The following is a 115,343-nucleotide window of genomic DNA, read 5'->3' as shown; positions in this document are numbered from 1 at the left end:
AACCGTAACTATTGACGCTCCACCTTCACCCATTGATGCAACACCAACAATTGAACAGCCTACATGTATAATAGATGGGTCGGTGAATATTACGGCCACAGGCGGATGGGGAAGCTATACTTACGAAATTATTTCCGGCCCCACCGGTTATACTCCTCCAGCACCACAATCCAACGGCTTGTTCGGCAATTTGACCATTGGGGGCGACTATACCTTCAAAGTTACGGATGCGAACGGTTGTGAATTCACGGATATCTTCACCATTAATGAGGCTGTTGAACCCGTTCTAGAAATTGTCCCCAACGATATTTGTTATGATGATGCCACAGGTTTGACTCTGACTGCCAATGTCACTGATGGTGGCGACGGAAATTATCAGTACAGCTTAAACGGAGGTCCCTTTGGAACAAACCATGTGTTTACCGGGCTTGCACCAGGAAATTACACGATTGAGGTTAGGGACGGTAACGATTGTACCGATATCGCTTCCATAACCGTAGATCCGGAACTTAGCGTTGTGGCTTCAGCTCCAAACATTACTGCTTGTGGAACGGATACAGATATAACCATTACCGCAGCCGGTGGAGATGGAAATTATGTGTATGCCGTGGTTGGCGATGGAGCAACTCCATCTGCAGGTGATTTTTCACCAACAAACCCAATTACGGTAACAAGTGCAGGAGATTACGATGTATATGTTAGAGATAATGGCGGAGCTTCAGGATATTGCCAGGCCACTTATGATATCACTATTACACAAGACGATTCATTGGCTCTTACACCCCATATTACTAATGTTAGTTGTAATGGGGGTTCTGATGGAAGCATTGTTTTAAATGTAATTGGTGGTGAAGCTCCCTATATGTACAGTATAGACAATGGGACAACCTATCAAACATCAAACACCTTTGTAAACCTACCGGCCGGAACATACGATATAAGTGTAACAGACGCCAACAACTGTCCTGTTACAACTCAGGCAACTATTACAGAACCCGACCCAATTGTTGCTGAAGCTGAAATCACACAAGAATACACCTGTACGCAGCTGGGCGAAATCACCGTGGGCAGTATTACACCTACCTCTGGAGGCTCAGGAAACTTTGAATACAGTTTGAATGGCGGAACTTGGACCACTTCCACCATTTTTGCAGGATTGGAAGATGGTTCCTATAGTATTCGTGTGCGTGATGCCAATGTAATAGATTGTTTCATCACTTTACCAGAAATAATAATTCCACCTCTTCCTGTTGAACCAACACTGAGCACAACCGTTACCTATAATTGTGATGGTACTGCTGAGGTAACCGTGCTACCTTTGGATGCATCGTATACCTATAGTTTAAATGGCGGAACACCACAAATAGGGAACAATGTTTTCAGTGGAGTTGCTTCAGGAACACATACCATTGAGGTAGATTACGGAAGTGAATGTACAGTAACAACTTCTGTAAATGTAGAACCGGGATATGCTTTTGATGGAGCCATTACCGCCCACACGGACATTACTTGTAACGGCGATGCCGATGGTACCATCACTTTTGAAGCCGAAAACTTTGATTCAGGTATTGGTTTTGAATATGAAGTTGACAATAGTGGTGTGTTTACCACTTCTACCACAAGTCCAATAACCATTACTGGATTAGCAGCAGGAACACATACCATCAACATAAGAGATTTAAGAGATCCTACATGTTCCGTTGTCCTGACCCAAGATCTTACACAACCCGATGCCGTTGATGTTTCTGCTTCCGTTACTACAGAGTTAACCTGTACCAATGGAGGGGCAACCATTACCGCCACTGCTACGGGAGGTACACCGGCTTATCAATATCAATTGGAAGATACAAGTGGTACGCCCATTGTTACCTACCAATCTTCCAATGAGTTCCCTGGACTTGCCGCAGGCGATTATGTGGTAAGGGTACAGGATGCCAATATGTGTGAGGATGTAACCGGAACCATAACCGTAGTACCCCCTGCCGATATTGTGTTTAATGTAACACCAACCTTATGTTATAGTGGCAACAACGATGGGAGCATCCAAGTAGATGTAACCAGCGGGAACGGAAACTATCAGTTTAGTATAAATGGTGGCGCTTGGATGACACCTTCTATCCCAACTGATACAACCTATACTTTTGAAAACTTAACAGCAGGAACTTACACCATTGATGTAAGGGATAATTATGGTTGTTCTGCTACGGATACTGCCATTATCAATCCTGCTTTGACTGCTTCGGCCTTCCTCGATAGCGATTTGACTTGTTTGGACGATGCAAGTATTACCATAACTGCAAATGGAGGTGCATCTCCTTACTCCTATGAATGGTCCAACGATGGCGGAACTACTTATAATTCATCTGGATTTACTGGCAACGTGTTCAATACAAACACAGATGGAACCTATACCTTCCTTGTAACCGATTCTGCTGGTTGTACAACAACGACCAACAGTATTATAGTAACGCCTGCCACACAACCCGTGATAAGCAGTGTTACACCAACCGACATATTGTGTAATGGGGAAAGCACCGGTGCTTTGGATGTTGTTATTGACACTTCCGTGGGGGTTCCGCCTTATACCATAAATGTATACGAAACAATTACTGGTACAGACTATTTAACACAAACCACAGGATTACCTGCCGGTTCTTACGAAGTAACTGTAACCGATGACAAAGGTTGTGTATCAGATCCATTCCCAGTAGTTATTTCCGAGCCGACAGCAATCGTTCCAAACACAACACATACAAATTTAACCTGTGCGGCAAGTGGTACAGAATTAGGAACCATTACGGTAGATGCCTCGGGAGGAACACCAACTTATATATACGAGGTATTTAATAATGATCATAGTGTAAACTTAACCTATGATACATCTGCAGGAACCAATGACCACACATTCACTGGATTGGATTTTGGTGATTATACTGTTGTAGTCACTGATTCCAATGGATGTCAAAATATATCAACGGTGACCATAACCACAGGGCCCGATGTGTTGATAACTACACAAGCAACTCCAGGTTGTGCTCCTGGCAGTGGTGAAATGTTAGTGGAGGCAGACGCTCAGAATGGGACATTGGGAACAGGAGTTTTTTATTTTGCCATTTACCCCGCTCCTACATTTAATGCGTCCGACCCTGCTTGGTTTCCAGAGGATCCAACTCCAGCCCCTGACAATTCACACTTGTTCACAGGCTTGACACCGGGTGTTACTTATACCTTTATAGTCTATGATGAGGATACCGCATGTGAATATATTCAGGAGGCCACTGTTCCTGTATCCGCAACTTCTACCTTGGCGTCATCCATTGACACAGTCACCGATATTACCTGTACGGGAGCTACAGATGGTAGTGTCGATTTTACGATTTGGGGATACGGAGGAACCAATGTTAATTTTGAGATCTTTACCTATATAACCAATAACACAACTGGAATAACCGGAACAATATCTGGTGCAGTTGGCGGCCCTGAAACAGGCACAGCAACTGGGCTAAGCCCTGGAGAATATTATATTCTTTATGAAGATGAAAATGGTTGTGTTTCGGCATCTGATTCCTTTGTAATACAACAATCACCAACATTGCTTGAGGTAATCGCTGATTCCCCAACCAATGACAATTGCAACCCAAATGCTGGGGTAATAACAGCAAATGCTCAATTTGGTACCGCTCCCTACGAATTCCAATATATTTTGGCTTCTTCGGGGTTTGTACCAACAGCTGCCGACAGTGGCTGGACCAGCAATACAAGCGTAAATGTTGAGGCGGGCGATTACATTGTATATGTGAAAGATGCCAACAACTGTATTCAAAGTGACCCTGTAACCGTACTTCTCGACCCTAGTCCAGAAATATCCATTGCCGTTGTAAATGAATGTGTGGATGAAGGCTTGTTCGAGGTAATGGTCACTTTGGATAATCCATCTGTAGCCATGACGCCTTTCCAAATCAGTGTAAACGGAGCAGCGTTCCAAAACTTTACATTTGATGGAAGCAACCAGTATCTGATTTCCGGATTGAGTTCAGGATTGGGTCAAACTGTTGAGGTAAGAGACTTAAACGGTTGTATTGATTCCGAAACATTCGATATACACCCACCACTTGAATTCAACGTAATTCAAACCGTGGCTTTGGATTGCGAGTCTGGCACCAATGCTTATGCAGAATTGGAAATCGAAGTAATTTCTGGATCAGGAAATTATGAATTTATCATAGATGGACCGGGAACGGCATACGATATGCCCCAAAGCACCTTGACCCTTGACGCTTCCAACAAGTTTGTTTGGGACGGTGCAGGAGCTGCTGGAAGATATGACGTTATCGTCTTTGATATGGGCACAGCACCGCCAAACTGTCCAAAAACAGTTACCATAGATGTGCCCGAAGCTCCCTATCCATCATTTACTTACACTTATACAGATGTTACTTGTTATGAGGCCGCCGATGGCACCATTTCCGTACAAGCTGTGGACAATGGGATAGGTCCCTATACCTTTGAGATCATTGCGGCATCCGATGGTTCCATCAGTACACCAATTGCTCCTTCAATCTCAACGGCTACCACGGCTACTTTTACCAACCTTGAAGGTTCCGCAACAGGTATTACCTATGACATTCAGGTTACCGCGTCAAATAATTGTACCGATACTCAAACCGTAACCATTACCGAACCAGACCCCATTGCTTTGACTGCCAATGTGGTCGAGTTTGCCTGTGCTGTAGGTAACAACACAGACAACGCCAGTATTACTGTAAATACAATAACGGGAGGTAGTGGCAACTATGTGACTTATGAGTTTATTAATGATGCAGGTTCCGTAGTGGTTCAATCCGGTAGTAATCCTACTTACATTGAAACCGATACAAATGGAGGAAACTATACCATTAATGTATATGATGACAATGGTTGTCTGGGGACAACAACAGCGGTTATTGCTCCTTATGATCAAATAACCGATGCCGTAGCTGCCATTACAAACCCATTAAGCTGTACACCAGGCATGGATGGGGAAATTACCATATCGGTTACTTCAACTTTAGGCGATCCATCCCGTTTTGAATACAGTGACGACAATGGCAGTACTTGGAAAGATTCCAATGTGTTCGCTGGTTTGGATGCGGGTACCCACAATTTCTTGGTACGCCATAAGGATACAGGTTGTATGGTTTCAACTTCAGAAACCATTACCGATCCCAACACATTCGATATAGATCTAAATGTGGTAAGCAATGTCATCTGTTATGGCACAGCTACCGGCGAAGTATCCTTTGAACTTGTGGATGCCACATACACGGGCGGATTTAACTGGACCATTTTTGATACAAATGGTACACCTGTCAATACAGCTGATGATATTCCTGTAACCAACGGTATTTCAGCGACCACTGGCCCTGAAACATATAGTGGCCTGCCCACAGGCAGTTACCGCTTGGTCATTTCACAAGATGCATTCCCGGAATGTACCAATGAGGAAGCCTTCAACATTGCAGGACCTAATGCGGCAATCACCGGTTATAGAACTGTTACGGACATTACGTGTAATCCTGGAAACGATGGTATTATTGAAATTACAGCTTCTGGTGGATGGGGTGGATACTCCTACTACGTAGACACAACACCAAACCCCGATCCAAACGATTCGTCCAACTATGTTTCCACGCCTAGGTTCGAAAACCTTACAGCAAGTACTTATGAGGTTTGGATCATAGATCAGGAAGGATGTGCTACACAGTTACCCGATGTTGTATTGAGCGTTCCAGACCCTATTACGGCCACACTGCAAGTCAACCAGTCCAATTGTGTGGATTTACAAGGAGAAATCCAAGTAGTAGGTACTACTGGTGGACAAGGAAGCAACTATAGCTATCAATTGATCAAGGATGGAAGCAACTTTGGGTCTCCACAATCAAGTACCATTTTCTCTGGATTGGGCGCAGGCTCTTATACGGTTGAAATTACCGATCAATGGGGCTGTTCCGTAATACTTCCAGATACCGTGGAACTGACCAATGCCATGACAGCCAATGCTACCGTGGTTAAACCTATTGATTGTACAATGAATCCAGGTGGACAAATCACCATTAATGTATCAGGTGGCTCCTCTAACTTGGAATACACTGCCACTCATTCTGTTTTAGGGTTTATAGCAACCAATAATGATGGAATTTTTACCAATCTGACTGATCCGGGTGAATATATTTTCACAGTCACCGATTTGGATACTTCCGAACCTTGTACCTATGAAGTACGCCAAACATTGGATGATAAGGTTGATCCCGTTCTAGAGGATGCAACTATTGTAGATGTAAGTTGTGCTGGAGGCAGTGATGGCAGTATCTTGGTCAATCTAGATCCATCCACTGCACTGAATCCACCATACCAATACGAATTGATTGGCTTGAGTCCTGGTGCACCGAACAGACCACTTCAAGATGAACCATTGTTCGAAAATCTACCAGAAGGAGATTACCAAGTGCGTGTGGTTTCCGAAAGGGAGTGTGAGGATACAATTGATGCCCGTGTGGACGAACCCACACAGCTTAGCGCTGGAGTTACCGATGTTTCTCAATTAACCTGTAATGCTACAAATGGAACGCAACAGGCCGAAATAGAAGTAACCATCGACCCAACTAGTGGTACACCAAACTACTTCTACAGTGTAAATGGTGGTGCCTTTATGCCAACCGGCGGAAATGTCTTCACTTATTACACTTCCGTGGCCGATGATTATGATATAGTTATAAGGGACAGCAATGGATGTACCTATGCATTGCCTACTCAAACAATAGATCCATTACCTCAAATGGATTTGGACATAACCAATGTGGTTGATATAACTTGTGCAAATAGTGGAGAAGAAATCACGGTAATTGCGAGCGGACAATCATCTCCCTATAATCTGACTTTTGAGGTTTTGGAAACCGGGGATATACAAACAGTTTCAACTGATAGATATACATTTACGCTTCCTAACCATGGAAACTATACCATTCAGGTAACGGATAATGGTACTGGATGCTACGAGTTTATCACCCATACCGTCGAACCTTACGACCTTATCAATGTAACGGCCACCGCCACATCACCGGCAGTTTGTTTTGATGATGCCGGAGAATTGACAATTGATGTAACGGGCTATACAGGAGCTTACAATTATGAAGTGTTCAGAAATGATGGTACCCCAATTGTATCAGGTAATGCAAACACGTCAACAGGATCATTGGCAATAACCCATCCTGATTTGGTAGGTGGTAACTATTATGTTGAAGTAGAAGCTACCCAAGCGCCATTCTGTGATGCTAGATCTGGTTCCGTTACCATTATATCACCAAGCAGTGAATTGGCGGTTGTCCCAGAGCAGGTGGCCAGCGTTACCTGTAACGATGATATGGGCGAAGTACTTATTGCTCCGACAGGTGGTTATGCTCCTTACGATATAGTATTGACCAATATTACCACAACACAATCCTACACTATGAACGATGTACATAGTTATGTGTTCACTGGTCTTTCCGCTGGTTCTTATGAAGTAAGGGTAACCGATAGTGAAGGTTGTGAAATTATCGATAATACTTCATTAACCTTAGATCCTGTAGATCCAATTACTGCAGACATTGATGCTGCTCCAATTGACCTATTGTGCTTTGGGGATGAAAGTGCATCCGTATGGGCGTACAATGTTGCTGGAGGTGAAGGTTCTTACAACTACCTGTTGAACTATTATGATGAAACCGGAACAAACATTGTGTTTACTTCTGGTGAACAAGGAAGCCCAAGATTCAATAATCTGGGTGCCGGAACCTACAGCATCACCATTACCGATGGTTGGAACTGTAGTTTTACAACAGATCCAGTAACCATAACTGAACCATCCGAAGTAATGGCTTCTTTGGTACAATTGAGCGGAATGACCTGCAACGATGATGCTCAACTGGAATTAACGGCATCAGGAGGTACTGCACCTTATTTTTATAGTACCGATGGTGTTACGTTTAACCCCATGAGCGGTGGGGACACCCATACATTCAATGTTGGTGCAGGTACTTATCAATATTATGTGCGTGATGCCAATGGTTGTGATGCCATGATATCAAACCAAATAACTGTTGAGGAAGTTCCGGAATTGATGCTGGAAATCGACGAGTCTGCGGCCATTATCAACTGTATGGGGGAGGCATCCGCTACCATTATTGCACAAGCAACAGGTGGTTTGGGCAATTACAGATATGAGTTGTTCACCGATGCAGCCTTGACCAACTTGCTAGATGGCCCGCAAACCAATGGAACATTCAACGAATTGACCGCTGGTGAATACTACATAAGGGTAACCAGTGAGGATTGTGTTGAGGTATCTTCTGTAATTACTATAGTTGATCCAGCACCACTACAGGTAGATAGAGAAGAATTTACCAATATTACATGTTCGGGAATGAACGACGGTACAATTACTGTTGAAGTGTCGGGGGGAACAGGTGAAATCCAATACGCCATTTCACCTAATCTAGATCAGTTTGATACGACGAACACATTTACTGATCTAGAACCCGGCATCTATGATGTAATCGCTCAGGATGCGAATGGATGTTTCATTACCTTCCAGTTTGAGATTACACAACCGGAACCTGTCGTGGCCGAAGCCATAAACGTTATGGATGAGGTATGTTTTGAAAGTGGGGATGGTTCGTTCGAAATTCAAATATCCGGAGGTACTGCCCCCTACCAAACAAGCCTGAATTCCAGTGCCGATGCAAACTTTGTTCAAGATCAGGTCTTGTTCCAAGATCTGCCCGCAGGAACCCATGTAGTATTTGTAAGGGATGCCCAAGGTTGCGAAACCAACGTAATTGTGGAAATTGATCCAGGAGTAAACTTGGCGGCTACCGTAACGCCCGTTTACGAGTGTACCGAAAATATTCCTGATAATTACTTGGACATCGTACTGGAAGATGAATCCATTGCAGGAGACCTAATGTATGCCCTGGATTCGACAGATCCAGCAGATATGCAACTATCCGCTGATTTTACCAACATGGCACCGGGCGACCATTACATCACCATTGCACATGCCAATGGATGTATGACCACTTATGACTTTACCATTGAAACATTCGAACCACTTGTCCTAAGCTTGGAGAACAACACCATTAACCAAATTACAGCAATTGCAGAAGGTGGTGTGGAGGATTATACCTTCTACTTCAACGGCATTGATAACGGAACCGATAATACGTTCTATATCAACAGGACCGGTACCTATACCGTTACCGTGGTAGATCAAAACGGTTGTGAGGCCACGGCTGAGATTTTTATGGAATTCATAGATATCGAGTTCCCCAACTTCTTTACCCCGGATGGCGATGGCCGTAATGATATTTGGATACCTGACAACATTGAAGGTTTCCCAGATGTACTAATTAAGATTTATGATCGTTATGGTAGAGTAGTGGAAGAGATGACCCGAAACGTTAAAGGTTGGGACGGTAATTACGATGGAAAACCATTGCCGACCGGAGATTACTGGTATGTTGTTAAACTTGAAGGAGAACAAGACTTCAGAGAGTTTGTGGGCCACTTTACATTATATAGGGAATAACAAACCTATTACTTAGACCCCATGCTAAAAAAAGTATACTCAACTTTATTATTTGTTTCCTTGGCACTTTGTGCCAAGGGACAAGAGTTGACCGTACCACAATTATCCCAGTATATCGCGGACAATCCCTTTTTAATGTCCCCGACATATGCAGGTATAGGAGATCATATAAAAGTGCGTTTAAACGGCTTAACACAATGGGTGGGCATCGAAGACGCCCCGGATACCCAGACCTTGGCCGCTGACGCCAGAATTGGGAACAGGTCCGGGATAGGTATGCTTCTTTATAACGATAGTAACGGTTATACAAGGCAAAGAGGAGCCAAGGTTGCCTTTGCCCACCATTTAACATTGGACAGATATGACGATATATTCCTTTCCTTCGGTATCTCTTACAACTTTAACCAATTTCGGATAGATGTAGAACAGTTTGAAGAAAACAACGGTCAATTGCCAGCGGATGATAAAGCCACTACCAACCATAACTTTGATCTGGGCGTGCTTTATAGGTACGACAAGTTCTTTTTTAGTTTGAACGCAGGTAATGTACTTAACAAGGACCTATCCAATTTTAATACCGATATCATCCGTATTGAACCCAACAAACTAAGAAACTATTATGCTTATACGGGCTACAGTTTTTCCAAGAGCAAAAACAGCAAATTGGAAATAGAACCTTCCGTATTCTTTCAATGGTTCGAGAGCGATGGCCGTTCCGTTACCGATCTTAACACCAAGTTCCGTTTTCGCGACTTTGAAGATTACTATTACGTAGGCCTTACCTATCGTTTTTTGAACGACCAATTGGGAGAACCTCTATACATAGCCCCTATTGCAGGTTTTAAAAAGAGTAACTTCTATTTTGGGTATTCCTATCAGGTAATTACCAACGAAATTTTGGGATACAGCACAGGAACTCATGTGCTTACCGTGGGAATGGATCTCTTTCAGGGTATAAGTAACTGTCGATGTATGTATTGATTTTATACGTTTTGTCCTATTTTTGCCCTTTCGTAATATAAGGCTTTGGGAAAAATCAGGTTAAAAAACGTTAGAATACATTCCAATCATGGATGTTTAAGGGAAGAAATGCTCATTGGCAGCGATTACAGGGTTGACCTTGAAATCACGGCCGACCTTTCCCAACCCGCGGCTTCCGATCAACTTACCGAAACGGTGGACTATGTCCATCTCAACAACATCATAAAGGAAGAAATGACGGTACGTTCCAATTTATTGGAACATGTGGCCAAAAGGATTATTGATCGTATATTCGGAGAAATTAAAGAAGTGACCGAGGTGGAAGTCGAAGTTTCCAAAATAAACCCGCCCATTGGTGGCGATGTGGAGAGTGTTTCGGTAAAACTCAGGATTACTCGTTGAACAGTTGATGCCAAAGGACCTATACTGTTAATCTTTTTTTAAATTTGTCCATAACAACATGGCATTGTGGTCGAATTGGTTAGACAAAGTCCCGCAAGGATTTTTATGGTGGTTCGAGTCCACCCGATGCCTCAATAATTTTGCTTGATATTTAGATTATCATAAAAACTGAATATTCGCAAAATATTTTTAGCTTTGCGATCCAATTGGCATCGTGGCCGAGTGGCTAGGCAGAGCTCTGCAAAAGCTTGTACAGCGGTTCGAATCCGCTCGATGCCTCAAAACCCAGCACCAAGTGCTGGGTTTTTTTCTTTACAGGTCTTCAAGTTCCTCTATTTTTTCTTGGATATCAAACCTATCCTTGGGCAAAAAACCTTTGGTAATCAGCACAGCGCCACAGATAATCAAAATTATGCCCAACCCTTTTTTTATGAGCACAATACGTTCTTGGGTCAAATAGCGCCTAAGTTGTTTCGCTAAAAGTATTTTGATCAGATCCGTTATAAAGTAAACAAGCAACACGGTACTGAAAAAAACCATCATCCTATCGGGGTTGTTCTCCAAACTGGGTCCCACTACAATAATAAGCCCCAACCAAAAAGCGAGTACGCCTATGTTGATAAAGTTTAAAAGAAAGCCTTTTACCAATAATCCCAGATATGTTCCCTTGGAGGCCTTTACATTGGATTTTTTCTTTGCCTTCTTCACAAATAAAAATATCCCGTAAACCAACAAGATCATTCCCCCGAATACAAAAAGACCTGGTTCGTTGCTCAGGTTCTCCAACAACTGAAAACTACTGAAATAGGCAATCAACAAAAAAACTATGTCGGCGAAAATCACTCCAATATCCAAACTTACTCCAGCCCTAAAGCCTTTGGTAGCACTTGTTTCCAACAAAACAAAGAAAACAGGTCCGATCATAAAGCTCAATAAAAATCCCAAAGGGATGGCAGCTTGGATATCGTCAATCATTTTTTAGTTTGCTCTTTTTATTTTTCCACCGAAAAGGGTGTGTTCGTCCATTGTTTTTGGGTCTCCATATACCAAGACCTCGCCTCCGGCCTTCACATTGGCCTTAACGTAGTCCGTTGCATGTATTTCGGCATTTCCCCCTGCGTTTACACTTATGGTTGTAAATTTTGTTTTAAAGGTTCTTCCATTATATGCCCCTCCCGTATTTATAATCACATCCTGGGTATTGGAAAATCCACCTGCAAAGATCTTTCCTCCGGAAACCGCCTTTATCAACAACTGGTCCACTTCGCAATTTATCTCCAGTTCACCACCTTCCTGTGCCTTAAGTTCCAAAATATCTTGTACATAGATATCATCGGATGATATTCGGGCATCCTCATTAACATCTATAACCACTAACTTTTCGGAGTGATATAAATCTACATACGTTCTGTAGCCACTGAATATTTTGACGATTTCCATCCGGATTTTCAATACCCCATTATTATTGACAATGGCAACATTTGTGGTATTTTCCCCGGTGATCACCGCTTTGTTTTCGTTGGATTTGATAAGATTGATGGCAATACCATCAAATCCCTTTACTTCGGAAAACTTTTGTAGGTCTTGGGTTACGGTTGCATCCTGGGCCTCAAGTAATTGAAGCGATAGGAACATAAGAACAATCGTAATTACTTTCATGTTATAAAAATTTGGTTCTCAATAGGATAACAAATTTTATTCCAAAATAGTATTATTCCTTTTTACCGATCAACGAAAAGTCCAAATGGCGTTTGATCAAATCAGTGCTCTTAACCATTACACAAACTTCATCGCCCAATTGGTACATCCGTTTTGTTCTTTCCCCTACAATGGCATACTGGCGTTCATCAAACACATAGTAATCATCCTTAATATCGCGGATACGGATCATACCCTCGCATTTGTTCTCGATAATCTCTACATAAATGCCCCATTCGGTAACCCCGGAAATCACGCCCAAGAACTCTTGGTCCTTGTGGTCTTCCATAAATTTTATCTGCATGTATTTAATGGAATCCCGTTCTGCATTGGCCGCCAATAGTTCCATATCCGAAGAATGTTTGCACTTTTCTTCGTACAAGGTGGCCTTTGGTGTTTTTTCCTTATCCAAATAATGCTGCAGCAATCGGTGCACCATCACATCGGGATAACGACGTATGGGAGAGGTAAAATGTGTGTAATATTCAAATCCCAACCCATAGTGACCGATGTTCTCCGTGGTATAAATCGCCTTGCTCATACTTCGTATGGCCAGGGTATCCACTAAATTCTGTTCTTTTTTGCCCTTTACATCTTCCAATAACTTGTTTAGGGACTGATTGATGGACTTTGGATCCTTAAGATTGATACTATGTCCAAATCTGGAAATAACGCCGTTCAAGGCCATCAATTTATCCTCATCGGGCTTGTCGTGCACTCGGTACACAAATGTTTTCTTTTGTTTTCCGATAAACTCTGCCACTTTTCTATTGGCCAAGAGCATAAACTCCTCGATCAGCTTATTGGCGTCCTTGGCCTCTTTAAAATAAACGCCAACGGGTTCGTTGTTTTCGGACAGGTGGAACTTCACCTCAATTTTATCAAATGAGATGGCACCGGCATCCATACGGGCCTGCCGCATAATCTTGGCCAATCTATCAAAAGTGAGTACGGCTTCGACCACATCATCCGAAACGGAATACGCTTTATCCCTGATGGATATTTCCTTGGGAATCTTGTTTTGCTGGGTCTCGATAATATGCTGTGCCTCTTCGTAGGCAAATCGCTCGTTGGAATTAATGGCTGTCCTACCGAACCACTGCTTTACCAATCGGGCGTTATGATCCATTTCAAAAACGGCGGAAAAGGTATATTTTTCTTCATTTGGGCGCAGTGAACACGCTTTATTGGATAGTACTTCGGGCAACATGGGAACCACACGGTCCACCAAATACACCGAAGTGGCCCTATTATAGGCTTCTTCTTCCAGAATGCTATCGGGTTGCACATAATGAGATACATCCGCTATATGAATACCTATTTCATAGTTGCCATTTTCCAATTTTTGAAAGGAAAGCGCATCATCAAAATCCTTGGCATCTTTTGGGTCTATGGTAAAAGTGAGTACATCGCGCATATCCCTGCGCTTCGCAATTTCCGATTCCTTTATACTGGTATCCAAGGTTTTGGCAAACTGTTCCACTTCATAGGGGAACTCATGCGGCAATCCGTATTCGGCCAATATGGCGTGTATTTCGGTATGGTGTTCACCTGGTCTCCCCAGTACCTCGATCACTTCACCATAGGGGGAATCGGCATCGCCCGGCCAATCACCAAGGCTTACCAATACCTTATCACCATCATTCGCTTTCTTAAGCTTTTCCAAGGGCACAAAAATATCGGTGTACATTCTGGAATCCGTGGGCCGAACAAATGCAAACCGAGCTTGCTTGTCCACTATGCCAACATAAGATGTTTTTTTTCTTTCAAGTACTTTGGAAACCTCGCCCTCCATTTTCTTGCTCTTACGCCTTGGTTTGAGAAATACTTCGACCGTATCACCATGGAAGGCCCTGTTCAAATTATTGTTCTGAACAAAGATGTCATCCTCCAGCTCATCCACCACAATATAGGCATTGCCACTTGTGGTAAGATCTACCCTTCCTGTAAAATACGTATGGAGCGATGGTTTTTTTTGATACTTGCCCCTTTCGGGCTCAACAATTCGTTCGCTGGCCTTTAACTGCCCCAAACGCTTGATCAAAAGGTTTCTATCTTGGGTATCGGAAATACCTAATTTTGAAGCTATTTGCTTGTAATTGAAGGTTTTTGATGGCTCTTTTTCAAGTACGGTAAAAATGCCCTTCGTAATTTCATTCTTTCGCTGACTCCCAGCTCTCTTCTTTTTCTTTGACATCAACGTCCTTATTTTTTTGAAAAATACGAATTATAATCCTTGAGCAACAAGGAAAGGAAGAGTAATCCAAAACAATGTCAACTTTATCAACAATTATCAATATTATATTTTTTCTTCTTTTTTAAATTTAATTAAAATGATGATTATGATTGATCGTTGAAATGTGGAATAAAATATTAGGGAAAAAGTTGCTTTGAACTATTAAAATATGTTGTTCACAATTTGTCAGAATACAAGAAAATTAAGAATCAACCATTTATATTTTTTATCCACGGTTTTTAACAACCCTTATCAACATCGATTTATTGAAAAGTTAATGTGTCCTTAATGTTAATTACCCACAAAAAAAGGTTTATAACGGTTGATTAATTTTTAATGGAATATTACCTCAACATTAAATAATTATTCCTACTGATCTATTTTATTGAAAAACAAAATTTCGTTACCAATAGTTTTATGCAAATAGTTAACAAAACGGGCTTATTGTTAATTGATTGTATGTGAACCCAATGAAAATATCTCCTCAATTTTATGAACAGCACAACATTAAAAGATATTGTACCTTTGTTACGTACCCATTTTAATACAAATACCATGAAAATTGCCATAGGAAACGACCACGCTGGAACCGATTATAAACTTGCTATTATAGGTCTTTTGAAATCCAAAGGAATTGAAATTATAAATTACGGCACTGACGGCACCGATAGTGTGGATTATCCAGATTTCACACATCCCGTAGCCACCGACGTGGCCGAAGGAAAAGTAGATTTTGGCATAGTGCTTTGTGGTAGTGGCAATGGTGCCACTATGACCATTAACAAACACAAAAATATTCGTGGCGCACTTTGCTGGAACAAGGAAATAACCCAATTGGCCAGAGAACATAACGACGCCAATATTTTGAGCTTGCCAGCGCGATTTATATCGCTTCCCCAAGCTTTGGATATGGTAGAAACCTTTTTAAGCACAAAGTTTCAGGGCGGAAGGCACGAACGTAGGATCGAAAAAATTCCTTGTAGATAAACCCTATGGGTCACCACCATCATCACAATCATGGACATTCGCATGCGCATCCCGACCTTAAAGGGGTAAACTTGCTCATATCCATCGTTCTTAACATAGGCATTACATTGGCCCAAATCATTGGGGGATTGCTCTCGGGTAGTTTGGCACTCTTGTCCGATGCACTTCACAACTTTAGCGATGTACTCTCTTTAATGATTAGTTATGGTGCCAGGAGATTGGGACAACGGAAAGCATCCAGCCACAAAACCTTTGGGTATAAACGAGCCGAGATTTTGGCGGCCTTCATTAATGCGGCAACCCTAGTGGTCGTGGCCATTATTTTAATGAAAGAAGCCATAGAACGATTGTTAGAGCCCCAAGTAATTGAATCCAATCTGGTAATTTGGCTGGCTTTGATTGCCATTTTGGGTAACGGTTTTAGCGTGTTGTTATTGAAAAAGGATTCCGAGCACAACATGAACATGAAATCCGCCTATTTGCATTTACTTACGGATATGATGGCGTCCGTAGCGGTATTGATTGGTGGTATTTTGATGAAATATTTTCAGATTTTTTGGGTAGATGCCCTATTGACCATGATTATCGGCGTTTACTTAATTTATATGGGATATGACCTTTTGAAGGAATCGACCAAAGTATTGATGCTTTTTACCCCTAAATCGGTGGTCATACAAGATATTGTAGAATCCATTTGTACCATAGAACCGGTAAAAAACGTACACCATGTGCACATTTGGCAGCTCAATGAAGACGAAGTCCACATGGAGGCCCACATCGACTTTAAAAACGATATTCGTCTTTCCGAGTTCGATGTGATTTTAGAAAAAATAGAGGAGCACGTCTATCACAAACACGGTATCAACCATGTAAATATTCAACCCGAATTTGATAAGTGCGATTCCAAAAATGTAATAGTTCAGGATTAATGGAAGTATTGGTAAAAACCTTTGAAGAGCTCTCCACCAAAGAACTCTATCAAATTCTACGCCTTCGCAGCGAGGTTTTTGTGGTGGAACAGGACTGTGTGTACCAAGATGTGGACAACAAAGATCAAAAAGCCCTACATGTAATAGGTATCAAAAATGATGGAGTAGTGGCTTACACACGGATTTTTAAACCTGGGGATTATTTTGATAATGTAAGCATAGGCCGGGTAGTTGTGAGCAAAAATCAACGCAAATTTGGATTGGGCAAGCAGATCATGCAAGCCTCCTTGGCCACTATTGATCAAAGATTTCCGCACAAAGCCATCGAAATTTCCGCACAATCCTATCTGTTAAAGTTCTACACGGAACTAGGTTTTAATGCCTTTGGCGAAGAATATTTGGAAGACGGTATTCCGCATAGGAGAATGTTGAGGGAATGACAAATGTTTGCAGTCATCTTATTCAAACCAACCTCTTCGCCACACCGATCTGTTCCAAATAATCCAACGTAAGAAAAAGGTTTACAGGCTTTTCCGCTTTGTTTTTTGTGGAAAACAACAGATATCCTTCAGTTTTGGTATCTAGTTGATTCACATTTATTTTGCCTTGCTTTTTGCGATTCACAAAAGTGATGTTGCAAGAGGTATATACACCATCCTCATCCGAATACATGCTGGTGACCAAAGCATAAAATTGTGTGTTTTTGGTAATAAGCATCCAGTAAAGGGGCCAATTGTTTTCCTTGGATAGATCAGCTTTGAACTTGCTTTTCAAATTCAGAAATTTTCCGGAAAAGCGAAGCACCGAGTTGTTCCACAATGCCCACCACAAGAGCGTTGCCCATAAAAAAGGCACGTTTGGCATCCGAAATGCCATCTAATTGGGTGTGATTATCCGGAAACATGTTCAACCGTTCCAATTCAACAGGTAAAAGTCTTCGTAGTCCCTTGGAGGTTTGGACCACGTGCTTAAACCGGGATGGGGATTTACCGCCCTCGCCGGTTATTATGGTTCTGGAAGGTTGATCCAGCGCATCGGGAAAAACCATGCTTCCCTCGCTGTAATTGTACTGAAAACCAGCTTTGGTCTTGCGTATTTCTTTTTTGCCGCCCTTTAAATATTCCCATTTGGGCAAATCGGCAGCATCAATATAATATTCTGGAGGAATGGAGCCCTTTTCCAAAATTTCGGAGAGTACCGTTCTTTTTCCATCGTAAGAAGGAGCCGTTTTTAGGGTAGATACTTTTCCATTAACACAAATCCCGGAGTTTAAAAATGGGGAAAGGCCTTTTTCTGGGTTGAAGTTATGGGACAAGGCCACTACATCTTCCTCCAAATCAAAGGAAACCAAATTTTGTGCTGTTTGGTCGACCGGAAAAGCAGCAGAAATAGTTCCTTCTTTCAAAATCCAGTCTTTTGGGCGGGACTTTAGGAGTTTTTTAAAAATAGGGGTTCCCTTAAAATACGCCATAAAAAAAACGCGCCTTCGGCGCTGTGGCATTCCATATTCGGCCGCATTTATTACGCGCCATTCCACAGCATAGCCCAAATCCGATAAACTGCGGAGCATCACGGCAAAATCCCGGCCTCTTTGGGAAGAAGGGGATTTTAACAGGCGATCCACATTTTCCAAAAAAAGATATTTTGGTTTGTTCGTTTTCTCGGAAAGAATTCGATGGATGGACCACCACAGCACACCCTTTTTACCAATAAGGCCCTTGGAGTTTTTCAAAGATGTGGCCACGGAATAATCTTGACAGGGAAACCCGCCAACAAGCATGTCGTGGTCGGGAATTTCGGAGGTTTCCACATTTTCAATATTGGTGTTGGAGTGATTTTCTGTTCCAAACCGTGCCTCATAAACCAAAGAAGCATGCTGTATTTTGGTAGAGGGCTCCCATTGATTGCTCCACACAACGGAATAGTGTCCTGTATTTTCCAATCCCAACCGAAAACCGCCAACTCCGGCAAAAAGTTCACACACTTTGAGTTTTTGCATGCCCAAAAATAGGATTTATTCTATCTTTTTTAGGGTATCGTCATATAAACCTATAAAGATGCTGTTTCCTTCTGCATCTATCTTTAGGCCGCCGTATTTGGCGTTTTCACACTTTTCCGCTTCCCCTTCTTGAAAAAAACAGGATGCTGCACCAATATGTATGCCCCACCATTTTTTTGGATATGGGAACAAGCCCGTTTTTGCCAATGGCAACAAGACCAAAAAACAAAACAATAAGCGCCTCGATAAGGCCCAGACCCAGGAACAGCGCGATAAAAAACGCTTACAAGCGGTCTTATCGGCATGAATATGGTGGAGCAAGGCCTTTGAAATCCCGCTTTTTGACCAATTACTTAGCTGGCTTATGGTCTGTATTTCTTCCCGATCAATTTTTGCCATAGGCATTATTTGCTAAAAAGAGCTGTAAAGCTATCCAAAGGAAAATTAGTGAATACCGGACGATTAATGTCAAGTCATTTGATAATTGCCGTATTTGGTTCGATGAATGCGGTATATGGATTGAAAGAAGAACCGAAGAAACAACACCCTACTTTAAAATTGCAGCGTATTTGGAATTATTGGACAACAATTCTTTTGCGGTCAATATGGCATCGTCATGATCCAAATAGTATTTGTAAAGCCCATCCCGGTAAAAGTATCGGGTTATGATCTCATCTTCCAACTTCTTTTGGATTTCCTTTTTAAAGGTGTCCAAAGCGGTTATTTTACCTTTATTTACGGCCAAAAGAAGGTCTTTGTACTTTTCTTGGACATCGCCCCCCAATAAGATGTTGTCACCATTAATGGATTCTTCCAAAAGCTTTTCCGTTTTGGTCTGATAGGAGAAGTTCTTTTCTTGGGCATAGGTTTTAAATGCATTATAATCACCATCGGAAAAATTAAACCCATCCACCGAATCAAAATTGTGGTCGTAGAAATAATCCGTGGCAAAATCAAAAATGATATTGTTTTCCTCCAACGCATCAATAAGGGAGTTGGTTTTTAAGGATTCAATGGTAATGTCTGGCATTACTCCTCCACCATCCCATACTTTTCGCCCGTTTCTGGTGGTGAATTCTTTAAAATTGGTGTTTCGAACTGCATTGCCCTGTGCATCACGGTTCCAATAGTCCAACGACTGGATACATCTGCCGGAAGGGGTGTAATATCTTGATATGGTTACTTTTAATTGTGTCCCGTAAGTAAGTTTTAAGGGGCGTTGCACCAAACCTTTTCCAAAACTTCGGGCCCCAACAATTACGGCACGGTCCAAATCCTGAAGTCCGCCCGAAACAATTTCACTGGCCGAAGCACTTTTTCCATCTATCAGGACAACAAGGGGAATCTCTTCATCTTCTGGCTTGTTTTTGGTTCTGTATTCCTGATTGAACTTTTTTACCTTGGATTTCGTGGTCACGATCAACTCTCCCTTGGGCACAAAAAGGTTGGTTACATTGATGGCTTCGGATAATAGTCCTCCGGGGTTTCCCCTAAGGTCCAACACCAATTTTTCTGCACCCCGGCCTTTTAGGTCCTGCATGGCCAATTGGGTTTGTTTGGAAGCTTTCCTGTTAAAGCGTGACAATACGATATAGCCCGTTTTGTCATCGATCATATCGTAAAAGGGAACGGCATCTACCTCTACACCTTCGCGGGTAATGGTTGCGGTCTTGGTTTCCCCTTGTCTTAAAAAGGTGACGTCAACCGAAGAGTTGTTGGCCCCTTTTAGGAGCTCTCCGGCATTATCATCAAAATCGGCAACCAAGGTCTCCCCAATTTTAATAATTTCATCCCCGGCCTTTAGGCCGGCCTTATCGGCGGCATACCCTTGATAGGGCTCAACCACCACCAATTTGTTTTCGTAAGAGCGAACAAGGGCACCAATGCCCGAATACTCTCCCGAATTGTTGATTTTGTAGGATTCAACATCCTGCTCGTTCAAAAACTGGGTATAGGGATCCAGTTCATTCAACATGTTTTTTATAGCGGAATCCATCAGCTCTGCAGGGTTGGTCTCATCCACATAGTTCATGTTGAGTTCCTTAAAGAGCGTAGTAAAGATTTCTATTTGTTTGGCAATCTCAAAAAAGTCACTTTTAAAACTGCTGGCACCAACCAAAACGGCAAGTGCCAAAACGGGAATCAAAACCTGTTTTTTAATCAATCTTTTCATGGAATTCTTTTTTTATAAAGGCCTCTAACAGCTTTTTCATGGCTGCATCAACTTCATTAAAACTTGGGGTCTTCTTGCCAAGGTATAAAAATATGAACGCATAATTTCCCTCAATGTTGTTAAAAATGAGGGGCTTGTTGCGCCGGTAAGCCTCTCTTAAAAGCCGCTTGATGCGGTTGCGGTCCACTGCGGATTTGAATTGCCTTTTGGGGGCGACCACAGCAACTTTTACAGGCACCTCATCTTTAACATGGGTGTTGAGGTAAACCAACTTTAAAGGGAATTCACGCAGATTTTTACCTTCCGTAAAAAGCGCTTCGAACATTTTTTTGTTGGTGAGCTTTTCTTTTTTGGAAAAGGAAGTGTCCCCTTGAGGGGGCCTTAGGGGAGTTTTTTCTTTTTTTGAATAAGGTTTTTCACTTTGCATATCAGATACGACTTCTTGTAAGGTCATCAAAACACCAAACATATTGTTTTTAACCTCACTATCCTGTAAGCGAGCCAAATGTACGCCTACTTTTTCTAGTTGTTGCCCTCTTTGTGCACCCTTATCATACTTAAATTCATGGGAAACCCCATCAATTTCAATCGCGAGTAGCAATTTGTGGCAATAAAAATCCACAATATACTCAAGCAATGGAACTTGCCGATGGAATTGTACACCCAAAGCTCGCTGCTTTGTTTTTTGCCATAGCAGAACTTCAGAAAGTGTGCTGTGTTTACGTAGTTGTTTTGCAAACGCTTTCAACTTTGGGTTATCTGGAATAATCTTGTTTTTCAAAGCGATTGAGGACCTAAATATATCAAGAATATTTGGAGGAGAAGCCCCCCTAAGGCCCTCTCAAGGGGACAATCATAAAAAGAAAATAGATTTTTGATGTGAACCAAAAAGGGCGGCACAATCGGCCACCCTTAATTATGGTTAATATGAAAGAGGAGCTTATTCCTCTGCCTGATATACGTTGTTTTCCCCATCCACATCGGCCATCAATTGCGAAGGGTCTATCATAATGGCCTGAACATCATCCAAAGGCATATCCAACGTAAACTCGTAAGTTGGGTAAGCCCAGGGCCAATCCTCCAAAACAGTGCGATTTAGGTTGGGGTAAGGGTTATCTTTTTCCCCATACGTCATACGCAATGGCACATAGTAAGTTTCTTGTGTTCCATCGGCGCCCACGACCAAAATATCCAAAGGCATGGGCATTTCACCGATGCGCTCCATGGTTACCTTGGTCTTGTCCCCATCGGCCTCAACACTTTTAATTCCGTAATCAATGGTATTGGTTGTCTGTGTCCAATCGGTCAAGTACCAATCAAGTTCCATTCCCGATACTTTTTCTGCTGTTCTTTTAATGTCGTTGGGCACAGGGTGCTTAAACTTAAAGTCTTCGAAATATTTTTGAATGGTCTCCATTAGTTTATCTTGACCAATTATGTACCCCAGTTGAGAAAGGAATATGGATCCTTTGCTGTAAGCTGAAACGCCATAAGCAAAATTCGTAGTGTATCTATCGGCATGGGTGGACTGTGGCATTTCCAAACCGGAGTTGACCAAGGCATAATAGCCCCTATACGACCCCTCGAAAGGATTTTGCTTGTTCTGCTCCATAATTTGGTTCATGCACAGGCTACTGATAAAGGAAGTGAAGCCCTCGTCCATCCACTCGTGTTTGGACTCGTTGGTCGCCAGTACATGTTGGAACCAAGAATGTGCCAATTCGTGCACCATTACCCCGACCAAACTGCCAAATTCGCGTTCGCCGGTAATCAAAGTGCTCATGGCATACTCCATTCCACCATCACCGCCTTGAACCACGGAATATTGTTCATAAGGGTATTTGCCGATATTTTTACTAAAAAACGTCATGGCTTCCGCCGTTTTAGGCTGAAGTTTTTCCCAGTTTTCATTGAATTCTGGGTTGTCCTTGTACAAGAAATGAAGGGTTGGGCCGCCTTCCATTTTATAAACATCGTGGATATATTCCGGGTCGGCCGCCCACATAAAATCGTGTACTTTGGGTGCTTTAAAGTGCCATGTCAATGTTTTGCCTTTGGTTTTTACTTTGGTACCGGGCGTTTCATAACCATGTCCAATTTCTTGTGGGTTTTGAAGATATCCAGAGCCTCCGACCGTGTAATCTTTGTCCAAAGTGATTTTTACATCAAAATCGCCCCACACGCCATGGAATTCACGGGCTATATAAGGGTTTGGGTGCCACCCTTCAAAATCGTATTCCGAAAGTTTGGGGTACCATTGGCTCATGGAAAGCGCAACACCTTCTTTACTGTTTCTTCCCGAACGCCTTATTTGAAGGGGAACTTGACCTTCAAAGGACATTTCCAAGGTCGTTTTTCCTCCTGGGGGAATAGGTTTCGCCAAATCCACCACAAGAATGGTTCCTTCTTCGGTAAAAGTAACGGGTTGACCGTCCTGTGCTAGGGATTTGGCATGCAAATACCCCATTTCATCTTCAGAAAGCGATGCGATCCTGCTTTTCCCGTCTTCCATCATCCTTTTATCCGGGTCTTTGATGTTTTGGAGCCTGATATCCATTTCACTGCCGGGCTGAAAGGCATTGTAGTACAAATGATAAAAAACACGGCTCAATTCATCCGGAGAGTTATTGGTGTAAACCAATTTTTGGGTACCGGTGTACTGGTATGTTTTCACATCCATTTGTACGTCCATGGTATAATCCACATGCTGTTGCCAACTGCTCGAATTTTGTGCACTTAAAAAAAGAGTGGCCCCGAAAAAGGCTGTAAAAAAGAGGGATTGTAAACGCTTCATATATTATTTTGAATTACTTTCCAAGGTCATTTTACCTTTTGAGATGTTGTTTGCCAAAATTAAGGCATTATAGGCATTGACCATTTTGCCGGATTTAGAAATTTTATCGAAAGTGGTGGTTTTGGTCTCGTCACCCGCTACAATAACCGGTCTTTTTGTTCTAAGACCAGACTGCATGATGATGTTTTTTACCTGCGATGCGGACAAATCTGGGTGAAAAGAACGGATCAGCGCTGCAACACCGGCAACTGCCGGGGCAGCCATTGAAGTTCCGCCTTGAAACTCATATTCACTATTGGGCATGGTAGAGTAAATCTCGGCACCAGGAGCGAATACATCAACACGCTGGTTTCCATAATTGGAAAAAGAGGCCACCATCTCGGACCCATAGCTGCTGGAAAGTGCCCCAACAGTAATCATATTGTCCACAAACTCCTGACTTTCATCCATATCATCGTTTGGATAATTTCTATTTTCAGGGCTTTCCAAGTCTTCACCGTCGTTACCTGCGGCGTGAACAATAAGAACATCTTTGGAAGCTGCATATTTTATGGCATCGTAAACCCATTCCGCTTTAGGGGAAAAGGACTTTCCAAAGCTACAGTTGATGATGGATGCCCCATTGTCCACAGCATAGCGAATGCCGAGCGCAATGTCCTTATCGTATTCATCGCCATTGGGAACGGCCCTAATACTCATAATCTCCACATTCTGGGCCACTCCGTCGACACCAATTCCGTTGTTACGCTTGGCAGCGATAATTCCAGCTACGTGGGTTCCGTGGCTTTCGGTATCCACTATGTTTTTTGGGTTGCCATTACCGTAGGGAACGTCCGTAATATCATAAGGGTCATCGCCCACAGGGGTTCTACCATTGAAATCTTTGTTGAGGTTGTAATTGGCTTGTTCGGAAAAGTACTTAATGCCTTCTTGGAGTTCGTCCAATACTTCAGGAATACTATCGCCATAGGTGAACATTTGGGTCAACACCGCAACACTCTGTTCCATTTGCGTGGTTTTGGGCTCAATGGAAAGCAAGTCTTCCTTCGTGTAGGTTTCTTTCCCAAGTTCGTTCCTTACAAGTTCGTCCGCACCTTTTACCACCTGAAATATTTGTTCGTACTGTTGTTTGTTCTGAACCGCTTCGGGATATTCCTTGTCCAATAAAAGCCTGGCCTCCGCTCTTTCGGATGCATCACCAATGTTCAATCGAAGCATGCGGACGTATTCCAGTTGTTCATTATAGGACTCTCCTAAAAAGTTATAGCCGTGTATATCGTCCACATAACCATTGCCATCATCATCCTTGTTGTTGTTGGGGATTTCATCGGTGTTTGTCCAAAGAACACTCTTTAGATCTTCGTGCTCCAAATCCATGCCCGAATCCAAAACGGCCACTACAACGGTTTTCCCCTTTTTGTTCTTTATGATTTCGTTATAGGCTTTGTCCACGCTCATGCCGGGAATGGTGTCCGCAATAAGGTCGAGGTGGCCCCAATTTTTTTTCTCCGCTTCGGTAAGCTCAGAAATTTTTAAGGGAACGGCATCAATGTTCTCCACAGGGGTAGAGACCAATGCGGTAGATCCGCAACCCATTAAAAATAGGGCGGCAGATAGGGATAAGAATGATAGTTTGTTATATGTGCGATTCATAGAATGTATTTGTAAAAAGTGAAAGGTTATTGCATTTTGAATAGTTCGTCATAGGAAAACAGCTGATCCAAACGAGCTCCTTTTTCGGTTTGTTTAAGAGTACATATTTGGTTGTGGGCATCGTGCTCAAAGAGCAAGAGCCAATTGTTTTCCACGGCAGCATTTAAAAAATCAGATTTTTCTTTTAAGGTCAGTAAAGGTCGGGTATCGTACCCCATTACATAAGGCAGGGGAATATGGCCCACGGTCGGAATTAGGTCGGCCACAAAAACCAAGGATTTGCCCTTGTAGTTTAGGTGAGGGAGCATTTGCTTATCGGTATGACCATCCACGAAGTGGATACCGAAACCGAGTTCGGACTTTTCCACAAAGGAACCTTCTTTTCTGTCCACAAAATGAAGCTGTCCGCTTTCCTGCATGGGCAATAGGTTCTCTTTTAAAAATGAAGCTTTTTCCCGGGCATTGGGTTTGGTGGCCCATTCCCAGTGGTCTTTGTTGGTCCAAAAACGGGCATTTTTAAAGGCCGGCTCATACCCGGTGCGGTCTTTGTTCCACTGGATACTGCCTCCACAATGATCAAAGTGCAGATGGGTCAAAAACACATCGGTAACATCATCACGATGAAATCCGAGGTTTTTTAAGGATTTGTCCAAGGAGTGATCGCCCCAGAGGTAGTAATAGCTAAAAAACCTTTCGGATTGTTTGTTGCCCAGACCATTATCAATCAAAATAAGCCTGTCCCCATCTTCGATCAAAAGGCAACGGGCTGCAAGATCGATCATGTTATTGCCATCTGCAGGATTGGTTCTGTTCCAAATAGACTTGGGAACCACGCCGAACATGGCGCCTCCATCCAACTTAAAATTACCGGTCTCTATGGGATAAATTGTCATTTAGAAAATAAAATGGCCTGCAAAATAACAAAAGCACAGTCCAAATGCGGAAAAAATAAGGACATATTGGCCGTATTTTAACAAAAATGGGATGAGTACTGTTAAATATGGCAAGGTTTCCACCCTTAAGGCTTCTCCAATCTGGTTGGTGACCCCGGAGAAGAACGATTATCTAAAAGAAAAACATTAAATTTCCACAAAACTTGGAACATGGTCGAACTCGCCGGAATTATAATTCTAGGTATTATTGCCCAATGGGTGGCTTGGCGGTTTAAATTACCCGCAATTTTGCCTTTGATTTTGATAGGATTGTTGGTGGGCCCCATCGCAACCTTATACACAGAAGATGGGTCAAAATTAATAGAGCCCATCTGGAACGGCGAAAAAGGGCTGTTCCCGGGAGAAGGGCTTTATTATTTTGTGTCCTTGGCCATTAGCGTTATTCTTTTTGAGGGCGGCCTTACCCTTAAACGGGCAGAAATATCCAACGTAGGGCCCGTAATCACCAAATTGATCACCATTGGAACCATAGTCACATTTTTTGGGGCCGGTGTTGCGGCACACTATATTTTTGGGCTTTCGTGGCAAATTTCATTTTTGTTCTCTGGGCTGATCATTGTTACCGGACCTACGGTTATTACACCTATTTTAAGAAACATTCCCCTTAAAAAAGACGTGTCGGCCGTGCTAAAATGGGAGGGAATCCTGATTGATCCCATCGGAGCACTGGTTGCCGTATTGGTTTTTGAATTCATCAGTGTAGGGGAAGGACAGGCGTTTACGCAAACAGCGCTCATCGAGTTTGGTAAAATCATTCTGTTCGGGACCACTTTTGGGTTTACGTTCGCCCACGCCCTGGCTTTTGCCATAAAAAAGAATTTTATTCCACATTATTTGTTGAACGTGGTTTCCTTGTCTACCGTACTCCTTGTTTATGTGGAGTCGGACCTGTTTGCCCACGAATCCGGTCTGTTGGCCGTGGTGGTCATGGGTATGGTCATGGGAAATATGAATCTTCCCAATCTTAAAGAACTGCTTTACTTTAAGGAATCCCTTAGTGTGTTGTTGATTTCGATTCTATTTATCCTATTGGCGGCCAACATCAATATTAGCGACATGGAGCTGATCTACAACTGGAACACGGTCGCTCTTTTTGCAGTGATCGTATTTATAATACGGCCCTTGGGGGTGTTTTTAAGTTCGCAGGGATCCAACTTAAAACTCAACGAGAAACTTTTTATTGGCTGGGTCGGTCCACGAGGGATCGTTGCTGCGGGTATTGCTTCGCTTTTTGGCTCTAAATTGATGTTAAGGGGAGAGCCGGGGGCCGAATACATTACCCCTTTGGTTTTTATGATTGTTTTGGGCACGGTACTATTAAATGCTACCACGGCACGTTTGTTTGCCAAGCTAGTTGGTGTGTTCTTAAAAAAATCCGAAGGCATTTTAATTATTGGCGCATCCAAACTATCCCGACTCATCGGTAATTATTTGAGGAAAAACAATAGGCACGTAGTGCTCATAGACAACAACCAAAACAATGTTGATAAAGCAAAAAAGCTAGGTTTGGAGGCTATTTCGGCCAATATTTTTTCCGATACGCTTGCAGACAATATTGAGTTGAACGACATGGGGTATTTAATGGCGCTTACAGGAAACTCTGATATTAACAAGTTTGCGATCAACAAATTCCAAAAACAATTTGGTGAAAACGGAGCGTTTCGTTTGGTAAATACCGAAGAGGTAAATGATCCAGAGAACAACCCAAAGGAAGGGCTCTTTTCCCATACGGATGATTTTATCCAACTGATGGACACTGTACGAAAACATCCGGTCATCCACGAAATTGAATTGGAGGATAAGGAGCACTACGACAAGTTGATCGATATTACCTACGAAGAACGCGACATTGTTCCATTGTTCACCAAATCGCCCGATGGAAGCATTGAAATCATTCCGGCGAACAGCAAGGACTTTACTCCAGAGGGTGAAGGCTACAAGCTAGTTTATTTAGGCAAAGAGATAGAAGTGGCAAAAAAGGAAGAGAATCCCAAAACGGATTAAGATAGTTTTCTGTAGAAGAGGCGAAATTGGTTTAGTTTACGGTTTTACTCATCATTGACCGAATCGGAACAGAAAAAGGGTGGCCAAACAACGAACAGAATTGTAAATTAGGGACACCATGGACAGCGATTTGATCATTACCATTGTAATCATCTGCATAGGGATTGTCCTTTTTGTAAAGGACTATTTTTCTATAGACACCACTTCCATTATCATTATGGCCCTGTTCATAGTGGCGGGCGTCCTTAGTCCCAAAGAAGGTTTTTCGGGCTTTAACCACCCGGCCACCTTAACACTCGGGTGCATGTTCGTGGTAAGTGCAGGGGTCTTCAATTCAGGAATCTTGGACGGTCTTAGCCATAGGATCATAAAGCTGGCCAAAATACATTACAGTATTGCCCTGATCACATTTTGTCTTATTGCGGGTATGTTTTCCGCTTTTGTGAACGATTCCGCAGTAGTGGCCTTGCTTTTGCCCATTGCCCTTACCGTTTGTAGGGAAACCAAAATAACCCCGGGCATGTTGTTGATCCCAATATCTTTTTCGGCACTTTTTGGCGGTACCTGTACCTTGATCGGGACTTCCACTAATATTTTAGTGAGTAGTTATGCCGAAGAATATGGAGTGGAGGGTTTTGGGATGTTCGAATTTAGTTTGGCGGCACTTTGTTTGGCCGTAATTGGTTTTGCCTACATCTTTTTTGTGGCACCCCTTCTGTTGCCCAAGGCAGAAAAGGAGCAGAACCCACTTACCAAAGAAGCGGAAAAGTACATTACCGAATTACTGGTGGAAATGGATTGCCCCGACAGCAAAAAACCGTTGCACATGTCCAAATTGGTCAATGATCATAATGTGCAGGTATTGACCATATTGAGGGAGGGGTCGCACAAGCAAAGTATTGGCCCTGAAACATTTATATTGGAGGGGGATGTAATGAAAGTTATGATTCCCCCGAAAGCACTCAACGGCATCCGAAGCCTAAAAGGATATAAGATCACGGGGGACAAAAAGTTGGACGAAGCAGAACTTGAGAAACACATTTATGAGGTTATTGTTCCCTTTGGCTCCAAACTGACGGAGGGCTCCCTTCGCTCCCTTAACTTTAGGAGACAATACAATGGCTCGGTCTTGGCCATAAGGCAACGTGGGGAGATTTTGTATGAAAAGCTCGCCGATGTAAAGCTGACCGAAGGAGACATGTTACTGATTTTGGGCACCGAGGCCGATGTGGATGCATTGGTTGCCCAGAACTTGGTGGTGGCCCTTTCCGAGCACAAGCACGGGAAAGTCAATTTAAAAAAAGCCATTCCTGCCCTTGTTATTGCCGTGGGAGTAGTGCTTGCGGCATCACTTAACCTCACCTCTATTTTGATCAGCAGTATGGTTGGCGCTCTGTTATTGGTGGCCACTTCTACCTTAAAACCAAAGGAAGCTTACGAAGCAGTGGAATGGAAGGTTATTTTTATGATGGCAGGCGTGCTTTCCATGGGAACGGCCCTTGAAAAAACCGGAGGGGCCGAAAAAATAGCCCTTTTTATAGAGCAGACTCTGGGAAGCTATGATGCCCAAGTTACCCTGAGCATTTTGTACTTGGTCACTTTTTTGAGCACCAACGTACTCTCCAGCAAGGCCACAGCGGCCCTTATGACCCCGATAGTAATCAGTCTTGCCTCGGCAATGGAGGTGAGTGAACGGCCTTTTTTGGTAGCGGTGATGTTCGCCTGCTCCCTTACTTTTATGACGCCCGTAAGCTATCCCACCAATACCATGGTCTATGCGCCGGGAAACTACAGGTTCAATGATTTTTTAAAGGTAGGGACACCGCTTAATATCGTTATTTGGATTGCCGCCACTTTTGTAATCCCTTACTTTTTTCCTTTTAAATAATTAAGAAGGACACGCTTTTTTTCGCATCCGTCAATTGAAGAGCAAATAAATGATGGAGTACAAGTACTTTGGTATTTATTAACCAAATAAATCATTTTGATGAAAATACTTTTGCTTACGGTAGTTGCTGCTGCCGCATTAATGACCGCCTGTTCCAAAGATGACGGACCAACCAATGAATGTGAATCCTGTACCCTTGAGGGAGGAAAAGTGGAAGTTTGTGATAACGGGGATGGTACTTGGACAGTATCAACTGCCGGGTCTATAAAAACTATGGATGCAAAGTTTTTTGGCGGAGAGGATTTAATGCCTAAACAATTTGCAGAATCATTATGTGCAGCTGGAGATGCATCATTATAATCCGCAAAAGGCAGAGAAAACTATTTTCTTGGCTTTTTTAGTCATTCAACTTGAGCACGGCCATAAAGGCTTGCTGCGGAATTTCCACATTCCCCACTTGGCGCATCCGCTTTTTACCCTTTTTCTGCTTTTCCAACAATTTACGCTTACGTGAAATATCCCCACCATAACATTTGGCGGTAACGTCTTTCCGAAGCGCTTTTATGGTTTCCCTGGAAATAATTTTGGAACCAATAGCGGCCTGGATCGGAATATCGAACTGCTGCCTTGGGATAAGCTCTTTTAGCTTTTCACACATTTTTTTACCGATATGGTAAGCATTGTCAAAGTGTACCAGGGCAGAAAGTGCATCAACAGGCTGGGCATTTAAAAGGATGTCCACACGAACCAGTTTTGAGGTGCGCATTCCTATTGGGGAATAATCAAAAGAGGCGTATCCTTTGGAAACGGTTTTTAAACGATCGTAAAAGTCAAAAACAATTTCCGCCAAAGGCATATCAAAAACCAGCTCCACCCGCTCCGTGGTCAAATACGTCTGGTTTACGATTTGTCCACGCTTTTCAATACAGAGCGACATTACGTTGCCCACAAAATCTGCTTTTGTGATGATCGTCGCCTTAATATAAGGTTCCTCAACCCGGTCTATAGTGGAAGGATCTGGTAAATCCGTTGGGTTATTGACAATTATAGGGTCTGGGTCGCCTTTGGTAGTATATGCGTGGTAACTCACGTTGGGCACCGTGGTGATCACGGTCATGTCAAACTCACGCTCCAAACGTTCTTGGATGATTTCCATATGCAACATTCCCAAAAAACCACATCGAAACCCAAAGCCCAATGCAGCACTGCTTTCTGGTGTAAATACCAAGGAAGCATCGTTGAGTTGCAATTTTTCCATCGAAGAACGTAAATCCTCAAAATCTTCCGTGTCAACAGGGTAAATACCTGCAAAAACCATAGGTTTTACATCCTCGAAACCGCCAATGGGGTTTTTGGTCGGGTTTGCAGAATCTGTGATGGTATCCCCTACTTTTACCTCACGGGCATCTTTTATTCCGGTGATCAAATAGCCCACATCGCCCGTAGAAATCTTGTTTTTAGGGAACTGGGTCAATTTTAAGGTACCAATTTCATCGGCATAGTAAGACTTTCCGGTGGCCACGAATTTTATTTTTTGCCCTTTTTTGATTTCTCCATTTACCACCCTAAAATAGGTTTCAACACCTCTAAATGGATTATATACCGAATCAAAAACAAGAGCTTGGAGAGACTCATCGGGATTCCCTTTAGGGGGAGGTATGCGCTCAATAATCGCAGTAAGGATCTCTTCGATACCAATTCCCGTTTTAGCACTTGCCGGGATTACCTCTTCCGGTTTACAGCCCAATAGGTCCACAATATCGTCGGTAACCTCTTCTGGGTTTGCACTCGGAAGGTCCACTTTGTTGAGCACGGGAATAATTTCCAAATCGTTTTCCAATGCCAGATACAAGTTGGATATGGTCTGCGCCTGAATGCTCTGTGCGGCATCCACTACCAAAAGGGCACCCTCACAAGCAGCAATGGAACGCGATACTTCGTATGAAAAATCAACATGTCCGGGAGTATCGATCAGGTTGAGCACATACTTTTCGCCCTTGTGAACGTAGTCCATTTGAATGGCATGGCTCTTAATGGTAATGCCCCGTTCACGCTCCAAGTCCATATTGTCCAGCAACTGATCCTGCTTTTCGCGCTCGGTAACCGAACCGGTAAAATCCAACAAACGGTCTGCCAAAGTGCTTTTACCGTGGTCTATATGTGCAATAATGCAAAAATTCCTGATCTTCTCCATATCAACTATAACATACCCTTAAAAAGGGACATAATCAACTGCAAATATAATTGTTTTAAATACCCGCAAATGGTTTTTTCTCAATAAGAAAATCACCGCCCATCCCGCTCAAAAATTATTTCATAGATTTGACAATCAACCCAAACCTCTAATGAAGAACCTCTCCGCTACTTTTTTATTGGTGTTTTTTGCAATATGCGGCGCATACAGCCAAACCTTTACAATTTCTGGCAAGGTGGTGGACGAACAGAATCAGGTTATTCCCTACGCCAACATTTTGCTGCTTCAGGCCACCGATTCCACTTTTGTTCAAGGGGCATCTGCCGACGAAAAAGGCCTTTTTGTCCTGTCCGAAGTGAAACCGGACCTCTATTTGTTACAGGCAAGCTATGTGGGCAGGGGCTCCGAACCCAGACCTTTGGATATTGCCAAGGATGTTTCCTTGGGCGCTTTGATTATTCCCTTGGAAAACAACGAACTGGATGAGGTAGTGGTATCGGCTCAACGTCCTAAATTGGAAAGATTACCAGACAGACTGGTCTTTTCCGTGGCAAACACAGTGGTTTCCCAAGGAACCTCATGGGATATTCTAAAAAGCACCCCCGGTGTAATCGTAAACCAAGATGATTTATTGATTCGTGGCCAAAACGCCACAGTTTACCTTAATGATCGAAAGGTCCAATTGTCCGGACAAGAAGTTCGGGATTTGTTGCAGGGACTTTCGGGCACCAATATTAAATCTGTTGAAGTGATTGCAAATCCTCCCGCAAGTTATGATGCCGAAGGAGGCCCTATTTTGAACATCGTCACCAGCAAAAACATTGTTCCGGGATATAAGGGAAGCATCAATGGGACATTTACCCAAGCTGTTTTTCCAAAATTCAGTATGGGTACCAGTCATTATTATAAAACGGACAAACTCAACCTGTTTGCCAACTATACCATCAGTCCAAAGAAGGACGTGAACAAAACGAAAAAAGGCATCAATTTTATGGATGATACCAATGATGTTTTTTCCGTTTGGGATACGGATTATAATCAAACGGATAGGTCACAGTCGCAAAATGCAAGTTTTATTCTGGATTATGATTTTGATGACAAAAACAGTTTGAATGTGACCTCCAACCTGCTTTTTAATTTAGATCAAGAGCAGCAAACATTGCTCAGCAACGAAATGAGGAATGCCCAAGCCCAATTGGACTCCACATTTACCACCGAGAACAACGCCAATATGGACAACACCAACTTGGCGTTTGACCTCACCTATGTTCACAAGCTGAAAAAGGAAGGGGCACAGATACGAGCCAATGGGCATTACACCTATTTTAACGGCAAGACGTTCCAACGCCTTGCATCCGATTATTTTGATGCGGACGGCACTTTTTTACGGGACTTTGGGTTTGATTCCGATACCGATCAAGAAATTGGAATTTTTACAGGGCAGTTGGATTATTCCACACCAATTGGCAATGCATCTTTTGAAACGGGAGCAAAAATATCCTCGATCACTTCTGAAAACAAGGTGAACTTTTTCAACTTTAATGGTTCTAGCAATACGGTTGATTCTTCCTTATCGGATTTGTACACCTATGATGAAAATGTGTATGCAGCTTATATGAGCTTTGTGAAGAATTGGGAGAAATGGTCCATGAAGTTAGGAGTTCGTGGTGAGCTTACGGAGGCCGAGGGAAGGTCATTGACCTTGAACCAGACCAATACGCAGGACTTTTTTGAACCGTTCCCATCGTTTTATTTGCTCTATTCACTATCGGAGAAGCATAGCTTTTCCTTTGATTATGGAAGGAACATCAATCGTCCCAAATACAATGATTTGAACCCATTCCGGTTTTTCTATAATGAAAATGATTATGAGGAAGGAAATCCAGGGTTACGACCAAGCTTTAGCAATAACCTTAACTTTAATTATACCCATAACAGCGAATATTTCTTCGACGTTTACTATCGGGACAACGGCAGCAACATTGCGTACCTGGTCTTTCAGGACAATGACAATCAAACCTTGGTGGAGCTTAAACAGAATGTGTTGGAGAGTAAATCCTACGGCTTGGACTTTACCTTGAGCAAATCCATTTTGCCCCCGTGGTACTTGTACGCTTACACATCTGTTTTTCACGAAGAAGAGACTTTTTTGGCCGAGGAAAGCGGGAATGTACCTTTTACCAACGAAGTGAACGGGGTATATGCCTATGTGGGCAATTATTTGACCTTGTCCAGTGACGGAACCTTTACTGGAGAGGTTGCAGGAACTTATATCTCCAAATTTCTTTTTGGATCGTATGTGTCCGACGAGCAGTTTAATTTAACGATCGGGCTCCGAAAAACCCTTTTTGATAATAAAATAACCCTATCGCTTGCAGCGGAGGATATCTTGGAGCAATATGTGCCCACCTACCGTTCGCAGTACCTTAACCAAGATAACTTTTATCGCAGACGTCCCGAAACACAGTTTATCCGCTTTGGTTTCACCTATAATTTTGGGAATTTCCGATTGGAGGACAATGAGCGAGGAATCGATAAAAATGAGCGTGATCGACTTCAATCGCAAAACTAGCTTTTAGGTTGTCGCCTATTTTGTACTTTTGCAATCCAAAAAACTATAGGATTTGCCAAAAATTGGAAACATAGAACTCCCTGATTTTCCGCTTCTTCTAGCTCCAATGGAAGATGTGAGCGACCCTCCTTTCCGCAAATTGTGCAAGGAGCAGGGCGCTGATGTGGTGTATACCGAGTTTATTTCTTCCGAAGGATTGATTAGGGATGCCGCCAAAAGTGTCATCAAACTGGATATTTATGAAAAGGAACGTCCTGTGGGCATCCAGATTTTTGGTGCCGAACTGGATTCTATGCTTCAGGCGGTGGATATAGTGGAGAAATCCAATCCTGATATCATTGACATCAATTTTGGCTGTCCCGTTAAAAAGGTGGTCTGCAAAAATGCAGGGGCAGGTATTTTGCGGGATATTCCGTTGATGGTAAAGCTTACCGAAGAAATTGTAAAACGCACCAAATTGCCCGTTACCGTTAAAACGCGTTTGGGCTGGGACAACAATTCCATTAAAATAGTCGAGGTGGCAGAGCGATTACAGGATGTTGGGATTGAGGCCATTTCCATACATGGCCGCACCCGTGTACAGATGTACAAAGGCGAAGCTGACTGGAAACCCATTGCTGAGGTAAAGAACAATCAGCGGATGCGTATTCCCGTATTTGGAAACGGCGATGTGGACACGCCAGAAGCTGCCGTAAAAATGCGTGACGAATACGGATTGGACGGAGCCATGATCGGAAGGGCAAGCATTGGTTACCCTTGGTTTTTTAAGGAAGTAAAACACTATTTTAAAACAGGGGAGCATTTGGCGCCTCCCACCATGCAAGAACGCGTGGAGGCCGCCCGTAGGCATTTGCAAATGGCCATTGATTGGAAAGGTGAAAAACTGGGCGTTTTTGAAACCCGGAGACATTACACCAATTACTTTAAGGGCATTCCGCACTTTAAGGAATACCGTATGAAAATGGTCACCAGCGATGATGCTGCGGATGTTTTTGCCGCTTTTGATGAGGTAGAGGAAAAATTCGGGGATTACCAGTTCGCTTAGGCGGAAATCAATTTTTGGGAGATACGGCTACTTGCAATTTTTGAAGAAATAAAGCCCAAAACCACAATCGTTCCAATCACAATCAGCAAATTGATGACATTGAATTCCACGGGGTAGGCCAGTGATGGTGTTATCTTCAACCAACCAAACGCTAATTGGGAGCCAATCAACAAGGAACCGATCAATACACCAATCAACCCACCAAAAGAAGTGACCAATATACCTTGTATAAAGTAAATACGGCGCAATTCTTTGATGGTCGTGCCCAAACTGTACAGCGTTTTGGAGTTCTGCTGCTTGTCCAAAATCATCATAATAATGGCCCCAACCACATTAAACAGGGCAATGATCAACACCAAGGTGAAAATCAAATAGGTCGCCAAATTTTCCGTGTTTAGCATACGGTAGAGCGAGGTGTTTTGCTCACGACGCGTCAAAACCGACACTTTATCGCCCAAAACATTTGCAATAGAGCTTCTAACCTGATCGGGAGAGGCGTTTTCGGTCAACTTAAAATTGATGCCAGAGACTTCGGTACTATCTTTCTGCAACAATTCTTGTACCAAAGGAAGCCGGGCAAACACGTATTTTTTATCCAAACTTTCTTCAACCGCATAAACGCCGCTTACGACCAAAGCGAGTTCATCATAGGGTTTGGCATTAAATCCTTGTTGCGAAAAAGACCCCTCACCAGGTTTGGGCACCAAAACCTCCATGGGTGTTCTATTGTTCATGGGCACACCAAGCAAATTGTATATCCCGATGCCGATGACCCCATTGTATTGATCAGATCCCCAATTGCCAAAAATTAGCGTGCTGTCCACTCCCGTAACAGCCCGGTAGTTTTCATCCACCCCTTTTATATAGGCAATGGTGCTTTTTTCTTTATAGGTAAGGTAGGCCCGCTCTTCCAATTCTTTGGAAAAATTGGCCAGCCCCTCTATGTTGCCAAGCGCTGATTCTTCATCCGGAGAAATGGTAAAATGCTTCCCAATGGTGGGCGAAGCCTTCAAATCGGGGTCAAACGTATTGGAAAAAGAAAGGCTGAACGTTTTTAGACCTGCAAAAGCAGAAAGTACGATAAAAAGCGCAGCAGAACCTATCACAATCACCAAAAAAGTAATGAAATTGATAATATTTACCGCATTTTGGCTGCTTTTGGACCGTAAGTAACGTTTTGCGATATAAAGCGGAAAGTTCAAAATCAGGATTTCTTACGTTTGTCGAGCAGGTCCCTGTTCTCAATAGGGTTTTCCTCTCTTTTCAATGATTTTTCAATCCCTTCGATGTATTCCAAGGAATCATCCAAATAAAAATTAAGCTCCGGCACTCGCCTTAATTGGTGTTTGGTGCGTTGGGCCAATTCATACCGAATGGCAACTTGGTTTTCCTTGATGCCTTCCAACAGTTCTTTCGCTCCTTTGTTCGGAAAAATGCTCACATACACCTTGGCCAAGGACAGGTCAACGGTTACGGAAACTTTGGACACAGAGATCAAAGTTCCCTTAAGGCCTCCATCGGTAGCGGCACGTTGTAAGATATCGGCCAGGTCTTTTTGAATGATTCCAGCTATTTTTTTCTGTCTTTGTGTTTCCTCCATACTGCAAAAATAAGTGAATTAATGACTAACCTCACACTATTAACCATTTACAGTGTGTAATTTTGAAAAAAGGTGAACATTTAACACATATTACATCTCCTATGGATAAAATTGAACACATTGGAATCGCGGTAAAAAATTTGGAGGCGTCCAATGCTTTGTTTGAAAAGCTGTTGGGCGTGCGGCACTATAAAGTCGAGGAAGTGGCCTCGGAAGGGGTAAAGACCTCATTCTTTAAATCGGGGCCCAATAAAATTGAATTGTTGGAGCCGACAAATCCGGATGGTCCCATTGCCAAATTTTTGGAAAGGAAGGGGGAGGGCATCCATCACGTTGCTTTTGCGGTGGAGAATATTGTTTCGGAAATAAAACGATTAAAAGACGAAGGCTTTGTTGTTTTGAACGAAACGCCAAAAAAAGGGGCGGACAACAAACTGGTGGCATTTTTACACCCAAAGGGTACCAATGGCGTGCTGGTGGAGCTTTGCCAAGAAATAAAAGAAGGGAAGGGGCGTTAAAACCTTGCGCTGAAGAAAAATAAACACTAATATTGCATCCGCAAAATGCGGGTCCTATAGCTCAGCTGGTTAGAGCACCTGACTCATAATCAGGGGGTCCCTGGTTCGAGCCCAGGTGGGACCACCTCAACAAAGATAAGCCTTTCAAGCAATTGGGAGGTTTTTCTTTTTTATGTGGGTACAACATTTCAAAAACACCATTAAACCATTTCCTGACCATAGCTTACCTTCCAGAACCGGATCTTCTAAAGCTAACAAGCTTTCTATGGGAAGACTGCTGGCATCAGCTTTACTGTAATGCGGTTAAAATTGTTTTTGTAATGTTTTTTAAGTATTATTGTAATGAAAAGAAACCACTTTACATTACAAAAAATATAAAATAAATAGATGGCGAGTATAGAAGAACAAATACTAGCTCAAATTAAAAATAATGAAGAGGGCACAATATTCCTTACAGAAGATTTTGCCCAAATAGCAAATGCCAATGCACTACGTGTAGCTTTATATCGATTGGTAAAAAGAGGTGTTTTGTACAGGTTGGCAAGTGGCATCTATGTAAAACCTAAAACGAGCCAATTACTAAACCAAATAGTACTACCAAGTTTGAACGATATAGCGCAAGCCATAGCCAAACGCGATAAGGCACGTATTATCCCAACAGGCAGTTTTGCTATGCACGCTTTGGGGCTAAGCGAACAAATACCATTAAATGTAGTGTACTACACCGACGGTAAGGCCCGAAAAATTAAAATAGATAATAGAAATATTACGTTTAAAAAAGTTAGCCCCAAAAAGTTAGCTCTAAAGGGTAAAATAAGCAAATTGGCAGTATTGGCATTAACGGAAATAGGTAAAAACAGCGTAGCCAAAAGCGAGGAAGATAAAATTGTAAAACTTTTAAAAGAAGAAAATATTGAAGATTTAAGACATGATTTGCAGTTAGCACCTCAATGGATAGCAGAAATTATGGCAAAAGCATTATGATCAATGAGTAGTCTATTATTTTATAAAGCAAGTGCTGAAGAAAAACGATTGATTTTTCAAGAAGTAGCGAAACAAAAAAAGATTCAAGACTTTGCTGTAGAAAAAGATTGGTGGGTAACACAAACCCTCGATATTATCTTTTCGGATATGGACATTGCAGAACACCTGTTATTTAAGGGAGGTACATCATTAAGTAAGGCATGGCACTTAATACAACGTTTTTCAGAAGATATAGACTTGGCCCTAAACAGGGAGTATTTAGGCTTTGATGGCGGCTTAATCAGCAAATCTCAGGTAAAAAAGTTGCGAGAGAAATCCTTCGAGTTTGTAACCACCACATTTTATGAAGCCTTAAAAAAAGCATTTAAGGATAGAGGTTATACAGGCATAACCTTCGATTTTGAAAATTTAGGCGATGGCGATCAAGACCCAGTATCTATTTTAATTTATTACCCTGCTGTTACAAAACATTCAGAATATGTATTGCCACGAGTAAAAGTAGAATTAGGAAGTCGCTCCTTAAAAGATCCATTTACCAATTGCGAAATAATATCATTTGTGGGCAAGCAGTTTCCAGAACGTCCATTTGCAGATTCGGCGATTACCATACCCTGTGTAAATCCGGAACGTACCTATTTGGAAAAATTGTTTTTACTACATGAAGAGTTTAAAAAGCCGAAAGATAAAATACGTGTAGAGCGCTTAAGTAGACATTTGTATGACATTACAAAAATTTACAAAAGTGGGTATAAAGACAAAGCCTATAACCAAGAGCTTATAGTTTCAATTATAGAACATAGAGAAAGATTTAATGGTATAAGAGGTATAAACTATAGTGCACTATATCCGCCAAATTTAAATCCTCTGCCACCAGAAACATTTATAAAAAATTGGGGAGACGATTATAAATCGATGCAAACCAATATGATTCCTGAAGACAGTCCAAATTATAAGGATCTATTGGAAACCGTTAAACAGGCCGCCAAAGAATACAATACATTGAAGTTTGAATAAATGGGTATGTAGTTGCCAAGCAACCTATTGGCAATTAAGTATCTAATGGAAAAAGGACATGAGACGTATTAAATTTCAATATCTATTGATTTTGCTTGTTCTGTTCACTATTGGATGTAATTCCGATGACGACTCCCTTCCTACTTTGGGGGAGAACACCTTTGTTGCCCAAAAGGATGAGAACCTTTGGGAGGGCAGTACTGAACTTCAGTTGATGGAGAACGATACGTTGGTCTTTTTCGCCGTTGGGGAAGGGCTGGACAATGGAGTGTTAATGGTAAAGGCAAAGTTTAAAGGTGTGGGAAGCTATACATTAGAAAAGGAAAAGACACTCTATTACGATACAGTCGGCGGGGATGTCATCGTGGCACAATACACATTGCAAGAACCTGAAAATGCCGCTTTTGTAGTGGAGTCTTATAATGAATCTAATGGATCAGTGACCGGCAACTTTGCATTCGAGCTGTTTCCAAAGCCCCGGGGAGAAAAGAGCATTGAATATTTTTTACAGATTACCGAAGGCAGGTTTCGTGGAACTCTAATGGAATTTGACTAAGTGCCTTGTACCCTGGGTAACTGAACCTAAAGAATGATATACCCCGTAGTTATTCCTTCACCTATTTCTGTGACTCGAAAAATCCTTGGAAAATGAAGTATATTCAAATACTTTATAAAAGAACCTCTATTGCCTTATCCACCACAGAGGTGTCCAGTTCTTTTTGAATAGGCCTGAGTAATAGCCATGTTTTGATGCCCCTATGATTCGCTGATTACATCTGTTGCAATACCTTTTTGCTTAAGGCAATTGGCAAAGCTGTGACGAGCCACATAACTGGTAACAGATTTTTCAATTTAGGCCAATTCTGCAATAGTCTTTAAATCCTTGTTATAGTTTTTGAGCACTTTGGTCTTGCGGTTTTCAATCTGGTTTGGGGTAAGCTCGTCATGGAGCAAAATGGGAAAGACATATTTCGTGCCCAATGAATTTTTACGATAAATTATTCAACCTTTAGTCTCTCACCATCGGAATGTCCAGAAAACTCAGGGGCATACATGCTTTGCAAAGTCGCTATTCCTGTACCAAAGTTCCCACTGTTATTGACCCTCAATTGATACTCAAGAATATATGTCCCCTTCGGGAGACGGTCGAAGAAAAAATGGGTCGCGACATCTTTTGTGGATTGATAATACCCTAGTCCATCTTGCCATTTGTATTCAGAGAGTACATCAATGGGCTCTAAACCAGAAGCTCTGAGATCCTTGAGGTGAACAAATTCCAGTTCCTCATTGGAAGTAATTTCCAATCGAACCGTGAGTAGGTCGCCAAGATTTAATTTTAATTCTGGACCTATGGGCCTCAACTTTTCTCCATCTGTGGTTATTTCGGTGAGGAATATGTTTTTTCCAATCATCAAAGGACCATTTTCAGATTCAACAGTCTTGTCCAAATCCTCGAAGTATTGCCAATATATTCCTCCAAAGCCAGAAACTTTGCTCTTGTTTTGAATTTTGACCTCTGCCATTTCCGGTGATATCTCCTCCTCGGACCAAACAATTTTCATATAACCGGTCCCTGCTTCTTTCTCGGTCTGATTCATTTTTTTGGTTTGGATCTTTTGGTCCCCTATCAAGATCGAGGTGTTATCGGCTACCGATAACCAATCATTTCCTTGGATGAGCAATGCGTAGATGGCTTCCGTGGTTGCCTTTGTGGTATCCCACTGATGCGTTCTTTTGTTTTTTAATAGCCATAACTTTAAGCCATCAATGGTTTCATTGGTTGCCCCTATTTCGGTAAATGCCTCTATGAGCAACGCCTGGGTTTCAATGGGGGCTTGAAACCAATACCAACCTGATTTATTTGCCTTCCAATACATGCCGTTCTCTTCACTGTGCACTGCTTGTTCGTCGAGAGCCTCCAGAATTTTTTTTGCAATGTCCTTCTTGCCATACCTGTTCATGATGAGCGCAGTTAATCCTTTCTCATAAAGCGGTTTGGTCAACCATTTTTCCTCGCACAACGCTACGTACTTTGCTTGTATGGTTTTTAGTTCTCCGGTTACTGGATGACTTTCCAAAAAGAAACTTCTGGTATAGAGGTAATGGATATCGGCATTGGTCAAAGCAATTTGGGTGGAATCCATGGCCTCTTTCATCTTTTGCCTATAGTTCTTGACAAACTCCATGTCCAAATACTTCAAAGCGCTCTCTATAAGTTCTTTGGTATGGGAACTATTTTCACTCGTGACGTTCATCTTTTTCAAGTGTCCAAATCCGGCCACTATGTGCCTGGTGATAAAATTGCTTTCACGGCCTCCGGCGAACCATGGGAAACCTCCAGAAGCCAACTGTAGCTGTTTCAATTTGTTCATGGCTTGGGTTTGATGGTCAGTTAGGGCATTCTTTTCAAAAAGTCTACCCAGTCTGGCTTTGTTTTCACTTTCATTTTTAGCATCCCTTGCCCAAGGGGTTTCAGCAATTAAAATGGATTGTAATTCTTTATTTTTCTCCAAGGCACTTTTCTCTTGGCCAGTATCTGCCCAACCCTGAAACACTTCGGCTATTTTGGGATTGCTGTTTACAATGTGTTCCGCAATGGCATTGGCATAAAATCTTGAAAAGGTCTGTTCTGCACATTCGTAGGGGAATTCCATAAGGTAAGGCAGTGATTTTATGGCCGTCCATGCCGGATTTGAAGTGTATTCCAATGTAAATCGATGATGTTGGAGCGATGTGGAATTTTGTGTTTTCAATGGCTCCAGAACAACCTCTTTAGTACTATTGGGCAGGACCCAAATGGGTTTGGATTCGGTTATCAATATCCTGTTGGACAAAACAGGAATTACCATACTTTCCCCATCACTTTTATTTCCTGATTTAGCCAGCACTTTGAGCTGAACTGCGTTTGTGTTTTCAGGGATATGTAGCTTCCAAGAAACGTTTACATCGCTGTTGGGGGAAATATTGAAGTTTTGGGTTTGATCATTTCCGAAGACTTTCTGGTGCAATGGTTTCATGGTTGCCGCATCGAACAGTTGCAGGATGGCAACACCGGATTGTGGATCGGAGGTGAGATTGCTGATTTTGGAGGAAAATACCAAGGTGTCCTTTTCCCTTAAAAAACGGGGATAGTTTGGAACAATGCTCAGGTCTTTCTGGGTTATGGCTGTTTTTTCCAATTGGCCAAGCTCCAAATCCTTGGTATGGGCAAGCATCATAAACCGCCATTTGGTCAGGGCCTGTGGGGAATCAAAATTGATGTTGATGGCACCATTGGAATCCGTTGTGAGATTGGGCAAGAAAAATGCCGTCTCCTTCAGGTTAGTTCTGGCCTCTACCTGCAGGGCATTTTCAATACCTTTTTTGGTCGTTATGATGACCACACCATTGACTCCTATTGAACCATAATTTGCCGTGGCAGAATCGCCCTTTAACACGGTGATGTCCTCAATATTGGAAGGAAGAATGGTCACTTTGTTCAATCCATCCGAACCAAATTCGACGGGAACACCATCAATGACAAAGAGGGGCCTATTTTTAGAGTTCAAGGAGGTCATTCCCCGAATGATGACTTGAGTTCCTGCACCTGTATTTCCAGCAGCCTCAGTAATTTGCACTCCGGCCACTTTACCGGCAAGTTTGTTTTCAATATCAGCACTTATACTGTAGGCATTGATATAAACTGCACCGGTCAAATCTTTTTTGCGCTGAACCCCCAGAGCTGTGATAACGACTTCATCCAAAGCTTGGGAATCCTCTTCCAAAGCTATGTTCACGGAGTTTGATTGCGTTATGGGAACAAGCTCACTTTTAAAACCGATATAGCTGAAAACCAATTCGGAACCCATGGGGGCTTCGATGGAATAAAAGCCATCAAAATCGGTCTGTGTCCCTGTGGAGGCACCATTTACAATGACGTTCACACCAGGTAGCGGTATCCCGTCCGAATCCATCACAATACCACTGATGTTGCCTTCTGCCTTTGGGGGTTGAAATGTCTTGAGCTTGAGTTTTTGGAGATAACGATCATTATCATATTGCGTGCTTCCAAAATCGAGTCCAAACCAGTTGAGCTGATGATAGTTTTTAAGAAAAGTAAGTGAGTTTAGTGGTGGTGTGTAATGGAACTTTCTAAAATTCGTGGTGGTAAAGGAATAGCCATCATCTATTCTCGGTGCATAGGCACTACGGTAATATTGATGTCCTAATCGGTTGTCCCAATCGTGCTGCTTAAATTGGTCCAGAGAAGTATCGTACATACTTGCCAAGACTTCCGCATTGGCACCCTTATTATCTGAATTGGTAATCCTGAAGCTCCATGTTTCTTTTACATCGGGATCAAGTTTGTTTCTAAAGCTTATCGTTTCGACGGTAAGCCCTTTAGTCACTTCAGGAAAGTTTACCGCAAATTGTTTGGAGTAAAGACTATTGAATTTTACAAAATACAAATTGAACTCCAATTTGTCCTTATAGTCTTTTTCAACAGGAACCTTTATAAATGAAGTTCCTTTTTTAATGTCAATTTCATTGCTGTACACCTTCTTTTCATTACAATATCCTTCCAAGAAAAACTTTAGGTTCTCTGCTGCGGTACTAATTTGAAGGTGTACGAAGCCATCTCTTTTATAGGCACTATTGACAAGTTTGTAATCAAAAAGCTGACTTTTGGATGCGAACGCCTCGTTGTTGCCATATACATCAAACCCTTGTTCAATTTTCACCGTGTCCTTTAATTGGTCCACAGCCGTAAGCGTGATAGTATAGGATCCGGCTTGCCATCCCTTCATGTCTCCCAGAACTATATTTTCCTCACCATTGGTTTCGATTTGTTTTCTGAGTACCATTTCTTCTTTGGGCCAATGTTCCTTTAGGTCGAGGCTATCAAATGGTTCATGGGGAAAAAGCTGTCGATACCTTTCTTTTTCCATTATCTGGCCTTCTGGTAAACCCCAAGGTTTTTTTCGGAATACGTGATCAGGTTCTTTAAGGCGAAATATCTCTATCTCCAATTGGGCAGGTATGGGTTGGGAATTCAGGTTTTGAGCAGTTACACTTATACTGTTCGATTCTTCCTTGTTCAATGTAGCGGCCATCTTGAGATTGGCCTGTAGATTATGATAGCCTACCCGGACAGTTGTTTCGGCGGTCCTTGTTTCTCCATTGATATCAGTGACATCCGCCTTGACATCATAGGAATAAATGGGCCTGTGCGTTTTGGAAATGGTGGAATCGGGAATGGATACAAATGGAATTTCAAAGCCTCCTTTCCCCTTTGTTTCAACCTCACCTTGGGCTATGATCTGTGGCTCACCTTGATAATACAGACTACCACGCAATGAGGTCAAATTTCGTTTTATGGTGTATTGGACCTTCGCATTTTTAATGGCCGTACCAAGCAGTGCATTGGCATTGCCCTTGACAACAACGGAATCCCCGACCAGAAGGTTTTCCTTTACCTTTTCAAAATTCACTTCAAATCGTGGTCTTTTGTACTCCTCCACCGAGAAATAGACTTCGGCCATTTCAAAATCATCGATTTTGTACCAGTAGGGGTCCTCATCCTCTTCATCGGTTCCGTAATCTTCATCCATTTCGATTAAGAACTCACCTGTAAGTACATTGCTGGGTATTTCATATTGGCCATGGACAGAACCAAAGTCATTGGTCTTTAATCGTATTTCTTTGATTTCCTCATTATTGGCGTCATAGATGAACAAGGTCACCCAAGTGTTCGGCACAACCTTGGTTTTCCCCTTTTTTTGTTCCGTTAGGATTCCCTTGAAATAAAGGGTTTGTCCCGGGCGATATATACTTCTATCCAAAAAGAGTGACATTTTGGCCAGGCGCTTATCCTCATTATTGGAATAGTTGCTTTTTGAATACAGCCTTTGGTCGTAGTTTACAATGGTGTCATGCTCTTTGATGGCCACGACTTTTAAATTATAGAAATCTTTTTTTGGTCGTTTTACCGAGAAAGAGCCCCTAGCATCGGTCTCTCCCGTTTTAACGTAGTCCTCGTCATCGGTCAAGGTAAGTTTGGCTCCGGGAATTGGGTGTCCGTTTGACCGGTCCAGTAATTTAAAATCGAGACTGTTCTCGGCCATGGTGGAGAGCAACACCAAGTTTGTGGCTTGGACTTTTTCATACGCATATATTTCATTGAGGGCTATTGGATTCTCAACTTTGGATGCAATGATTAAGTGGCTGCCCAAAGGAAGTTCAGGAAAGTCAATCTCTATGTCGTGACTATAGAAATCCTTTTTCTTTTGTAGGCTGTAAAACCTATCGGCCATGTGTTTCGTGTTTTTGATCACGTTCAGGGCAAGACTGTCACGCTTATACGAGTAGGAGTCCGTAAAATATTCGTTAGGGATGGGGTATATGGAGATATAAAGGGAATCTACATTTTTAAAAGTGACCTTTCCAAGAAATGGTCTATTGGGGATGATATTTTTCTCCATCTCAATATCCAATTCTTGTTTTTCAATCTTGGTCTTTAAAATTTTGCAGAGCAGACCACCATCCGAGTTTGGATATTTATCGATTACTTCTTTGCACAAGTTATAGGCCCTTACCCTTTGTTCCGCAAGTAGCGGGTCATTTTTTGCATTGTTGCTATTGGTCGCATTGAACAAGCTTTCCGCGATTTCATAGGCTATGATTCCAGAGACTCTGTGGTCAGGATATTTGTCATTTAACCTTTGCAACCCATTCAGGTACAATCTATCTCTATCTTCCAGGGGTGAGTTATCCCTTGAAAACTTCAACCTTTGGATCACCACATCCACATACGCAATGGTATCCTTGCTTTTGTGAAAGGTTTCCAGTTCTTGGAACAGCTTTAAGGCCCTTTGATTCGAAAAAATACTGTCAACGGTTTTGAAGGGTTCTTTGACAAACTCTTCCGTGGATTCAAAAATCAAGGGGTCGTTAAGGAAAAACCGTTCTTCAAGCCTATTTACATACCATCGGTCGATTTTATGGAAGGACAGGGCCCTGTGCATCAAAAAATCGTAGAGGGTAGGCCTATACTTTTTGGAGGTATTGCTCTCCGTTAGAATGGCCTCGAACTTTTCAATTGGTATTTCTTTCAACTCATTGGAATGCTGCAATGATTGTTTGTGGAGTTCTCCAATATGGGCTACCAAGGTATTGGCATCCCACTTTTCAAAATCATCGGTTTCATCACTATTTAAAGTTTCCGTTCTATTTCGGATTTTATATTGATTATGAACGAGATATTGCTCCAAAAAACCTGCATACATGGATGTAAGAAGTGCATCGGTCGGAAATTTGGAAGTGTTGATATGCTCCTGTATTTCTTTGACGACCTGTTGCTGAGCATTTTCCTCAAGCAAAAGTGCGAACTTGGATTTGTAGGTAAAGCTCTTAACGATTTGATCACTATCGTTGGCTCTGTTACTCTTTTTAAGAATCTTATCTACAACTTCGGAGGCACTTTTAAACTTCCCTTCGAGTTCAAGCTGTTCAACCTCCTTCCAAAGATTATTGTATTTGGTTTGTGCTGTGGTACATTGGAGTCCTATAATTAGGAATAAAAGAAGTAATGGTTTTTTCATGGTGGTCAATTTTCCTGAAAGAACTAAAGTTACACTCTTAAGTTCAAGTGCCAATGAGTGTACCTATCATATGGGTTAGGTAAGGGAACAAAACCATCGATTTATGGCAACTGATTCAATGTCAACTGGAAATTATTAAAACTTCACTGAATTTCCTCTACCGTTTAATTGATTGTGTCGTTTACAATTTCCCTATTGACATCCAACTCTTTCTCCAAATAATATAATCCATCCAGATACGGGGTATATTGTGTGATTGCAACCCCAGTCTTAGAGCGGGTATAATAAATGTTCCTACCTTTGATGTCCTTCCATTTCAATTTCATCATATCGGCAAAGTTCATTCCACGAGTATAAAAGCTAAAAACAAAATAGTTCTTGCTGTTCAGAAGCTCTGGATTTTCAGAAAGGTCAACATTGATTATTTGTTTTACCTCTTCAAAGGTAAGGGCGCATTTGGCGCCCCTTCCTTTCAATCTCGACACTTTATATGCCCGAAAAAGATAAAGGGATTCCTTTACGATGTTTCTTCTGATGGCATGGTTGTACAATGCCCTTATGGAGCGCATCCTCACGCCAATACCGCCATCTGTGCCACCTTGTGAACGCAGATAGGCCTCATACTTTTCAAGAAAGGCCGAGGTAATGTCCGTAAAAGAAAGGTCTTTGTCAAACTTTAAATATCTCTGGACGGATTTACTGGTATCGTTGTGAAAGCGGGCATTGCCCATACTACCAGCTAGTTTCAACTCCTCCACTATTTCATCCCAAGTATAGGCAGAACTTCGGAAAAGGCTTCATTTTTTAACCCCAAATCTTTATTGTAACATTTTGTAACAATAAAGAAAAATACCATATCTTAGTGATATCATTCGCAGTGATAATTTGATCTTTATAAGGGTAACCGTAACCTATGTAAGGTTTCAACCTTTTGAAAATCAAACACTGACAGTAATGCATAAAAACAACTAAACAGAATTAGAATGAAAAAAATGTTAAAAAAACTAAGTAAGTTCCGCATTAAATTGATGCTTGTGGTCTTGACCTTGCCCTTAGCGGGAATCGGTCAAGAAGTTGGTTCAATGGAGCGACTGGTCTCTCCTGAAATTGCCGATGACAACACGGTAACTTTTAGAATTAAGGCACCAAAGGCAGAAAAGGTAGCCTTATCCGGCAATTGGATGCCAATGGTACCCAGTAAGGGAGTGGGAATGACCCGAAAGACCGTAGCGCTGAGCAAAGATGAAAATGGAGTTTGGTCCACTACGGTTGGCCCACTGGAACCAGAACTTTATGGGTACACTTTTGTCGTAGATGATGTTAACACTTTGGATACCGCCAATTTATTGGTTGCTCGCGACGGAGCATTTAGGACAGAAAATGTGCTGTACATTCCAGGTGAAGCCTCTGAACTCTATTGGGCCAAAACAGGACCAAAAGGGACCGTTCACAAAATTTGGTACGAGTCTCCGACCTTGGACTTAACCCGTAGAATGTATGTATACACACCACCGGGGTATGCCGATAACAATAAAAACTATCCTGTTTTGTATCTATTGCATGGTGGAGGTGGAGACGAAGAGGCATGGCCAACCCTTGGGGTTGCAAACCATATCTTGGACAATCTTATTAATTCAGGAAAAGCCAAACCCATGATCGTGGTAATGACCAATGGTAATCCAGGTCAAGCCGCCGCTTTAACGGTAAGCCCCAAACTGGAACCTTCAACACAACCCGTAGGGGGCATGGCAAATATGTTGTTCGAAAAAAGTTTGGTCAATGACGTGATTCCTTACATTGAATCACATTTTCGAGTGAAAGCCAACAAAGAGAATCGTGCTTTGACCGGCTTGAGCATGGGCGGCCTACAGACCATGAACACCTCTTTTGAAAACCCCGAGCTGTTCGATTATATTGGGGTTATGAGTATGGGATTTGCCGACCTCAGTCGTTTTGGAATTGAGGTGGACCATTCTAAAAGAGGTGAGCAAATAGAAGCTTTAAAAGCTGCCGACCCTGAACTTTATTGGATTGCTTGCGGAACGGACGATTTCTTGTACCAAAGTGTAGTTGATATGCGAAATGAACTGGACAAACACGATTTTGACTACACCTATCGCGAAAGCACCGGCGGACATACATGGTCCAATTGGAGAATCTATCTATCGGAATTCGCGCCGATGTTGTTTAAATAATAGGGTAAAAGGTATCTTGTATTCCCACTAAAACAAAATATAGATCTTTTTACTTTTTAAACCCTTTCAAGTCTTGGATTTGGAAGGGTTTTTTAATGAATTGAACATTTATCAAGAAACAGCACCTTTTTTCCGACATCAATTGAATCCCCAGAATTCACTAATTTGCTACAAAGGATAATTCTATGCTCACTGCCGAACAAAAACTCAAGGAGCGTATCAAGGAACTTACCTGTTTGTATGAGGTAACCTCCCTGATCGTCAACTGCGATTATGACGATATGGAAACCGCATTGCTTGGCATTGTGCAATGTTTGGAGCGCGCTTGGCAATTCGACAAGGAAACTTATGTGGTCCTTTCCACCTCCGATTATTCAATAAAAACAGAGGAAAAGGGCGATGCCTATGTTTTTTTGGAATCCGTCATTACCGTGTTCAATAAGCCCAAGGGTGAGATTAAGGTTGGGTATCCGTTCCCCAAATACCAGCTAAAGGATTTTTTAGAAGAAGAACAGCAACTGTTGGACAATGTGTGCCTAAAAGTGGGCAATTTGTTGGAACGTAAGGAAATCAAAGAAAAGGAAGAACATATCCGCAGACAGGTGGAGCAATCCGACAGGCTCCGAATCTTGGGAGAAATCACAGCGGGTATTGCTCACGAGCTCAATACACCACTGGCTAACATATTAGGTTTTACCGAACTCTTAAAAGAGCGGATAAGTAATGATGAACAGGCGCTCAAAGATTTGGACAAAATTATTACCAACACCATATTTTCACGGGAAGTAGTAAAAAAACTGATGTTCTTTGCCTGCGAAATGCCAGAGACCCGGGAAGTCATCAATGTGGTCGAGGTGATGGAGGAGGCCATCAATATGCTGCGGACCACCTTGAGGCAGAATGATGTCTCTTGCGAATTTGAGCATTCCGAAGACACCATTGAACTTCGTATTGATAAAATCCAGTTGACCCAAGTGGTCTTCAACCTTATTGTAAACGCCATCTATTTTGCACCGCCCAAAAGCACTATTTCCGTTTTTCTTGGAATCGAAAAGGAAAACATCATCCTAAAAATTGCCGATCAAGGCCCTGGCATTCCCGAAGAATCCATAGCGCACATTTTCGACCCTTTTTTTACGACCAAACCCGTTGGCGAGGGATCAGGATTGGGACTTAGTGTGGTGCACGGTATTGTTCAGAGCCATCAAGGAAGCATCGCGGTTAGGCCAAATACTCCAACAGGCACTATCTTTACATTGAAATTCCCAAAAAAGTAAACGCCTTGTTGAAAAACGAGAACATATTGCTGGTCGATGATGACATCGATATTCTTGAACTGTTGCAACGGCATTTAAAGTCGATGGACTACCATACCTACAAAGCCGTTTCGGTAAAAGAAGCGCTTTACATTTTAAAAGATACCGAGATAGATTTATTGGTAACGGACATCAATATGCCGGAGATAGATGGCTTTGAATTGGTAAAGTATGCTGCCGAACATTACCCAGATATGCCCAAATTGGTGGTAACGGGCTTTCCTTCGGTGGAAGATGCATCAAAAGTTATTCAGCATGGTGTAACGGACTACCTTACCAAACCCTTTACCAAAGTAGAGCTGGAAGATGCCGTAAAAAAAGCCTTTGCCAGCAAAGATGCCAAGGAGACCATTAAAACATCATCCAAAGAAAATATTGCCAAGGGCTATGCGGACATGATAGGAACCTCCGAAGCGTTCCAAAAGGTCACGGAAATTATAGACCGGGTAAAGGATAACCGAGCCACAGTTTTGGTTCGCGGGGAAAGCGGAACTGGAAAGGAACTTGTGGCAAGGGCTGTCCATTATTCGGGCAAGTTTGCCCGGGCTCCTTTTATTGCGGTAAACTGTGGTGCCATCCCAGAGAACCTTTTGGAAGCAGAGCTTTTCGGTTACACCAAAGGTGCCTTTACGGGGGCCAACGAAAATCGCAATGGTTTTTTTCAGGCAGCGCACAAGGGAACTATTTTTTTGGATGAAATAGGAAACGCCCCCTTGCCTGTTCAAAATAGATTGCTGCGGGTGCTTCAGGAAAAAGAAGTGACCAAAATAGGCTCGCAAAAACCTGAAAAATTGGATGTGAGGGTTATAGCTGCCACCAATAGTGATTTGGAAGAACTAATTCAAAAGAAAACATTTAGGGAAGACCTTTATTACCGCCTTTCCGTGGTTACGGTAGATGTGCCCCCCCTTAGGGAACGCTCCTCCGACATTCCTTTGTTGGTCGACAAGTTTATGCAGAAGTATGGCATTGAATATAAAGATCGCTTTGTTCGCATTGCTGATGACGCCCTTGACGTTTTGGAACGATATTCTTGGCCAGGCAATATCCGTGAACTGGAAAATGTTGTGCAACGCGCCGTTATTATGTGCGATGGCAAAATTACTTTGGAGCATTTGCCCGATGAATTAAAGTATAAAATAGACTTCCCAAAAAAAGGTTTTAAAACGCTTCAAGAAAAGGAAAAAGAGTATATTCAAGAAGTGCTCCTGTCCACCCAAGGAAACAAAACCAAAGCAGCTGAAATTTTAGGAATCAACCGGAAAACGCTTCGCGAAAAATTGAAATAACTACTGGGGCATTTTACCCCGACCGGGTAAAAAGTACCCGCCTTTGTTTTTCTTTCACGGAACTAAATAAAAGTTAAACATCTTATAATCATATATTTATGATTTATGATATGCCCGTATTACTGTAAATGGCACAAGGGTTGCATTTATATGGGCAAAATGCTGGGATGCTGTTGAGGTGTCCCGTCCGTTAAGAACTGGAAATGAAATACGGAAGCCTGATCATGGAGAAAAAGGATTATGTAACGCTTAAACGAATACTGAACTTTCATAGGTATTATGAGGACTATGCCCACAAAGATGCCTTGGAAAAGTTGAGCGACAGAATTGACAAGGCTTTGGTGGAGGATGAGTCGGATATTCCAGATGATGTGGTTCGGTTAAACTCAAAAGTTACGGTCGAATTTGTAAATGGAGCACGTCAAATGTTTCAATTGGTTCCATCGACACGGGGTAATCTTAAAAACAATATGATATCTGTTGTGAGTGCCATGGGAGCAAGTTTGGTCGGGCTTGCAGTTGATGATACTGTTCAAATCGGTACTCCTTCGGATTCGAGATCCTTTAGGATAGTGGACGTGGAGCAATCACACCAATTATCGTCCAGTTTTGATTTTTAAAATGCAGTACAAAATAATTTGTAAACCTTAAATATATATAGTTATGAGAATAATAGTTTTAGCACTTCTGTTCGTGGTAGCAACCACAAATATCAACGCACAAAATGTAACCCCTCAAGAAGTAAAAGTTGGTGATATATTGGAGATTGGCCGTCCCGATGCACCCCAGTACAAGCACATTGATTTCCCCCGTGCCAACTTCATTATTAAAAAAGGAGGCATTGCCAATTATAAAAGAGTAGAGGGAAACAAAGTGGTGGTAACCGCCATAAAGGAAAAAAGGGATGGCACCGTGGAAGTGAGAATAAAAAAGACCGACGGTAAAAGATTCTTTAACAGCCACCCTGTGGTTAAGGCAGATTTGAAAAATGCACTTGAGTCGGGAGAGTTAAGTGTACTGTAGTTGATTGATGATTTCCGCTCAGCTCAAAGCATTTAGGTTTGCTCAATTAGATGGTTAGCTAATGGCTGGGCGGATTTATTCAAATAAATCCAAGTTCAATTCTATAGAAACAACAAAAAAAGCAAAGAATGCCCAAAAAAATGTCCATAAAACAGCGAATAAACGCAGGTTTCATACTGGCTGCGGCATTTATATTGGTGCTTGCTTCCAACCGATTGAACCAACGTAATTTTTCTACCGTAGAACAAAGTGTAAACTCAGTTTTTGAAGATCGTTTGGTGGTTCAGGAATACATTTATAGGCTCAATAATCTATTTCATAAGAAAGAACTGGCCTTGGCCAAAAATGAGTTAAACACGAACATGCTTGCGGAATCTTCCGATATAGAAAAAATACTTTCAGATTTTGCAAAAACAGAATTAACGGTCAAGGAATCGAGGTACTTATCGGACTTGAGAAGCAGCTATTCCGAGCTTCAAGAGATGGAGAAAAACCTATCGGTCAAGAATGCATCCGGAAGCGCAGAAATGAAGCGTGATATCTCATCAAAGCTGACCAGGATTAACAATGACCTTGATGAACTTTCCGAGGTCCAACTTTCAGAGGGAAGACAATTGACCCAACGATCCCAGAGGTCTCTTGGCATGAACCAATTATTATCACGTTTGGAAATAGTGTTCTTGGTCATTATCGGAATACTTTTTCTTCTTATTGTATTCCATCGTGAAAAACGAGGTATGCAACTGGTGGAAAAGGATTCTTAGGGTTTTCCAAGCTTCAAATAACCTCCAAAATGGATTGGGCATTCCCATTAAAAACAAAGTTTTCACCCTTTTCCTTTCCTAGCAACAATCTGGCTATGGGAGCGTTGGCCGAAATACAGTAAACAACACCATCGGTATACTTAAAAGCACCTGCGGAGATGGCTATAAAATAATCGGCCACACTTGTTTTTACCAGAGAGCCCAAACATATTTTAGCTGACAACTTATCAATATTGATTTTATTCAAGATGCTTCGGGTTGCATCGAGTTCCAGCAATTGTTGACCCAGCTTTTCCTGTTCCAATTGCACCATGGCCCTTCCTGTTTCATGCTTGTCACCTGCCGAACTTTTGGTTTCGGAACCCAAGGATTCCCGGAGTTCATCGCCCTGTTTTTTGAGACGTTCGGTTCGCTCGTCCAAATGGCTCCAGCAGAAGTCTAAAAGTGCTTTTTTCATAATTTGATTAGGCAAAGGTAAGTCGGAAAACGGTTTCAACATTAGGAACAGAACGTACCTGAATACCTCCTCCGTGAAGTTGCATCACCCTTTTGGAAAGACTTAGGCCAATACCCGTTCCTTCGCTTTTGGTGGTAAAAAAGGGAACAAATATTTCGTCCATTACCTCGGGGGATATCCCAGGACCGTTGTCCTTAATATCAATATATTTTGAGCCGTTTTCATCGACTCCAGCAACCATTTGCACTTTTCCGCCGCTGGTGGACTCAACAGATTGCAGTCCGTTTTTTGCCAAATTGATCAACACTTGGGAGATTTGTTTTTCATCAATATAAAACTCCAAATCCTCTGGGTGGCAAAGTATATTGAACTCGCTTTCGCCTTCAAGCAGCCGGGCAGACATGAGCACATCTATCTTTTCCAGTAAGTCCTTTCCTTTCACAAGGGTTTTGTTCGGGTCCGGTACGTGCAATAGGCTTCGGTAAGATTGCACAAAGTCCATTAAATCTCCACCCTGTTCTTTGATGACCTCCAATCCTTTCAACGTATTTTTTATCTGGCTTTCCTCCAGCTCTTCCATTGGGGTGATTTTGCCTCCTTTTCGGTAGTATTTAATAATGGAATCCGATATGGAAGCAATGGGGGTAATGGTATTCATAATTTCATGTGTAAGCACACGGATGAGTCGTACCCAAGACTCGGTTTCTTTTTCGTCCAGTTCCTTATGGATGTCTTGGACTACCACTAGCAGTAAAGATTGACCGTCCAACCTTAAAGGGGTGGACTTTAGGGCCAATTGTGTTTGTTCGCGCTCATTGGACAATTGGAACAACTTGCGTTGAAAAGGCCGAAAGTCTTTAAAGATTTCGTACAGATTTTCATCCACTTGCTTTAACTGTTTGATGTGGTTCAAGGGTGTATAATCCAACAACTGCTCTAAAGTGGGATTGGCGAAAAGAATATGCCCCTTCTCATTGTAGGTCATGATGCCGATACTGGCCTGTTTCAAAATTTCTTGATAGTACTGCTCCCGTATCTGGAGTTGCATGTGGACTTCTTGGATAAGGCCATTTACACGGTTTAGGCTCTTGTTCAGTTCTTTAAAAGATTCAATCGTAACACCTTCTGGAAAGCGTAGGGTAAAATCCTCATTTTTAATGGCATCAAAAAAGTATGAGATTTTTCTATTGGTCCGATTTATAAAGGTAATTAGTGAGAATACTTGGACAATCATTAAAATGGTACAAAACCCAGAGGTAAAATACCATTTATAGGCCAATGAAAAGGCCATTGCAATGGCTGTTAGGGTGAGGAGAACTACCCGGACAATAAGCTGAATATAAAAGTTTCTGCTTGCCATCAGTCGTTCCTTTTCTTCAACTTGTTATAAAGCGTTTGTCGGGAAATGCCCAATTGTTCGGCTGCGGCACTGTAATTGCCCTCATTCTGTTCCAAAGCCCTAAAGATCATTTGTTGTTCCATTTCGTTGAGGGTCATGGGCTCGCTGTCAAAAGAATGCATGGGCTTGGCATGCAACAGAAAATCGGAGGGTTTTAAAACATTGCCATCAGAAAGGATAACGGCTCGTTCCATGGTATGCTGCAACTCCCTAATATTGCCCGGCCACGGGTATTCCATCAGTTTTTCCTGTGCCAACTGATTGATTCGCAAGCCGCTCTTATCATATTTATGGGCAAATTTTTTGAGAAAAAAATCCGCCAGCACCAGAATGTCCTCATCCCGTTCCCTTAGCGGAGGTACTTCAATATGGATAGTGTTGATGCGGTACAGGAGATCTTCCCGAAACAATCCATCCGCGACCATTTGCTCCAAATTGCAATTGGTGGCACATATTAACCGAATATCTACATCAATGGATTTATTGGAACCCACCCGAACTACGGATTTGTTTTGGATGGAAGACAATAATTTGGCCTGCATTTGAAGCGAAAGATTCCCGATTTCATCCAAAAACAGGCTTCCTTGATGTGCGGCCTCAAACTTGCCGGCCCTATCTTCTTTGGCATCGGTAAAGGCACCTTTGGTGTGTCCAAAAAGTTCACTTTCGAACAGGTTTTCGGCAATGGACCCCATATCCACCCCAATAAAAACCTCATTTTTTCGAGTGGATAATCGATGCAGCTCCCGGGCAATCAATTCTTTTCCGGTACCATTTTCTCCTGTGATGAGGACGTTAACATCGGTTTTGGCCACTTTGGCCACGAGGTTCAGAACAGAAGTCAATGCCTTGGACTGGCCAATGATATAATTTCGTCCTTCGTTGATGACCTGCTTTAGGTTGTTCTCTTTTTTCTTTAGGTTGTGTATTTCTTGTTTCGATTTTCTCAACTCGTAGGCCGATTTCACCGTGGTCATCAACCGTTCGTTGTTCCAAGGCTTCAGCACAAAGTCGGATGCCCCTTGCTTGAGTGCCCTAACCGCTAAATCCACGGCACCGTATGCCGTCATCATGATCACCGAGGTATTGGGCGATTTCTTTTTGATCTCGTTGAGCCAATATAATCCTTCGTTGCCCGTGTTTACCCCAGCGGAAAAGTTCATGTCCAAGAGCACAATGTCAATATCATGTAAGTTAGGGAAAGAGGAAATCTGGTTGGGATTAAAAATGGTTTGGACGCTTTTGTACTCAAACTGCAAAAGAATTTCCAAAGCACTCAACACGCTCTTGTTGTCGTCAACCACTAAAATTCTGGCATCAACCATAGGGCTTTAGGTTCATATTGAAAGCTAAAGCTACTAATTGCTTCGATATGTTTTATATACCTGTAAAACATTTGGACATTTTTTGTACAAAATTTTTACACTTACTTAATGATAATTGTTCAATTTTGATTGTAAATATCTGATAATCAGATTAAAAATATTTTGGCACAAGAATAGACGGTAATTTGGCACAGGATAAAACTATGAGCCTAAAAACATACATTACAACTTTATTATTATTTACATCCTTGATCGGGTTTTCGCAAGAGGTTTGGACGCTGGAGGAGTGTGTGGACTATGCCATTGAACACAATCTTCAGGTTAAGAATACGTCTTTTGGCAACGAATCCAGCAGGGAATCTTATAGACAGTCCATCAGGGACTTATTGCCGACCGTAAGTGGTTCCACCAATTATACCATTAGATATGGTAGGTCTGCCGACCCACAGACCAACGATTATGTGAACACGGATTTCTTCAGTAACAATTATTCGCTCAATGCCAATTTGGACCTGTTCCGTGGTTTTCAAAAATTGAATACCATAAGAGCCTCCAAATTTATTTATAAGGCAACCCAAGAAGATATTCTGCAAGAAAAGTTCTTATTGGCCTTTAGGGTAATGAGTGCTTTCTACGACATCAAATTTTACGAAGGTTTAGTGGCCAACTCCTTGGAGCAACTTGAAATTTCCCAAGGAAACTACGATTTGGTTGAAAAACAGGTGGAACTTGGGTTAATGGCGGGTGCCGATCTTTATGAAGCGGAATCCAATCTTTTGGGCGACAAACTTTTATTGACCCAGAACAGAAACCTGCTTACCAACGCCAAACTGATTTTGATTCAGGAAATGAATTTAACCGAAGCTTCGGATATAAAACTACAGGAAAACCTGGAACAAGCTTCGGTGAACCAAACTGTTGCTTTGGACTCCCTGTACCAATCTGCAAGAGGATTTGTGCCTTTGGTAAAATCGCAAGAGCATAGGGTAACAGCGGCCAAAAAGCAGTTACAGGCCACAAGGGGAACCCTATTTCCCTCTTTATCACTTGTCGCAGGGTACGGAACCAGCTATTTTGAGACCAATGTGGATGAAAACGGCAATGTTATCCCGTTTAAAACACAGTTCAACGACAACTCTTCAAAGTTTGTGGGTGCACAATTGAACATCCCCATAAGCAACGGATGGGCGAACCACTCTCAAGTAAAACAGCAAAAAATTGCCTATATGCAGGCCAAGAACAACTTGGAGATCCAGGAGCAGGAACTCTTTAAGCTATTGCAGCAATTGGTTCAGGATAATCGGGCACTAATTGCTGAATATGAACAAAGCACCAAAAAGGTAGAAGCCCAGCAACTGGCCTTCACCATAGCCCAAAAAAGATATGAGAAAGGACTGATCAATGCCTTGGAGCTATTTCAGGCAAAGAACCTTTACGGTGTTGCACAGAACGAAAATTTGCAGGTAGGTCTAAGATTAAAAGTCAACCAAAGCACCATAGATTTTTATAGCGGGCTGCCCATTTTTAATATCAACTAAAAACAACCATGGATATACAATTAGAAAAAAAGAAAGGACTTAAACTAAAACACTACGGTTATATCGCATTGGGGATATTACTCTTGTTTGTTGGCTATAAATTGATTTTTGCCAGTTCCATGTCCACCTTTAGAACAGAAAAGGAACGTTTGTCCATTGCCACTGTGACCAACGGTAAGTTTGATGACTATATTACCATAAATGGTAACGTTGCCCCCATCGCTACAATTTATATGGATGCTTATGAAGGAGGACGTGTTTCCGAAAAGTTGATTGAGGAAGGATCCATGGTCAAGAAAGGGGACATTATCCTAAAACTGGAAAACATGGCCCTGTACGAGCAGATTTTGGCCAGTGAAAGCAACTTGGCATTAAAGCAAAACGACCTGCGTTCCACCAAACTCACCTTCGACTCCAGACAGGTTGAAGGCAAAAAATCCTTGGCCACTGCACAATACGATGTACAGCGATTGAAACGCGCGTACGAGCAAAACAAGGAATTGTACGAGGAAGAATTGATTTCCAAGGAAGTTTTTCTAAAAGCAAAGGAAGATTACGAACTGGCACAAAAGCAATATGAAATTGTAAAACTACAAACAGAACAGGATGATGAATTGCGTGAAACATCCCTAAAAGGTTTGGATGCCGACCTTGAACGTATGCAAAAAACACTTTCCATGGTTTACGAACGTTTGGACCACCTTAATGTGCGGGCTCCTGCGGACGGACAATTGGGATTTTTGGACGCAGAAATTGGCCAGAATATTTCACAGGGACAACGTATAGGACAAATTAACGTGCTTACCGATTTTAAGATTGAAGCAGATATTGACGAGCACTATATTGATAGAGTAAAAAGAGACCTTTCCGCCACTCTGGAACGTAACGGCAACGAATACAAACTGCGTTTGCGCAAGGTGTATCCAGAGGTTAGGAACGGTAGGTTCCGTGTGGATTTGGTTTTTGTTGATGACAGACCGGAAACCATACGTGCCGGACAGAGCTATAACATACGGTTGCAGTTGGGCGAATCCAATGATGCTTTGTTGTTGCCAAAAGGGGGGTTCTTCCAGAGCACTGGCGGACAATGGGTATTTGTGATAAACCCCGATGGAAACGAAGCAATTAAGCGCAATGTGCGATTGGGAAAACAAAACTCAAGATACTATGAGGTCCTCGAGGGGCTTCAACCAGGAGAACAGGTCATTACCAGTAACTACGATAGTTTTGGCGATGCGGAACGGATTGTGTTAAAGTAATCCGTGGAAATGTAACAATCATCAAAAACGAACAGTCTCTATAATAAAACAAAAAACAACCATCAAAAATGATAAAGATAACAGACCTTAAAAAAAGCTTCCGAACAGAGGAAGTGGAAACCTTGGCCTTGAACGGAGTGAACTTAAAAGTAGAGGAAGGGGAATTTGTAGCGATCATGGGCCCATCCGGATGTGGAAAATCCACTTTGCTGAACATCATCGGGATGCTGGACAACCCAACCGAGGGCAGCTACAATTTTGCAGGGCACGAAGTAGGTGGACTAAAGGAAAGCCAACGCACCCAGCTTAGAAAAGGGAATCTTGGATTTGTGTTCCAGAGCTTCAACTTGATTGACGAACTTACAGTTTTTGAAAATGTGGAACTTCCCTTGATCTATCTTAAAATGAACAAGGCCGAGCGCAAGGAAAAAGTGTTAAAGGTATTGGAGCGTATGAAGATTGCGCACCGGGAAAAACACTTTCCACAGCAATTATCTGGTGGTCAGCAGCAGCGGGTGGCCATTGCTCGGGCCGTAGTGACCAATCCAAAATTGATCTTGGCGGATGAGCCGACGGGTAACCTGGATTCCAAAAACGGTATCGAGGTCATGAACCTGTTGACGGAACTCAACCAAGAAGGAACCACTATTGTTATGGTAACGCACTCCGACCGGGATTCACATTACGCACACAGGGTCATTAACCTTTTCGATGGCCAAATTGTGACCGAAAGCCAGAACAAGCCAATGAAAAGTATGGTATAGGAGTTTATTCACTTGCCCTGAGCGAGTTTATGCTGAGCGTAGTCGAAGCAATGGGTCAATCAAAAAACGAAAAGTCATGTTTAAAAATCACTTAAATATTGCCTGGAGAACCATCAAAAAAGATAAACTCTTTACTTTTATCAAAATAGGTGGTTTTGCCGTAGGTATAGCCGCCTGCCTATTAATTGCGCTATTTATTCGTAACGAGGTCAGCTACGACCAGCATTATGCCAAGAAAAATCAAATTTACAGAGTAGTTTTTCAAGGAGAGATCCAAGGCGAGGTAATGAAAAGCACGCACTTCCAATTGCCTTTTGCCGATGCGCTTCAATCCGATTTTCCCGAAATAATCAAAGCGGGAAAAGTAAACACCATAGAGATATTTGGTGCTGGCAAACGTGGGTTTAGGTTAACCGGAAAAAAAGAGAATACCTTTGAGGAGAACTTTATTCTTGCCGATCAAGAAGCATTCGATATTTTGGAAATACAACTGGAGCAGGGAGACCCTGCAACAGTTTTAACGGAACCCAAAAGCATTGTTCTTTCCAAATCCAAGGCCGAGAAGTACTTTCCTAATGGCAATGCTTTGGAGCAAACCATATTTTTGGACAACGACACTTCGACCCCGTATACCGTAACAGGGGTAATGGAGGATGTGCCCGAGAGTTCCCATCTTGATTTCGATTTTCTTCTTCCCATTGAAGACACCAACCAAAGCTGGACCAACCAGAATTATTTCACTTATGTATTGGTAAACCCCAATACCAATATTCAAGAGTTGGAACAAAAAATGACTTTGATCGTTGAAAAATACATCATTCCAGCTCAAATGAAACGAGGACGTTCGGCCAATTTTATAGATGTTTTGAGAACGGCCGAATATAAACTCCAACCGATAACGGACATCTATTTAAAATCGGACCTAAAAATGCAGGACGGACTCAAGCATGGCGATGTTAAGTTTGTTTGGCTTTTTGCTGCCATTGCCATTTTTGTACTGCTCTTGGCCATTATTAATTTTATCAATCTTTCCACGGCCAAATCGGCCAATAGGGCCAAAGAGGTTGGGCTTAGAAAAACCATTGGGGCGTTCAGGAACAATCTGGTAAACCAATTCCTAACAGAATCAGTGGTTTTTAGCATTATCTCCTTTGTTCTGGGAGTTGTACTAGCTTGGGTGTTGTTACCTACTTTTAATGAAATTGCTTCCAAAAACATGGAGCTTCCCTGGTCCGCATGGTGGTTTGCCCCTATGTTGTTGGTGTCAGCTTTACTGGTCGGAGTTTTGGCAGGGTTATATCCAGCGTTCTATTTATCAGCTTTTAGACCTGCGAATGTCTTAAAAGGAAAATTGAGTGTAGGAAGTAAAAGCGGAAAGTTAAGGAGCGGATTGGTGATCTTTCAATTTACAACTTCGGTGATTTTGATTATCGGGACTTTGATCATTTACCGTCAGATGGATTTTATCGTAAGCAAGGAATTGGGGTATGACAAGGAACGTGTTGTAGTGCTTGAAGGAACCAATATCCTGGGAAACAAAATAGAATCTTTTAAAGAACAGCTCGCGTCATTATCACAAGTAAAGAGCGTAACCTCCACTAACTATTTACCCATTGATGGCGGCAGTAGAAACGGAAACACCTTTAACGTAGATGGGCAAGATGACGGCGGAAGGGGTGTTCCCGCCCAAATTTGGAGAGTGGATTACGATTATATCAAAACGCTGGGTATTCAACTCGAAAAAGGAAGGGATTTTTCCAAGGACTTTGCCTACGACTCCATCAATTCCATTATTATCAATACCAAAATGGCCTCGGAATTGGGCCTGCAGGACCCAATCGGCAAAACATTGGATAATAGTGGTCAAGTTTTTGAAATCATCGGGGTTATAGAGAATTTCCATTTCAAATCCCTGAAAGAGGATATCTCTTCACTTTCGTTGGTCATAGGAGAGGATGTTGGTGCCGTTTCCGTAAAATTGGAAAAAGGAGACCCGACAGAAGCCTTGGCCTCCATTGAACAAGTTTGGAACAGAAATGTACCAAATCAAGCACTCAATTATTCTTTTCTGGAACAGGAGTTTGCCCAAATGCACGAAGATGTTCAACGCATGGGTAAAATATTCAACAGTTTTGCCATTTTTGCCATCCTTGTGGCCTGTCTGGGTCTGTTTGCCCTTTCAGCCTTTATGGTGGAGCAGCGTAGAAAGGAAATAAGTATTCGCCGTGTTCTGGGAGCTCCCTTCAAAAACATTTACAAACTGCTCACACTCGACTTTTTAAAATTGATCATCATTTCTATATGTATTGCCATCCCTATTGGTTGGTATTTGATGAATAGATGGCTGGAAGGTTTTGCTTACCGCATCAGTATTGGCTGGGAAATATTTTTAACCGCAGGGCTCATAGCGCTTGGCATTGCAATAGTTACCATCAGTTATCAATCTATTGGAGCTGCCTTGTTAAAACCCACCAAAGGTTTACGTTCAGAATAATCAATCAAAAACCCAAGAAATCATGTTCAAGAATTATCTAAAAATAGCCTGGAGGAACCTTACCAAGAACAAGGCTTATACTATTATCAACGTAGGGGGGCTTGCCCTAGGTATGGCCGTGGCCCTTATCATTGGGTTGTGGATTACGGACGAATTGAGCCATAACAGCTATTTTGTCAATAAAGAGCGAATAGCACAGGTTTTTCAATCGCAGACCATGAATGGGGAAACAGGGACCGGACCCGCTATTCCCCGCCCGTTGGAAAAAGCCTTCAGGGATGGGTATATGGATAATTTCAAGCATTTGGTAATGTGCTCTTGGAACACTTCCCAATATCTCAAATACAAGGAAACCAGTATATCGAGGAGTGGGAATTTCATGCAGCGCGAAGCCCCCGAAATGTTGGGCCTGAAAATATTGAAAGGTGAAAAGGACGGGGTTCGTGAAATCAATTCCATTATGTTGAACGAATCGACAGCCAATGCGCTTTTTGGCGATGAAGACCCTATTGGAAAGACCATAGAGGTCAATAGTCAATACGACATGATGGTAACCGCGGTATACGAGGATATTCCTTTTAACAATTCCTTCAACGATACTGAATTTATTATGCCTTGGGACAAGTATGTTTCCATAAACCAATGGATTAAAAATGCTGAGGATCAATGGGGGAACAACTCCTTTCAGATGTTTGTCCAAATTGCCGATAATACCACCATGGAATCCGTCACCTCCAAAATCGGTGAGGTAAAACAAGAACTCAATGAAAATTCAAGGGAATTCAACACGCAATTGTTTTTGTTCCCGATGAAGGATTGGCACTTACGATCGCGCTTTGAAAACGGGAAACAAGTGGGCGGTAGAATCAAATACGTATGGCTATTTGGGATTATCGGAGCTTTTGTTCTTTTGCTGGCGTGCATCAATTTTATGAATTTGAGTACGGCCCGTTCCGAAAAGAGAGCCAAAGAAGTTGGCATTAGAAAATCCATTGGGTCGCAACGTGGCCAACTGATCAATCAATTTTTAGGAGAATCCTTTTTAGTGGTTTTATTTGCCTATGCACTGTCCATCTTTATTGTAGTCCTATCCTTGAGCGGGTTCAATGATCTAGCTAGAAAGGAAATCGACTTCCCTTGGTCATCTATAGGTTTTTGGCTTGCCTCATTGACCTTTATTTTGTTCACAGCACTTTTGGCGGGCAGCTATCCGGCACTTTACTTATCTTCATTTAGGCCGGTAGATGTTTTAAAGGGCACCTTTAAATCAGGAAAACATTCAGGCCTGCCTCGTAAGATATTGGTGGTGGTACAATTTACGGTTTCAGTGGCCTTCATCATCGGAACGGTGATCGTGATGCAACAGATTAATCATGCCAAAAACAGACCTGTGGGTTACGATAAGGAAGGCTTGGTACAAGTGCCGACCATGAGTCAAGATTTTACCGGAAAGTTTGAATTGATGCGGGAAGAATTTATCAATTCGGGAGCGGTCATCGAAATGTCGACCTCTAGCAGCCCAACAACAAATATATGGTCCAACCGCAGCGGTTGGACATGGGAAGGCAAACCCGAAGGCTTTCAAGAAGACATGGCCTGGACCGAAGTATCACCGGAATACGCCAAAAGCCTCAATTTAAAGATTGTGGCCGGAAGGGATTTTTCCAGAGAGTTTGCTTCCGATTCAACAGCTGTGCTTCTTAATGAAACTGCTGTAAAATATATGGGTCTAAAAGATCCCATTGGGAAACTCCTTATAGATGAGGACAATGAAAACCCAAGTGATCCCTTGAAAATCATTGGAGTGGTTCAGGATATGATTGCCCAATCTCCATATGAGCCCGTTAAACAAGGCATGTATGTATTCGACAGATATGGTAACGGCTCCTATTACAATATGAGATTGAACCCAGAGCAAAGTGCGAGCCAGAATATCGCTGTCATCGAAAAAGTTTTTAAAGAGCATTTTCCAAGCATCCCTTTTCAATACGACTTTGTGGACGATGAATACGGTGAAAAATTTGCGGCCGAAGAACGCATTGGCCGATTGTCGGGAATTTTTACGGCACTGGCCATTCTGATCAGTTGTTTGGGGCTATTTGGGTTGACTTCCTTTGTGGCAGAACAGCGTACCAAGGAAATAGGGGTGCGCAAAGTACTTGGAGCTTCGGTGTTCAATGTATGGAACATGTTGTCCAAGGACTTTTTAAAACTCGTCATTATCTCCTGTTTTATTGCCGTACCCATTGCCTATTATGTAATGAACGGATGGTTACAGGAGTATCCCTATCGTGTGATACTTAAATGGTGGATTTTTGCCCTTGCCATGCTGGGAGCTCTGGCCGTAACCATTCTCACCGTGAGCTTTCAGGCAATCAAAGCAGCACGGACCGACCCTGCCCGGAGTTTGCGTACAGAATAAATATGAAAAAATGAACGACTATGCTCAAGAACAACATCAAAATAGCCTGGAGAAGCCTTAAAAAACAGCCATTCTTCACTTTTATCAACACCTTTGGATTAGCTATAGGAATGGCTGGAGGGCTTTTGCTCGGGCTCTATATCTATGACGAACTGAATCATGACACGATGTTTGCCGATGCAGATCGTATCCATAGGGTCAACGCAGACCTTAAATTTGGCGGAGTCGAAAACCAGTTTGCCGAGGTGTCCGCTCCTATGGCCCAAGCCATGCTCAATGACATTCCCGAAGTGGAACTTACCACAAGGTTCAGGAACGTTGGGAGTGTCTTTATTAGACCTCAGGGAACTGAAAGCAATGTAAAGGAACTTTCGGTTGCCTATGTAGACTCCACTTTCTTTAAAATGTTTGGGTTAAAGCTTTTATACGGCGATGAACGTTCTGCCTTGAAAGAACCAAATACCTTGGTCATGACCAAGACAGCTGCCGAAAAACATTTTTCCACAAATAAGGCCATTGGGCAAACAGTGTTGTTGAACGACAATGAAGTATATCGGGTAACCGGGGTGATAGACGATATGCCCAAGAACTCGTTCCTAAAAGATCGTGGCCTTTTCCTGGCTATGTCAGGGTATGAAGATGCACAATTGGCTGAATGGGGAAGCCACAATTACTACACATTCATCAAGTTGTTGCCTGGAACAAAAGCTGGGGACATTCAGGATAGACTGCAAAGTATGGTCGGGAAATACTTGATTCCCTATGTCCAGACATTCTTCCCCGGAATTACGGAACAAGAGTTCATCGATTCTGGTAACTACATGTACTACACCACCATACCCTTGACAGATATCCATTTGTATTCGGGAAGAAACCCAGAGTTCAGTGCTGTGAGCGACATCAAGAACGTTTACATTCTTTCGGCCATCGCGCTGATTCTCCTAGTTTTGGCCAGTGTCAACTTTATGAACCTTTCCACTGCACATTCCCTCAAAAGGGCCAAGGAAGTGGGCATTCGGAAGACCCTGGGTTCCCAAAGAATTGGGTTGATAAGACAGTTTTTGACCGAGTCGGGGCTTATTTCATTAGCTTCTATGTGCTTGGCGCTACTGATGGCCATGGCAATTCTTCCTTTGTTCAATGAATTGTCCGGAAAAGAATTGGCCCTTCCCTTGCACCATGTTGGTTTTTGGGCTGTACTAGTATTGGCTGCAATGCTTCTAGGGCTTGTTTCAGGGACTTACCCCGCTTTTTTTATGTCTCGTTTTGTGGCCGCCAAGGTGCTCAAAGGACAGGGGGGTAACGCCATTGGTGGGGAAGGGGTAAGAAATGCACTGGTCGTCCTCCAGTTCTCCATTTCCGTGTTCTTGATACTGGGCACTTTGGTCGTTTTTCAGCAATTGCAGTATATACAGGGCAAAAACTTGGGGTATGGCAAAAACCAAGTGTTGGTTATCAATGGCGTTAATGCCCTTGACATGAAAAAGAAGGCCTTCAAGGAAGAAGTGATGCAGCTCAGTCAGGTTAACAATGCCACACTGAGCAGTTTTTTGCCCACTCCTTCCGCACGCACCAACAGCTCATTCATGAGAGCCGAGGACCGCAGCCAGGAAAAGACCATCAACATGCAACAGTGGAACGTGGACGAAGATTATCTCTCAACCATTGACATTTCATTGATTTCGGGAAGAAATTTTGACATCGGTCGTTTTGCCAGTGATTCCACAAGCATCATCGTTAATGAAAAAGCAGTGGCCGTTATGGGAATGACAGCTCAAAACGTGTTGGGCACCCAACTTGTTAATGATTTTGATGATGGTACCCTTCTCACCGTAATCGGGGTGGTCAAAGACTTTCATTTTGAATCGCTCCGCAACGAAGTCGAGGCCCTTGGGTTTTTCTATGGAGCTGGTGGGGCGAGCAGATTGGCCATAAAGCTCAGTGAAGGCGACGTGTCCCGTACCCTTTCCGAAATTGAGGAGATTTGGTCGAAATTGGCCCCTTCCCAACCTTTTGAGCATTATTTCATGGACGATTCCTTCAATACCAGTTATGAAGCGGAGCAACGTTTGGGCAAAATATTCATGGTATTCACCGTTTTATCCATCTTTATCGCCTGTTTGGGACTGCTCGGGCTCGCAGCATTCAATGCACAAAAACGTGTAAAGGAAATTGGGGTTCGCAAAGTACTGGGGGCTGGTGTTGGACAAATTGTCTATCGCTTGTCCGTCGACTTTTTAAAGCTTGTTGGACTTGCAGTGATTATTGCCTTACCATTAGGCTGGTATGCCATGGATCGGTGGTTACAAGACTTCTCCTATCGCATCGTTATTCCGTGGTGGATTTTTGCCCTCTCGGCATTGTTGGCTGTAGGAGTGGCCTTGTTGACCGTGAGCTACCAAAGTATAAAAGCGGCTGTTGTAAATCCGGTCAAAAGTTTAAGAAACGAATAAAATCAGGACATGCTTTTACAACTCAACAACATATTCAAATGGGTCACCACGGGCGGCCAACGTATTTTTCTATTGAAAGACATCAATCTCCAAGTAGAGCAAGGAGAGTTCATATCCATTATGGGACCATCAGGTTCGGGGAAATCAACCTTGCTCAACGTTATCGGGATGCTGGATACTTTTGATGAGGGCGAGTACAATTTTTTGGATGAATCCGTTCATTCCCTTAAAGAAAAGCACCGTTCCAATCTGTACAAACAATACATCGGCTTCGTGTTCCAATCCTACCATTTGTTGGATGAACTTACCGTAAGAGAAAACTTGGAAATGCCCTTGATCTATAAAAAAATCAAAGGCTCGGAGCGTAAGGCCATGGTCGCCGATATGTTGGACCGTTTTAACATTGTGGGCAAAAAGGATCTTTTTCCAGCTCAACTAAGCGGTGGACAACAGCAATTGGTAGGGGTGGCAAGAGCTTTGATCGCCAATCCAAAATTGATTTTGGCCGATGAGCCCACTGGCAATCTAAACTCCAAACAGGGAGAGGAAATCATGGAGCTGTTCAAACAGTTAAATGAAGAGGGGGTAACCATCATTCAAGTGACACACTCGGAAAAAAATGCGGAGTATGGTTCCAGAATCATCAATTTGTTGGATGGCAGGATGGTTTGACCGTTAAATCTCCCCCTAAGCTTTGCATCTATAACCAAAAAAACATGACCGATTCGCTTTTAGAATCAAGAAACTAGACTCAACATCGATTGTTTTCGGAGACAGGTAACATTCCAGCGGCAGACGGGCGTGTAAAAAGGGTTTTGGAAGTCAGTTTGCACTAGCTAGTCGACAGTGACTCTTATCTTTGAGTTTGAACTTGATGCTTGAGCTTGTTCGGTGCTTTAAGAGTCCAAAAATCAGGTTCAAAAGGTATTTGTGGAGATTGGAGGAATTCGTGTCAAAAGGATATCGGGAGTCCGAAGTCAGTAGCTCCCTGTGTTGTTTGGTCTTGGGTCTTTGCTCTTGAACTTGGTGCTTGTACTTGAAAATCAATCAGCCAATTCGGCCAGTTCCTTGCCCACAAGACTGCCGAGGGCAACCCCCATTCCTCCAAGACGCACCCCACAATAAATAGAGTTGGAAACTTGCTTGACAATAGGCGATTTTTGGGCGCCCACACCCATGATGCCGCTCCATCTGCGTTCAATTTTTAGGGGATGATCAGGTAAAATCATATTACGGAGCAATGTTTCAAGCTTATCTTGAATGATTTGGGTTTCTCCGAATTCAGTGGTTTCCTCGGTTTTAAAATCGAGGTTTCTGCCACCGCCAAATAGAATTCTACCATCAATATTGCGGAAATAATAATACCCTTCATCAAAATGGAAGGTGCCCTTTATATGCAAATTTTTGATGGGTTCCGTAACCAAAACTTGCGCCCGGGCAGGTCTCACCATTTCTAATTTCGATAGTTTCGAAGCAAAACCATTCGTGGCCACAAACACTTTTTTGGACACAAATTCAAAGTCAGTTGTCTTGATGGTCGCTTTTCCGTTGGATTCGACCACCTCTTCGACCATCACCCCATTTAAAATGGGGATTCCCATGGACAAACATTTTTGAATCAAAGAACGCATCATTTTGCCCGTGTCCAGTTGCCCTTCCAGCCGGTGCGTGATATATTTTTCTTGAATATTGGCAAAGTTGAAGCAATTATTGCTGGTATCGAAAGGTTTTTGTCCGAATATGGGCTCCATCAAACTGTTTAGATATGGAATGGATTCCAAGCAATTTTTATAAAGCTGGGGTTTTTCCAAAGGAAAAAGTTCGTGACTTCCATGTAATTCAAAACCGATGGCTTCATCGCCCAATAGATTGCGTAATCTTTGAATCCCATCCCACCGCTTTTGAACGAGTTGCACCACTTCTTCCTCGGTATGACGGTCTAGGTCCGATAAAATTTCCGAGGCGCTCCCAAAACACGCAAAACCGGCATTTTTGGTGCTTGCGCCTTGGGGCAGACTGCCTTTTTCCAAAATTAAAATGTGCCTATTGGGATATTTTTCCTTCAACCGGATAGCACAATTGATTCCTACTATACCACTGCCAACAATGGTAAAATCAACATTAGAAAACCAGCTTTTATGTTCCCAATAACTTAATTCCATAAAAGAAAAGAGGCTGTCCAAAAAGCAAATTATCTGTCAGTTCGAGCGCAGTCGAGAACCTAAAGAAGTTTGATAATCAATAGGTTTCGACTGCGCTCAACCTGACAAAGTCTAAACTTTATTGCTTTTTAGACAACCTTCTATATTAATGATGGTCTTGATATTTTGGATCCATTTCAAAATCCTCCATGAATTTGGTGGTGTAATTGCCTGCCAAATAATCTGGATGATCCATCAGTTGACGATGGAATGGAATGGTGGTTTTAACGCCCTCAATTACAAATTCGTCCAAGGCCCTTCTCATTTTGTTAATGGCCTCTTCCCTTGTTTGTGCTGTGGTTATCAACTTGGCAATCATCGAATCGTAATTCGGAGGAATCATATAGCCACTGTACACATGTGTGTCCAAACGAACACCGTGTCCGCCGGGAGTATGAAGTGTTGTGATTTTCCCAGGGGAAGGCCTAAAGTCGTTATAGGGATCTTCTGCATTGATCCGGCACTCAATGGAATGCAATTTGGGATAATAGTTTTTTCCCGAGATCGGTACCCCACCGGCCACCAAAATTTGCTCCCGGATCAAATCGTAGTCCACCACCTGTTCTGTAATCGGATGCTCTACTTGGATACGGGTGTTCATTTCCATAAAGTAGAAATTTCGGTGTTTGTCCACCAAAAACTCAATGGTACCCGCTCCTTCGTATTTTATGTACTCGGCTGCTTTTACGGCCGCTTTCCCCATGTCTTCACGGAGTTTGTCCGTCATAAAAGGGGAAGGCGTCTCTTCGGTAAGCTTTTGGTGCCTACGCTGTACGGAACAATCCCTTTCGGACAAGTGACAGGCTTTGCCATACTGGTCGCCCACGATTTGGATTTCGATATGCCGGGGTTCTTCAATCAACTTTTCCATGTACATACCGCCATTGCCAAAGGCAGCGGTTGCTTCGTTTACGGCACTGTTGAAATTTTTCTCCATTTGGTCCTCGGACCAAATGGCGCGCATTCCTTTACCACCACCACCGGCAGTAGCTTTGATCATTACCGGATAGCCCATTTTTTTGGCTTCTTTTCTGGCATGATCTACATCTTTCAACAAACCTTCGGAACCGGGAACCGTGGGAACACCTGCTTTTTTCATGGTTTCCTTGGCGGTTGCCTTATCTCCCATTTTCTCAATTTGCTCACCCGAAGCACCGATGAATTTGATATCGTGCTCGGCACATATTTTGGAGAATTTGGCATTTTCGGAAAGGAATCCGTAACCAGGGTGAATGGCATCGGCGTTGGTGATTTCCGCTGCGGCTATAATATTTGGAATCTTTAAATAGGATTCGCTACTGGGCGCTGGCCCAATACAAACAGCTTCGTCGGCAAAGCGGACATGAAGGCTTTCCTCGTCGGCCTTGGAGTAAACGGCAACGGTCTTGATGCCCATTTCCTTACAGGTTCTTATGATCCGCAAGGCAATTTCACCCCTATTTGCAATCAATATTTTTTTAAACATAGAACACAATCTTAAATTCTGAATTCTAAATCTTAAATGGTTTTAGGTGACGAAACGCCCCCAAAATTTATCATTTAAAACTCACTACGATGGGTCTACCAAGAACAAAGGTTGGTCAAACTCAACAGGAGAGGAATCATCAACCAATATCTTAACTATTTTACCTGAAACCTCCGATTCAATATCGTTAAAAAGTTTCATTGCTTCGATCACACATAGAACATCTCCTTTATTGATGGAACTGCCAACCTCAACGAATGGCGGTTTGTCCGGGGATGGTTTTCTATAGAATGTTCCTATGATGGGTGATTTGATGGTTATGTATTTTGAGTCATCATCTCCTTTTTTAGAATCCGATGGTGATGGCGACGCAGCTTCTTGGGTTGTTGCAGGTGCTTGCGCAGCTGGGGCAGCGGCGCTCGGCGCTTGGGCTACGGGTATTTGCTGAACAATGGTGGTCTCTGGTGTGCTGGAGCTAGTGCTTCCCGTTCGAATGGTAATCTTAATGTCCTCCATTTCCAGCTTCACCTCGCTGGCACCCGATTTGGCGACAAACTTGATTAAACTTTGAATTTCCTTAATGTCCATGGAATATAATTTAGTTAGTTGTGTGATTAAGAATTATAGGCCCACTTCAAGTAAATGGAACCCCATGTAAAACCTCCTCCAAAGGCGGCAAAAATAATATTATCTCCTTTTTTCAACTGCTTCTCGAAGTCATAGAGCAACAAGGGCAGTGTGGCGGATGTCGTGTTTCCGTACCGGTCAATGTTAATAAGAACCTTCTCGGCCTCAAGACCCATTCTGTTGGCCGTAGCATCAATAATACGTTTGTTGGCTTGGTGTGGCGCCAACCATTGTACATCGTCTTTTGTTAGGTTGTTCCGCTCCATGATCAAAGCTGAAACATCGGCCATGTTAGAGACTGCAAATTTAAAAACAGACTTCCCATCTTGAAAGACGTAGTGCTGTTTGTTTTTTACCGTTTCCTCTGATGCCGGCAAAATGGAACCTCCTGCATCAATCTTTAAAAATTGACGGCCAATCCCATCCGAGCGCAAAAACTCATCTTGTAAACCTAAGCCTTCTTCATTGGGTTCAAAAAGAACCGCTCCAGCCCCATCCCCAAAAATAATACAAGTTGTTCTATCGGTATAATCTATTATGGACGACATCTTATCGGCCCCAATGACCAATACTTTTTTATATCTGCCGGATTCTATATAACTGGCCGCGGTGGACATCCCGTACAAAAAACTGGAACATGCAGCTTGTAGATCGTAAGCAAAAGCGTTTACCGCACCAATTTCTGAAGCCACATAGGCCGCAGTGGAAGCGACAGGCATATCGGGGGTGGCGGTGGCAACGAGTACAAAGTCTATTTCCGAGGCTTCGATGCCCCTTTTTTGGAGCAAATCTTCCGCAGCTCTGATTGCCATGAAAGATGTTCCCGCATTAGCTTCTTTTAAGATTCTTCGTTCCTTGATCCCTGTTCTTGTGGTAATCCATTCATCGTTGGTATCTACCATGGTTTCCAAAATCTTATTGGAAAGAACAAAATCTGGAACGTACCCTCCTACAGCTGTTATTGCTGCTGTTGTTTTTTTCATTTTAGCCTCTCTTTACTGTCAAAAAGATTGAAATTTGACCCAAAAGCGGTGAAAATTAGTCATTTTATATGACTTTATTGGTAAAATTAACCGTTTTTGGATGTTAAGACGGGTCCATAAAAAAACTCCCGTCAAAAATTCAACGGGAGTTGCTTTATTACAAGGGATTTGCGGTTAGGCCGCAGTTTCCTCTTCTGTTTTGTCAATCAAAACCTGACCTCTGTAGTACAATTTGCCTTCGTGCCAGTGAGCTCTGTGGAACAAGTGCATTTCACCTGTAGTAGAGTCCTTGGCAATCGTTGGCGCAACTGCTTTGTAGTGGGTTCTTCTTTTGTCCCTTCTGGTTTTTGATGTTTTTCTTTTAGGATGTGCCATTATAAACCTATTTATCCGTTAGTAACTTTTTTAAATCGTCCCATCTGGGATCTGTTTTTTCTGATGATTTCGTATGCTCTTTTGGCTGTAATTCTTCCAGCTTGTCCAAGATGTCCGATTGCAACGTTCCGTCCTCAACTCCGGGATGAACCCTTTTTTGGGGAACGGCAAGCACCAACATTTCGTATATGTACTGTGCTATATTGAACTGGTGCTCTCCATGTGGTATGATCAAGATTTCATCGTCTTCATCGTTGTACTCTTCGCCAAACTTGACGACTAGTTTTAAACCGGAATCGATAGGTTGGTCAAAAGGCTCGCCTGTCAAATCACAATCCACATTTATGGTACCCTTCGCTTCAATCTGGAGTTCCATCATGGTGCTCATTTTTTCCAAAACGGCACTTATTTGAACGGAAGCTCCGTTAAATTCTTGGTAGTCAAAAGATTCAAAGAACGCATCATCAATCTCGTACACAAATTTATGTTTCCCCAACTTCAGACCTGAAAAAGGGATAAAAAACTCTTTCAGCTTCATCATTTCTACACTTAAGGTTTGTGTACCAGCCTTTAAAGGCGGGTGCAAAGATACTACTAATTTACAAAACTGCAATTCTAGCCACAACAAATATCCAAAATGCAGTCAACTTTTTATCCCCCGCGCTTAATTTTCTGCTTTTGCAGGGGGTTTTTGGTCAATTCCAGATACTCCGTTCTGTTCTTGAACACTTGCATTGCGGTAAACACGGCTTCTTTAAAAGAACTCTCGTCCGCTTTGCCCTTTCCTGCGATTTCGTAAGCGGTTCCGTGGTCGGGAGATGTGCGTACTTTGTTCAATCCTGCCGTATAATTTACCCCTTTTCCAAAGGAAAGGGTCTTGAATGGAATAAGGCCTTGATCGTGATAGGCCGCCAAGATGGCATCAAAATTCTGATGACTGTTGGAACCAAAAAAGCTATCTGCCGAATAAGGTCCATATACCAAAGTGCCCTTGTTGAACAGTTCTTCTATGGTAGGTTTTAGAATTTTATCATCCTCTTCGCCAATGGTGCCACTGTCACCACTATGGGGATTAATTCCCAGCATGGCAATTTTGGGCCTACGGATACCAAAATCCATTTTAAGGGATTTTTCCATGGTGGCGACCTTGTTCCGAATCAATTTGGGGGTAATGGCCTTGGCCACATCTTTTACGGCGATATGGTCGGTGAGCAATCCAACACGCAAGGAATTGGTTACCATAAACATCAAGCTTTCACCCTCCAGTTCTTGGGCAAGGAAATCGGTATGGCCGGGAAATTTAAAATTTTCGGACTGTATATTGTTTTTGTTGATGGGTGCAGTGACCAAGACATCAATTTTGTCTTCTTTTAATGCAGAAACTGCAGCCCTCAGGGAGCGAATAGCAAAATCGCCTCCTTCTTTGGTGGCGTGACCGTATTCAATTTTCGGTGTTTCTTTCCATACATTCACAATATTAACCTTGCCTTCCAGAGCCTGGCCCGCATCCCGAACACCATTGAATTTGAGGTCAATCCCCAAATCTTTTATTTGTTGTGAAATGATTTTGTTCGATGCAAATATCACTGGAGTACAAAACTCCAACATTCTTGGGTCTTCGAATGTTTTGAGCGCTACCTCGCACCCAATGCCGTTAATGTCCCCTATGGAAATCCCTAACTTTATTTTTTGATTTTCCTTCATAAAATGAATGCCGTTATGGCTACTTTTGCATTACAAATCTAGTCAATTAATAAGATACATGTTCACAGGGATTATAGAGACCTTGGGTAAGGTTGAAAAGCTGGAAAAAGAGGGCGGAAATCTACACATTACCGTTGCTTCCGATATTACTTCTGAATTGAAAATTGACCAGAGTGTTTCGCATAATGGGGTATGCTTAACTGTGGTTTCTCTTGATGGTGACAACTATACCGTCACGGCCATTGAGGAAACCCTGAACAAAACCAACTTGAGCGATTTGGAGTTGGGGGATGTAGTGAACTTGGAACGTGCCATGGTTTTGGGTGCCCGTTTGGACGGTCACATTGTTCAAGGGCACGTGGACCAAACCGCTACCTGCAAATCCATCGAGGAAAAAGACGGCAGTTGGATCTATAGTTTTGAATACGACCCCAAACTCAATAATGTAACCATTGAAAAAGGCTCCATTACAGTGGATGGGGTGAGCTTGACCGTGGTTGACTCACAAAAAAACAGCTTCAGTGTAGCGATTATTCCCTACACTTACGAACATACTCGTTTCCACACCTACAAAGTAGGAACTGCTGTAAACTTGGAGTTTGATGTGGTCGGGAAATATGTTTCCAGGTTATTGGAATTGAGGGGTTAAGACCCATCAAAGCACACTCCGCATTCCGCGCCATATTTTTATCAAGAAAAATGTTGCGACCAACACCAAACCAGTGAGCCCTATGGCCAACGGATAATTGCCATAAATCCAGTTTCCTGTGGCAAAAAGGCAACCGTATACCAAAATACAGCCCACGATCATGGCCAATACACCCGATGGAACCGTCCATTTTTCATTACCGTCGTCCAAAGAAACCCCTTCGGCTTTAGCTTCTTCATGAATCTTTTTCCAACCAGGACCTCCCGGTTTTGTGATTTTGTAGAATCGGTACAATACCTTGTTTTCTTCAGGCTTGGTTAAAAAGGTCGTTGCCAACCAAAGTATCGTGGTTATAAGCACGACCAGTGGAAATTTGCTCCAACCTGGAAATGGTGCTGCTTCCGACAAAAAGAGCGCATCTTCGTATTGCCAGAACAAAATGGAAATGATTCCTGATGAGAACATGGCAACGATTTCACTCCATGCATTGATTCGCCACCAGAACCATCGCAATAAAAAGATAAGCCCGGTTCCCGCTCCAAACATGATAATGATGTCGAACAATTGCGTCGCATTGTTAAGTTCCAAAGCAAACAAGCTACTCAAGACCATCAAAATAACAGTGGAAATCCTTCCCACGTTGACCAATTCTTTTTCTGAAGCGTTTTTGTTGATTTGTTGTTTGTAAAAATCATTCACAATATATGAGGAACCCCAGTTAAGATGGGTCGATATGGTTGACATGTAGGCCGCTCCCAAAGAAGCCATTACCAGACCCAATAGGCCAGTGGGCAACATGGTTAGCATGGCGGAATAGGCCAAATCGTTTTTAAGGATGTTTTCGGGCACATTGGGAAATGCTTGGCGAATACTCTCCAAATCCGGGAATACGACGATGGACGCCAATGCCACCAAAATCCAAGGCCAAGGCCTTAGCGCATAGTGCAAAATATTAAAGAAAAACGTGGCCCCGATGGCATGATTTTCATTTTTGGCTGCCAGCATTCGTTGGGCGATGTAGCCTCCACCGCCTGGCTCGCCGCCCGGGTACCAAGCACTCCACCATTGTACGGCCAAGGGAATAATCAAAAGGCCAATCAACGCCTCAGTATCTGAAAAATCGGGAAGAATGGACATTTTTTCCTGCACTTGTGCATTGGCCAAAATATTGTCCAAACCACCAACTTCGGGCATATTTACCAAATAGACCGCTGCTCCAATAGCACCGCCCATGGCAACAAAAAACAGCAGGAAATCGGTATAAACTACCCCCCTAAAACCACCTACGGCGCTAAATATTACAGTAATGGTACCACCTAGAAGCACAGTTTCAACAGGTTCCAGCCCCAGCATTACCTGTCCGATTTTAATGGCTGCCAAAGTTACGGCCGACATGGCCATTACATTAAAGACAACACCCAAATATAAAGACCGGAACCCTCTTAGGAAATGTGCAGGCTTTCCGCCATATCTTAGGTCATAAAACTCCATATCGGTGGAGACGTTGGATTTCCTCCAAAGTTTCGCGTAGACAAATACCGTAAGCAAACCTGTGAGCAAAAAGGCCCACCAACCCCAGTTTCCGGAAACTCCGTCGGTACGTACAAAATCCGTGACCAAATTGGGGGTGTCGGTAGAGAATGTGGTGGCCACCATGGAGAATCCCAAAAGCCACCAAGGCATGCTACGGCCAGATAAAAAGTATTCTGCTGTGTTTTTTCCTGATTTTTTGGATACGTAGATTCCAATGAAAAGGACTATGGCGAAGAATCCAAAAATGATGATGTAATCTAAAAGTTCTAGTTTCATTTGTTTAGTTTGGCTGGAGCTAAAGATAGGTTTTTTGAGTTAATTTTGTAAACCAGAAAAAAGTCTTCATGTTTCTTTCCACATTCTCAGATATTTCCGTTGCTGCATGGATAATGGCCGCTACTGCTGTTTTCTTAATGGGAGTTTCCAAAGCAGGGCTCAAGGGAATGTCCATTTTTAATGTAACGCTCATGGCATTGGCATTTGGTTCCAAGGCATCCACCGGGCTTTTTATTCCCTTGTTGATCGTGGGGGATACGTTTGCCGTGATTTATTACAATCGACATACCCAATGGAAGTATATTATAAAATTTCTTCCCTGGATGATTTTGGGTATTCTTATTGGTGTTCTGATTGGAAAAGACCTGCCCGAACGGGAATTTAAATGGGCTATGGTTGTGGTGATATTTATTAGTTTGGGCATGTTGGTTTTTTGGGACCGTAGAAAGTCCAAAACGGTGCCCACCCAATGGTTGTTTTCTGGCTCCATGGGAGTATTCGCAGGTATTTGCACGATGATTGGAAATTTGGCCGGGGCTTTTACCAATATTTTCTTTTTGGCGATGCGATTGCCCAAAAATGAATTTGTGGGCACGGCAGCCTGGTTATTTTTTATCACCAATCTGTTTAAAATGCCTTTTCATGTTTTTGTTTGGAAAACCATTACGGTGGAAAGTCTTTTAATCAATTTAAGATTGCTCCCAGCTATTTTTGTTGGTTTGGTTTTGGGTGTTTTTTTGGTGAAGAAAATCAACGAAAAAAACTACAAACGCTTTATTTTGATTGTGACGGCGATTGGTGCCGTGGCGATTTTGTTTAGGTAGAAGATCGAGTACCATAAATAAAAAGAAGGTGTCTAAAAAAGCTTGTTGCCTGTCAGTTCGAGCCCTTCGGCTACGCTCAGGATAAACAAAAGTCGAGAACTTGAATTTATGTTGATAATCAATGGGTTTCGACTGCGCTCAACCTGACAAATCCAAACTTTTGTTGCTTTTTAGACACCCGCTTCCTTCTATTCAATTACATAAACTTGCTATTCCGAAGCACCTTCGTAAATGGCGTTAAAGATTAATTTGTAAGTTCCGCGAGGTTGCGCCCTAAACTGCGGACGGAACGCAAACAAAATGGCCGATCCTTTTCCGTATTTAGCTTTAACCATTGCAGGCTTTTTGGCAATATATTTATCTTCTCCCATGGCCCAACCGCTCATTAATAGATCTTTGGCGGCATAGGTTGCGATTACTTCGACATCGGGTGCGGGTGCGTCTTTTATATCTTCTACACCACCTTCACCTTTTTTGCTTTGTTTGTTAATGGTGAAGGCCCTACTTCGGTTAAATGAAACGGCAACCGTGTCTTTCATGCCAAAAGCCAATGGGTGCGAAGTATCCACACCGGCTTTGATCAAAGATCCCGGGATAAAGAAATCTTTGCTGTCGGTACCCGCTACGGCATCGCGCAATGGCAATCCGAATTGTTCGATCACAAAATTGCTGGCAGCATCAAAAGCGATTAACGTTCCACCTTCTTCCACATAGTCACTAAGGGCCACTGATCCTTTAAGGCCGATTCCGCCCGTGAATTTTTCGGGCATGCTCAAGTTACTGTGCCCGTGCAAAATGGAGCTTGGCCTTTGCGACGGAATAATGATGGCATCATACTGGGAAAGGTCTTTGGTTTTAATATCGGCATCGTGCAGGGTGTCCATATCAAACTCATATTCGTCCATTACAAAACGCGTCCATCCTTCATCCATATTGGCTACCCAAGACTTGTACAAACCTACTTTGGGCAGATGGATTTTTTTCAATTGCACCTCTGGTTTGGCGGACAATCCTGTAAACTCAAGCCCGTATTCGTCGGCCAAGGATTCCATCATCTCTTTTTCTCCAGAAACAATATAGGATCCTGCGGGGAAAGTTTGCTTGCCAGCTTTGAACTCGGTCATGCTTTTGTATGCGGTTCCCCCGGCTTTCAGCACTTTGTTTGTGGCCACTACCGAGGCGTTGGTGTTAACGCTAAGGGCATATCCAAATGCACCATTTCTGTTTACGTCACCTTCGTAATAGTTTACAAGATCTGTGACTTTTTCGGTGGGTGCGCTGAACGATTCGGAAATTTTGTCCACATCAATCCCCATTTGCATGGGCAAGGTCCATCCGGCCAAATCGTATGGTGTGTCCGGAGGTCCTCCTGGATATTGAAAACGCGTTGGATAATTTTGTTTTTCCATGAGGTCCATCAAGTAAGGTCTAAAGGCTTGTGCCGTGTAGATTATATAAGATCCCTCTTCGTATTCTTTACCGTTAACCGTAAAATCTCTGGTCGCTTTTTCAATTTCGATGCCACCTCGGAGCAACACATTTACCAAGTTTACGGCCTCAAAAGAATCCCATTGTTTTTTACTGATGATGTAGGCAAATAAACCTTCGGTTTTGCCTTTTTCAACAGAAGATTTACCCATTTTATAAATATTGTGCAGGTAGTTGCTCTTTCGGTCGGCGGCTAGGTCCAATGTGGCCCAAGTTGCCGTTAACATATAATCTACGGCATCCCTAAAATGGGATTCGCCCCCTTTCCATGGGTCTGGGTACATAATATCGGTTCCATCGGTTGGTGTGCCACCGGCAACGGTTTTGGGCAATTTTTCGGGGTCGTAGAACCTAGGGGTGGGAGTGGTGTGGCCTGTTTCGGTTAAAATACCGATCATGTTGTGGTAATAGGGTACGGTACGTCCTCCACCGTTCCAGAACATGGTATAAAAGTTATCGGCAATGGCGCCGGGCATATTTTCAAGGGAAAAACGCTTGGTCATGGCGGAACCCACCTCGCTTACGCCAGCTGTGATTGCCGGATGAATTCTCGGGTTTACCGGGTCAGCGTATGGAGGGAGCGAAATCTTTGTCCAAGAAGGAGAAGATTGGTGATGGTTGTACACAATTTGTGGATACCACTCGTTGTACAGTATTTTGGTAACATTATAGGTTTCCGGCATAATGTTCATAAACCAGTCCCTGTTGTTGTCGTGGCCCATATAGTAATGGTACAAAATCGGGGGACGTGAAGTCTCATAAGCAGTGCCTTGGTTTTTTCGGTACCAATCCACAACAATATCCAATCCATCGGGGTTCATTACCGGCATTAAAAGGGTAATCACATTTTCCCTGATTTTTTGCATTTCTGCTGTTTCAGATGTCGCTAGGGTATAAGCCAGTTCGGATGTCATTTGTCCGTGGGCCAGCTCCGTGGAGTGCATTCCACCATCTACCCAAACAATGGCTTTTCCTTCTTGTGAAAGTTTAACGGCCTCTTCGTCGTCAACTTGAACGCGGGCAAGTTTGGTGCTGATATCCTTCCACTTATCAAGCTGGGCTAAGTTTTCTTCCGTGGAGATGAACAATAGGTACATTTTACGACCTAGAACGGTTTCTCCAATTTCGATTTTTTTCACCCTATTGGAGGCAGCGTCCAATTGGGACAAATAATCTTCAATTTGGGAATAATCGGCCAGTTTGTAATCGGCTCCTACCCTAAATCCATATACATCTTCGGGGGAGGGGACTGTTTGTGCTACGGAAAAAGCAGCACAAGACAAAGCCATTGCCGCGGAGAGCAGCAATGTTTTGAGGTTTGTAGTTTTAGAAATCATTTTTTTGAGTTAGTTATAATTTGACTGAAATTTAAGCATTTGTAGCGAGGATATTAAATTCAGTCAATTAGAATTGTTGTGGATGAGGTTTTTTGATGGGTTTATAATCTAGCGTTGGTAAAACCGACAAATCTTTATTTCCCCAAATCAGGTTTTTTACGGGTTGTCTTTTTTTCTGCAGTTTTCTTTTTGGACCGCAATCGTTTTTCTATGGAGGATTTGGTGCGTTTGGTGGGCTTTCGCTTTTTGGGTATGGTGAGTGCTTTTTTCAAAAGTTCAAAAAAACGTTTTACCACTAAGTCTTTGTTTCTGTGCTGGCTTCGGGCTTCATCACATTGAAGAACCAAAGTACCGTCATTAGTGAGTCGAGAATGGAGCTTTAGTTGAATCCGTTGTTTTTCTCTGTCGGAAAGTCCTTCGGAAGCAGGAATATTGAAAGTAAGTTCCACTTTGGAGGAAACCTTGTTTACATGTTGCCCTCCGGCCCCGCTGCTGCGCATGGCCTTAAACTGTAACTCCCTATGTATTTGTTTTTTGTCCAACCTGAAGTCTCATGTTGATGGTGTCCAAAGATACATTAAGAAAAATAGGAACGCCATTCGCTTGTTTTTTCTGTGTATTGAAAAAAATAACGGTTCCGTCTTCTGTTTTACCTTCGTTAAGGTAGTGGCTTCCTTTAAAAAACGAGTTTGTAACCTCAACTTTTAGCCCAGAGGCATCGGAAAATTTGAACTCGTGGGGATACACCAGTACCGACCTATCGATTTGTGCGTAGGACTTTAAAAGTTTCATGGGAACTTTATTTACTTGTCCAAACAATGAGGCCGTGTAGTAATTGGGCGGGTTTTTATATAAATCTTGGGTGTTCTGGTTGGCAATAATGTTGCCTTTTTCCAAAATTAGGGTGCGTTCTGCAAAGGGCAGCACATCATTTGGGTCGTGACTTGCGGTTAGTACAGTTATCCCCTGTTTTTTGAGGTACAAAAAGAGATTTCTTCGGAGGGAATTGCGCTTAAAGTTATCAATATGGCCAAAAGGCTCGTCCAAAAGGAGAATCTCGGGTTCCTGCGCTAAAACCCGAGCTAGGGCCACCCGTTGTTGCTGTCCACCGCTAAGGTATTTTACCTTGGTCTTTGCATAGGGCTTCATTTCAATCAACTCCAAAAGTTCGTTGATGCGTTCTTCATGTGTTTCGCGTTCGAACACGGAAAGGAACTGACCAATGTTCTCCTCAACAGAAATGAAAGGCATCAGGTCAAAATCCTGAGCCAGATATTTCATGTACGGTTCACCGGGAACCAGATTAAAGTTGGGCCCCAATGCTTCTATATCGCCCCAAAAAACCGAACCTTCCTCTACATGAAGCAATCCGTAGATAATTTTTAATATGGTGCTTTTTCCAGAACCACTTTCGCCCATCAAGGCAACATGTTCCCCTGGGGCCACTTCAAAAGAAATGTCCTTTAAAATATTTTGGTCGTTATAACCGAAGGAATCTACTTGGACTTTTAACATAAATATAAAGGGCGTGTATATCTAAAATATGTCAGGTTGAGCGCAGTCGAAACCTAAATTGGTTTACACGTGTTTTGTTCTCGACTGCGCTCGAACTGACATTATGGTGTTTGAGCAATTGTTTATGGATTTGATCAATCTTTAAACTCCTTGAGCACGGCCTGGTTGGGCAATTCATCGTATCCCATATTATAAAAAGTAAACCCAAAGATATCAGCATATTGCTCAATGGTTTTACTTACGGGCGTTCCCGCTCCGTGGCCGGCATTGGTCTCGATTCGGATAAGGGTAGGTTGATCACCAGCTTGTTTTTCCTGTAATTCTGCAGCAAATTTAAAGCTGTGCGCAGGAACCACACGGTCGTCGTGGTCTCCGGTTGTCACCAAAGTAGCCGGATATGCTGTTCCTTCTTTTACGTTGTGCACTGGGGAATAGCCTTTAATATATTTAAACATTTCCTCGCTGTCCTCGGAAGTTCCATAATCGTAGGCCCATCCTGCTCCTGCGGTAAAGGTATGATAGCGCAGCATATCCAATACACCCACGGCTGGCAATGCCACTTGCATTAGGTCGGGACGCTGGGTCATGGTGGCACCTACCAATAAACCTCCATTGGAACCACCTCGGATGGCCAAATATTCTTTGGAAGTGTACTTGTTGTCAATCAAATATTCAGCAGCGGTAATAAAGTCATCAAAAACGTTCTGCTTTTGAAGTTTGGTGCCTGCAATGTGCCATTTTTTACCGTATTCTCCACCTCCCCTAAGGTTGGGAACGGCATATACACCGCCTTGCTCCATCCAAACGGCATTTACAATGCTAAAGGACGGTGTTAAACTAACATTGAAACCGCCATAACCATAAAGGATGGTGGGGTTTTTACCGTTAAGCTCGGTTCCTTTTTTATAAGTGATGATCATGGGCACTTTGGTGCCATCTTTTGAGGTATAAAAAACTTGTTCTGATTCATAATCATCTGGATTAAAATCAATTTGAGGTTTCCAGTATTGCTCGTATTCGCCAGTCTCTACATTGTATTTGTACAACGAGCCGGGCGTGTTATAATTGGTAAAGGAGAAATAAAATTCTTTGTCTTCTTTCTTGCCACCAAAACCTCCTGCGCTTCCTACGCCGGGCAACGCTACTTCGCGGACCAAGTTGCCCTCATAATCATATTGAAGCACTTTGGAAATGGCATCCACCATATACTCGGTAAAGAGATAACCTCCGCCCGTTCCAGCGGTCAATACGTTTTCGGTCTCTGGAATCAAATCTTCCCAATTATCCGGGGTTGGGTTTGCAGCATCAACTACCACTACTTTTTTGTTGGGAGCCTCTCGGTTGGTTACCAAATAAAGCTTGGACCCTTCGTTGTCGATAACGTAAGTGTCGGAATCGGTATCATCCAAAATGGTGATGAGTTCAGGATTGGTTTTGGAAAGATCCATCATAAATAATTTGTTCCCAGAAGTGGAAACGGATGCCGAGATGAACAAGTATTTTTGATCCTCGGAAACGGAACCACCTACGTAACGGTGTTTTTCTTCTGGAGTGCCGCCAAAAATGATGCTATCTTCGGATTGAGGTGTGCCCAGTTTGTGGTAATACAATTTATGCTGGTCCGTTTTTGCGGAAAGTTCGCTTCCCTCCGGTTTATCGTAGCTTGAATAGAAAAAACCATCATTTCCCTTCCAAGAAATTCCACTGAACTTGATATCGACCAAGGTGTCCTCTACAATTTCTTTGGATTTGGCATCGATAACGATGCCCTTGCGCCAATCACTTCCGCCTTCGGAGATAAGATATGCGGCTTTGGAACCGTCTTTGGTGAAACTAAGGCCCATTAAAGATGTGGTGCCGTCTTCGGAAAAAGTATTGGGGTCCAAAAAGACTTCTTCTTCACCATCACCCTTTTTTCGGTAAACCACATATTGGTTTTGCAGGCCGTTGTTTTTGTAGTAATAGGTATAGTCACCTTCCTTGAACGGGGAACCCACTTTTTCGTAGTTCCACAGCTTTTCCAGTCGGTTTTTTAAATCTTCCCGGAACGGGATTTTGTCCAAATACCCAAAAGTGACCGTATTTTGCTCTTTTACCCAAGCTTCAGTTTCTTTGCTTCGATCATCTTCCAACCAACGGTAGGGGTCGGGGACTTCGGTTCCAAAATAATTATCAACGGTGTCAACTTTTTTGGTTGTAGGGTAGTTCACGGTTATGGGCTCTCTTTTTTTAGTTTCTATTTGGCAGGCTGCAAATAAAACCAGTACAGCCAACAGACTTATGTTCTTCATGTTTTATCGGATTGATTCCGATAAAAATACCATAAAAGACACAAACCAATTGGCTGTAATCGCTGCTTTAACGTATTTTATGAAATTGCCTCGGGAGTGTTGTTGGAAACCAAATTGTTCTCCACCAAATACTCCGCAATCTGCACAGCATTGGTAGCGGCCCCTTTTCTTAGGTTATCCGCCACAATCCACATGTTCAGCGTATTGGGCTGGGTTTCGTCCCTGCGGATACGGCCTACAAAAACATCGTCCTTACCATTGGCAAAAACGGGCATGGGGTAGGTATTGGTGTCCGGGTTGTCCTGAACCACAATTCCTGGAGTTTCACTTAGCAGTTTTCGAACTTCGGCCAAATCAAAATCGTTGTGGAATTCCACGTTCACGGATTCCGAGTGTCCACCAGCCGTTGGAATACGAACTGCGGTAGCAGTTACGGAAAACGTACGGTCGTCCAATATTTTTTGTGGCTCACGGGCCAGTTTCATTTCTTCTTTGGTGTAGCCATTCTCCAAAAACACATCGCAATGGGGTAATGCATTGCGGTTGATGGGATAAGGATATGCCATTTCGCCTTCGATTCCGGCAGCTTCGTTCTCCATTTGCTCCACGGCCTTAACCCCCGTTCCCGAAACGGATTGATAGGTAGAAACCACCACACGTTTCATCTGATACTTTTTGTGCAGCGGGTCCAACGCCAATACCATTTGAATGGTGGAACAGTTGGGATTTGCTATAATTTTGTCCTCTGCGGTAAGTTCACTTGCATTGATTTCGGGCACCACCAATTTTTTGGTCGGATCCATGCGCCAAGCGGAGGAGTTATCGATTACCGTGGTCCCCGCTTCGGCAAATTTTGGCGCCCATTCCAACGAGGTGTCGCCACCTGCCGAGAAAATGGCAATATCGGGTTGGGCCGCAACGGCATCAGCCAAACCGATTACGGTATGCTCTTCATTTTTATAAACCAGTTTTTTGCCCACGGAACGCTCCGAGGCAACCAACAATAATTCTGAAATAGGGAAGTTGCGTTCTTCCAATACTTTCAACATGACCTCGCCTACCATTCCGGTGGCTCCAACTACTGCTACTTTCATCGTAAAATTATTTCTTGTCGCAAAGGTACTTTAGTCAGCGGTTTAAACAAGTTTTTTCTTTATGAACAATCAAAAAATAACAAAGTGTTACAAATAAAACAACCATCAACATGCTAGCGAAACACATTGATGGTTTTTAAAGGTTATTGTGATGTAGCGGGGATACCGAAATGTTCGGTACCAACGATTTTTATTTCTTCAACAAATCGCGGATTTCTGCCAAAAGCTCCTCTTGGGTTGGTCCCTTTGGAGGTTCTGGGGCAGGCTCCTCTTTTTTCTTCATTTTGTTTACGCCTTTTACAACAAGGAACATGACAAAGGCAACGATTATAAAGTCGATGACATTGGTAAGGAATGCACCGTAGAGCACGGCTATTTCCCCAACGATTTCCCCAGCATCATTGGGCGTACCTTCGGTAATCACATATTTCAAATCGTTGAAATTTGAATTGAACAACAATCCGATCAAAGGGGAAACAATGCCTCCCGTGAACGAAGAAACCACTTCTTTGAAAGCGGCACCCATGACGAAACCTACGGCGATATCCACCAGGTTCCCCTTCATGGCAAATTCTTTAAACTCTTTTAAAAATCCCATTTTATAGTTGAGTATTGGTTAATCGTAAACAAATTAAGCAAAAAAGATAATATTAAGCCCCGATAAGAACTCTTTTTACCCGTTGGGATATGGCGGTGAGAATCTCGTATGATATGGTGTTTGCCGACGAAGCAAAGCTTTCCGCAGAATTGTTTGGACCGAATACAATAACCTCGTCCCCTTCTTGGCAGTCTATTTTTGTTACATCTACCATGATCATGTCCATACAAACATTTCCAATGATGGTTGCTTTTTCACCATTGATCACAACAAAACCTTTACCTTTTCCATATTGTCGCCCAATGCCATCTGCATGGCCTATGGGGAGTGTGGCACTTTTTATGGGTCGTTTGGATTTATAGGCCCGGTTGTACCCTACGGATTCGTGGGCATCAATTTGATGGATTTGTGAGATGGTGGTTTTGAGTGTGGCCACAGGTTTTAATTGTGCATCCACTTTGGCTTGATTGCCATAACCGTATAGGCCGATTCCGCTGCGTACCATTTCAAACTGCGCTTCGGGATAATTGATGATGCCCGAAGTGTTCAACATATGCCGCATTGGGGCATATCCCAGTATTGAACTTAGGGTATCGCTTACTATTTTGAAGGAGTTGATTTGCTTCAAACTAAAATCACGTTCATTGGTGTCTTCAGAAGCGGCCAAATGTGAAAAAGCCGAAACTATTTTGATGCATCCGTTGCGCTTCGTTTCCTTGGCAATAAAATCAACATCATCCTCAGAAAAACCCAAACGGTTCAATCCTGTATTGAATTTAATGTGGATAGGATAATCGTTTTGTTGCTTTTCTTTGGCGGCTTCAAGAAATTGATTCAAAATATTCTTGGAATAAATGCTGGGCTCCAAGTGGTGTACAATTAAATCTTCAAAGTTTGAAGCAAGAGGATGCAACACCAAAATAGGTGTTTTAATTCCTGCTTTGCGTAATAAAACACCTTCGCTTACATAGGCAACGGCCAAATAATCGACACCCATTTGTTCCAGTTTTTGGGCAATGGCAATCATATCGCTTCCGTAGGCAAAAGCTTTAACCACCCCTAAAAATTTGGTTTTTGGTTTTGTTTTGGATCGCAAATAGTTGTAGTTGTGTTCCAAGGCCGAAAGATCTAAAACCAAGGTAGTTTCTCCGACCTTACTCATTGGATTTCTTTTTTTGGGTGCCCACTTCTTCCGATTCCACATCCATTTCCTTTATTTTTTCGCGCAGCATGGCCTTGTAGAATGCGGCCCTGCTCAAGGGCTCGTATTCCTCAGTTTCGCCCAGTAGCACCAAATTGTCGTTAAGGGATTTTCTAAAACTGTAGTTCGCCAAATTCCCGGTTCGGGTACATACGGCATGTACCTTGGTCACATATTCTGCCGTTGCCATTAATGCGGGCATGGGGCCAAATGGATTTCCTTTAAAATCCATGTCCAGACCAGCGACCACCACACGGACCCCACGGTTGGCCAAGTCGTTGCATACGGTCACGATTTCATCGTCAAAAAACTGGGCCTCGTCAATGCCTATTACATCGCAATCGTCCGCCAATAGACGAATGTTGGCTGCGGCCGGGACGGGGGTGGACCTGATTTCGTTGGAATCGTGGGATACGACCATATCTTCATGGTAGCGGGTATCCACAATGGGCTTGAATATTTCCACTTTTTGTTTGGCGAATTGAGCCCGTTTCAGTCGTCGGATCAATTCTTCGGTCTTTCCCGAAAACATGGAACCGCAGATAACCTCAATCCATCCAAACTGTTCTTTAGGGTTTACTGTGTTTTCGAGAAACATACCGTATTTTTGAAAGAAATTGTTTGTTTTCCCGTTATATTGGGACGACCACAAAGCTACTAAAAAATTGCCCCCCTGTTTTCAATAAGATTTTAACCTTTTGTTGATAGGGTTTTTGCAAAATCATTATATTTTTATAATAAAGAAGAAAAGCTATGATACGGAAATTGAGGGAAGAGTTGATTAAGTTGTCCACTGAAATAATCACAGCAAGGGAGGATACCGATCTTGCGGCACTTTATAAAAAATCGAGAGAGATTTACGAAAAGCTGGCCGTGTTGAAGTTTATTGATGAAAAATTGAGCGATGTTGAGGTAGATGTTTCCCAAAACGTGATAGCCTCAAGGTTTGAAAAAATGGCCAATGCCGTTTTGAGCGGTAACACATCGGTGCCCGAGAGCAATCCACACAAGGAAGATATTATGACTCCAGGCATGGATACCATTAAGGACATGGTTTCCGAAATGCCCTCCAATGCAGATTTGGAACAGGTGTTTGCCGAGTTCGTGGCCAAGCCCGACCTTATGAAAAACGACAAAGATGAGGTGACACCCAATAAGGGTGCCAGTGCATCTTCTAAATCAATCAAGCCCAAATCCTTAAATGATCGACTTGGCAAAGATTTTCAGGTAGGGCTCAACGATAAACTAGCATTTGTAAAACATCTGTTCAATAACGACATGGAAGACTATACCCGTGTTCTCTCTCAACTCACAACAATAGATTCGGAGGAACGTTCCATCGCGTTTATCAACAATATGGTAAAACCCGAGTATAATAATTGGGAGGGCAAAGAAGAATACGAAGCCCGATTCTTGGCACTTATCGAGAGAAGATTCGCATAAATCCGATTTTCAATTTTATTTTAATAGGAAGAAGACCGTAACTTTGGTGTATGGGAAAGCTATACTTGGTTCCAACACCAATAGGAAATTTGGATGACATGACACTTCGCGCCATTAAGGTGCTCAAGGAAGCGGATGTGGTTTTGGCGGAAGATACCCGAACCAGCGGCAAATTGCTCAAGCATTTTGAGATCAATACCCCTTTGCAGAGCCACCACATGCACAACGAACATAAACAGATTGATGGCTTGGTGCAAAAAATGAAAGAGGGTACTACCTACGCCCTAATCTCTGATGCGGGTACCCCCGCCATTTCCGACCCCGGGTTTTTATTGACCCGCGCTTGTGTTGAAAATGATATTGAGGTAGAATGTTTACCGGGAGCCACCGCTTTTGTGCCCGCTTTGGTAAATAGCGGTCTGCCCAACGATCGCTTTGTTTTTGAAGGGTTTCTCCCAATAAAAAAAGGTCGCCAGACCCGGCTTTTGGAACTCGCCGAAGAAACCCGAACCATGGTTTTTTATGAATCTCCCCACAAGCTACTTAAAACCTTGACCCATTTCGCTGAGTATTTTGGAGAGGACAGACCTGTTTCTGTATCTCGTGAATTGACAAAGTTGTACGAGGAGACCGTTCGGGGAACCGCAAGCGAAGTGCTGGAGCATTTTACCGATAAACCACCCAAGGGTGAGCTTGTTATTGTGGTTGGAGGCAAAAAATAGTTGTTAACTTCAACAAAACTTTACGACCCATTATATAAAAATGGATCATCTACTTTCTCAAATCCGAAACTGTTCCGTTTGCCAAGAGCACCTGCCCTTGGGTCCCCGCCCCATTGTTGCTGCCCACCCCAAATCCAAGATTGCCATTATTGGGCAAGCACCCGGTACCAGGGTGCACCAAACAGGTGTTCCGTGGGACGATCCCAGTGGAAAGCAACTCAGAAAATGGTTGAATGTCGCGGACGAGCAATTTTATGACGAACAACTTTTTGCTTTAGTTCCCATGGGTTTTTGCTACCCGGGAAAGGGAAAATCTGGGGATTTGCCCCCGAGACCGGAATGTGCCCCGTTGTGGCATAAAGCTTTGGTTAATCAAATGCCTGACCTAAAACTTACTATTTTGATAGGCCAATACGCCCAAAAATATTATTTGGGCAATACCATGAAAAGAAACTTGACGGAAACGGTGAATAACTATCAGGAATATTTGCCCGATTGCTTTGTGTTGCCCCACCCATCGCCCAGAAATCGGTTTTGGTTGAGTAAAAACCCTTGGTTCGGTAAAGATGTACTACCGGATTTAAAGAAAAGGGTTTCAACTAGCCTTATTTCTTGAGCATAGTCTAATATTTAGATCCATCGTGCTTTCCTTTTTCCCAACCCACTTCGCCTAAATATTTCTGAGCACTTTCCACGGCGCCATCTTCAATGGTTGTGCCCATGGAGTCGTTCCAGCGGTTAAGAAACCCAAAAAGAGAGATAACCCCCATCATTTCAACTATTTCACCGTCATCCCAAAACTGATGCAAGCGTTTTTTTATATTCCCATTAACGGTGTTTGGTACCTGCGAGGCAGCCAAAGCAAAGTCCAAGGCTACCCTTTCTGCTTCAGAAAAGGCTTCATGTGTTCTGTACTCCCAAATATTGTCCAGTTGTTCTTGTTTGGCACCGTACCTTTCTGCCGCTCGAATAGCATGGGCCTGGCAATACCTACACCCTGTTGCGTTACTGCTTACCCAGGCAATCATCCGTTTTAGTGCTGAAGTCACCCTGCCCTCATTGGCCATCACCGCTTTGTTAAGGTTAATAAACGCCTTGGAAATCGCCGGCCTGTGCTGCATGGTCAAAACGGAATTGGGACAAAACCCAAGGGTTTCGTTAAAGAATTCCGCCAGTTGTTTGGTTTCTGGGTCGTGATTAGGGGCAAGGGGGGATACTAAAGCCATGGTTGAGTTATAAATTGTATTTTTGAACTCCACAAGAAACAAAAATTAAACTTCATGACAAATCACATAACTACCAAATGGTTGGGTGAAATGGCTTTTGAGAGCAACAACCCATCCGGACATACTGTACGAATCGACGCCGGGGAAGAAAGTGGTGGCTCTGCTGCAGGATTGCGCCCCAAAGCCCTAATGTTATCCAGTTTGGCCGGTTGTTCCGGTCTTGATGTGGCGTCACTAATTAAAAAAATGAAATTGGATGTGGATGATTTTAAGATTGAGACCATAGCCAACCTTACCGATGAACATCCAAAACATTACGATTCCGTTGTTGTTGAATATCACTTTACGGGTTCCAACCTCAATGAGGACAAACTCCAAAAAGCTGTGGACCTTTCCGTGGAAAAATATTGCGGGGTCATGGAAATGTTCCGAAAATTTGCCAAATTGGACATCAAGACGATTTTTCATCATAAATAATTCGTCACTTCGAGTGATTCTGATGCAATCGGAACTGTATCGAGAAGTGATTCAATAAATGAAATTGTCTTATGTTTACATCTTAAATGGTTCAGATGGAACATATTATACCGGCATTACCTCCAATCTTGAAAAACGAATGTTTGGGCATACAAATGGTAAGCACAAAGGGAGTTATACTTTTTCAAGAAGGCCTGTAGAATTGGTTTTCTATGCAAAGCTCACCAATATTGCTTTGGCAACCCAAAAAGAAAAACAGATAAAGAAATGGTCAACAGCCAAAAAGGAAGCCCTCATAAACGGTAAATATGATGCATTGCCCAATCTTGCCAAAAAGAAGTTTCAATAAGCCGTTCTCGATACGTTACGAAAATTTTTCGAAACACTCGAACTGACGGTGCTCAAAAAATTGAAAAACCATGCGCTGGACCATAAAACCAAAACATGCACAAGAGGCCATAGACCATCTTTCCGATGCATTGAAAGTAGAAGACCTAATAGCACAGCTATTGCTTCAAAGGGGCATCACCGATTATGAAGGAGCCAAAGCATTCTTTCGGCCAGAGCTGTCCCATTTGCACGACCCTTTTTTGATGAAGGGTATGGGCAAGGCCGTGGAACGGATTCAACAAGCTATGGCCAATGAAGAAAACATATTGGTGTATGGAGATTACGATGTGGATGGAACCACTTCGGTGGCCTTGATGAGCTCCTTTCTGATGGAAACATACCCGAATGTGGCCACGTACATTCCCGATCGTTACTTGGAAGGGTATGGAATATCCTTTCAGGGAATTGACTTTGCCGCGGACAACGATATAAGCCTTATTATTGCCTTGGATTGTGGAATTAAGGCAATCGACCAGATAAAATATGCCAAGGAGAAAGGAATAGATGTGATTGTGTGCGATCACCACAGACCGGGAGGGATATTGCCCGATGCCGTGGCGATTTTGGATCCAAAGCAAGATGATTGTGCATATCCATACAAAGAACTCTGTGGATGCGGGGTCGGTTTGAAATTGATTCAGGCTTTGGGATCTAAACAAGGCAAAACTATTGATGATCTTTTACTTTATCTGGATTTGGTAGCCACTGCCATTGCTGCCGATATTGTGCCCATTACGGGAGAAAATCGTGTGCTGGCTTATTATGGATTGCTCGTGATCAACGAAAACCCAAGAACAGGTATAAAAGCGCTGATCGATCAGACCAAAAAAAGGGAACTCACCATTACCGATGTGGTCTTCATCATTGCGCCACGAATCAATGCTGCCGGACGTATGAAGCACGGTCAGCATGCCGTTACTTTACTTACCGAGACCAACTTTGCCCAAGCAAAGCAGTTTGCTTCCGAGATAGAACTGTTTAATACCGAGCGACGAAGTTTGGACCAAGAGATTACACAAGAAGCCCTAATTCAAATTCAACAAAACCAGGAAGAGGATAAATTTACCTCTGTGGTTTATAATGAAAATTGGCATAAAGGGGTAATAGGCATTGTGGCTTCACGCCTTACCGAAACCTATTACAGGCCCACGCTGGTCTTTACCAAAAGTGGGGACAAATTAACGGCTTCGGCCCGTTCCATAAAAGGTTTTGATATTTATAATGCACTCGAAGGCTGTTCCGATTGTCTGGAACAGTTCGGAGGGCACATGTACGCAGCAGGTTTGACGCTCTTGGAAGAACAGTATGAAGCGTTTAAAGCACAGTTTGAAAAAGTGGTGTCGGAAACTATCGACCCACAACTTCTACAACCTGAAATTTCAGTGGATGCCAAAATTGGAATGCATCAAATTACGCCAAAATTAATGCGCATCTTAAAACAATTTGCCCCTTTTGGCCCCGGAAACATGATGCCAATTTTTATGGCAGAAGGACTAAAGGACACAGGGTATGCCCGCTGTGTAGGTGAAGGGGGGAAACATTTAAAATGCAGTGTATATCAGTCCGGTTCCAATCCAATTGGTGGCATTGGATTTAATTTGGGCAATAAAATAGACAAAGTTAAGGGCGTACAATCTTTTGATGCCGTATTTTCGTTGGATGAAAATGAATGGAAAGGAACGGTGAGCCCTCAACTTAAACTAAGAGATATTCGCTAGCTATTTATGGATCCCTACGCTGCCCTCCGCTTTAAGGAATTCAATATATTTTTGATTGTGCGTTTTGCCATGGTATTTGCGTGGTCCATGCAATTTATTGTGATTGAATGGCAGGTGTATTCTTTGACCAAAGACCCATTGTCCTTGGGAATTATTGGGTTGATGGAGGTAATACCAGCGGTGAGCATGGCACTCTTTGCCGGACACATTGTGGATCAAAAAGAAAAGCGAAACCTTTTGATTACCTGTATCGCGGGATTTTCGGTGATAAGTCTTGGACTGTTTTTGTTGAGTTGGCCTGGACTTGAAGATGCTTGGGAATCCAAAACAATCCTGTATTCCATTTATGCTTTGGTGTTTTTGGGAGGCTTTGTACGGTCTTTTTTGGGACCGACCATTTTTTCCCTGATTGCATTGATCGTTCCAAAAAAAATATACCCCAATGCAGCTACGTGGAGCAGTTCCACATGGCAATTGGCATCTGTTTTAGGTCCGGCTTTGGCAGGATTTTCCATTAGTTGGATAGGAGTGCACTGGAGCATGTGCGTTATTTTTGGTTTCTCTTTGATGGCATTGATTTTTCTTTTCCAGATTCCTAGAAAACCCATTATGAACCCGAAACTTGGAGAACCCGTTTTTCAAAGTTTACGGGATGGACTCAAATTTGTTTTTGGAAACAAGGCGATATTTGGAGCGCTTACTTTGGATATGATTGCGGTGCTTTTTGGAGGTGCCGTAGCACTTTTGCCCGTTTATGCCCAAGATATTTTGCATGTAGGCTCCCAAGGATTTGGAATTTTACGGGCAGCACCTGCTGTGGGAGCTTCCATTACCATGTTGGGTTCTACCCGATTTCCATTGCACAAAAATGCGGGCAAAAAATTATTGATGGCGGTTTTCGCCTTTGGAGTCTGTATTATCGTGTTTGGACTGTCGGAACTATTTTGGTTATCCGTAATCGCTCTGTTCCTAAGTGGTGCCGTAGATGGTGTTTCCATGATCATACGCCAGACGATACTACAGTTAAAAACTCCTGACAACATGCGGGGTAGGGTAGCTTCGGTAAACTCAATGTTTGTAGGTTCATCTAACGAGTTGGGAGCTTTTGAAAGCGGAGTGGCCGCTAAACTATTGGGAACGGTCACTGCGGTAGTGTTTGGAGGATGTATGACACTTTTAACGGCAGGAACAACAGCCATTGTTTCACCAACCTTTAGGCGATTGGACCTCCAAAAAGATATTGATGAGCACGAGAAGGAAGATTAGTCGTCCAGTTTCTCCAAGGTCAATTTTTCCCCATCAAAAACAGCATAGGTAAAATAGGAAATCCAGTCTCCGAGATTGGTATAGGTGGATTTTTCATTGAGTTTGACTTCCATCGGCAGATGACGGTGACCAAAAATGAAATGGTCGTAATGCTGCTCCTCCAGCTTGCGTTTGGCGTATAAAATGAGCCATTCCTTGTCCTCTCCCAAGAATTTGGCATCGGCCTCGCCGGAAATCATTTTGTTGTTCACGGACAGATGTTGCCCCAAACGAACCCCCAAATCAGGATGCAACCATTTAAAAAACCATTGGGCAACGGGGTTGGTAAAAACCTTTTTCATCCGTTTAAAACCTTTGTCGTGCGGACCCAATCCATCACCATGGCCAATAAAAAAAGAGGTATCGTTGATCAGGAACTGCTGAGGTTTATGATAAACTGGGATGTTGAGTTCTTCTTCAAAATAACCGTTCATCCAAAGATCATGGTTGCCCACAAAGTAGTTGATGTGGATGCCCATATCGGAGAGTTCCGCCAACTTGCCCAGGGTGCGCGTAAAGCCTTTTGGGACTACGGTTTTGTACTCGAACCAAAAGTCGAAAAGGTCGCCCATCAAAAAAATAGCAGCGGCATCTTTCTTTATGGAATCGAGCCAGGCCACAAATTTTTTCTCACGGGGCAGACTATCCTTTCGGGTGGGGGCACCAAGGTGGTTGTCGCTCGCGAAATAGACTTTTTTGCCTTTGGGAAGTGATATATTGTCCAATGGGTCTAAGGAAAAAGTTTATAAATGTCATTTCGTTTTACAAAACGAGACAATATTAAGGTATTGTTTTCGTAATAAAAACCTAGGCGGTATAAACCTATCCTCATTCTGAAAGCGTTGGGATGCCCTGCTAATTTCTTTACAGACTTAAGTTCATCCAAAACCTCGGTCTCTTTCATTTCGAGAATGATAAGCTTTAACTTTTGTTTTATCTTTTTATCATTAATCTTTCTTAAATCTTTTTCAAGTGATTTATGATACTTGATATTCATTCATCCAGAATTTTAAAGACATCGTCTTCGCTAACAAAGTCTTCTTTGTCTGCTTGTTGCATCAAAAGTAAAAGCCCAAGATCTTCTTTTTCCTCTTCTGAAAGCTTTTCGAAACGTTCTAGTTCTTTGTTCTTAACATATTCAACCACAGCTTTTTCCATCAAGGCCTTGACGCTCATATTTTCAAAAGCGGAAAGCACTTTTAATTTTACCACAAGGGATTTATCGACTTCAATAAGCTTTTTTACATGATGTTCCATAAAACGTGGTCTTTCAAACTCTACATTAACAAATGTATAAAATATATATTATATATATTATTTTTTATAGCGTCTGTTGCTTCGTATTCTGTTGACCACATAGACCACAATTACGAAAAGGGCCAATATGGGGAAAACCAAATCTTTCATAACTAAATTTATTTTTTAAATTTTTCCAATGCTTTTTTGGTATTTGGCGAAAGCGCCAACCTTCCGGAAGCTTCTGCTCGTTCCAACAATAGTTGGTCCCAATGCTCCGTTCCTTCCCAAAGTACTTTTTTCATTTCGGCAAGTGCCTCTGGGTTGTAGGTTGCCAATTTTTGGAGGTGTATGTCCAGTTCTTTGTCCATTTCGGAAATGGAATCGTATACTTTGGAGTAGAGCCCCTGTTCTTTGGCCCAGTAGGCGTTTTTCCACTCCGAGGGATACAATGTGAGCTCCGCCAGAGCGGCTTTTCCCATTTTGCGTTCTACAGCGGGCGCAATCACAAAGGGCCCAATTCCTATGGAAATTTCGGAGAGTTTAATGGCAGCTTCGACCGTTGCGTGTACATAATCACAGGCCGAGGCCAATCCGACCCCGCCACCTACGGTTTTGCCCTGAACCCGACCGATAATCGGTTTGGGACATTTGCGCATGGCGTTGATGACATTGGCGAACCCGCTGAAAAACTCTTTGCCTTCTTCCAAATTGGAAACGGCCACCAATTCATCAAAAGAGGCGCCGGCACAAAAGGCTCTTTCCCCTTCGGATTTTAAAACAATGACGGAAACCTCGTCGTTTTCCCCTAACTTGTCAAACTCCTTTGCTAGTCGGGCCAAAAGCTCGGAAACAAAGGAATTACTGGCAGGGTGACCAAATTCGACCGTGGCAATCCTGTTTTCTATTTTAGTGTATAAACTTCCGTTGGTTCTATCTGTTGTCATTAAAATTGATTATCAGATGTCTTTGAGCACTAAATTAAGGGTTTTGCACCAAGGGTCGGAACTTTCTCCTAAATTTCCAGACCAGAGAGAATCCGCGAATCATCATCCAAACTACAAAGGCTATCCAAATGGCATAAAAACCGAGCCCCAAATACATGCCCAAATACAGACATGGGATAAATCCTAAAAAGGTAGCAGCCAAGAGTACATTTCTAAGATATTTCATTTCCCCCATCCCTTTAAAAATCCCATCAAAAATGAAAGCCAAGGTGTTCATGGGCAGCCCAAGAATCACAATATAAAAAATGCTGTAAAAAGTGTTGAGCACAATTTCCTCATTCGAAAAAAGGTGGCCGATGGGCCGATAAAAAATAAACCCAAAACACATGAGAGCAAGGCTTACGGCCATCCCGTATTTAAATATGGTCTTGGCCAATTTCCATAAGCCATCGTAATCGGCGGCGCCCAAGAGTTTTCCGCCCATACTATTGCCCGCTGCGGCGTAGCCATCAATAAAAAATGCGGCAAACAACCAAAGGTTTACGGCAATGGTGTGTGCCCCGATAAAGCGGTCGCCCAAGGTAGTGGCTTCGCGAACGGCCAGCATCAGCGCGGCATTGAGTGCCAAGGTCCTTACAAAAAGGTTAAGGCTCATAAAAATCAACCGTTTGATTTCCTTGTTCAGCGGAAGGGTCAATTTCATACTGATGTCCGTCTTTTTAACCAATAAAATAAGAGCCAAGATGGCCATGATGGCTTGGGCAATCAAACTGGCCCATGCGGCACCTTCCAAATAAAGTGCTGGAATGAATCCATCAATTCCATAGACCAGAATAAAGTCCAAAAGAATGTTGAGCCCGGCCCCCAGCATGGCGATTACCATGGGGTAGAAGGTATTTTGCAATCCACGAAAGATACCAAAAACGGCAAATGTGAAAAGGGTTAGTGGAAACCCCCAAACCCGAATGGAATAGTAGGAAACACAATATTCCAAAATTTTACCAGATGCATTGAAGAGCGTAAAAATTTCTTTGATTACAAAGATGGTGGTGAGCAGCACTACAATGCTCAGAAGAATGTTCAGGAAAATGGCCTGTGCAGGCATATTTTTTACCTCGTCCAGTCTTCCAGCTCCCAGATACTGGGAAATAATGGCAGAAATGGAGCTACGCGTCTGGCCCAGCACCCAAATGAGCATGGACAAAAACGATCCCACGATGCCTGCCGCCGCTAAAGATTCCAGTCCGTCCACGGGAATGTTGCCCACTATGGCCGTATCCGTAATGGAGAGGATGGGCTCTGCAATCCCAGAAATAGTTGCTGGGATTGCCAATTGGTTAATGCTCTTAAAATTTACCTGTGTGCTCAAATCGGCCGCAAGTTACAGCACTAATTCATAACAATGAAAAGGATGCTCGCTTTGTTTGGGAAAGAAAATATCCCCGAGTTTTTGGTAGCCACGTTGTTCGTAAAAGCGTTGGTTTCTTTTGTTCTGTGAAAAGGTGTCCAAGCGAACTGAGACAAAACCGTTTTCTCTGGTAAATGCTTCGGCAAAATCCATCATTTTTTGGGCCAGTCCCTTGCCCTGAAGGTTTGGATGTACTGAAAGCCGATGAATGTAAGTGCTGTTTCCGTTCGGGGTCAACCATTGGATGGGCATGTATTCTTCGTCCATTAATGTGGAAATGACGATGGTACCTTGAACAGTGCTATTTTCTTCAGCCACAAAAAGTTCTTGGCGCTCAATGTCTTTTATAAAAGCTTCTTTGGAAGGATAATGCTCGTTCCACTGGAAGATGCCGTTCTCCTGCATTTTTTGGGCACAGGCCCGGGTTATGGTCAAGATATCGGGTATTTCGGATATCTTTGCGTGTCTTATCATTGATTCGTTTCAATTTAATTGTAAATTTAAGGTTTAATCGTAATCACCAAACCATGAACAACATACTTGTACCCATTGGGACTTCACCAGATTCTTTTCAAACATTGCAATATGCCGTTGATTTTGCCTCGGAATTTGGGGCCAAAGTTTATGTAATGGATGTGTTCTCCGTAACTACCGCAGTGGGCAGCTTGGCCAATGTGGAAGAAAAGGTTGCCAAGAGCAGCAAAGAACATTTAAAAGAAGTGATAGACCAGGTGGACACCAAAGGTGTAGAGGTAAAAATGGCCACTTATAATGGTGATATTATTGATGGTTTAAAGAGCATCAACAAAGAGTTGGGGATTGATTTGATCATTATTGCCCCAAAAAGTAATGATATCCAAGAAGAACTTTATTTGGGAAATACCTCTGGAAGAATCATTAAGCAGATAGAAATACCCACGCTAATTGTGCCTAAAGGGACAATTTTTAAACCAATGAAAAAAATACTGACTGCTTTTGGGTCCGGTATTTTAAAGAGAAGCAGTATTCTGGCCCCATTGGTGATGATCAAGAATAAATTTAGGTCTGAAGTAAGCCTGTTGTTGGTGAAAAGACCTGGGTATACCGAGGATGACCTTAAAGTGAACACAGCTTTGATGGACTTGAGCACCCAATTGACGATTACCGAAAATGGAACCACCTATTTGGGGGTGACGGAGTATTTCCAGAAGGAGCACCCCGACATGTTATGTGTGTTTAGAAGAAAGCGTGGATTCTTTAAAAAACTATGGGAAAAGAACACCATACCTAAGTCGGAGTTCTTTGCAAAGATACCTGTACTGGTTCTCAGCGTTAAAAAAGATTAAGGAAACGGCGCAATTTTTGATACTTTCGGAAAAAAGTATTTCCTTTGCGCTCTCTTTGGGGGATTAGCTCAGTTGGCTAGAGCGCTTGCCTGGCAGGCAAGAGGTCACCGGTTCGAATCCGGTATTCTCCACTCAGCCGTCACGCGAGAACATTTTTCGCCTGACGGCTTTCTTTTTGAGGTAAACTCCTGTATTTCAATACTTAAGATTCATTTTTGACTCTATGATCGAAACTGGTCAACTTAATATGTTCAAAAGGTGGATTTCTCTATCATTTTATCGTTAAGAATCTAAATGTCAGTTGCTTGAACACCTAAAACTGACTCAAAGCCTGTTTTAGGTTCGATAAAATCGGAAGGTTAGCAATCTGGAATCGAACCGCCCTATGGTACTGGTGAACAGAATTCTAAGCATCTAAAAAGGTTTTTACTCCCTGAAAATCAACAATTTGGAGAGTTTTCGCAAGAAGACAGGAACACATCGAACCACTTCCGGTGAAACGTCCCTCCCCTTCTTTCGCTCGCCCTCCCAGATCATTTTAAAGTACAGGTCTGATTCTTCCGGTTCATTCAATAACATTGGTTGGTTAGTGGCAAAAGGAATGAGATGTGCAGTAGGCGACTATTGTCGTACAGCATCGAAAATGGAAAAACTGGGAAGAGGATAACGAAACGAGCTTGTAATAGAGGCTCAAAAGTAAATCTATTTGAAAATCAGACTCAACCTTTCTATTATTAAACTTTGATGAATCCGCTCTTGCTCTAGCCTGAAGTTATTATTAAACAAATGTTCAAACACCTCTAATTCCTCATTTGAAAGATGAGAGAGAGAGTTACCTTTGGATACTGTACCTGAAACAATAAACTCTTTATACATTTCCAAAACTTTTATATCCATCAAAAAGGATTTGGTCTGTGGAAAATATGATCTTAGCTGAGATAGCATTTGAAAACCTTGGACATCCAAATCGCTCCAATAGAAAATCTGTTTGTTCTTTAACCATTGAATATTTTTCAGAGATTCAATAGCAAAGCCTTTTCCCCAAATGGCTAATGAGTGAGGTACTTCAGGAAAGGATAGAAAGTTCATTTTGTTTTCAATAATGAATACCCGTAAACATTTTAGCTCTGTTAACATAAACTGTTCTATAGGGACGGTTATATCATCATAGCCACCCTCAATCCAACAAGCCTTATCCAGAGATCGTAATCTAACAAGAGGTTGATCATATTTCAGACAAAATCGCCTTTCAAAGTGGTTTTCAGAGATATTCACCAGATTCGGAACCAACTCATCCAGTAAAACTCTTAAGACTCCTTTATTTTCTTCAATAAACTTTGTGTGAACGGCAATGGGCAATTCTCTGATATAGTACTTATCTGGTTCGAAATTAAGAAGAAACCATTGACAAACTTTGACCAGACCAGCCCACACATTGACATTATTGATGATTGCTTTGGGGTTTTCTTTCAACCATGGTTCAAGTTGGGGGAGTTCAGACTTGATGAAAGTGTAATTTTCCATCATCACATGAAACTCTTTTTCCTTTTTGATAAATTTTAAATAATCGTCTAATGTTTCATACACGATTGACTTTGGGATATCTTGAATTCCATGCTGTCGGGTTTTAATCGTTTCTGAAACTACCGAGTAGCCAAAACCCTTTCTATCCTTTGACCCACCTAGCACTTCAGCAATTTCCCGGCTCATTTGAATGAAATCTTTAGAAAGCACCTTATTGGACCTTATCTCCAGAGGAAAACAGCTCTCTCCATTCAAAGAATCACGAAGGACTTCTTCATATTTTCTTTCAGACTTTTTCTGTATTTCAGCTGCTGTTATCATGGACCTATCCTGCGGATTGTAAATACTCTTCCCTGTGTTCTTGCAATTGCTTAATAGGCATATCATAAACGACTGAATGACGATTATCCTTTCTTTGGACAAAATGCACTCGGGCAATGTAGGGCTCAACAATAGCTACCTCTTCTGCTTTAGCAGGAGACACCACCATTACTTGCAGATGTAGTTGCTTACACAGTTCCATTAGGAACCGTGCTTTTTCATCATCTTGCTTACTAAAAGCTTCGTCCACACAAATAAACCGGAAGGAATTGGTGTTGAGTCCTTCGCTGTGTATCCCAAATTGATAAGCTATGGCGGAACCCAAAATTGTATAGGTCAATTGTGCACCTTCGCCACCTGAGAGTTTTGCTGTACCCGTATAACTGCGGAAGATTTTTGACGGATCCTCCCGATGGTGTTCTACTGCTTTGAATTTTAGCCAATTCCTTACATCCAAGACCTCTTTCCTTTGATTTTCATCATCGGTCAAATCATCTAGAAGTGCTTTGATCTTGTTAAAACTTTCTTCCAGAATACGATCATCCTTTGTTCTTTCAAACTCAACCAGGTTAGGTTTCCATTCATTGAGTCGAAACCTGAAATCTTTCACCTTTGGAGCATAGTCATTTTCTACATGAAGCTTGACAAATGTGGGTGGATTACTTTTAAAGTTAATTTTTTCAAGGGACTGGTTTAGTGTATCGATATTTTCCTCAATATCTTCTTCCTGCCGCTCTAACCAAGTCTGAAAATCAGACATTTTTGTTATCATTTCTTCATTGAGGTAGTTTTTAAATTGTTGCTTATACTCTGCCAATTCCTCCTTTTCGATTCTATCAAGCAGTGCTACATATTCATCTATAAATTCTGCACTTTCACTTAAACGATGCGTATCAGAGTTCCAATCCATGAATTTCTCTGCAATTTCTTTATCCGGATTTTTGAAAACCCGCATAAGGCTTTCCGCTGCACTTTCTTCCTTGCGAATGTTATCCCTAAACCGCTCAATAGCTGAATTGATTTCTCCTTGAACTTTGCTTTGAATCTTTTCTATGGAATCAATATCGTATTCATAGTCATACATATAATGCTCTTCAAATGCTTTCAATTTTTCGTTAGAATCGTGAAAAGAATACCTATTAATGACATCTTCAGCCTCTCTTAGCTTTTGTCTCTGTATATTCAGATTTGATTCAATAATATTGATTTCCTTTTCAAGAAGCCTTTCCTTTTCCTGTTTAGATTTGATTTGTTGAAGAATCTCCTCACGCTGCTTTTTGAGCGTATTAACTCTGTCATTGGTTTTTTCAAGCTCCTCAATTCTTTGTTTATTTTCCTGTATTTGAGCTGCTATAGACCACCAATCAATTTTTTTATGTGATTTAAAGGCAATGAATTGAGCCAGGTCTTGTTCTTCGTTTCGAATCCTGTATTGATGATTTTTTAAGTATTTAAGCCTATTATCTAACTCCTTAATTTTCTGATCAAGTTGATGAGCTTCTTCTTTCAATACTGCTATTTTCTCTTTGTTATCCCAGCCCAGTACATATTTTTGGCGATTTTTAATTTCAGGCCGGTCATCCTTTTCATGTCGGTTTGCATTCTTAACAAGTCCTTCTTTGGTAACAGCTTTGTTTGCTAATCGAAATGTTTCCAAATCCTCTACACACAAATAATTGAATTTAGTACTGATCTCGTTTTTGATCCATTCAGAATAGGCCGAAGGTTTAAAGGCTAACTTGTGAATAAGTTCATTCTCATCTTGCTGCTGAAATATCTGCGGAGCAACTTCTTTCTTATTGAACCGATGATAGATAATCCTCCCTCTTAGATCATTTTCCTTGACATACCGGTTTACTTCCTGGTAATATTCTTCCGGCACGATCAGTCTGAGGGCGAAATTATGAAGTAAACGTTCAATAGCAGGCTCCCATTCACGGGCATCTTCCCCAACTTTAACCAGTTCGCCAATAAAGGGGATTTCTTTTTCTGTAGCACCAACTGCATCAAGAATTTCGTTTCGAATACGAGCTGGATGCCCCGTGATATTATTTTTTTGAGAACGAAGAACGCTGAGTTGATCTGAAAGAGCATTGAACTCTTTGTCTAAATTGTATTTATCGATTTTTAGTTGATCCAGTTCATTTTCATTCTGTTCCAGCACTTCCCTGGTTTTCTTCTTTTTTTCTACCGCTGCCTTTCGTTGTTCATCAAAAAGCTCTTTGGATTGCGGGTTGGGCTGGAATTCAAGGCTCTCAGCCAATTGATTATAGGTTTTGAGTTCATCCTCACGCTCTTGCCTGGATTCGTCCAGTTCTTTATTTCTTCTTTCCAGTGTACTGATTTGTGAACCAACTTTGTCACTTTTAATTTGGATATCGAGATCTCGTTCCCGGTTGGATAATTCGTCAATTTCACTGGAGTATTCAGCAATGTTTTGCGATAAGGATTCCAGCCTTGCATTTTGTTCTTCATTATAGTCCGAAATCAGTTCTTTCTGTTTTTCTGCAAACCAAAGTGGTGCAGTCTGCTGGAAACTTTCCTGATAGATCAGATCTGCTTTTAGAACCGAAAGGTTTTGTGCCTTATCCCTTATAGGAAACAGTAATTCTATCTGTTTATGAGCTTTTTCGATAGCACGGTGAGCATCATTGAGAGTCTTAAAGTAGGTTTTTATCTTCTGAAATTCGGTTTCAGCATCTCGCTCTTCCAGCATCTGAAGACGTACAAATTCATCCAAATTGCCAAGTACCTTTAATCCTATGGTCTGGCTAAATAAAGTATGTCCTTTCTCTGAACGCATGCCAAATAATTTCCGCATGAGACGGCCATACTCTCCCGGACTATAGGTAAACTGTATAAGTTCCCGGTTTCCTTGTTTTGGATACCTTTTTTTGAGCCGTTTTTTCCACTCACCTGTATTATCAAATGGCATAAAGTCGTCACGGATAGAGAGTTTTTTATGAGCTACAATAAAGTTCCTTTTGAGTTCCGATCCCGAGAACCAGCGTGTTTGTGCCAATGTGACAAACTGTGATTCGTTTTGAAATACGGCCAATAATATCGATTGTGCTTTTGATTTATTCTCTCTTAGTTTTTTGACCTCTTTTGTATTGGTATCCGAATTTTCCGTTTCTCCATATTCTCCTACGACATAACTATCTTCTGTGCGTTCACCTTTAGACCCGGCTGTCTGGTTATAAAAACGCATCCTCTTTTCGGGAACAAGTAAAGTAAGTAACCCATCCACAAGTGTCGTTTTCCCGGAAGCATTGGCACCAGTCAATAAAGAGGTCTCACCCTCCGGGTGGATCGACCATATATTTTGGTCAAAGGTTCCCCAATTCAGTACTTCGTAAGCATACAAGCGGAAGCCCGATTCGCTGGGTTTGGTACTAAATAGACTTAGGTTGTTCATCTTCTAATTGTTTCTTGAATCTTGACAACTCTTCTGTTGTGACCCGTGCTTTGATGATACGTTTTACTTCGTAGCGATTTTCATCCGACTTAGCAGCATCTTTATGGACCAATTTTAAAAAGCCCATTTCCACACATTGATCAAGGTGACGATTGAGGTCTCTGATAAATTTTAGCTCATTTGCTTTCTCTTTAAAAAACATTTCCATGCGATCCCGAAACTGTTTTGGTGTGATATATAGATTCGTAGTTTCAAGATCATTCGATTCAAACTCTAACAACCATTCTCTCAGTAAGACGCATACTAATGTAAGGTCATAGGTTAATGGCATCCTACGAACCAGTCCAATCGTACTGCCGGATTCATCCAGTTCAATTTGCTTGAGGTAAGCATATCCATCTCTTTTATCTATGATTAATTCAAGTGAGATCTTCTCAAAGTATTGAATTAGTTCTACCTGATATTGAATGATTTCATTCCAAACATCTGGTTGGTCCTCAAAAACAGGACCCTGCAGCAACTTGACTGCTGATCGGGCGTAAGGGGCTATCTTATCGTTTTGGTATTCCATATCGCTTATTTGGTGAAAATGATTTGTGGTAAATCAAGGTATTTCCCATTCTTCTGACTAAAAAGGATAGTTTCCCTCACATCCTCATTGATAAAAAACTTAGTACTTGTATTCACCAAAGTGACATAGGCTAACAATTCTGCTAATCCCTTATTCAGTCCTTTGGCATTAACCACTTCCTGAAGGGAAATTTGAGTTTTGGATTGTAGTAAGTCGTTAATATTGGCTACTAACTGTTGTTTATCTATCAAATCAGCATTGTAAATTTTTGAAAGGTCTTCCAGGTCCTGAATAGAGATATTGGCCAGTTCCGCTTTGGTTGTATATGAATCTGTCTCTGGTTTTTCCCCGAGTTTTCTTTCTAGTGGGAGATTAATATCAGGATTTCCCTGAATTTCAAGGTAATGTTCTTGTGTAGGTGGACGGTCAATTTGTTGAATAGCCAATTGCCGAATACTTGCAATAAGTTCTCTTGCCTTTCTGGATTCCAGTTGGTCTTTGGCGACTATCTCTCTGCTCAATTTATCAGCTAAGACGCCATTTTTGTCCAGGACTTTTCTGGCAGCCAGATGAAGCATCGTCTTTAATTTTCGCAGTGATCGAGATGAAACTTTAATTCCCCGGTCCTCCAGCACATCGTAAACTTCTTTGGTCAGTTTTTGAAAATCAGATTGGCTGATATCATCCAGCATAAATTGCCAGAAAGCATAGAAGCTTTTTCCTTGATCAGTACTTCGCAATTCGTAAAGTGCATCAAACGTTTCTGCCAGCAGTTTTCCTTTGGATAGATCTGCCTGTTGCTGACGTTCATAAATCCTGCGGGTAATTTCCTTAAAATTGTCCTCAACTTCTTTAAAGTCTCCAATCAGCTCATTGGCTAATCGATTTACTTCTTCATAGCGTGACTTAACCTGGTAATCTTGATAAGTAGATACATAACCATCAATTTTGATCTTTCGTATTTCTTCATCAATGGCCTGTTTTCTCTTTTCCAGTTCAGCCAACCTCTTTTCTTTATCAGGATTGGCATTTTCGATAATGTCCCGAAGCTTGGTGAAAATATCCTTGAACTTAGATTCTGTTCCAACAAATTCACGGTCTTTCAGAAGCTCAAAAACTTGAAAAGCTTTTTCTACATGTTTGGACAGAAAGACCAAAGGCTCTTTTTGAGCATCGTCAATTACATTCCGCAGGTAATGAGTGTCAATCCAACGATCTATGTACAGCTTAGCTTTCTCGTCAAAAGCCAAAACCAAACGATCAGACTTGATTTCATCATCTTCATCCTGATATTCAATTTCTTCCAGAAAGTCGGCTAGTCTCTGAACTAAAAATTGATAAGGCACAGAGATTTGTTCATTTACTTTGTATTCACGATACAAGAATGTAATGATCAAGGGTAAGTTCCTTGCCCTTAGAAGTTTCAATGTTACTGCGGAATCCACCAGTGACCGAACTTTCAATATGGATGTGAGGGAGTCAAGCATTGACCTTGTAGTTAATATTGACAAATATGTGATATAGGTTCAGCTCATCCTCATGTTTAGATCTAGCTATTCTAACTGCTGACTTTTTACCATGCCCAAAATCACTTGAGACATCTTCACAATTGATAAGCTCATATCCTTTTGGAAAATCAGTTTTCAGTAAGATTGATTTTAGATAATTATTCCAATTTTTAGCTGCTTTTGTTGGCTCATTTAAATCATAAATCAATATTATGAGATTCTCTCTTTTAGGGTGGTAATCAAATATCTTTTTCAAATGCTTCTTAGCGGGTGCAGGAGTTCTATAGATAAAGGCTTCACAAATCCCGAAAGTACCTTTCCCATCAAAGATTTTAAAATCTCTTTCTCCAGGCTGTTTCTTTTTGGATTTGTTTTCTGAATCAGAGTGGCCACCTCTTGATTGGTCGGTAACGAACCACCCCCATGGATTTATTTTAGAGTTCAGCAATATCTCAATTACATCATTGTACTTATCTTCATCTTTAATATCTGAAATAGAAACCACCTTATCCAACATGTTTATTGCGGCACTACCAAATTCGGTCACCAAAAAGCTCTGCAATTGTCTTTGACCATTCAAATTCGGTGGGAATATTTCTATTAGTTTCTCTGGTGAGCTATTGAAAACCCTTGTATAGTATGCACTGAGTAGTAGAACATCGTCAATGCCTCCAACTTTGACTTTTAGGGCTTTAATGAATTCCGTTCCCTCACCTCCAGAAAACTGGTGATAATTCTCAGCTTCCTCCAGAAGCATAGATGCTTCTTCAATCCTTTTTCTCTCTATAAGACTTTCAATCTTGACTTCAAGGATATCAGGCAACATTTTATAAGGCTTTTCAAGATCATTAAAAACCCTATCCAGTTCATCTAATTCGCCAAGTTTGAGTAGTATGTACAACTTATTGGCGAGGAATGTTGATCCCAAAGCCTCTTCGTCCAAATCTTTTTGCTGGGAGGAATAAGCTTTCCACTCTTCCAGGGCTTCTTTATAGATTTTTAGATCATCACTGGCTTTAGCTATGCTAATTTTAGCTGCCATTTGATTTAGTGCAAAAACAGGATATTGAAGGTATTGCGAACTCAACTCCTTGAATATGGTGTACGAGGATTCCGGATTCTTTTCCAGTCTAATGAGTGCCCTGTAAAACTGCTTGTGGTCACGATAAGATAGCTCACGTACCACATGAATAGGTGAAGCCGGTTCTTTAATGCTATTCAGTTCCTGTTCATCATCATGAAAGTAAGCCAACAGCATCTTGGTTTGATAGAGCTGAACTTCATATTCCCGGTTCTTTTTTGACACCCTCTTTTCCCAAAACTCAACCACCTGATTGATCTCTTTCTCTAATTTTGGATATTGCCTGATATCAAGCAATACTTGTTGAACTTCCGGTGTCCAGCGTTTCTTCTCTAAAAAAGCTTTAATATCTGATTGCTGTATCCTTTCTATGAGTTTTTGTTTAACCCCTACCGAAGTTACCCATTCGGCAATAGTCAATATTTTGACAATATCTTGCGTCTCAATAATGGCCTCAATAATCTGTTCTTTTTTCGAGAACCAATTTAGAGCTCTGGCAACTTGCGGAAGCAATGCTTCTTTTTCGGAGTTTTTAAATGCCCATTCCTTATTATAGTCAAACAGATCAACGCATCCTTCTTCCGGTACATCCTTGATATGCCTTTTTAAATAATCAATAATCTGCTGTTCAACTCTCGATTTAATTTGCTGAATTTTATCTTTTTCAAAACCATAAGGAATACTTGGCAATACCAATTGACGTAGAACCTGAAGCAATACCCCAATATGTGTTCTTAATTTATCTGCGGTGAAATGATTCTCCTTATGGTAGAATTCCGAAGTGGAATCAAAATAAAAACGTGGTTCCAGAAAACTATTCAGCTTCTGTTGTTTGTAAATGAAGTAAATCGGATAAATCCATTCTATGTACTCCAACCTTTCAATTTTCTCACTCCAAAGCGGCCGTCCTTTTTCCTCCTTCTTCTCGAAGAAATTATATTTTTTAACTTCTGTAACCTCTACACGATCAATGTATAGTTTGAAGAAGGAATTAGTAAGCATATTAATACCTGGAGGTGTAATCTCAAACTGTCTTTTATATTTCCAGTAAGTCGAACATTTCATCAGCCAAGTTAATCCATCCCACTGAAGCATTGGGAAACTTACTGTTCCACTATTATACAGTTGCTTGGATGGCAGGTTGATAAAAAGCTTTACCAACCCGTTGAATAGCTTGGGGAGTAAAAATTGGCTACTTCCTCCATGTACTTTATGATTTTGTAGGGAACTATCTTCAATTAATGAGAGAACTGCCGTTTCCTTTTCCTCTTTCTGTTTTCGGCTTAATTTTTCTGTATAAGGCTGCCGACTGTATGGGATGTCATATTTATTTGAATTAAGCTTTCGGTATATCTGAAAAATCAGTTTAGAGGCAACATCTTCCTGACCGACTGAGCGAATGGAAAAAAGAGCCAATTCCATCGACTTTACCCAGAGCTTATTATGAATTGTTTCTTTATCCTCATGTAATAGATATTCTCCAATTCTATCAATAAACTGAAATGCCAAAGTGGTATATTTGGAGTCTTCTACTAGGTAGGGTATAAATTCCCTCCGGCACATAATAATGAAACATTTTAATTCCCAAAGCAGGGTTGGTTTGGTTATTGATTTTTCCAGAAGAACAAAAACTCTTTTGTAATGATGGATTATGGGATTATTCTGATCTTCTGTCTCTTCTCTTTCAAATTCATAGTCATGGGCAACTATGAGTTTAATCAAAAAAGAAAGTTCATCTCGGGAACTCTGCCCATGCAAATAGATAGTATGAGCTTTTTGCTCCCAATTGTCTAGGCTTTCCAGTAGCTCAAAGTGATCCAAGTTGTTCAATGAAAAATCATCAAACTCTTCACGACTATGGAAAAGCGATTGAACTTCACGTGAACCAATATCTCCATCAATGCTAACCTTTTTGAACTCCGATTCTATACCATCCAAATCGGTTTCATTAATTACCAAGTCACTAGCCGCATCTAAAAATCGCTTTTTTGATTCATCAAGAGAGCAGGATAAAAAATCAGAAGGCCAACCCCAATAAAGTATTTGTTGAAGAAGCATCTTCACTCTTTCCTTGTCATCAGAAAAGCTTTCATTCTCGACTAATAATTGCCAATAAAAGGCGGTGATTTGATCACCCAATATTGACCAGTAACTGACCTCAACATTGTAGAAATTTAAATAATAGAATTCTTCCTTTTCACAAAGAAGATTTTGTTTGATCAGATCCGCAATTGAAGGTGTTTGGGTATAGAATTTTTTGAAGGATTCGTGTAGTTGTACTAAATCTCTTTTAGCAATCTTGAGCCCTTTATCTTCATCATTTGATATTTGCTCTTTATAAGCCGATAAGAATTCGAATTCTTTCCACCGATCGAGGTAAGGCTTGAAGTAAATATTGATATTAGAGATTGTAATGCCATCATCTGATTTTGATAACCATGAGGGTTTATTTAAACCTTCATCATTTAATATCAAATTATGTTCACTCTCATACTTACTTTTAATTTGATCAAATTCTGCTTTAGGTAGCTTTTCTTTGCCTTTTATTCCTTCAGGGAATTTTTCTAACAGAAACTTTAATTCATTCCTGAAGCTTGATATTCCACTAAATGTGTGACAAGCTGACGATACAGTTCCTGCGATTTTTATTTTTCCTAGGACATTTCTCAGCCAATATTTTTGAAAAAGGGAGTCAGTATCTATTTGACCATTTCGATCTTCGTAATCTTTTCTAAACTGGTCAAATTCTGCCAGTGTAAATCCCTGTTCCCTGGACTTTGCCAAATGAATAGCCTTTGCAAAGAACAATGAAGCATTCCACTTGAGGTTTTCTTCAATGGCCTTTTGATCAACACGATTGATGCTTCTATCAATGGTATGGGTTGATATAAAGCTTATTAGTTCCTTGAACTTTTCCTGCTGATCGTAAATCATGTTTTAAGTCATTTTCATTGTTAATGATTGTTCCAACCATCCAAAAGCCTCCTTCTGGTTGTATTCCAAATTAGGACTTAGAAGCCCCTGCATGTCGCCTGAGAATTGTACTGATTTTTTCTTTAGCTCCATGTTGAGTAGAAACTCCTTTTGAGTGGGGGGCTTGCCCACCACGAATTTCATATACTCATTATAGCAGTGAATGATCCTGTCATAATCGAGCTTTGCGTGTTGATCGGCATAGTAGAGATCAAACAGATCTCTTCCTTTCTTGCGTTGGTATAATGCCCGGAGTTTAGTTCCTAAGAGTTCGTCCAGATGGTAAGTAGTAATATCACATTGGCCTGTAAACCATTCACTTTTTACAGAAAATGGAAATGAATTCCATCCCAGCAAATTGAAATGCTCCCGGCAATTAATCTCGATTTTTAATCTTAGACGTATCTCTGGTGAATATTCTGAGTTGAAGCGGTACAGCAGTGTGTTATTATTTGCCTTGACCTTGACTACTCTTGCTTCTTCAAAGAAGGTAATGACTTCATCTATTCGTTTTAAAATAGGTTTGATAGGCCCTTCTTTAATCTGGACCAGATCAATATCTTCTGAGTATCGCGGGGCTGGATTCAGATAGAGTTTGTGCAGTGCAGTACCTCCACGAAAAGCCAGATTTTCACTAAGGTATTCATCAGAGAAAAGAGCTACCAATGCTCTACAAATGATCAGGTCTTGCTCTACCTGTTCATTGGTAGTCCAAGGAGCATTGTCTTTCCATTTTGCTATGTAAGGTTTAGAAATCATAAATCACTATCTAATTCTATATTCATATCTACTTTCCAGGGATTCTTCGCCCTGCCTGGTTTTTCATCTTTTTGGGGGCTTAACAATACCGGGAAAAACTTCTTATCACGAAAATAATCTTGCAATGGATCCAAAAGGGTTTGATCTATTTGTAGTTCTTGAAAGAGAAAAGCTAATCTTTGGATGGAGCTTATATGCGGGTACCATTGAAGTAAATCCTTTATATCCTCGGGAGTTATAGATTCAGCTAACTCCTCCAAAATCGCGAGGATCCTATTCACACCACCCATTTTAGATTGATAGTGGATCAAATCAATGGCTGTTAAAGCCGGAGATGAAATGCTATACAAGCCAGCATCTGACTTTCTTTTTAGAATATTCTTTTCCGGCCAATTACTCGTGGCTGAAATATTCAGATAGTTATTCCCCTTTTTTATATCTCTTATGTTCGGGATTTTTGTCATAAGATAACTTTGCTGAACCTGTTGGTGACTTGCCCCATGAAAAGCCGCTGCTGAAAAAAATGCGATGTAGTAGGGTTTTCCTATATAACTAAAGAGTCTCTCTGCGTAAAGTTCTAATGGAAGTCTTCCATACTGCTTGTAACGTGGAGGTAGAATTAAATAAAATCCTTGACGGAGCGTAATAATCTCTTTCTTTCTGGAAAGTCGCACGATCTCGTGCCGTAAAGCCACATCTGTTTTAGGGACTTCACTTTTTAATTCATCCCAGGAAAATGCGTATTGTTCATACGACAAACATTTACCCACAAAATCAGCAACGCTCTGCATTTTTTTAGTATTTTTATGCGAAAGATAGTAAAAAGTGGCGATAGATGCATATAAAGACTGATTTACCTTTCCATTGTGAATGCAAAAACAAAATGGTTAGAAAAGGTCTTTGCTTGGTCTAAAATCAGACTTGACCTCGTTGAAATCTTCGAGGATAGAATTATTGAGTGACACATTTATTTATTTTTTGAACACTCACCGCAGGAATGATGTTTTCAGTTTTGCTCTAACGGAAAAATCCGTTGCCTATAGATCAATAACTAATTCTCTCGCTCATAGGCATATTATCAAACTATGTATGAAAGATTCGCCAAAAGCATCAACTCCTCCACAAATTGCTTCGACAATAGTCCGGGGAGCTCCACCAGTTTTTACAAGGCTTCAAGAGTTTTTGACTTTTGAAGCTTTTTTTATTTGCACGCAAATCTGGTTTTAAATTAACCATGGTATTATTTGATACAAATCGCCCTATTTCAATACCTTTTAATCTTTTGTAGAATAATCTTTTGAAAAAGTATCACATCTATTACATGCGTTAGCTTCAATATTATATTTAGGAATCTAAGTCCCATAAAAGGTCAATTAACGAAACAAATAAAAGAGACCACAAATGTGACCGAATGACAACAGAATTTTTGAGAGACATTCAGGAGTAAGCCTGCTTTTTCATGAACATTAAACTAAATGCCACTGAACCATATTGGTTTTAGTGGCATTTTTCATTTATATGTTGTGCTCTTGATGCTTTTGAACGAAGATGCGTCCGTTTTCAAGGATTTTGTTGACAATGGGGCATAGGATCCCCTGGGGCATCTTGCCGCCTTACATCCCTTAGGCCGCCTTTTGCAGTGCTTCTCTGGCCATGCGCCTGCCGATCTCCAGGGCATTGGCAGTATGGATGCCAAAGAAGATGCAGAGGATCTCTGTCGCCTTGGTACGGGCCTTGATCTTTTTCAGGTGGTAGTGTTCTTTCTCCTTGCCAAAGCTGCCCTCCAGGCGGCTGGCCCTTTCCTTGGTGATGGCATTTGCCAGTTGCCTGCGCTGTTTCTCGTGTTTGCCGGCCCTTCCCTTGCGCTTGAAGTCGGTACGGATGTTATAGCGGGTAGCGAAGGTGCGGTTCTTGTTGGTGGCATAGATGGCATCGGCCCCGGCCAATCGGGTCTTGACCTTGGTCAGGCGTTGGGCCTTAAATACCGTATCCTGGAAGCGATTGCCCTCATGGAAGGCCTCGAAGCTCAGGTGCTCGATAAAACCAATGCCGTCGATCTGGAACTTGTTGACCTTGGCCCCGAACTCTACCGCTTTGGTTTCCTTGCCCCGTACAATGGGCCGGATATAGTCTTTGTCCAGGCTCACAATGCGGGCCTTGGGTTTTATGCCCCTGTAAAAGTATGCGTGTTGCTGGCCATAGATCTTTTTGGCCGTGGCCCTTCGCCGGTACTGGTCTTTGGTCATTACTATCCCGTATTGGGCTTCCAGGCGGTCAAGTTCATCGCTAAACTTGCTCAGTAGCAGAAGCAGGCTCCGGGTCAG

General features: G+C 42.1%; 90 protein-coding genes and 4 tRNA genes (1 of these 94 running past the window's edge). 42 read left to right on the top strand and 52 right to left on the bottom strand.

From position 1 onward, the window contains the following. From VM932_RS00470 to VM932_RS00450, 5 genes are all read left to right on the top strand, one after another. A protein-coding gene (locus VM932_RS00470; protein ID WP_326276610.1) for a T9SS type B sorting domain-containing protein crosses the window boundary here: on the top strand, positions 1-9,604 show its 3' portion. 4,016 nt of this gene lie to the left of the window's left edge; the window shows 9,604 of its 13,620 coding nt (coding positions 4,017-13,620); its start codon lies beyond the left edge, outside the window; the stop codon is at positions 9,602-9,604. Positions 9,605-9,625: 21 nt separating this feature from the next. Further along, positions 9,626-10,585 carry a PorP/SprF family type IX secretion system membrane protein gene (locus VM932_RS00465; RefSeq protein ID WP_326276608.1) on the top strand — a complete coding sequence of 320 codons (960 nt, stop codon included), beginning with the start codon at positions 9,626-9,628 and terminating at the stop codon, positions 10,583-10,585. 45 nt (positions 10,586-10,630) lie between these two features. Next, the gene (gene folB / locus VM932_RS00460) at positions 10,631-10,987 is read left to right on the top strand and encodes a dihydroneopterin aldolase (RefSeq protein ID WP_326276607.1); all 357 of its coding nucleotides are present in this window, start codon (positions 10,631-10,633) and stop codon (positions 10,985-10,987) included. A 60-nt stretch (positions 10,988-11,047) separates the two neighbouring features. Continuing rightward, a tRNA-Cys gene (locus VM932_RS00455) sits at positions 11,048-11,119 on the top strand. Positions 11,120-11,195: 76 nt separating this feature from the next. Then, positions 11,196-11,266: transfer RNA gene (locus VM932_RS00450), tRNA-Cys, on the top strand. A gap of 33 nt (positions 11,267-11,299) precedes the next feature. Here the strand turns inward: VM932_RS00450 and VM932_RS00445 are convergent. From VM932_RS00445 to rnr, 3 genes are read right to left on the bottom strand one after another with little or no spacing between them, the layout of a single operon-like run. Next, positions 11,300-11,962 carry a LysE family translocator gene (locus tag VM932_RS00445; protein WP_326276606.1) on the bottom strand — a complete coding sequence of 221 codons (663 nt, stop codon included), beginning with the start codon at positions 11,960-11,962 and terminating at the stop codon, positions 11,300-11,302. 3 nt (positions 11,963-11,965) lie between these two features. Then, on the bottom strand, positions 11,966-12,646 hold the full coding sequence (locus VM932_RS00440) for a head GIN domain-containing protein (protein ID WP_326276605.1): 681 nt from the start codon (positions 12,644-12,646) through the stop codon (positions 11,966-11,968). Positions 12,647-12,698: 52 nt separating this feature from the next. Beyond that, positions 12,699-14,882, bottom strand: coding sequence for a ribonuclease R (rnr, locus tag VM932_RS00435; RefSeq protein ID WP_326276604.1), 2,184 nt, complete (start codon positions 14,880-14,882; stop codon positions 12,699-12,701). 594 nt (positions 14,883-15,476) lie between these two features. Here rnr and rpiB point away from each other — a divergent pair. The 3 genes from rpiB to VM932_RS00420 are packed head-to-tail and all read left to right on the top strand — an operon-like array spanning position 15,477 to position 17,277. Next, positions 15,477-15,908 (top strand): ribose 5-phosphate isomerase B, encoded by a 432-nt coding sequence (gene rpiB / locus VM932_RS00430; RefSeq protein WP_326276603.1) that lies wholly within the window; start codon positions 15,477-15,479, stop codon positions 15,906-15,908. Positions 15,909-15,913: 5 nt separating this feature from the next. Then, positions 15,914-16,837: a cation diffusion facilitator family transporter gene (locus tag VM932_RS00425; protein ID WP_326276602.1), complete on the top strand. Its 924-nt coding sequence runs from the start codon at positions 15,914-15,916 to the stop codon at positions 16,835-16,837. Then, complete coding sequence (locus VM932_RS00420; RefSeq protein WP_326276601.1) at positions 16,837-17,277, top strand: GNAT family N-acetyltransferase; 441 nt, start codon at positions 16,837-16,839, stop codon at positions 17,275-17,277. Before VM932_RS00425 ends, VM932_RS00420 begins: the two co-directional genes overlap by 1 nt. Positions 17,278-17,299: 22 nt before the next feature. Here VM932_RS00420 and VM932_RS00415 read toward each other — a convergent pair whose 3' ends face one another. The 8 genes from VM932_RS00415 to VM932_RS00380 all read right to left on the bottom strand — a co-directional run bounded on the left by VM932_RS00415 (position 17,300) and on the right by VM932_RS00380 (position 26,349). Continuing rightward, the gene (locus tag VM932_RS00415) at positions 17,300-17,611 is read right to left on the bottom strand and encodes a hypothetical protein (protein ID WP_326276600.1); all 312 of its coding nucleotides are present in this window, start codon (positions 17,609-17,611) and stop codon (positions 17,300-17,302) included. After that, entirely contained in the window at positions 17,589-18,836 is a 1,248-nt protein-coding gene (gene dcm / locus VM932_RS00410; RefSeq protein WP_326276599.1) for a DNA (cytosine-5-)-methyltransferase, read from the bottom strand. Before dcm ends, VM932_RS00415 begins: the two co-directional genes overlap by 23 nt. Positions 18,837-18,851: 15 nt before the next feature. Then, positions 18,852-19,235, bottom strand: a complete 384-nt coding sequence (locus tag VM932_RS00405; RefSeq protein WP_326276597.1) for a hypothetical protein — start codon at positions 19,233-19,235, stop codon at positions 18,852-18,854. A 148-nt stretch (positions 19,236-19,383) separates the two neighbouring features. Further along, entirely contained in the window at positions 19,384-21,009 is a 1,626-nt protein-coding gene (locus VM932_RS00400) for a S41 family peptidase (RefSeq protein ID WP_326276596.1), read from the bottom strand. Continuing rightward, positions 20,993-21,790, bottom strand: coding sequence for a ribonuclease P protein component (rnpA, locus tag VM932_RS00395; protein ID WP_326276595.1), 798 nt, complete (start codon positions 21,788-21,790; stop codon positions 20,993-20,995). The genes VM932_RS00400 and rnpA overlap by 17 nt, the downstream gene beginning before the upstream one ends. Positions 21,791-21,949: 159 nt before the next feature. Continuing rightward, positions 21,950-23,803 (bottom strand): M1 family metallopeptidase, encoded by a 1,854-nt coding sequence (locus tag VM932_RS00390; protein ID WP_326276593.1) that lies wholly within the window; start codon positions 23,801-23,803, stop codon positions 21,950-21,952. Positions 23,804-23,806: 3 nt separating this feature from the next. Continuing rightward, positions 23,807-25,456, bottom strand: a complete 1,650-nt coding sequence (locus VM932_RS00385) for a S8 family peptidase (RefSeq protein ID WP_326276591.1) — start codon at positions 25,454-25,456, stop codon at positions 23,807-23,809. Positions 25,457-25,482: 26 nt separating this feature from the next. Further along, entirely contained in the window at positions 25,483-26,349 is an 867-nt protein-coding gene (locus VM932_RS00380; protein WP_326276590.1) for an MBL fold metallo-hydrolase, read from the bottom strand. A gap of 210 nt (positions 26,350-26,559) precedes the next feature. Between VM932_RS00380 and VM932_RS00375 the strand changes: the two genes are divergently transcribed. From VM932_RS00375 to VM932_RS00365, 3 genes are all read left to right on the top strand, one after another. After that, positions 26,560-28,413 carry a cation:proton antiporter gene (locus VM932_RS00375; RefSeq protein ID WP_326276589.1) on the top strand — a complete coding sequence of 618 codons (1,854 nt, stop codon included), beginning with the start codon at positions 26,560-26,562 and terminating at the stop codon, positions 28,411-28,413. Between the two features lie 118 nt (positions 28,414-28,531). Beyond that, complete coding sequence (locus VM932_RS00370) at positions 28,532-30,301, top strand: SLC13 family permease (protein ID WP_326276588.1); 1,770 nt, start codon at positions 28,532-28,534, stop codon at positions 30,299-30,301. A gap of 96 nt (positions 30,302-30,397) precedes the next feature. Further along, complete coding sequence (locus VM932_RS00365) at positions 30,398-30,661, top strand: hypothetical protein (protein ID WP_326276587.1); 264 nt, start codon at positions 30,398-30,400, stop codon at positions 30,659-30,661. A 37-nt stretch (positions 30,662-30,698) separates the two neighbouring features. Here the strand turns inward: VM932_RS00365 and lepA are convergent, their stop codons facing one another. Continuing rightward, the gene (lepA, locus tag VM932_RS00360; RefSeq protein WP_326276586.1) at positions 30,699-32,495 is read right to left on the bottom strand and encodes a translation elongation factor 4; all 1,797 of its coding nucleotides are present in this window, start codon (positions 32,493-32,495) and stop codon (positions 30,699-30,701) included. 151 nt (positions 32,496-32,646) lie between these two features. On the opposite strand from lepA, the gene VM932_RS00355 reads away from it, so the two are divergent. Further along, on the top strand, positions 32,647-35,067 hold the full coding sequence (locus VM932_RS00355; RefSeq protein ID WP_326276585.1) for an outer membrane beta-barrel family protein: 2,421 nt from the start codon (positions 32,647-32,649) through the stop codon (positions 35,065-35,067). Positions 35,068-35,119: 52 nt separating this feature from the next. Continuing rightward, a complete protein-coding gene (dusB, locus tag VM932_RS00350; RefSeq protein WP_326276584.1) occupies positions 35,120-36,112 on the top strand; it encodes a tRNA dihydrouridine synthase DusB in 993 nt (330 codons plus the stop codon). On the opposite strand, the gene VM932_RS00345 is transcribed toward dusB, so the two are convergent. Then, a complete protein-coding gene (locus VM932_RS00345) occupies positions 36,109-37,314 on the bottom strand; it encodes an ABC transporter permease (protein WP_326276583.1) in 1,206 nt (401 codons plus the stop codon). The two genes, dusB and VM932_RS00345, sit on opposite strands and share 4 nt — an antisense overlap. A gap of 2 nt (positions 37,315-37,316) precedes the next feature. Next, positions 37,317-37,712 (bottom strand): 30S ribosome-binding factor RbfA, encoded by a 396-nt coding sequence (gene rbfA, locus VM932_RS00340; RefSeq protein ID WP_119607165.1) that lies wholly within the window; start codon positions 37,710-37,712, stop codon positions 37,317-37,319. 101 nt (positions 37,713-37,813) lie between these two features. Here rbfA and mce point away from each other — a divergent pair, with 101 nt between their 5' ends. The 5 genes from mce (at position 37,814) to VM932_RS00315 (ending at position 40,784) form a co-directional block, all read left to right on the top strand. After that, the gene (gene mce, locus VM932_RS00335) at positions 37,814-38,230 is read left to right on the top strand and encodes a methylmalonyl-CoA epimerase (RefSeq protein ID WP_326276581.1); all 417 of its coding nucleotides are present in this window, start codon (positions 37,814-37,816) and stop codon (positions 38,228-38,230) included. Positions 38,231-38,280: 50 nt separating this feature from the next. Next, positions 38,281-38,354, top strand: a tRNA-Ile gene (locus VM932_RS00330). Positions 38,355-38,617: 263 nt separating this feature from the next. Further along, positions 38,618-39,214 (top strand): DUF6088 family protein, encoded by a 597-nt coding sequence (locus VM932_RS00325; RefSeq protein WP_326276580.1) that lies wholly within the window; start codon positions 38,618-38,620, stop codon positions 39,212-39,214. A 3-nt stretch (positions 39,215-39,217) separates the two neighbouring features. Beyond that, entirely contained in the window at positions 39,218-40,228 is a 1,011-nt protein-coding gene (locus VM932_RS00320; protein WP_326276579.1) for a nucleotidyl transferase AbiEii/AbiGii toxin family protein, read from the top strand. Positions 40,229-40,286: 58 nt separating this feature from the next. Beyond that, the gene (locus VM932_RS00315) at positions 40,287-40,784 is read left to right on the top strand and encodes a DUF6252 domain-containing protein (RefSeq protein WP_326276578.1); all 498 of its coding nucleotides are present in this window, start codon (positions 40,287-40,289) and stop codon (positions 40,782-40,784) included. A gap of 296 nt (positions 40,785-41,080) precedes the next feature. On the opposite strand, the gene VM932_RS00310 is transcribed toward VM932_RS00315, so the two are convergent. The 3 genes from VM932_RS00310 to VM932_RS00300 all read right to left on the bottom strand — a co-directional run bounded on the left by VM932_RS00310 (position 41,081) and on the right by VM932_RS00300 (position 48,566). Continuing rightward, positions 41,081-41,209, bottom strand: a complete 129-nt coding sequence (locus VM932_RS00310; RefSeq protein WP_326276577.1) for a hypothetical protein — start codon at positions 41,207-41,209, stop codon at positions 41,081-41,083. Between the two features lie 17 nt (positions 41,210-41,226). Then, positions 41,227-47,808, bottom strand: a complete 6,582-nt coding sequence (locus VM932_RS00305) for an alpha-2-macroglobulin family protein (protein ID WP_326276575.1) — start codon at positions 47,806-47,808, stop codon at positions 41,227-41,229. A gap of 164 nt (positions 47,809-47,972) precedes the next feature. After that, the gene (locus VM932_RS00300) at positions 47,973-48,566 is read right to left on the bottom strand and encodes a site-specific integrase (protein WP_326276574.1); all 594 of its coding nucleotides are present in this window, start codon (positions 48,564-48,566) and stop codon (positions 47,973-47,975) included. 225 nt (positions 48,567-48,791) lie between these two features. Between VM932_RS00300 and VM932_RS00295 the strand changes: the two genes are divergently transcribed. The 6 genes from VM932_RS00295 to VM932_RS00270 all read left to right on the top strand — a co-directional run bounded on the left by VM932_RS00295 (position 48,792) and on the right by VM932_RS00270 (position 54,395). After that, entirely contained in the window at positions 48,792-50,003 is a 1,212-nt protein-coding gene (locus VM932_RS00295) for an esterase (protein ID WP_326276573.1), read from the top strand. A 185-nt stretch (positions 50,004-50,188) separates the two neighbouring features. Then, positions 50,189-51,280 carry a sensor histidine kinase gene (locus VM932_RS00290; protein WP_326276572.1) on the top strand — a complete coding sequence of 364 codons (1,092 nt, stop codon included), beginning with the start codon at positions 50,189-50,191 and terminating at the stop codon, positions 51,278-51,280. 5 nt (positions 51,281-51,285) lie between these two features. Further along, positions 51,286-52,608 carry a sigma-54-dependent transcriptional regulator gene (locus VM932_RS00285; protein ID WP_326276570.1) on the top strand — a complete coding sequence of 441 codons (1,323 nt, stop codon included), beginning with the start codon at positions 51,286-51,288 and terminating at the stop codon, positions 52,606-52,608. A gap of 203 nt (positions 52,609-52,811) precedes the next feature. Next, positions 52,812-53,228 carry a GreA/GreB family elongation factor gene (locus tag VM932_RS00280; protein WP_326276569.1) on the top strand — a complete coding sequence of 139 codons (417 nt, stop codon included), beginning with the start codon at positions 52,812-52,814 and terminating at the stop codon, positions 53,226-53,228. 43 nt (positions 53,229-53,271) lie between these two features. Beyond that, positions 53,272-53,631, top strand: coding sequence for a hypothetical protein (locus VM932_RS00275; RefSeq protein ID WP_326276568.1), 360 nt, complete (start codon positions 53,272-53,274; stop codon positions 53,629-53,631). 128 nt (positions 53,632-53,759) lie between these two features. Continuing rightward, positions 53,760-54,395, top strand: coding sequence for an MCP four helix bundle domain-containing protein (locus VM932_RS00270; protein WP_326276567.1), 636 nt, complete (start codon positions 53,760-53,762; stop codon positions 54,393-54,395). A gap of 13 nt (positions 54,396-54,408) precedes the next feature. Here the strand turns inward: VM932_RS00270 and VM932_RS00265 are convergent, their stop codons facing one another. The 3 genes from VM932_RS00265 to VM932_RS00255 are packed head-to-tail and all read right to left on the bottom strand — an operon-like array spanning position 54,409 to position 57,576. After that, positions 54,409-54,852 carry a 3-oxoacyl-ACP synthase gene (locus tag VM932_RS00265; protein ID WP_326276566.1) on the bottom strand — a complete coding sequence of 148 codons (444 nt, stop codon included), beginning with the start codon at positions 54,850-54,852 and terminating at the stop codon, positions 54,409-54,411. A gap of 7 nt (positions 54,853-54,859) precedes the next feature. After that, complete coding sequence (locus VM932_RS00260) at positions 54,860-56,212, bottom strand: sensor histidine kinase (protein ID WP_326276565.1); 1,353 nt, start codon at positions 56,210-56,212, stop codon at positions 54,860-54,862. Next, positions 56,212-57,576, bottom strand: a complete 1,365-nt coding sequence (locus tag VM932_RS00255) for a sigma-54-dependent transcriptional regulator (RefSeq protein WP_326276564.1) — start codon at positions 57,574-57,576, stop codon at positions 56,212-56,214. The genes VM932_RS00260 and VM932_RS00255 overlap by 1 nt, the downstream gene beginning before the upstream one ends. Before the next feature lie 203 nt (positions 57,577-57,779). Here VM932_RS00255 and VM932_RS00250 point away from each other — a divergent pair, with 203 nt between their 5' ends. The 7 genes from VM932_RS00250 to VM932_RS00220 all read left to right on the top strand — a co-directional run bounded on the left by VM932_RS00250 (position 57,780) and on the right by VM932_RS00220 (position 69,178). Then, a complete protein-coding gene (locus VM932_RS00250; RefSeq protein WP_326276563.1) occupies positions 57,780-59,114 on the top strand; it encodes a TolC family protein in 1,335 nt (444 codons plus the stop codon). A gap of 8 nt (positions 59,115-59,122) precedes the next feature. Next, positions 59,123-60,373 (top strand): efflux RND transporter periplasmic adaptor subunit, encoded by a 1,251-nt coding sequence (locus VM932_RS00245; protein ID WP_326276562.1) that lies wholly within the window; start codon positions 59,123-59,125, stop codon positions 60,371-60,373. 68 nt (positions 60,374-60,441) lie between these two features. Continuing rightward, positions 60,442-61,137 (top strand): ABC transporter ATP-binding protein, encoded by a 696-nt coding sequence (locus tag VM932_RS00240; RefSeq protein ID WP_163624374.1) that lies wholly within the window; start codon positions 60,442-60,444, stop codon positions 61,135-61,137. Between the two features lie 76 nt (positions 61,138-61,213). Beyond that, positions 61,214-63,631 carry an ABC transporter permease gene (locus VM932_RS00235; protein WP_326276561.1) on the top strand — a complete coding sequence of 806 codons (2,418 nt, stop codon included), beginning with the start codon at positions 61,214-61,216 and terminating at the stop codon, positions 63,629-63,631. A 22-nt stretch (positions 63,632-63,653) separates the two neighbouring features. Further along, positions 63,654-66,053 (top strand): ABC transporter permease, encoded by a 2,400-nt coding sequence (locus VM932_RS00230; RefSeq protein WP_326276560.1) that lies wholly within the window; start codon positions 63,654-63,656, stop codon positions 66,051-66,053. Positions 66,054-66,073: 20 nt separating this feature from the next. After that, positions 66,074-68,506 (top strand): ABC transporter permease, encoded by a 2,433-nt coding sequence (locus VM932_RS00225; RefSeq protein ID WP_326276559.1) that lies wholly within the window; start codon positions 66,074-66,076, stop codon positions 68,504-68,506. Between the two features lie 9 nt (positions 68,507-68,515). After that, positions 68,516-69,178: an ABC transporter ATP-binding protein gene (locus VM932_RS00220; RefSeq protein ID WP_326276558.1), complete on the top strand. Its 663-nt coding sequence runs from the start codon at positions 68,516-68,518 to the stop codon at positions 69,176-69,178. 371 nt (positions 69,179-69,549) lie between these two features. On the opposite strand, the gene VM932_RS00215 is transcribed toward VM932_RS00220, so the two are convergent. The 7 genes from VM932_RS00215 to pdxA form a co-directional block, all read right to left on the bottom strand. Next, positions 69,550-70,668 (bottom strand): NAD(P)/FAD-dependent oxidoreductase, encoded by a 1,119-nt coding sequence (locus VM932_RS00215; protein ID WP_326276557.1) that lies wholly within the window; start codon positions 70,666-70,668, stop codon positions 69,550-69,552. A 145-nt stretch (positions 70,669-70,813) separates the two neighbouring features. After that, on the bottom strand, positions 70,814-72,172 hold the full coding sequence (gene accC, locus VM932_RS00210) for an acetyl-CoA carboxylase biotin carboxylase subunit (RefSeq protein WP_326276556.1): 1,359 nt from the start codon (positions 72,170-72,172) through the stop codon (positions 70,814-70,816). 84 nt (positions 72,173-72,256) lie between these two features. Then, a complete protein-coding gene (gene accB / locus VM932_RS00205) occupies positions 72,257-72,760 on the bottom strand; it encodes an acetyl-CoA carboxylase biotin carboxyl carrier protein (RefSeq protein WP_326276555.1) in 504 nt (167 codons plus the stop codon). A gap of 26 nt (positions 72,761-72,786) precedes the next feature. After that, a complete protein-coding gene (locus VM932_RS00200; protein ID WP_326276554.1) occupies positions 72,787-73,782 on the bottom strand; it encodes a beta-ketoacyl-ACP synthase III in 996 nt (331 codons plus the stop codon). A 174-nt stretch (positions 73,783-73,956) separates the two neighbouring features. After that, positions 73,957-74,157 carry a 50S ribosomal protein L32 gene (gene rpmF, locus VM932_RS00195; protein ID WP_014032589.1) on the bottom strand — a complete coding sequence of 67 codons (201 nt, stop codon included), beginning with the start codon at positions 74,155-74,157 and terminating at the stop codon, positions 73,957-73,959. Positions 74,158-74,164: 7 nt separating this feature from the next. Beyond that, positions 74,165-74,698 (bottom strand): YceD family protein, encoded by a 534-nt coding sequence (locus tag VM932_RS00190; protein WP_326276553.1) that lies wholly within the window; start codon positions 74,696-74,698, stop codon positions 74,165-74,167. 110 nt (positions 74,699-74,808) lie between these two features. Next, positions 74,809-75,861 (bottom strand): 4-hydroxythreonine-4-phosphate dehydrogenase PdxA, encoded by a 1,053-nt coding sequence (pdxA, locus tag VM932_RS00185; RefSeq protein ID WP_293166101.1) that lies wholly within the window; start codon positions 75,859-75,861, stop codon positions 74,809-74,811. 58 nt (positions 75,862-75,919) lie between these two features. On the opposite strand from pdxA, the gene VM932_RS00180 reads away from it, so the two are divergent. Continuing rightward, a complete protein-coding gene (locus VM932_RS00180; RefSeq protein ID WP_326276552.1) occupies positions 75,920-76,510 on the top strand; it encodes a riboflavin synthase in 591 nt (196 codons plus the stop codon). A gap of 6 nt (positions 76,511-76,516) precedes the next feature. On the opposite strand, the gene VM932_RS00175 is transcribed toward VM932_RS00180, so the two are convergent. Beyond that, complete coding sequence (locus VM932_RS00175; protein ID WP_326276551.1) at positions 76,517-78,319, bottom strand: sodium:solute symporter family protein; 1,803 nt, start codon at positions 78,317-78,319, stop codon at positions 76,517-76,519. 68 nt (positions 78,320-78,387) lie between these two features. Here VM932_RS00175 and VM932_RS00170 point away from each other — a divergent pair, with 68 nt between their 5' ends. After that, positions 78,388-79,143 (top strand): sulfite exporter TauE/SafE family protein, encoded by a 756-nt coding sequence (locus tag VM932_RS00170; protein ID WP_326276550.1) that lies wholly within the window; start codon positions 78,388-78,390, stop codon positions 79,141-79,143. Positions 79,144-79,352: 209 nt separating this feature from the next. On the opposite strand, the gene VM932_RS00165 is transcribed toward VM932_RS00170, so the two are convergent. From VM932_RS00165 to VM932_RS00130, 8 genes are all read right to left on the bottom strand, one after another. Further along, positions 79,353-81,968 carry a M14 family metallopeptidase gene (locus tag VM932_RS00165; RefSeq protein WP_326276549.1) on the bottom strand — a complete coding sequence of 872 codons (2,616 nt, stop codon included), beginning with the start codon at positions 81,966-81,968 and terminating at the stop codon, positions 79,353-79,355. Between the two features lie 134 nt (positions 81,969-82,102). After that, positions 82,103-82,510 carry an alternative ribosome rescue aminoacyl-tRNA hydrolase ArfB gene (gene arfB, locus VM932_RS00160; protein WP_326276548.1) on the bottom strand — a complete coding sequence of 136 codons (408 nt, stop codon included), beginning with the start codon at positions 82,508-82,510 and terminating at the stop codon, positions 82,103-82,105. Further along, positions 82,488-83,483, bottom strand: a complete 996-nt coding sequence (locus tag VM932_RS00155; protein ID WP_326276547.1) for a sulfate/molybdate ABC transporter ATP-binding protein — start codon at positions 83,481-83,483, stop codon at positions 82,488-82,490. Before VM932_RS00155 ends, arfB begins: the two co-directional genes overlap by 23 nt. A 134-nt stretch (positions 83,484-83,617) precedes the next feature. After that, positions 83,618-85,774 (bottom strand): prolyl oligopeptidase family serine peptidase, encoded by a 2,157-nt coding sequence (locus VM932_RS00150; protein ID WP_326276546.1) that lies wholly within the window; start codon positions 85,772-85,774, stop codon positions 83,618-83,620. A 77-nt stretch (positions 85,775-85,851) separates the two neighbouring features. Then, positions 85,852-86,868 (bottom strand): aspartate-semialdehyde dehydrogenase, encoded by a 1,017-nt coding sequence (locus tag VM932_RS00145; RefSeq protein ID WP_326276545.1) that lies wholly within the window; start codon positions 86,866-86,868, stop codon positions 85,852-85,854. Positions 86,869-87,058: 190 nt separating this feature from the next. Then, positions 87,059-87,466 (bottom strand): large-conductance mechanosensitive channel protein MscL, encoded by a 408-nt coding sequence (mscL, locus tag VM932_RS00140; protein WP_326276544.1) that lies wholly within the window; start codon positions 87,464-87,466, stop codon positions 87,059-87,061. A 52-nt stretch (positions 87,467-87,518) separates the two neighbouring features. After that, a complete protein-coding gene (alr, locus tag VM932_RS00135) occupies positions 87,519-88,628 on the bottom strand; it encodes an alanine racemase (protein ID WP_326276543.1) in 1,110 nt (369 codons plus the stop codon). Continuing rightward, positions 88,621-89,265, bottom strand: a complete 645-nt coding sequence (locus VM932_RS00130) for a thymidine kinase (protein ID WP_326276542.1) — start codon at positions 89,263-89,265, stop codon at positions 88,621-88,623. The genes alr and VM932_RS00130 overlap by 8 nt, the downstream gene beginning before the upstream one ends. Positions 89,266-89,420: 155 nt before the next feature. Here VM932_RS00130 and VM932_RS00125 point away from each other — a divergent pair, with 155 nt between their 5' ends. Genes VM932_RS00125 through VM932_RS00115 form a run of 3 tightly spaced genes read left to right on the top strand, consistent with a single transcriptional unit; the run spans position 89,421 to position 91,448 of the window. Then, the gene (locus VM932_RS00125; RefSeq protein WP_326276541.1) at positions 89,421-90,110 is read left to right on the top strand and encodes a hypothetical protein; all 690 of its coding nucleotides are present in this window, start codon (positions 89,421-89,423) and stop codon (positions 90,108-90,110) included. A 50-nt stretch (positions 90,111-90,160) separates the two neighbouring features. Next, a complete protein-coding gene (rsmI, locus tag VM932_RS00120) occupies positions 90,161-90,832 on the top strand; it encodes a 16S rRNA (cytidine(1402)-2'-O)-methyltransferase (protein WP_326276540.1) in 672 nt (223 codons plus the stop codon). Between the two features lie 40 nt (positions 90,833-90,872). Then, entirely contained in the window at positions 90,873-91,448 is a 576-nt protein-coding gene (locus VM932_RS00115; protein WP_326276539.1) for a uracil-DNA glycosylase family protein, read from the top strand. A 7-nt stretch (positions 91,449-91,455) separates the two neighbouring features. Here the strand turns inward: VM932_RS00115 and VM932_RS00110 are convergent, their stop codons facing one another. Continuing rightward, positions 91,456-92,058, bottom strand: coding sequence for a carboxymuconolactone decarboxylase family protein (locus VM932_RS00110; protein WP_326276538.1), 603 nt, complete (start codon positions 92,056-92,058; stop codon positions 91,456-91,458). Positions 92,059-92,112: 54 nt separating this feature from the next. On the opposite strand from VM932_RS00110, the gene VM932_RS00105 reads away from it, so the two are divergent. The 4 genes from VM932_RS00105 to VM932_RS00090 all read left to right on the top strand — a co-directional run bounded on the left by VM932_RS00105 (position 92,113) and on the right by VM932_RS00090 (position 95,909). Beyond that, a complete protein-coding gene (locus VM932_RS00105) occupies positions 92,113-92,535 on the top strand; it encodes an OsmC family protein (RefSeq protein ID WP_326276537.1) in 423 nt (140 codons plus the stop codon). A gap of 58 nt (positions 92,536-92,593) precedes the next feature. Then, positions 92,594-92,884: a GIY-YIG nuclease family protein gene (locus VM932_RS00100; RefSeq protein WP_326276536.1), complete on the top strand. Its 291-nt coding sequence runs from the start codon at positions 92,594-92,596 to the stop codon at positions 92,882-92,884. A 70-nt stretch (positions 92,885-92,954) separates the two neighbouring features. After that, positions 92,955-94,643, top strand: coding sequence for a single-stranded-DNA-specific exonuclease RecJ (recJ, locus tag VM932_RS00095; RefSeq protein ID WP_326276535.1), 1,689 nt, complete (start codon positions 92,955-92,957; stop codon positions 94,641-94,643). A gap of 6 nt (positions 94,644-94,649) precedes the next feature. After that, positions 94,650-95,909 carry an MFS transporter gene (locus tag VM932_RS00090; RefSeq protein ID WP_326276533.1) on the top strand — a complete coding sequence of 420 codons (1,260 nt, stop codon included), beginning with the start codon at positions 94,650-94,652 and terminating at the stop codon, positions 95,907-95,909. Here the strand turns inward: VM932_RS00090 and VM932_RS00085 are convergent. From VM932_RS00085 to VM932_RS00060, 6 genes are all read right to left on the bottom strand, one after another. Further along, positions 95,906-96,664 (bottom strand): UDP-2,3-diacylglucosamine diphosphatase, encoded by a 759-nt coding sequence (locus tag VM932_RS00085; RefSeq protein WP_428979716.1) that lies wholly within the window; start codon positions 96,662-96,664, stop codon positions 95,906-95,908. The genes VM932_RS00090 and VM932_RS00085 overlap by 4 nt on opposite strands. 14 nt (positions 96,665-96,678) lie before the next feature. Then, positions 96,679-96,945, bottom strand: coding sequence for a type II toxin-antitoxin system RelE family toxin (locus VM932_RS00080; protein WP_326276531.1), 267 nt, complete (start codon positions 96,943-96,945; stop codon positions 96,679-96,681). After that, entirely contained in the window at positions 96,942-97,205 is a 264-nt protein-coding gene (locus tag VM932_RS00075; RefSeq protein WP_326276529.1) for a hypothetical protein, read from the bottom strand. The genes VM932_RS00080 and VM932_RS00075 overlap by 4 nt, the downstream gene beginning before the upstream one ends. 158 nt (positions 97,206-97,363) lie before the next feature. After that, entirely contained in the window at positions 97,364-98,131 is a 768-nt protein-coding gene (locus tag VM932_RS00070; protein ID WP_326276528.1) for an enoyl-CoA hydratase/isomerase family protein, read from the bottom strand. 34 nt (positions 98,132-98,165) lie between these two features. Further along, positions 98,166-99,500 (bottom strand): MATE family efflux transporter, encoded by a 1,335-nt coding sequence (locus VM932_RS00065; protein ID WP_326276527.1) that lies wholly within the window; start codon positions 99,498-99,500, stop codon positions 98,166-98,168. Between the two features lie 12 nt (positions 99,501-99,512). After that, on the bottom strand, positions 99,513-100,013 hold the full coding sequence (locus tag VM932_RS00060) for a GNAT family N-acetyltransferase (RefSeq protein WP_326276526.1): 501 nt from the start codon (positions 100,011-100,013) through the stop codon (positions 99,513-99,515). A gap of 53 nt (positions 100,014-100,066) precedes the next feature. On the opposite strand from VM932_RS00060, the gene VM932_RS00055 reads away from it, so the two are divergent. Both VM932_RS00055 and VM932_RS00050 read left to right on the top strand, forming a co-directional pair. Then, entirely contained in the window at positions 100,067-100,864 is a 798-nt protein-coding gene (locus VM932_RS00055) for a universal stress protein (RefSeq protein WP_326276524.1), read from the top strand. Positions 100,865-100,921: 57 nt separating this feature from the next. Further along, positions 100,922-100,995, top strand: a tRNA-Ala gene (locus VM932_RS00050). A 295-nt stretch (positions 100,996-101,290) separates the two neighbouring features. Here the strand turns inward: VM932_RS00050 and VM932_RS00045 are convergent. The 9 genes from VM932_RS00045 to VM932_RS00005 all read right to left on the bottom strand — a co-directional run. Then, a complete protein-coding gene (locus VM932_RS00045) occupies positions 101,291-101,437 on the bottom strand; it encodes a hypothetical protein (RefSeq protein ID WP_326276523.1) in 147 nt (48 codons plus the stop codon). A 129-nt stretch (positions 101,438-101,566) separates the two neighbouring features. Then, complete coding sequence (locus VM932_RS00040) at positions 101,567-102,709, bottom strand: Wadjet anti-phage system protein JetD domain-containing protein (protein ID WP_326276522.1); 1,143 nt, start codon at positions 102,707-102,709, stop codon at positions 101,567-101,569. A gap of 4 nt (positions 102,710-102,713) precedes the next feature. Then, positions 102,714-106,127, bottom strand: a complete 3,414-nt coding sequence (locus VM932_RS00035) for an ATP-binding protein (protein WP_326276521.1) — start codon at positions 106,125-106,127, stop codon at positions 102,714-102,716. After that, positions 106,105-106,698 carry a DUF4194 domain-containing protein gene (locus VM932_RS00030; protein ID WP_326276519.1) on the bottom strand — a complete coding sequence of 198 codons (594 nt, stop codon included), beginning with the start codon at positions 106,696-106,698 and terminating at the stop codon, positions 106,105-106,107. The genes VM932_RS00035 and VM932_RS00030 overlap by 23 nt, the downstream gene beginning before the upstream one ends. A gap of 5 nt (positions 106,699-106,703) precedes the next feature. Further along, complete coding sequence (locus VM932_RS00025; RefSeq protein WP_326276518.1) at positions 106,704-108,185, bottom strand: DUF3375 domain-containing protein; 1,482 nt, start codon at positions 108,183-108,185, stop codon at positions 106,704-106,706. Then, positions 108,178-112,221 (bottom strand): hypothetical protein, encoded by a 4,044-nt coding sequence (locus VM932_RS00020; RefSeq protein ID WP_326276516.1) that lies wholly within the window; start codon positions 112,219-112,221, stop codon positions 108,178-108,180. The genes VM932_RS00025 and VM932_RS00020 overlap by 8 nt, the downstream gene beginning before the upstream one ends. A gap of 3 nt (positions 112,222-112,224) precedes the next feature. Continuing rightward, positions 112,225-113,019 (bottom strand): nucleotidyl transferase AbiEii/AbiGii toxin family protein, encoded by a 795-nt coding sequence (locus VM932_RS00015; protein WP_326276515.1) that lies wholly within the window; start codon positions 113,017-113,019, stop codon positions 112,225-112,227. Then, positions 113,016-113,810: a type IV toxin-antitoxin system AbiEi family antitoxin domain-containing protein gene (locus VM932_RS00010; protein WP_326276514.1), complete on the bottom strand. Its 795-nt coding sequence runs from the start codon at positions 113,808-113,810 to the stop codon at positions 113,016-113,018. The genes VM932_RS00015 and VM932_RS00010 overlap by 4 nt, the downstream gene beginning before the upstream one ends. Before the next feature lie 831 nt (positions 113,811-114,641). Then, positions 114,642-115,343, bottom strand: a 702-nt coding sequence (locus tag VM932_RS00005) for a transposase (RefSeq protein WP_326276513.1), incomplete at its 5' end; no start/stop codon positions are given.

This window comes from Flagellimonas halotolerans (genome assembly GCF_035818535.1).
GTDB lineage: Bacteria > Bacteroidota > Bacteroidia > Flavobacteriales > Flavobacteriaceae > Flagellimonas > Flagellimonas halotolerans.
This window is presented reverse-complemented; position numbering and strand designations above follow the sequence as displayed.

Excerpts from the sequence above, each read along its gene's own strand:
- VM932_RS00385 (WP_326276591.1), bottom strand. The coding sequence starts at position 25,456 with ATGAATCGCACATATAACAAACTATCATTCTTATCCCTATCTGCCGCC.
- VM932_RS00260 (WP_326276565.1), bottom strand. The coding sequence starts at position 56,212 with ATGGCAAGCAGAAACTTTTATATTCAGCTTATTGTCCGGGTAGTTCTC.
- VM932_RS00025 (WP_326276518.1), bottom strand. The coding sequence starts at position 108,185 with ATGCTTGACTCCCTCACATCCATATTGAAAGTTCGGTCACTGGTGGAT.
- VM932_RS00320 (WP_326276579.1), top strand. The coding sequence starts at position 39,218 with ATGAGTAGTCTATTATTTTATAAAGCAAGTGCTGAAGAAAAACGATTG.
- VM932_RS00235 (WP_326276561.1), top strand. The coding sequence starts at position 61,214 with ATGTTTAAAAATCACTTAAATATTGCCTGGAGAACCATCAAAAAAGAT.
- VM932_RS00090 (WP_326276533.1), top strand. The coding sequence starts at position 94,650 with ATGGATCCCTACGCTGCCCTCCGCTTTAAGGAATTCAATATATTTTTG.
- rnr (WP_326276604.1), bottom strand. The coding sequence starts at position 14,882 with ATGTCAAAGAAAAAGAAGAGAGCTGGGAGTCAGCGAAAGAATGAAATT.
- VM932_RS00075 (WP_326276529.1), bottom strand. The coding sequence starts at position 97,205 with ATGGAACATCATGTAAAAAAGCTTATTGAAGTCGATAAATCCCTTGTG.
- VM932_RS00290 (WP_326276572.1), top strand. The coding sequence starts at position 50,189 with ATGCTCACTGCCGAACAAAAACTCAAGGAGCGTATCAAGGAACTTACC.
- VM932_RS00165 (WP_326276549.1), bottom strand. The coding sequence starts at position 81,968 with ATGATTTCTAAAACTACAAACCTCAAAACATTGCTGCTCTCCGCGGCA.
- VM932_RS00115 (WP_326276539.1), top strand. The coding sequence starts at position 90,873 with ATGGATCATCTACTTTCTCAAATCCGAAACTGTTCCGTTTGCCAAGAG.
- VM932_RS00030 (WP_326276519.1), bottom strand. The coding sequence starts at position 106,698 with ATGGAATACCAAAACGATAAGATAGCCCCTTACGCCCGATCAGCAGTC.
- VM932_RS00465 (WP_326276608.1), top strand. The coding sequence starts at position 9,626 with ATGCTAAAAAAAGTATACTCAACTTTATTATTTGTTTCCTTGGCACTT.
- rpmF (WP_014032589.1), bottom strand. The coding sequence starts at position 74,157 with ATGGCACATCCTAAAAGAAAAACATCAAAAACCAGAAGGGACAAAAGA.
- VM932_RS00215 (WP_326276557.1), bottom strand. The coding sequence starts at position 70,668 with ATGGAATTAAGTTATTGGGAACATAAAAGCTGGTTTTCTAATGTTGAT.
- VM932_RS00225 (WP_326276559.1), top strand. The coding sequence starts at position 66,074 with ATGCTCAAGAACAACATCAAAATAGCCTGGAGAAGCCTTAAAAAACAG.
- VM932_RS00170 (WP_326276550.1), top strand. The coding sequence starts at position 78,388 with ATGTTTCTTTCCACATTCTCAGATATTTCCGTTGCTGCATGGATAATG.
- VM932_RS00180 (WP_326276552.1), top strand. The coding sequence starts at position 75,920 with ATGTTCACAGGGATTATAGAGACCTTGGGTAAGGTTGAAAAGCTGGAA.
- VM932_RS00190 (WP_326276553.1), bottom strand. The coding sequence starts at position 74,698 with ATGATGAAGCTGAAAGAGTTTTTTATCCCTTTTTCAGGTCTGAAGTTG.
- VM932_RS00055 (WP_326276524.1), top strand. The coding sequence starts at position 100,067 with ATGAACAACATACTTGTACCCATTGGGACTTCACCAGATTCTTTTCAA.
- VM932_RS00255 (WP_326276564.1), bottom strand. The coding sequence starts at position 57,576 with ATGGTTGATGCCAGAATTTTAGTGGTTGACGACAACAAGAGCGTGTTG.
- VM932_RS00420 (WP_326276601.1), top strand. The coding sequence starts at position 16,837 with ATGGAAGTATTGGTAAAAACCTTTGAAGAGCTCTCCACCAAAGAACTC.
- VM932_RS00275 (WP_326276568.1), top strand. The coding sequence starts at position 53,272 with ATGAGAATAATAGTTTTAGCACTTCTGTTCGTGGTAGCAACCACAAAT.
- VM932_RS00355 (WP_326276585.1), top strand. The coding sequence starts at position 32,647 with ATGAAGAACCTCTCCGCTACTTTTTTATTGGTGTTTTTTGCAATATGC.
- VM932_RS00200 (WP_326276554.1), bottom strand. The coding sequence starts at position 73,782 with ATGAAAAAAACAACAGCAGCAATAACAGCTGTAGGAGGGTACGTTCCA.
- VM932_RS00125 (WP_326276541.1), top strand. The coding sequence starts at position 89,421 with ATGATACGGAAATTGAGGGAAGAGTTGATTAAGTTGTCCACTGAAATA.
- VM932_RS00100 (WP_326276536.1), top strand. The coding sequence starts at position 92,594 with ATGAAATTGTCTTATGTTTACATCTTAAATGGTTCAGATGGAACATAT.
- VM932_RS00425 (WP_326276602.1), top strand. The coding sequence starts at position 15,914 with ATGGGTCACCACCATCATCACAATCATGGACATTCGCATGCGCATCCC.
- VM932_RS00445 (WP_326276606.1), bottom strand. The coding sequence starts at position 11,962 with ATGATTGACGATATCCAAGCTGCCATCCCTTTGGGATTTTTATTGAGC.
- VM932_RS00015 (WP_326276515.1), bottom strand. The coding sequence starts at position 113,019 with ATGATTTCTAAACCTTACATAGCAAAATGGAAAGACAATGCTCCTTGG.
- VM932_RS00245 (WP_326276562.1), top strand. The coding sequence starts at position 59,123 with ATGGATATACAATTAGAAAAAAAGAAAGGACTTAAACTAAAACACTAC.
- rbfA (WP_119607165.1), bottom strand. The coding sequence starts at position 37,712 with ATGGAGGAAACACAAAGACAGAAAAAAATAGCTGGAATCATTCAAAAA.
- VM932_RS00110 (WP_326276538.1), bottom strand. The coding sequence starts at position 92,058 with ATGGCTTTAGTATCCCCCCTTGCCCCTAATCACGACCCAGAAACCAAA.
- VM932_RS00230 (WP_326276560.1), top strand. The coding sequence starts at position 63,654 with ATGTTCAAGAATTATCTAAAAATAGCCTGGAGGAACCTTACCAAGAAC.
- mce (WP_326276581.1), top strand. The coding sequence starts at position 37,814 with ATGGATAAAATTGAACACATTGGAATCGCGGTAAAAAATTTGGAGGCG.
- VM932_RS00405 (WP_326276597.1), bottom strand. The coding sequence starts at position 19,235 with ATGGCAAAAATTGATCGGGAAGAAATACAGACCATAAGCCAGCTAAGT.
- VM932_RS00010 (WP_326276514.1), bottom strand. The coding sequence starts at position 113,810 with ATGCAGAGCGTTGCTGATTTTGTGGGTAAATGTTTGTCGTATGAACAA.
- VM932_RS00375 (WP_326276589.1), top strand. The coding sequence starts at position 26,560 with ATGGTCGAACTCGCCGGAATTATAATTCTAGGTATTATTGCCCAATGG.
- VM932_RS00325 (WP_326276580.1), top strand. The coding sequence starts at position 38,618 with ATGGCGAGTATAGAAGAACAAATACTAGCTCAAATTAAAAATAATGAA.
- VM932_RS00220 (WP_326276558.1), top strand. The coding sequence starts at position 68,516 with ATGCTTTTACAACTCAACAACATATTCAAATGGGTCACCACGGGCGGC.
- VM932_RS00080 (WP_326276531.1), bottom strand. The coding sequence starts at position 96,945 with ATGAATATCAAGTATCATAAATCACTTGAAAAAGATTTAAGAAAGATT.
- VM932_RS00040 (WP_326276522.1), bottom strand. The coding sequence starts at position 102,709 with ATGATAACAGCAGCTGAAATACAGAAAAAGTCTGAAAGAAAATATGAA.
- VM932_RS00440 (WP_326276605.1), bottom strand. The coding sequence starts at position 12,646 with ATGAAAGTAATTACGATTGTTCTTATGTTCCTATCGCTTCAATTACTT.
- accB (WP_326276555.1), bottom strand. The coding sequence starts at position 72,760 with ATGGACATTAAGGAAATTCAAAGTTTAATCAAGTTTGTCGCCAAATCG.
- VM932_RS00130 (WP_326276542.1), bottom strand. The coding sequence starts at position 89,265 with ATGTTTCTCGAAAACACAGTAAACCCTAAAGAACAGTTTGGATGGATT.
- VM932_RS00295 (WP_326276573.1), top strand. The coding sequence starts at position 48,792 with ATGAAAAAAATGTTAAAAAAACTAAGTAAGTTCCGCATTAAATTGATG.
- accC (WP_326276556.1), bottom strand. The coding sequence starts at position 72,172 with ATGTTTAAAAAAATATTGATTGCAAATAGGGGTGAAATTGCCTTGCGG.
- VM932_RS00020 (WP_326276516.1), bottom strand. The coding sequence starts at position 112,221 with ATGATTTACGATCAGCAGGAAAAGTTCAAGGAACTAATAAGCTTTATA.
- VM932_RS00145 (WP_326276545.1), bottom strand. The coding sequence starts at position 86,868 with ATGAAAGTAGCAGTAGTTGGAGCCACCGGAATGGTAGGCGAGGTCATG.
- recJ (WP_326276535.1), top strand. The coding sequence starts at position 92,955 with ATGCGCTGGACCATAAAACCAAAACATGCACAAGAGGCCATAGACCAT.
- VM932_RS00380 (WP_326276590.1), bottom strand. The coding sequence starts at position 26,349 with ATGACAATTTATCCCATAGAGACCGGTAATTTTAAGTTGGATGGAGGC.
- mscL (WP_326276544.1), bottom strand. The coding sequence starts at position 87,466 with ATGGGATTTTTAAAAGAGTTTAAAGAATTTGCCATGAAGGGGAACCTG.
- VM932_RS00155 (WP_326276547.1), bottom strand. The coding sequence starts at position 83,483 with ATGTTAAAAGTCCAAGTAGATTCCTTCGGTTATAACGACCAAAATATT.
- VM932_RS00400 (WP_326276596.1), bottom strand. The coding sequence starts at position 21,009 with ATGAAAAGATTGATTAAAAAACAGGTTTTGATTCCCGTTTTGGCACTT.
- VM932_RS00390 (WP_326276593.1), bottom strand. The coding sequence starts at position 23,803 with ATGAAGCGTTTACAATCCCTCTTTTTTACAGCCTTTTTCGGGGCCACT.
- VM932_RS00175 (WP_326276551.1), bottom strand. The coding sequence starts at position 78,319 with ATGAAACTAGAACTTTTAGATTACATCATCATTTTTGGATTCTTCGCC.
- VM932_RS00305 (WP_326276575.1), bottom strand. The coding sequence starts at position 47,808 with ATGAAAAAACCATTACTTCTTTTATTCCTAATTATAGGACTCCAATGT.
- VM932_RS00150 (WP_326276546.1), bottom strand. The coding sequence starts at position 85,774 with ATGAAGAACATAAGTCTGTTGGCTGTACTGGTTTTATTTGCAGCCTGC.
- rsmI (WP_326276540.1), top strand. The coding sequence starts at position 90,161 with ATGGGAAAGCTATACTTGGTTCCAACACCAATAGGAAATTTGGATGAC.
- VM932_RS00240 (WP_163624374.1), top strand. The coding sequence starts at position 60,442 with ATGATAAAGATAACAGACCTTAAAAAAAGCTTCCGAACAGAGGAAGTG.
- VM932_RS00270 (WP_326276567.1), top strand. The coding sequence starts at position 53,760 with ATGCCCAAAAAAATGTCCATAAAACAGCGAATAAACGCAGGTTTCATA.
- VM932_RS00370 (WP_326276588.1), top strand. The coding sequence starts at position 28,532 with ATGGACAGCGATTTGATCATTACCATTGTAATCATCTGCATAGGGATT.
- VM932_RS00035 (WP_326276521.1), bottom strand. The coding sequence starts at position 106,127 with ATGAACAACCTAAGTCTATTTAGTACCAAACCCAGCGAATCGGGCTTC.
- VM932_RS00250 (WP_326276563.1), top strand. The coding sequence starts at position 57,780 with ATGAGCCTAAAAACATACATTACAACTTTATTATTATTTACATCCTTG.
- pdxA (WP_293166101.1), bottom strand. The coding sequence starts at position 75,861 with ATGAAGGAAAATCAAAAAATAAAGTTAGGGATTTCCATAGGGGACATT.
- alr (WP_326276543.1), bottom strand. The coding sequence starts at position 88,628 with ATGAGTAAGGTCGGAGAAACTACCTTGGTTTTAGATCTTTCGGCCTTG.
- VM932_RS00060 (WP_326276526.1), bottom strand. The coding sequence starts at position 100,013 with ATGATAAGACACGCAAAGATATCCGAAATACCCGATATCTTGACCATA.
- VM932_RS00265 (WP_326276566.1), bottom strand. The coding sequence starts at position 54,852 with ATGAAAAAAGCACTTTTAGACTTCTGCTGGAGCCATTTGGACGAGCGA.
- VM932_RS00280 (WP_326276569.1), top strand. The coding sequence starts at position 52,812 with ATGAAATACGGAAGCCTGATCATGGAGAAAAAGGATTATGTAACGCTT.
- dcm (WP_326276599.1), bottom strand. The coding sequence starts at position 18,836 with ATGCAAAAACTCAAAGTGTGTGAACTTTTTGCCGGAGTTGGCGGTTTT.
- VM932_RS00315 (WP_326276578.1), top strand. The coding sequence starts at position 40,287 with ATGAGACGTATTAAATTTCAATATCTATTGATTTTGCTTGTTCTGTTC.
- lepA (WP_326276586.1), bottom strand. The coding sequence starts at position 32,495 with ATGGAGAAGATCAGGAATTTTTGCATTATTGCACATATAGACCACGGT.
- rpiB (WP_326276603.1), top strand. The coding sequence starts at position 15,477 with ATGAAAATTGCCATAGGAAACGACCACGCTGGAACCGATTATAAACTT.
- VM932_RS00070 (WP_326276528.1), bottom strand. The coding sequence starts at position 98,131 with ATGACAACAGATAGAACCAACGGAAGTTTATACACTAAAATAGAAAAC.
- VM932_RS00105 (WP_326276537.1), top strand. The coding sequence starts at position 92,113 with ATGACAAATCACATAACTACCAAATGGTTGGGTGAAATGGCTTTTGAG.